At 68.5% G+C, this 115,343-nt stretch carries 99 protein-coding genes and 2 tRNA genes (1 of these 101 cut by a window edge); 45 read left to right on the forward strand and 56 right to left on the reverse strand.

Annotated elements, in window-relative coordinates:
• Positions 1-11: 11 nt before the first annotated feature.
• Positions 12-1,565: an IS1634 family transposase gene (locus W5W_RS0100615; RefSeq protein ID WP_017193922.1), complete on the reverse strand. Its 1,554-nt coding sequence runs from the start codon at positions 1,563-1,565 to the stop codon at positions 12-14.
• Between the two features lie 315 nt (positions 1,566-1,880).
• Between W5W_RS0100615 and W5W_RS0100620 the strand changes: the two genes are divergently transcribed.
• Positions 1,881-2,294: a DUF2218 domain-containing protein gene (locus W5W_RS0100620; RefSeq protein WP_017193923.1), complete on the forward strand. Its 414-nt coding sequence runs from the start codon at positions 1,881-1,883 to the stop codon at positions 2,292-2,294.
• Between the two features lie 211 nt (positions 2,295-2,505).
• On the opposite strand, the gene W5W_RS0100625 is transcribed toward W5W_RS0100620, so the two are convergent.
• The 5 genes from W5W_RS0100625 to W5W_RS0100645 form a co-directional block, all read right to left on the reverse strand.
• Positions 2,506-3,993, reverse strand: coding sequence for an MFS transporter (locus W5W_RS0100625; RefSeq protein WP_034498508.1), 1,488 nt, complete (start codon positions 3,991-3,993; stop codon positions 2,506-2,508).
• Between the two features lie 146 nt (positions 3,994-4,139).
• Positions 4,140-5,159 (reverse strand): IspD/TarI family cytidylyltransferase, encoded by a 1,020-nt coding sequence (locus W5W_RS0100630; RefSeq protein ID WP_017193925.1) that lies wholly within the window; start codon positions 5,157-5,159, stop codon positions 4,140-4,142.
• Positions 5,160-5,175: 16 nt separating this feature from the next.
• Positions 5,176-5,670: a CarD family transcriptional regulator gene (locus W5W_RS0100635; RefSeq protein ID WP_008731110.1), complete on the reverse strand. Its 495-nt coding sequence runs from the start codon at positions 5,668-5,670 to the stop codon at positions 5,176-5,178.
• Positions 5,671-5,856: 186 nt separating this feature from the next.
• Positions 5,857-6,570: a response regulator transcription factor gene (locus W5W_RS0100640; RefSeq protein ID WP_017193926.1), complete on the reverse strand. Its 714-nt coding sequence runs from the start codon at positions 6,568-6,570 to the stop codon at positions 5,857-5,859.
• Complete coding sequence (locus W5W_RS0100645) at positions 6,567-7,934, reverse strand: sensor histidine kinase (RefSeq protein WP_017193927.1); 1,368 nt, start codon at positions 7,932-7,934, stop codon at positions 6,567-6,569. Before W5W_RS0100645 ends, W5W_RS0100640 begins: the two co-directional genes overlap by 4 nt.
• Positions 7,935-8,143: 209 nt before the next feature.
• Here W5W_RS0100645 and phoU point away from each other — a divergent pair, with 209 nt between their 5' ends.
• Positions 8,144-8,788: a phosphate signaling complex protein PhoU gene (gene phoU / locus W5W_RS0100650; RefSeq protein WP_008731095.1), complete on the forward strand. Its 645-nt coding sequence runs from the start codon at positions 8,144-8,146 to the stop codon at positions 8,786-8,788.
• A gap of 226 nt (positions 8,789-9,014) precedes the next feature.
• Here phoU and W5W_RS0100655 read toward each other — a convergent pair whose 3' ends face one another.
• From W5W_RS0100655 to W5W_RS0100665, 3 genes are all read right to left on the reverse strand, one after another.
• Positions 9,015-9,752 carry a phosphoglyceromutase gene (locus W5W_RS0100655; protein WP_017193928.1) on the reverse strand — a complete coding sequence of 246 codons (738 nt, stop codon included), beginning with the start codon at positions 9,750-9,752 and terminating at the stop codon, positions 9,015-9,017.
• A gap of 149 nt (positions 9,753-9,901) precedes the next feature.
• Positions 9,902-10,225 (reverse strand): histone-like nucleoid-structuring protein Lsr2, encoded by a 324-nt coding sequence (locus W5W_RS0100660; RefSeq protein ID WP_008731090.1) that lies wholly within the window; start codon positions 10,223-10,225, stop codon positions 9,902-9,904.
• A 310-nt stretch (positions 10,226-10,535) separates the two neighbouring features.
• Positions 10,536-10,608: transfer RNA gene (locus W5W_RS0100665), tRNA-Thr, on the reverse strand.
• 762 nt (positions 10,609-11,370) lie between these two features.
• Here W5W_RS0100665 and W5W_RS0100670 point away from each other — a divergent pair.
• Entirely contained in the window at positions 11,371-12,492 is a 1,122-nt protein-coding gene (locus W5W_RS0100670) for an asparaginase (protein WP_017193929.1), read from the forward strand.
• A 108-nt stretch (positions 12,493-12,600) separates the two neighbouring features.
• On the opposite strand, the gene W5W_RS0100675 is transcribed toward W5W_RS0100670, so the two are convergent.
• From W5W_RS0100675 to W5W_RS0100690, 4 genes are all read right to left on the reverse strand, one after another.
• A complete protein-coding gene (locus W5W_RS0100675; protein WP_017193930.1) occupies positions 12,601-14,205 on the reverse strand; it encodes an alpha/beta hydrolase in 1,605 nt (534 codons plus the stop codon).
• A gap of 110 nt (positions 14,206-14,315) precedes the next feature.
• Complete coding sequence (locus W5W_RS0100680) at positions 14,316-15,599, reverse strand: DNA polymerase III subunit delta' (protein WP_017193931.1); 1,284 nt, start codon at positions 15,597-15,599, stop codon at positions 14,316-14,318.
• Entirely contained in the window at positions 15,599-16,456 is an 858-nt protein-coding gene (gene tmk, locus W5W_RS0100685; protein ID WP_017193932.1) for a dTMP kinase, read from the reverse strand. The genes W5W_RS0100680 and tmk overlap by 1 nt, the downstream gene beginning before the upstream one ends.
• Before the next feature lie 589 nt (positions 16,457-17,045).
• Positions 17,046-17,657: a TetR/AcrR family transcriptional regulator gene (locus W5W_RS0100690; RefSeq protein ID WP_017193933.1), complete on the reverse strand. Its 612-nt coding sequence runs from the start codon at positions 17,655-17,657 to the stop codon at positions 17,046-17,048.
• A 100-nt stretch (positions 17,658-17,757) separates the two neighbouring features.
• On the opposite strand from W5W_RS0100690, the gene W5W_RS0100695 reads away from it, so the two are divergent.
• Together W5W_RS0100695 and W5W_RS0100700 are read left to right on the forward strand one after the other, a co-directional pair.
• Positions 17,758-18,990 (forward strand): MFS transporter, encoded by a 1,233-nt coding sequence (locus W5W_RS0100695; protein WP_017193934.1) that lies wholly within the window; start codon positions 17,758-17,760, stop codon positions 18,988-18,990.
• On the forward strand, positions 18,983-19,657 hold the full coding sequence (locus W5W_RS0100700; RefSeq protein WP_008731106.1) for an NAD(P)-dependent oxidoreductase: 675 nt from the start codon (positions 18,983-18,985) through the stop codon (positions 19,655-19,657). Before W5W_RS0100695 ends, W5W_RS0100700 begins: the two co-directional genes overlap by 8 nt.
• Before the next feature lie 85 nt (positions 19,658-19,742).
• On the opposite strand, the gene W5W_RS0100705 is transcribed toward W5W_RS0100700, so the two are convergent.
• Complete coding sequence (locus W5W_RS0100705; protein WP_017193935.1) at positions 19,743-20,537, reverse strand: DUF3060 domain-containing protein; 795 nt, start codon at positions 20,535-20,537, stop codon at positions 19,743-19,745.
• Between the two features lie 27 nt (positions 20,538-20,564).
• Positions 20,565-21,914 carry an OmpA family protein gene (locus W5W_RS0100710; RefSeq protein ID WP_017193936.1) on the reverse strand — a complete coding sequence of 450 codons (1,350 nt, stop codon included), beginning with the start codon at positions 21,912-21,914 and terminating at the stop codon, positions 20,565-20,567.
• Positions 21,915-22,138: 224 nt separating this feature from the next.
• Here W5W_RS0100710 and W5W_RS0100715 point away from each other — a divergent pair, with 224 nt between their 5' ends.
• A complete protein-coding gene (locus W5W_RS0100715) occupies positions 22,139-24,031 on the forward strand; it encodes an alpha/beta hydrolase (protein WP_029573978.1) in 1,893 nt (630 codons plus the stop codon).
• 316 nt (positions 24,032-24,347) lie between these two features.
• Here the strand turns inward: W5W_RS0100715 and W5W_RS0100720 are convergent, their stop codons facing one another.
• The 8 genes from W5W_RS0100720 to W5W_RS0100765 all read right to left on the reverse strand — a co-directional run bounded on the left by W5W_RS0100720 (position 24,348) and on the right by W5W_RS0100765 (position 35,451).
• Positions 24,348-25,622 (reverse strand): OmpA family protein, encoded by a 1,275-nt coding sequence (locus W5W_RS0100720; protein ID WP_017193938.1) that lies wholly within the window; start codon positions 25,620-25,622, stop codon positions 24,348-24,350.
• A gap of 104 nt (positions 25,623-25,726) precedes the next feature.
• A complete protein-coding gene (locus W5W_RS0100725) occupies positions 25,727-26,644 on the reverse strand; it encodes a sensor histidine kinase (RefSeq protein ID WP_017193939.1) in 918 nt (305 codons plus the stop codon).
• A 217-nt stretch (positions 26,645-26,861) separates the two neighbouring features.
• Positions 26,862-27,593 (reverse strand): response regulator transcription factor, encoded by a 732-nt coding sequence (locus tag W5W_RS0100735; protein ID WP_008731080.1) that lies wholly within the window; start codon positions 27,591-27,593, stop codon positions 26,862-26,864.
• 7 nt (positions 27,594-27,600) lie between these two features.
• Positions 27,601-28,209 carry a DUF3060 domain-containing protein gene (locus tag W5W_RS0100740; RefSeq protein WP_008731098.1) on the reverse strand — a complete coding sequence of 203 codons (609 nt, stop codon included), beginning with the start codon at positions 28,207-28,209 and terminating at the stop codon, positions 27,601-27,603.
• Positions 28,210-28,922: 713 nt separating this feature from the next.
• Positions 28,923-29,111 (reverse strand): helix-turn-helix domain-containing protein, encoded by a 189-nt coding sequence (locus tag W5W_RS15410; RefSeq protein ID WP_238533206.1) that lies wholly within the window; start codon positions 29,109-29,111, stop codon positions 28,923-28,925.
• A gap of 337 nt (positions 29,112-29,448) precedes the next feature.
• On the reverse strand, positions 29,449-32,451 hold the full coding sequence (topA, locus tag W5W_RS0100755) for a type I DNA topoisomerase (protein WP_017193942.1): 3,003 nt from the start codon (positions 32,449-32,451) through the stop codon (positions 29,449-29,451).
• Positions 32,452-32,715: 264 nt separating this feature from the next.
• Positions 32,716-34,035, reverse strand: coding sequence for a diguanylate cyclase (locus tag W5W_RS0100760; protein WP_017193943.1), 1,320 nt, complete (start codon positions 34,033-34,035; stop codon positions 32,716-32,718).
• Positions 34,036-34,098: 63 nt separating this feature from the next.
• The gene (locus W5W_RS0100765; RefSeq protein ID WP_017193944.1) at positions 34,099-35,451 is read right to left on the reverse strand and encodes a PAS domain-containing protein; all 1,353 of its coding nucleotides are present in this window, start codon (positions 35,449-35,451) and stop codon (positions 34,099-34,101) included.
• 216 nt (positions 35,452-35,667) lie between these two features.
• On the opposite strand from W5W_RS0100765, the gene W5W_RS0100770 reads away from it, so the two are divergent.
• On the forward strand, positions 35,668-36,429 hold the full coding sequence (locus W5W_RS0100770; RefSeq protein ID WP_017193945.1) for a response regulator transcription factor: 762 nt from the start codon (positions 35,668-35,670) through the stop codon (positions 36,427-36,429).
• A gap of 19 nt (positions 36,430-36,448) precedes the next feature.
• Positions 36,449-38,362, forward strand: a complete 1,914-nt coding sequence (locus tag W5W_RS0100775) for a sensor histidine kinase (protein ID WP_017193946.1) — start codon at positions 36,449-36,451, stop codon at positions 38,360-38,362.
• Here the strand turns inward: W5W_RS0100775 and W5W_RS15170 are convergent.
• The 4 genes from W5W_RS15170 to W5W_RS0100795 all read right to left on the reverse strand — a co-directional run bounded on the left by W5W_RS15170 (position 38,325) and on the right by W5W_RS0100795 (position 43,248).
• Positions 38,325-38,720, reverse strand: a complete 396-nt coding sequence (locus W5W_RS15170; protein ID WP_017193947.1) for a YrdB family protein — start codon at positions 38,718-38,720, stop codon at positions 38,325-38,327. The genes W5W_RS0100775 and W5W_RS15170 overlap by 38 nt on opposite strands.
• Before the next feature lie 216 nt (positions 38,721-38,936).
• Positions 38,937-40,007 carry a phosphatase PAP2 family protein gene (locus W5W_RS0100785; protein WP_034498516.1) on the reverse strand — a complete coding sequence of 357 codons (1,071 nt, stop codon included), beginning with the start codon at positions 40,005-40,007 and terminating at the stop codon, positions 38,937-38,939.
• Positions 40,008-40,226: 219 nt separating this feature from the next.
• Complete coding sequence (locus tag W5W_RS0100790) at positions 40,227-42,107, reverse strand: DUF7059 domain-containing protein (RefSeq protein ID WP_050980315.1); 1,881 nt, start codon at positions 42,105-42,107, stop codon at positions 40,227-40,229.
• Between the two features lie 157 nt (positions 42,108-42,264).
• On the reverse strand, positions 42,265-43,248 hold the full coding sequence (locus W5W_RS0100795; protein ID WP_017193950.1) for an MsnO8 family LLM class oxidoreductase: 984 nt from the start codon (positions 43,246-43,248) through the stop codon (positions 42,265-42,267).
• A 517-nt stretch (positions 43,249-43,765) separates the two neighbouring features.
• Between W5W_RS0100795 and W5W_RS0100800 the strand changes: the two genes are divergently transcribed.
• Both W5W_RS0100800 and ahpD read left to right on the forward strand, forming a co-directional pair.
• Positions 43,766-44,347, forward strand: a complete 582-nt coding sequence (locus tag W5W_RS0100800; protein ID WP_008729512.1) for a peroxiredoxin — start codon at positions 43,766-43,768, stop codon at positions 44,345-44,347.
• Positions 44,348-44,472: 125 nt separating this feature from the next.
• On the forward strand, positions 44,473-45,003 hold the full coding sequence (ahpD, locus tag W5W_RS0100805; RefSeq protein ID WP_008729502.1) for an alkylhydroperoxidase, AhpD family: 531 nt from the start codon (positions 44,473-44,475) through the stop codon (positions 45,001-45,003).
• A gap of 195 nt (positions 45,004-45,198) precedes the next feature.
• On the opposite strand, the gene W5W_RS0100810 is transcribed toward ahpD, so the two are convergent.
• The 5 genes from W5W_RS0100810 to W5W_RS0100830 form a co-directional block, all read right to left on the reverse strand.
• Entirely contained in the window at positions 45,199-45,444 is a 246-nt protein-coding gene (locus W5W_RS0100810) for a hypothetical protein (RefSeq protein ID WP_017193951.1), read from the reverse strand.
• A 179-nt stretch (positions 45,445-45,623) separates the two neighbouring features.
• Positions 45,624-46,136 carry a PH domain-containing protein gene (locus W5W_RS0100815; RefSeq protein WP_029573981.1) on the reverse strand — a complete coding sequence of 171 codons (513 nt, stop codon included), beginning with the start codon at positions 46,134-46,136 and terminating at the stop codon, positions 45,624-45,626.
• Between the two features lie 772 nt (positions 46,137-46,908).
• Positions 46,909-48,138: a hypothetical protein gene (locus W5W_RS0100820; RefSeq protein ID WP_017193952.1), complete on the reverse strand. Its 1,230-nt coding sequence runs from the start codon at positions 48,136-48,138 to the stop codon at positions 46,909-46,911.
• On the reverse strand, positions 48,123-49,427 hold the full coding sequence (locus tag W5W_RS0100825) for a TadA family conjugal transfer-associated ATPase (protein ID WP_017193953.1): 1,305 nt from the start codon (positions 49,425-49,427) through the stop codon (positions 48,123-48,125). Before W5W_RS0100825 ends, W5W_RS0100820 begins: the two co-directional genes overlap by 16 nt.
• A 122-nt stretch (positions 49,428-49,549) precedes the next feature.
• Entirely contained in the window at positions 49,550-50,980 is a 1,431-nt protein-coding gene (locus W5W_RS0100830; protein ID WP_238533207.1) for a CpaE-like family protein, read from the reverse strand.
• Positions 50,981-51,296: 316 nt separating this feature from the next.
• On the opposite strand from W5W_RS0100830, the gene W5W_RS0100835 reads away from it, so the two are divergent.
• Positions 51,297-52,310, forward strand: coding sequence for an HAD family hydrolase (locus tag W5W_RS0100835; RefSeq protein WP_017193955.1), 1,014 nt, complete (start codon positions 51,297-51,299; stop codon positions 52,308-52,310).
• A gap of 42 nt (positions 52,311-52,352) precedes the next feature.
• Here the strand turns inward: W5W_RS0100835 and W5W_RS0100840 are convergent, their stop codons facing one another.
• Complete coding sequence (locus W5W_RS0100840) at positions 52,353-53,327, reverse strand: Fic family protein (protein WP_017193956.1); 975 nt, start codon at positions 53,325-53,327, stop codon at positions 52,353-52,355.
• A gap of 182 nt (positions 53,328-53,509) precedes the next feature.
• On the opposite strand from W5W_RS0100840, the gene W5W_RS0100845 reads away from it, so the two are divergent.
• From W5W_RS0100845 to W5W_RS0100865, 5 genes are all read left to right on the forward strand, one after another.
• Positions 53,510-54,487, forward strand: a complete 978-nt coding sequence (locus tag W5W_RS0100845) for a hypothetical protein (protein WP_238533209.1) — start codon at positions 53,510-53,512, stop codon at positions 54,485-54,487.
• A 101-nt stretch (positions 54,488-54,588) separates the two neighbouring features.
• Positions 54,589-56,160: a hypothetical protein gene (locus tag W5W_RS15175; protein ID WP_154650211.1), complete on the forward strand. Its 1,572-nt coding sequence runs from the start codon at positions 54,589-54,591 to the stop codon at positions 56,158-56,160.
• A gap of 278 nt (positions 56,161-56,438) precedes the next feature.
• Positions 56,439-57,236: an AzlC family ABC transporter permease gene (locus W5W_RS0100855; protein WP_238533210.1), complete on the forward strand. Its 798-nt coding sequence runs from the start codon at positions 56,439-56,441 to the stop codon at positions 57,234-57,236.
• Positions 57,230-57,559, forward strand: coding sequence for a branched-chain amino acid transporter permease (locus tag W5W_RS0100860; protein WP_017193960.1), 330 nt, complete (start codon positions 57,230-57,232; stop codon positions 57,557-57,559). Before W5W_RS0100855 ends, W5W_RS0100860 begins: the two co-directional genes overlap by 7 nt.
• Positions 57,560-57,753: 194 nt before the next feature.
• Complete coding sequence (locus W5W_RS0100865; RefSeq protein WP_017193961.1) at positions 57,754-58,689, forward strand: alpha/beta fold hydrolase; 936 nt, start codon at positions 57,754-57,756, stop codon at positions 58,687-58,689.
• A gap of 34 nt (positions 58,690-58,723) precedes the next feature.
• Here the strand turns inward: W5W_RS0100865 and nth are convergent, their stop codons facing one another.
• Positions 58,724-59,467: an endonuclease III gene (gene nth / locus W5W_RS0100870; protein WP_017193962.1), complete on the reverse strand. Its 744-nt coding sequence runs from the start codon at positions 59,465-59,467 to the stop codon at positions 58,724-58,726.
• A gap of 264 nt (positions 59,468-59,731) precedes the next feature.
• Here nth and W5W_RS0100875 point away from each other — a divergent pair, with 264 nt between their 5' ends.
• Entirely contained in the window at positions 59,732-60,409 is a 678-nt protein-coding gene (locus W5W_RS0100875; RefSeq protein ID WP_008729518.1) for a Crp/Fnr family transcriptional regulator, read from the forward strand.
• Between the two features lie 156 nt (positions 60,410-60,565).
• Here the strand turns inward: W5W_RS0100875 and W5W_RS15415 are convergent, their stop codons facing one another.
• Both W5W_RS15415 and W5W_RS0100885 read right to left on the reverse strand, forming a co-directional pair.
• On the reverse strand, positions 60,566-60,736 hold the full coding sequence (locus tag W5W_RS15415; protein WP_017193963.1) for a Sp36 family protein: 171 nt from the start codon (positions 60,734-60,736) through the stop codon (positions 60,566-60,568).
• 179 nt (positions 60,737-60,915) lie between these two features.
• A complete protein-coding gene (locus tag W5W_RS0100885; protein WP_008729498.1) occupies positions 60,916-61,242 on the reverse strand; it encodes a WhiB family transcriptional regulator in 327 nt (108 codons plus the stop codon).
• 343 nt (positions 61,243-61,585) lie between these two features.
• Here W5W_RS0100885 and W5W_RS0100890 point away from each other — a divergent pair, with 343 nt between their 5' ends.
• The 4 genes from W5W_RS0100890 (at position 61,586) to W5W_RS14375 (ending at position 66,773) form a co-directional block, all read left to right on the forward strand.
• On the forward strand, positions 61,586-64,039 hold the full coding sequence (locus W5W_RS0100890; RefSeq protein WP_017193964.1) for a transglycosylase domain-containing protein: 2,454 nt from the start codon (positions 61,586-61,588) through the stop codon (positions 64,037-64,039).
• 3 nt (positions 64,040-64,042) lie between these two features.
• Positions 64,043-65,035, forward strand: a complete 993-nt coding sequence (locus W5W_RS0100895; RefSeq protein ID WP_029573983.1) for a metallophosphoesterase — start codon at positions 64,043-64,045, stop codon at positions 65,033-65,035.
• 350 nt (positions 65,036-65,385) lie between these two features.
• Positions 65,386-65,459: transfer RNA gene (locus W5W_RS0100900), tRNA-Pro, on the forward strand.
• 453 nt (positions 65,460-65,912) lie between these two features.
• Positions 65,913-66,773, forward strand: a complete 861-nt coding sequence (locus tag W5W_RS14375) for an SDH family Clp fold serine proteinase (RefSeq protein ID WP_017193966.1) — start codon at positions 65,913-65,915, stop codon at positions 66,771-66,773.
• A 168-nt stretch (positions 66,774-66,941) separates the two neighbouring features.
• On the opposite strand, the gene W5W_RS0100910 is transcribed toward W5W_RS14375, so the two are convergent.
• Genes W5W_RS0100910 through W5W_RS0100920 form a run of 3 tightly spaced genes read right to left on the reverse strand, consistent with a single transcriptional unit; the run spans position 66,942 to position 68,859 of the window.
• Positions 66,942-67,673: a hypothetical protein gene (locus W5W_RS0100910; RefSeq protein WP_017193967.1), complete on the reverse strand. Its 732-nt coding sequence runs from the start codon at positions 67,671-67,673 to the stop codon at positions 66,942-66,944.
• Positions 67,670-68,476, reverse strand: coding sequence for an ATP-binding cassette domain-containing protein (locus tag W5W_RS0100915; protein WP_017193968.1), 807 nt, complete (start codon positions 68,474-68,476; stop codon positions 67,670-67,672). Before W5W_RS0100915 ends, W5W_RS0100910 begins: the two co-directional genes overlap by 4 nt.
• The gene (locus tag W5W_RS0100920) at positions 68,476-68,859 is read right to left on the reverse strand and encodes a GntR family transcriptional regulator (RefSeq protein ID WP_017193969.1); all 384 of its coding nucleotides are present in this window, start codon (positions 68,857-68,859) and stop codon (positions 68,476-68,478) included. Before W5W_RS0100920 ends, W5W_RS0100915 begins: the two co-directional genes overlap by 1 nt.
• A 491-nt stretch (positions 68,860-69,350) precedes the next feature.
• Here W5W_RS0100920 and rpsP point away from each other — a divergent pair, with 491 nt between their 5' ends.
• Positions 69,351-69,797, forward strand: a complete 447-nt coding sequence (gene rpsP, locus W5W_RS0100925) for a 30S ribosomal protein S16 (protein WP_017193970.1) — start codon at positions 69,351-69,353, stop codon at positions 69,795-69,797.
• 5 nt (positions 69,798-69,802) lie between these two features.
• The gene (locus tag W5W_RS0100930) at positions 69,803-70,039 is read left to right on the forward strand and encodes an RNA-binding protein (RefSeq protein ID WP_017193971.1); all 237 of its coding nucleotides are present in this window, start codon (positions 69,803-69,805) and stop codon (positions 70,037-70,039) included.
• A gap of 58 nt (positions 70,040-70,097) precedes the next feature.
• Here the strand turns inward: W5W_RS0100930 and W5W_RS0100935 are convergent, their stop codons facing one another.
• Positions 70,098-71,750, reverse strand: a complete 1,653-nt coding sequence (locus W5W_RS0100935; RefSeq protein ID WP_029573984.1) for an MFS transporter — start codon at positions 71,748-71,750, stop codon at positions 70,098-70,100.
• A 70-nt stretch (positions 71,751-71,820) separates the two neighbouring features.
• Here W5W_RS0100935 and W5W_RS0100940 point away from each other — a divergent pair, with 70 nt between their 5' ends.
• On the forward strand, positions 71,821-72,435 hold the full coding sequence (locus W5W_RS0100940; RefSeq protein WP_017193973.1) for a TetR/AcrR family transcriptional regulator: 615 nt from the start codon (positions 71,821-71,823) through the stop codon (positions 72,433-72,435).
• A gap of 64 nt (positions 72,436-72,499) precedes the next feature.
• Complete coding sequence (locus W5W_RS0100945) at positions 72,500-74,095, forward strand: bifunctional phosphatase PAP2/diacylglycerol kinase family protein (RefSeq protein WP_017193974.1); 1,596 nt, start codon at positions 72,500-72,502, stop codon at positions 74,093-74,095.
• An 85-nt stretch (positions 74,096-74,180) separates the two neighbouring features.
• Here W5W_RS0100945 and W5W_RS0100950 read toward each other — a convergent pair whose 3' ends face one another.
• The gene (locus tag W5W_RS0100950) at positions 74,181-74,690 is read right to left on the reverse strand and encodes a MarR family winged helix-turn-helix transcriptional regulator (protein WP_017193975.1); all 510 of its coding nucleotides are present in this window, start codon (positions 74,688-74,690) and stop codon (positions 74,181-74,183) included.
• A 59-nt stretch (positions 74,691-74,749) separates the two neighbouring features.
• Here W5W_RS0100950 and W5W_RS0100955 point away from each other — a divergent pair, with 59 nt between their 5' ends.
• The 4 genes from W5W_RS0100955 to W5W_RS0100970 all read left to right on the forward strand — a co-directional run bounded on the left by W5W_RS0100955 (position 74,750) and on the right by W5W_RS0100970 (position 78,859).
• Positions 74,750-75,097: a hypothetical protein gene (locus W5W_RS0100955; protein WP_017193976.1), complete on the forward strand. Its 348-nt coding sequence runs from the start codon at positions 74,750-74,752 to the stop codon at positions 75,095-75,097.
• Between the two features lie 86 nt (positions 75,098-75,183).
• A complete protein-coding gene (locus W5W_RS0100960) occupies positions 75,184-75,924 on the forward strand; it encodes a TetR/AcrR family transcriptional regulator (RefSeq protein ID WP_017193977.1) in 741 nt (246 codons plus the stop codon).
• Positions 75,925-76,299: 375 nt separating this feature from the next.
• Positions 76,300-77,565: an MFS transporter gene (locus W5W_RS0100965; RefSeq protein ID WP_017193978.1), complete on the forward strand. Its 1,266-nt coding sequence runs from the start codon at positions 76,300-76,302 to the stop codon at positions 77,563-77,565.
• A gap of 634 nt (positions 77,566-78,199) precedes the next feature.
• Positions 78,200-78,859 (forward strand): MBL fold metallo-hydrolase, encoded by a 660-nt coding sequence (locus tag W5W_RS0100970; RefSeq protein ID WP_008729545.1) that lies wholly within the window; start codon positions 78,200-78,202, stop codon positions 78,857-78,859.
• A 49-nt stretch (positions 78,860-78,908) separates the two neighbouring features.
• On the opposite strand, the gene W5W_RS0100975 is transcribed toward W5W_RS0100970, so the two are convergent.
• Complete coding sequence (locus W5W_RS0100975) at positions 78,909-79,718, reverse strand: TetR/AcrR family transcriptional regulator (RefSeq protein WP_017193979.1); 810 nt, start codon at positions 79,716-79,718, stop codon at positions 78,909-78,911.
• Between the two features lie 182 nt (positions 79,719-79,900).
• Here W5W_RS0100975 and W5W_RS0100980 point away from each other — a divergent pair, with 182 nt between their 5' ends.
• On the forward strand, positions 79,901-80,608 hold the full coding sequence (locus tag W5W_RS0100980) for a M23 family metallopeptidase (protein WP_017193980.1): 708 nt from the start codon (positions 79,901-79,903) through the stop codon (positions 80,606-80,608).
• 127 nt (positions 80,609-80,735) lie between these two features.
• Here the strand turns inward: W5W_RS0100980 and W5W_RS0100985 are convergent, their stop codons facing one another.
• From W5W_RS0100985 to W5W_RS0100995, 3 genes are read right to left on the reverse strand one after another with little or no spacing between them, the layout of a single operon-like run.
• On the reverse strand, positions 80,736-81,485 hold the full coding sequence (locus W5W_RS0100985; protein WP_029573985.1) for an ABC transporter permease: 750 nt from the start codon (positions 81,483-81,485) through the stop codon (positions 80,736-80,738).
• Between the two features lie 5 nt (positions 81,486-81,490).
• Positions 81,491-82,411, reverse strand: coding sequence for an ABC transporter ATP-binding protein (locus W5W_RS0100990; RefSeq protein ID WP_017193982.1), 921 nt, complete (start codon positions 82,409-82,411; stop codon positions 81,491-81,493).
• A gap of 2 nt (positions 82,412-82,413) precedes the next feature.
• A complete protein-coding gene (locus W5W_RS0100995) occupies positions 82,414-82,821 on the reverse strand; it encodes an AbrB/MazE/SpoVT family DNA-binding domain-containing protein (protein WP_017193983.1) in 408 nt (135 codons plus the stop codon).
• 588 nt (positions 82,822-83,409) lie between these two features.
• Here W5W_RS0100995 and W5W_RS0101000 point away from each other — a divergent pair.
• The 3 genes from W5W_RS0101000 to W5W_RS0101010 all read left to right on the forward strand — a co-directional run bounded on the left by W5W_RS0101000 (position 83,410) and on the right by W5W_RS0101010 (position 86,885).
• Positions 83,410-84,147, forward strand: a complete 738-nt coding sequence (locus tag W5W_RS0101000; RefSeq protein WP_238533211.1) for a MerR family transcriptional regulator — start codon at positions 83,410-83,412, stop codon at positions 84,145-84,147.
• A 555-nt stretch (positions 84,148-84,702) separates the two neighbouring features.
• Complete coding sequence (locus W5W_RS0101005; protein WP_008731193.1) at positions 84,703-86,121, forward strand: Mur ligase family protein; 1,419 nt, start codon at positions 84,703-84,705, stop codon at positions 86,119-86,121.
• A complete protein-coding gene (locus W5W_RS0101010) occupies positions 86,118-86,885 on the forward strand; it encodes a type 1 glutamine amidotransferase (protein WP_008731199.1) in 768 nt (255 codons plus the stop codon). Before W5W_RS0101005 ends, W5W_RS0101010 begins: the two co-directional genes overlap by 4 nt.
• Positions 86,886-87,056: 171 nt before the next feature.
• Here the strand turns inward: W5W_RS0101010 and W5W_RS0101015 are convergent, their stop codons facing one another.
• Positions 87,057-87,341 (reverse strand): putative quinol monooxygenase, encoded by a 285-nt coding sequence (locus W5W_RS0101015; protein ID WP_017193985.1) that lies wholly within the window; start codon positions 87,339-87,341, stop codon positions 87,057-87,059.
• A gap of 918 nt (positions 87,342-88,259) precedes the next feature.
• Here W5W_RS0101015 and W5W_RS0101020 point away from each other — a divergent pair.
• A complete protein-coding gene (locus W5W_RS0101020) occupies positions 88,260-88,754 on the forward strand; it encodes an NUDIX hydrolase (RefSeq protein ID WP_008731185.1) in 495 nt (164 codons plus the stop codon).
• A gap of 3 nt (positions 88,755-88,757) precedes the next feature.
• On the opposite strand, the gene W5W_RS0101025 is transcribed toward W5W_RS0101020, so the two are convergent.
• The gene (locus W5W_RS0101025) at positions 88,758-89,336 is read right to left on the reverse strand and encodes a glycosyl transferase (RefSeq protein WP_029573987.1); all 579 of its coding nucleotides are present in this window, start codon (positions 89,334-89,336) and stop codon (positions 88,758-88,760) included.
• 175 nt (positions 89,337-89,511) lie between these two features.
• On the opposite strand from W5W_RS0101025, the gene W5W_RS0101030 reads away from it, so the two are divergent.
• From W5W_RS0101030 to W5W_RS0101040, 3 genes are read left to right on the forward strand one after another with little or no spacing between them, the layout of a single operon-like run.
• Positions 89,512-89,841: a FeoA family protein gene (locus W5W_RS0101030; RefSeq protein ID WP_017193987.1), complete on the forward strand. Its 330-nt coding sequence runs from the start codon at positions 89,512-89,514 to the stop codon at positions 89,839-89,841.
• Positions 89,838-92,051 carry a ferrous iron transporter B gene (gene feoB, locus W5W_RS0101035; RefSeq protein ID WP_017193988.1) on the forward strand — a complete coding sequence of 738 codons (2,214 nt, stop codon included), beginning with the start codon at positions 89,838-89,840 and terminating at the stop codon, positions 92,049-92,051. Before W5W_RS0101030 ends, feoB begins: the two co-directional genes overlap by 4 nt.
• A 7-nt stretch (positions 92,052-92,058) precedes the next feature.
• Complete coding sequence (locus W5W_RS0101040; RefSeq protein WP_008731190.1) at positions 92,059-92,595, forward strand: NifU family protein; 537 nt, start codon at positions 92,059-92,061, stop codon at positions 92,593-92,595.
• Positions 92,596-92,734: 139 nt separating this feature from the next.
• Here the strand turns inward: W5W_RS0101040 and W5W_RS0101045 are convergent, their stop codons facing one another.
• The gene (locus tag W5W_RS0101045; protein ID WP_017193989.1) at positions 92,735-93,367 is read right to left on the reverse strand and encodes an isochorismatase family protein; all 633 of its coding nucleotides are present in this window, start codon (positions 93,365-93,367) and stop codon (positions 92,735-92,737) included.
• A gap of 97 nt (positions 93,368-93,464) precedes the next feature.
• Here W5W_RS0101045 and W5W_RS0101050 point away from each other — a divergent pair, with 97 nt between their 5' ends.
• Both W5W_RS0101050 and W5W_RS0101055 read left to right on the forward strand, forming a co-directional pair.
• Positions 93,465-94,550, forward strand: a complete 1,086-nt coding sequence (locus W5W_RS0101050) for a GlxA family transcriptional regulator (protein WP_017193990.1) — start codon at positions 93,465-93,467, stop codon at positions 94,548-94,550.
• A 133-nt stretch (positions 94,551-94,683) separates the two neighbouring features.
• Positions 94,684-94,923, forward strand: coding sequence for a hypothetical protein (locus W5W_RS0101055; RefSeq protein WP_017193991.1), 240 nt, complete (start codon positions 94,684-94,686; stop codon positions 94,921-94,923).
• A 523-nt stretch (positions 94,924-95,446) separates the two neighbouring features.
• Here the strand turns inward: W5W_RS0101055 and W5W_RS0101060 are convergent.
• From W5W_RS0101060 to W5W_RS0101070, 3 genes are read right to left on the reverse strand one after another with little or no spacing between them, the layout of a single operon-like run.
• Entirely contained in the window at positions 95,447-97,210 is a 1,764-nt protein-coding gene (locus tag W5W_RS0101060) for a hypothetical protein (RefSeq protein ID WP_238533212.1), read from the reverse strand.
• Complete coding sequence (locus tag W5W_RS0101065; protein ID WP_017193993.1) at positions 97,207-98,331, reverse strand: ABC transporter ATP-binding protein; 1,125 nt, start codon at positions 98,329-98,331, stop codon at positions 97,207-97,209. Before W5W_RS0101065 ends, W5W_RS0101060 begins: the two co-directional genes overlap by 4 nt.
• Positions 98,328-99,146, reverse strand: a complete 819-nt coding sequence (locus tag W5W_RS0101070) for a TetR/AcrR family transcriptional regulator (protein WP_238533213.1) — start codon at positions 99,144-99,146, stop codon at positions 98,328-98,330. Before W5W_RS0101070 ends, W5W_RS0101065 begins: the two co-directional genes overlap by 4 nt.
• A gap of 275 nt (positions 99,147-99,421) precedes the next feature.
• On the opposite strand from W5W_RS0101070, the gene W5W_RS0101075 reads away from it, so the two are divergent.
• Complete coding sequence (locus W5W_RS0101075; protein WP_029573989.1) at positions 99,422-102,262, forward strand: DUF7926 domain-containing protein; 2,841 nt, start codon at positions 99,422-99,424, stop codon at positions 102,260-102,262.
• A 196-nt stretch (positions 102,263-102,458) separates the two neighbouring features.
• On the opposite strand, the gene hemQ is transcribed toward W5W_RS0101075, so the two are convergent.
• From hemQ to W5W_RS0101090, 3 genes are read right to left on the reverse strand one after another with little or no spacing between them, the layout of a single operon-like run.
• Positions 102,459-103,259 (reverse strand): hydrogen peroxide-dependent heme synthase, encoded by an 801-nt coding sequence (gene hemQ / locus W5W_RS0101080; RefSeq protein WP_008731797.1) that lies wholly within the window; start codon positions 103,257-103,259, stop codon positions 102,459-102,461.
• Complete coding sequence (locus W5W_RS0101085) at positions 103,256-104,692, reverse strand: ferrochelatase (RefSeq protein WP_017193996.1); 1,437 nt, start codon at positions 104,690-104,692, stop codon at positions 103,256-103,258. Before W5W_RS0101085 ends, hemQ begins: the two co-directional genes overlap by 4 nt.
• On the reverse strand, positions 104,689-106,248 hold the full coding sequence (locus tag W5W_RS0101090) for a glutamyl-tRNA reductase (RefSeq protein WP_017193997.1): 1,560 nt from the start codon (positions 106,246-106,248) through the stop codon (positions 104,689-104,691). The genes W5W_RS0101085 and W5W_RS0101090 overlap by 4 nt, the downstream gene beginning before the upstream one ends.
• A gap of 241 nt (positions 106,249-106,489) precedes the next feature.
• Here W5W_RS0101090 and W5W_RS0101095 point away from each other — a divergent pair, with 241 nt between their 5' ends.
• Positions 106,490-107,803 carry a uroporphyrinogen decarboxylase gene (locus W5W_RS0101095; RefSeq protein WP_017193998.1) on the forward strand — a complete coding sequence of 438 codons (1,314 nt, stop codon included), beginning with the start codon at positions 106,490-106,492 and terminating at the stop codon, positions 107,801-107,803.
• A gap of 103 nt (positions 107,804-107,906) precedes the next feature.
• Here W5W_RS0101095 and W5W_RS0101100 read toward each other — a convergent pair whose 3' ends face one another.
• Together W5W_RS0101100 and W5W_RS0101105 are read right to left on the reverse strand one after the other, a co-directional pair.
• Positions 107,907-110,255, reverse strand: coding sequence for a GDSL-type esterase/lipase family protein (locus W5W_RS0101100; RefSeq protein WP_238533214.1), 2,349 nt, complete (start codon positions 110,253-110,255; stop codon positions 107,907-107,909).
• A gap of 255 nt (positions 110,256-110,510) precedes the next feature.
• Positions 110,511-110,969 carry a hypothetical protein gene (locus tag W5W_RS0101105; RefSeq protein WP_008730404.1) on the reverse strand — a complete coding sequence of 153 codons (459 nt, stop codon included), beginning with the start codon at positions 110,967-110,969 and terminating at the stop codon, positions 110,511-110,513.
• Positions 110,970-111,417: 448 nt separating this feature from the next.
• Between W5W_RS0101105 and W5W_RS15180 the strand changes: the two genes are divergently transcribed.
• The 4 genes from W5W_RS15180 to hemB all read left to right on the forward strand — a co-directional run.
• A complete protein-coding gene (locus tag W5W_RS15180; RefSeq protein ID WP_017194000.1) occupies positions 111,418-113,133 on the forward strand; it encodes a protoporphyrinogen/coproporphyrinogen oxidase in 1,716 nt (571 codons plus the stop codon).
• Positions 113,134-113,145: 12 nt separating this feature from the next.
• Positions 113,146-114,216, forward strand: a complete 1,071-nt coding sequence (gene hemC, locus W5W_RS0101115) for a hydroxymethylbilane synthase (RefSeq protein WP_017194001.1) — start codon at positions 113,146-113,148, stop codon at positions 114,214-114,216.
• Complete coding sequence (locus tag W5W_RS0101120) at positions 114,213-115,052, forward strand: uroporphyrinogen-III synthase (RefSeq protein ID WP_008731133.1); 840 nt, start codon at positions 114,213-114,215, stop codon at positions 115,050-115,052. The genes hemC and W5W_RS0101120 overlap by 4 nt, the downstream gene beginning before the upstream one ends.
• A 65-nt stretch (positions 115,053-115,117) precedes the next feature.
• Positions 115,118-115,343, forward strand: the beginning of a protein-coding gene (gene hemB, locus W5W_RS0101125) for a porphobilinogen synthase (protein ID WP_017194002.1). The gene runs 866 nt beyond the window's last position; the window shows 226 of its 1,092 coding nt (coding positions 1-226); it begins with the start codon at positions 115,118-115,120; its stop codon lies beyond the right edge, outside the window.

Here is a 115,343-nt window from a genome sequence, read left to right on the forward strand (position 1 = left end):
AATCATGACGGTTAGTGTGCTGGGGGTGGGGTGCTCAGGGCGGTGAGAATTTGCTCGGCCTTGGGGGTTAGTTGTGGGGTGGCGTTGATGTGGTGGCCGTTGAGGTTGATGGTGACCTCCTGGAGAGGCTTGAGGGCGCGGATGACGCGTTTGATGCTGATCCCGGTGGCCTCCTGGAGGTGGCGGGCTACGGCCAGGGAGGCCATGACCACGGTCAGGTGGGCCTCGATGGCGTCACGGGTGTGGTGGAAGACGGGGCGGGCCCTCAGGTCGTGCTTGCTCATCCGGAAAGACTGCTCGACGTGCCACAGCTCGTGGTAGGAGGAGACGACCTCACCAGCGTCCATCAGATGCGAGGGAATGTTGGTGACGTAGCCCTTGAGCCCCACCAGAGACCTGGCCCTGGCGATGGAGGCCTCATCAAGGACCTGATCGCCTTGACGGACGGTGACAAAACGCGTGGCCTTAGGGCGCTTCTCACCGGCGATGACGGCCCGGGCGCGATTCTCCTGAGCGGTGAGGGTCTGGTTGTCCCGGGCCACGCGTTTCTTGGAGTAGGCCCATACCGCTCTCCATGAGCCTGGATGGGTCTCCGGGGCCCATACCGGCTCGGCCTTGCGACTCTTGTCCCGCTCGGTGTTCGAGCCTCTTCTGGGGGTGATGGTGTCGATGACCTGGCCGTCGGCGGGGGCGTCACCGCTCCAGCGGAAGTGCGCCTCCAGGTCGCCCGGGGCGCGGGTGGTGCGGGCACCGACGATGAACCGCAGCCTCGCCTCATCCAACGCACTCAGGTTCGATGCTGACAGCATGCCTGCGTCAGCGACGATGACGAGGTCGGCGATGCCGTGGGCGGCCTGGAAGGCCTCCACGATGGGGATGATCGTGGCGGTCTCAGCCTTGTTCCCCTCCCAGCAGCCGACCTGGAGAGGGAAACCATGACGGTCGACCAGCAGCCCGACGATGATCTGGGGGTCGACCCTCCGCTCCTTGGAGTAGCCGACCTTGCGCAGCTCGTCCTCACGCTCGGCCTCGAAGTAGAGCGTGGTCACGTCATACAGGCACAGGGCCAGGCCCCCACTGGCGGTGACGTGATCGAACAGGGCCTGGGAGATCGCCTCGCGGTAGCCCCGCTCCTGGGCTCGGGCCAGGGAGCGGAACAAGGTCCGCACGCTGACCGACTCCAGTCCCAGATCACCCAGCACGCAGGGCACCTGGGCCTTGGAGGTCGGCTCGATCAAACGCGCCAGAACCATCTGCTCAAACGCCCGATCACCACCAGTAGCATCCCCCAGGCCCAGGCAGTTATACGCCCCGTGCAGAACGTCCCACAACAGGCCCGAGCGCTTGGACTCCACCACCGCGTCAGTGCCGACCGGGACTGAGACTCTTGGAAACCCCTGGACCGCTGGTGGTGTGGGGGTCAGCTCCAGGGCCAGCTGGTCCGGGGCAATGCGGTGCCGGCCGATCTCCATCAGAGCAGCCAGCTCTGCCTCAGTATGGGCCGATCCCAGGTGCTCGATGACCTTGTCCCGGCGCCCTTCCTTGACCGCGATCTGTACCGCCATCGCCCCTGAGACTGTCTTGACCTCACGCAGAAACGGGCTCACCACCACGACCCTACCGGCCCCTTAGTGTGCCAGCACACCCACAACCACCACGCAACATCAACGAAAAACCCACCTCAAAACCCAGACCCCACCAAAGTGTCACGAGTCAGGACCCTGGCTCAGACAGGGCCTGATTACTCAGGCAGAGCCCGAAAACCACCACAATCCGCCGCGCCCCCGTTCCCGGCGCACGGGTGGCTGACAGCGGATGGCAGCGACGCGGCAGCGCAGGTGTCTGCCCGATAGCCGATGGATAAGGGTAGCCTCAGAACCATGAGCTCACCCGAGACCCCAGCCTTCGAGCACCGCTCAGTCGCCCGCGTCGTCACGGACCGGCCGGCCCGCTACGGACGTCAGCTGACCTCGCACATGGGCCGCAAGATCACGACGACCTGGGACGAGGCGTCCTCGACCGGCTCGCTGTCCTTCAACCGCGAAGGCCCGGTCGTCGGAGTCGTCAGCCTGACCTGCGACGACGACGCACTCGTCCTCACGCTGCGCACCGCCGCTGAGCGCCTCGACCGCCTCGAACAGATCACTGGAATTCACCTGGCCCGTTTCGGCTACAAGGAGGGGCTCACCGTCGTCTGGACACGCGATGACGGCACTCCCAGCACCACTCAGGGCCCGCTGTCCGACGAGGATATGGCCCGCATGCGCGCCGAGCGCGAAGCCCGCCGAGCCTAAACGATTGACTCCAAGAGGGTCAGGCCCCGCCCGCTGGCATCCCTATTCTCTCCCCCACTCGACGAGAGTCGGCGCGGAGTACAACCGATCTCGACGCGGAACCGGACCGATCTCGGTGCGGAGTACGACCGATCTCGACGCGGAGTGCGACCGATCTCGACGCGGAGCCCATGCGGCTTGCGCAATAAATGCTCCGGTCAATGCGCCGTTCTCAATTCCCGAGGTCGGTGATATGCCCGGCGGGATCCTTGATCCGAGCCGTGAGCAGCAGGCCGATCACCAGAATCGTCACGATCCCGAGGATGCCCCAATGGGAGGCCTCCTTGCCGTCGATGAGAACACCGATCCAGATGAAGCCTCCGTACAGCGCCGGCGCCATGAAGGAGACGGCCCGGCCCGTCGTCGCATACAGGCCGAAGATCTCGCCTTCGCGCCCCTCGGGGATGACTCGTGCCAGGAAGGAGCGCGCTGCGGACTGGGTCGGGCCGACGCATCCGGCCAGGAGCAGGCCGAGTATCCAGAACACATTCGCCCCGCCGTTGTGCAGGAAGAACACGCCGACACCCGCGCATACGAGAATCGTGAGCGACCCGAGGATCACCTTGCGGGGACCGATGCGGTCATCGAGCCTCCCCGACACAATGGTCGCAACACCGGCGATCACATTGGCCGCAACCGCGAAGACCAGGACGTCGTCGCTGGAGAAGCCGAATGTGCTCTTGGCGATGATGCCGCCATAGGTGAAGACGCCCGCGAGCCCGTCGCGGAAAACGGCGGCGGCGAGCAGGAACCACAGCACTTCGGGGTGCGTGCGATGCAGCGCCACAAGCGTGCGCCACAGCCGCTTGTAGGAGGACCAGAGCGATTCCCGACGACGCACGCCCGTCGCCGAGCCCTGCGGCTCGGCGGGCTCGGACTCGAGTCCGGCCTTCTCCCTGTCGGCACCGCGCCGGGCATCGTCGACGATCGCCTGACGCCGCCGTCTTGCGCGGTTCCCGGACTGCGTCACCAGGACCGGAATCGCACTCAGTCCGAACCAGGCGGCGGCCATGAGCATGGAGATGCGAACACTCATGCCGTTGTCCTTGGTGACTCCGAACCAGCCGACATCGGGGTGGATGAAGCCCATGTACAGAATGAGCAGCAGGGCGATGCCCCCGACATAACCCATGCCCCAGCCGAGCCCCGAAACGGCGCCGATCCGATCCTTGGTGGCGATCTGCGGCAGGATGCCGTTGTAGTTGACGCTCGCCAGCTCGAAGAAGATATTGCCCAGCCCCAGCAGTGCAATGCCGAACCAGAGATAACCGGGCCTGGGCAGAACGAGGAACATCGCTGCGCTGATCGCCACGACAACGGCGGTGTGAACACCGAGCCAGAAGACGGTCCGCCCCGCCCGATCGGCCCGCTGACCGGTGACCGGCGCCAGCAGGGCGATGATGAATCCGGCGATCGACAGCCCGAAGGAGATCGAGGACTGGGTGGCGGCCTCCTCGCCGAAACCGGGATCGGTGAGGTAGACGGTGAAGACGAAGGTCGTGATGACCGCGTTGAAGGCGGCGCTCCCCCAGTCCCACAGCCCCCAGGCGAGGACGGGCCAGGACAGCAGGCGGGTCTGCCCGCCCGGGTGAATGCCGCTGTAGGGCTCGGGCTGGGGTCCGGTTCCCAGGTCGCCCTGGGGCTGGGGAGTCTGGGTCATGAAGGTGAGCCTACGGCCCATGAGGTGGTCGTGGGGCCGCTGGCGGTGGCCGATCGGTCACCGAGGATGGGGAGCACTGTCCCAGCTCGGCTGAGCGGCTATCTCAGAGTATTCGGAGTATCGGAGTATCGGAGTATCACTGACTATCACGAGGGCTGTCGCGCAGCGGCGAGCACTTCGGCGAGAGCGAGGTCAACCGGCGTGGTGACCTTCATGGCAAGAGGATCCCCCTCGACGACGACGACGCCACCACCGGCGGCCTCGATGAGCCCGGCGTCGTCGGAGGCGGATCGGGCCTCATCCGCGGCGCGGTCCGCACCCAGCCGATGGGCGGCGACGAGGGCGGCGGCGGCGAAGCCCTGCGGGGTCTGCACCGCCCGCAGCCGAGAACGATCGGGGGTGCCGACGACGGACTCGATCTGCACTCCTGCGCCCCGGCCCCTCTGCGCGCTGCTCCGGTCCGAGTTCGAGTGATACAGCCCAGTCTCATGATGCCCCGACTCGGAGCGGCGCGAGCGGGATCGATCCGGGCCGGCGACCTCCTTGACGGTGTCGGTCACGGGCAGGGCGGGAACGACGGCGTCGTGTCCCGCCCGGACCGCGGCCACGACGCGGCGCACGACCTCGGGCGGAGTGAGGGCGCGCGCGGCGTCGTGGACGAGGACAACGGCGGCGTCGGGATGGGCGGCCAACGCCGCAGCCAGGCCGAGGGCGACGCTGGCCTGCCGGGAGTCGGGCGACCCGGGGACGACCTCGATGGTGCCTGAGACACCGGGGCCATCGAGCCCGGCGACTTCAGCGATTCCAGCGACTTCAGTGATTCCAGCGACCTCAGCCTCGAAGCGATCGAGGTACTCCGCGGGAGCGGTGACAACAACATGACGGACGACGCCGGCGGACAGCAGACCGCGCGCCGCACGGCGGACAAGACTCTCCCCGGCGATCTCGACCAGTGCCTTGGGACCGGAGGCTCCCAGGCGCGTCCCGGAACCGGCGGCGGTCAGGACGGCGACGACGCCGCCGTCTTGGGAGCCTTGAGCATCTTTGCCGCCCGGACTTCCTGGACCGCCTTGGGCGACGTCATCGGCATCGCCGACATCACCAGTGCGCCCGCTGAACGCGCCGGCAGTCCCGCTGGCGCCATCGGCGCGACCCGGCTCGGGCACGAGCGGCCTGCGACCCTCAGGCGGCGGTGCCGGAGGCGAGGACCTCGTCGAGCTTGGACTCCGCCTGATCCTCGGCGGTCTTCTCAGCGAGGGCGAGCTCCGAGACGAGAATCTGACGAGCCTTGGACAGCATGCGCTTCTCCCCGGCCGACAGACCACGATCCGTATCCCGGCGGGACAGGTCCCGGACGACCTCGGCGACCTTAATGACATCGCCGGAGGCGATCTTCTCCTGATTAGCCTTGAATCGACGCGACCAGTTGGTGGGCTCCTCGGTCAGAGGGGCGCGCAGGACATCGAAAACCCTTTTCAGACCGGCCTCGTCCACAACATCCCGTACACCGATGAGCTCCACACTCTCCGCGGGAACGAGGATTGTCAGGTCCCCCTGCGCAACCTCGAGCTGTAGATAAGTCTTCTCCTCGCCGCGGACCTTGCGCTGGCGGATATCGATAATCCGAGCCGCACCGTGGTGGGGGTAGACGACGGTCTCGCCGACTTCAAAGGTCATGGGTGACGTCACTCCGTAACTAATGGCAGGAGCCTCAGTTTACCAGGGAATGCCGGGCTTATTCCGGGCGAGGTAGCTCACAGGCCGTCCGGAGCCGCCAGAGACCCGGAGCCGCCCGGAGGCCTCCGGGATCGTCCGGGGCCGCCCACCGTCCAGAGCCTTCGGGCCGTCTCGAGTCTTCTGAGATCACTCGGAGTCATCGGAGGCGAGCAGCATGTACCCCACTCCGCGCACAGTGGTCAGCAGTCGGGGCGCGCTCGGCTCAGCCTCGATCTTGGCTCGAATGCGCTTGACGTGGACATCAAGCGTCTTGGTATCCCCCACGTAGTTCGATCCCCAGATCGATTCAATGATCTGACTGCGAGTAAGCACGCGATCGGGATTGCGCAGGAACAGCTCGAGCAATTCGAATTCCCGTAGCGGCATGGTGACGATCTCGCCGTCGACCCGAACCTCGTGGCGTTCGACGTCCATCGCCACCCGCCCCGCGCTGAGCAGGGGCTCCTGCGGCTCGCCCTCATGGCTGCGCCGCAGGACGGCGTGCACACGGGCCAGCAGCTCCCGGTAGGAGTACGGCTTGGTGACGTAGTCGTCCGCACCGATCTCCAGACCCACGATCTTGTCGACCTCGGAATTCTTGGCGGTGAGCATGATGACGGGAACACTGGACGTGCGCCGAATACGACGGCACACCTCCGTGCCCGGCAGACGCGGGAGCATGAGATCGAGCAGCACCAGGTCGATCGTGCCGGGCCCGCCGGCCCTGCCGGCCGCCTCGAAGCGCTCCATGGCCGCGGCGCCGTCCTGGGCCTCCACAACCTCGTAGCCGTCGCGGCGCAGGCTGAGGGCGAGCGGGTCCCGATAGTTCTCCTCGTCCTCGACCAGCAGGATACGGGTCACGCCTGATCCTCGTCGGAGATCGCCGCAATGGCGGCGAAAGCCGCACCTGCAGCGCCGGAGGCGACGGCGGCGGCGGCCTCGGGCTCGGGACCGGCGCTCGCCTGGTCCGGCTGGTCCGGGATCAGCCGCGGCAGGACAAGGGTGAAGGTGGAGCCGCGCCCCGGGGTGGACCACAACTCCACCGTGCCGCCGTGGTCGGCGGCCACGTGCTTGACGATCGACAGCCCCAGGCCCGTGCCGCCGGTGGCCCGCGAACGCGCTTTGTCGACGCGGTAGAAGCGCTCGAAAACCCGCTCCTGCGCCTCCTTGGCGATTCCAATGCCCTGGTCGACGACGGCGATGCGCACCAGCTGATCGCCGGCTGACTCCGCCGCGGCCGCCTGTGAACCGCCCGAGTCGGCACTGTCAGCACCATCAGCCCTGTCAGCGCTGTCAGCACCATCCGTCGCGCCTGCGACGCCCGAGCCGCCCGCCTCGTCGACGCTGAGCCCCACGCTCACACGCGTGCGCGGACCGGAGTAGCGGATGGCGTTGTCCAGCAGATTGCGCACGGCCGTGGTGACGAGGGCGGCATCGCCGCGCACGTGCAGGCCGGGCGTGCCGCCCGCGACGAGAGTGACCTCCTTGCTCTCGGCCTCGGTGCGCACCCGGTCGATGGCCTCGGCCACCACGGCATCGAGATCGACGTCGTCGGGCTCGACCAGCGCGTCCCCCTCCTGGAGGCGGGAGAGCTCGATGATCTCCTCCACGAGCACGCCCAGGCGCGCGGACTCCTTGCGTATGCGGCCGATGTAGTTGCGGACGAGGCCGGGGTCGTCGACGGCGCCCTCGACGGTCTCCGCCAGGAGGGCGATGGCCCCGACCGGGGTCTTGAGCTCATGGGAGACGTTGGCGACGAAGTCGCGGCGCATGTCCTCCAGGCGCTTGGCGGCGGTGCGGTCGTCGATGAGGACGAGGATGCGACCGCGTCCGATGGCGGCCACGCGCACGTACAGGTAGAAGTGCCCGGCCCCGTCGACACGCCCTCGGGCGACGGTCAGCTCGGCGTCCTCGGGGTCTCCTCCCGCGCGCACTCGCGCCACCATCTCGGCCACGCGCGGCTCGCAGACCTCGTCGTCCCGCACGATGTTGAAGGTGTAGGCGGCGGAGGAGGCGCGCAGCACCTCATCGTCGTCGTCCAGCACGACGACGGTCGAGCGCAGCGCGGCCAGAACCGGCACGACCCCGCCGTCCTCGAGGGTGGAGCCCGCGGTGATGCCGTTCGAGCCCCGGTCGTAGGAGGGCGGCGCGAAGGCGAAGGCGCCGGCCGCGCCCAGACCAAGGCACACGACGGCAATGACGATCAGCAGCACAATGCTTCCCACACCCTCAAGGGTAATCGTCGAGATCGACTTTCTCGAACGAGATCGACGGTGCCGCCGTCGATCTCATCCCGAAAAGTCGACCTCGACAGGAAATCATTCAGGGACGACGGGGGATGACTGGGGATGACGGAGGATTATGGTGGCGGACAGGCGCCCGGCCTACGGGCTGCCCGCCCTCCGCGACCCGGCACAGAATCAGGAGCGACCTCGTGCGAGACATCTTCAACCAGGAGCTCAAGCAGCTCGGCTCGGATCTGGAGACCATGGCCAGGCAGGTGGCGACGGCGATCGAACGGGCCGCCGAGTCCCTGAGCAACGGGGACATCATCATCGCCGAGCAGGTCATCGACGCCGACGAGCGCATCAACGACCTGCAGCGGGACATCGACGACATGTGCATCATGCTGCTCGCCCGTCAACAGCCGGTGGCGGGCGACCTGCGCAATGTCATCTCCGCCCTGCGCATGGCCCAGACCCTCGAGCGGCAGGGGGACCTGGCTCGCCACATCGCCGCCATCGCGCGTGGACGCTACCCCGAGCCGCCGGTTCCCGAGCCGGTCATGGGCCTGATCCTGCAGATGGCCGATGCGGCCGTGCGCGCCGGCGCGGATGTCGCCCGCCTCATCGCGACCCATGACCTGGAGCTGGCGGCGCAGATCCAACGCGGCGACTCCGAGCTCGACTCCCTGCATCGCCAGTCCTTCCAGATGATCCTGGACCCCGCTCACGACTTGAGCCGCCAGCAGGTCGTCGACGCGGTCCTCATGGGGCGCTTCCTGGAGCGCTTCGGGGATCACTCGACGTCGGTGGCCCGCCGCATGGCCTACCTGGTCTCCGGCGGCGCTCCGGGCTGACCCCCTCACTCACTCTCACTCTCCCTCTCACCGAGATCGGTCGTACTCCGCACCGAGATCGGTCCGCTTCCGCGTCGAGATCGGTCGTACTCCGCGCCGAGATCGGTCACGCCCCACCCCAAAACCAGCAATAAGCGACGACGTCGGCCCGGCGCCCCATATGCAGAGGGGGTGCCGGGCCGACGTCGTGTGAATCTCTAACGGCTACACGCCGCCAGTCATTCGATCATTTGCCCTGATTGGCGACCGCGGCGATCTTCGCCTCGGCCTCGGGGTCGAGGTAGCGACCGCCCTTCTTGATCGGCTTGAGGGTCTCCTCATCCAGCTCGTACACCAGCGGGATGCCCGTGGGAATGTTGACGGCGGCAATGTCGTCGTCGGAAATACCATCAAGGTGCTTGACGATGGCGCGCAGCGAGTTGCCGTGCGCGGCGATGAGAACGACCTTCCCCGTCTTGATCTCGGGGACGATGGTGTCCTCCCAGTACGGGAGCATGCGCTCGAGAACATCCTTGAGGCACTCGGTGGCGGGGATGGGCTCGCCCGCGTAGCGGGGGTCGGCATCCTGCGAGAACTCGGTGCCGGGCTCAATGGCCGGCGGCGGAACATCGTAGGAACGGCGCCAGAGCATGAACTGATCCTCGCCGTATTCGTCACGGGTCTGCTTCTTGTTCTTGCCCTGAAGCGCTCCATAGTGGCGCTCATTGAGACGCCAGTTGCGCTCGACCGGAATCCAGTGGCGGTCGGCGGCGTCGAGAGCGAGGTTGGCTGTTGTGATCGCTCGACGCAGCATCGAGGTGAAGAGCTTCTCGGGCAGAACACCCGCCTCCTTGAGCAGTTCACCCCCGTGAGCGGCCTCGGCACGGCCCTTCTCGGACAGCGGCACATCGACCCAGCCGGTGAAGAGGTTCTTCGCATTCCATTCGCTCTCGCCGTGGCGGAGCAGCACCAGAGTGTAAGCCATGGTCCTATCTTGCCAGGCCGCAGCAGGCGCGACCAGGCCCCTGGGTCCCGAAGGACACAGGGGCCTGGTATGAGTCCGGCATGGATCTGGTACGAGTCTGGCGTGACGCATCAGCCGCGCCGAACTGTTTGGACGTTATGACTGCGCGCTCAGTTAGCGGCTTCGTAGGCCTCACGGACTGAAGCGGGGATACGGCCGCGGTCGGAGACCTCATAGCCATTAGCGCGGGCCCACTCGCGCACCTTCTGAGTGTTCGAGGAAGTCTTGGGGGCTCCGGCACGACGGCGAGTACGACGGCCGCTGACGCGCCGAGCCTTAACCGTCCACTCCTCAACGGTCTCACGCAGCGCCGCCGCGTGGTCATCATTAAGATCAATCTCGTAGGTCACGCCATCAAGAGCGAAGGTGACGGACTGGGTGGCCTCGGAGCCATCGATGTCGTCAACAAGAATGATCTGAGTCTTCTGCGCCATGGCACGCACCTTTCAGGTTGGCGGTCCTCGCTTTTGGCGAGTAAATCATCGGTGACAACGCTAAACGCAAATAGAATTGAATGCAAGCCCGAACAGGAGCCGAGTTATCCACGATCCTGGAGCCGTTTCCATCGATCTCGATGCGCCTATCGACCGATCTCAACGAACAGAAGCGGGAAGAGCCGGTAGAGCGGGTAGAGCCGTCCACAACCACCGCCCCATCGGGATGAGAAGAGCCGAGAACGGCCGCCAACAGCCGACAACAAAAAATCCCGGGACCGCACGGTCCCGGGATGACATACCTGCACAGAGCCACCTGTGGGAATCGAACCCACGACCTATTCATTACGAGTGAATCGCTCTGCCGACTGAGCTAAGGTGGCCTGCCGCAAGCGCAGCGGGTCGCACATTACCGGCCCGAACGTCGGTTGCGCAATCTGCGCGCCGAACACGCGAAAGTGGTGCTGGACACAAGGCCGCGTACGCTGCGCACACATCGTCGACGGCGGTTCATCATGCATCCCCATGCGCCCTCGCCTCGACTCGCACGTCCTCTAGTTCCCGCTAGTTACCGCTAGTTCTCACCGGCTCCCTCTAGCTCCCCCAGTTCACCGCAGTCCCGGACTCGACAATCAACGCAAGAACCGACCGCCTTCCGACACCAGAACCCAGATGATTGATTCTCAGAGTGAGGCACAAGGCGGGTTAAGGCGGACTGCCGCGTCCGGGGCCGAGAACATGCGGAGAACATGCCGAGAACATGAACGGCGCTTTGCCCCCTCAGCGGGCGTTCCTCCCACTCTTTCCGAGGGACATGCCCGAAGAATGCAAGAAACCTCCGTTCACGTGACCGGCCGCATTTGGCATCGGGACAAGAGTGGCCAGGACGGGCAAACTTCTCAACGTCCGCACCACCGCCATTGACGCCGCGCCGGGAGCGGGAGGCTCTCACATGACTCACTGCGCCCCTGCGCTCGCTTTACACCCACCGCATCTCACTATCCATTTGCCGCCGCCCACCCTCCCAGAACGCTCCCACAACTCCCCCTGAGCCCATATAACCCCCATATATCCCACGGCCCCGCACTGCGCCTATTCGAACGCATCACTGCCATGCCCGCACGGCGCGGCTGAAGCAACGCCCTATGATGCCGCTCATGCCCAGCACACTGATCGCGCCCGCCGCATCCGCACCCGAAGTCCACATCACCTACACCGGCGGCACCATCGGAATGGTCGAATCCCCACACGGGCTCATTCCCGGCGCCGATCTCGACAGCTGGCTCGCCGAACTCCTCGAAGGCACCGCCCTCGCCGGGCGGGTCTCGCTGACCGTCCTCGATCCGCTCATCGACTCCGCCAACGCCACCCCCGAGTCGTGGCAGGCGATCATCGACGACCTGCGCGCGCACCGCGCCGCAACTCCAGCAGACGGTGCCGACGGCATCAACGGCGCCGACGGCGTCAAGAGCTACGTCGTCCTCCACGGCACCGACACGATGGCCTACACCTCGGCAGCGCTGTCCTACGCGCTGACCGACTTCGACCGCCCGGTGGTCGTGACCGGCGCCCAGCTGCCCCTGAGCGCCATCGGCTCGGATGCGGCGTCCAACGTCACCGGGGCCCTCAACGCCGCCACAAGCGGGCGGGCGGACGGCGTCAGCCTCTTCTTCGGCCATCACCTGCTGGCCGGCAACCGCGCCACCAAGACCAGCTCATGGGCCTTCGAGGGCTTCGCCTCCCCCGGCGCAGCGCCATTGGCGACCGCCGGGGCCCCCTGGCGGTGGGCCCGGCATCCTGCACCCGGCGCGGAGCGTCCGGCCCTCCCCCACTGCGCAGATCGGGCGCGCCCCCTGCCGTACGAGCGCCACGACGTCGCCGTCGTCGATCTCGCCCCGGGGATCACCGCCGCCCGGTTGCGGGCCATGGTCACCCCCCGGCCGGAGGCGGTGATCCTGCGCGCCTTCGGGGTGGGCAACGTCCCGAGCGCAGAGCCCGGACTGACCGAGGTCATCGCAGACGCCATCGAGGCGGGCACGGCCGTGATCGTCGCCTCCCAGTGCCATGAGGCCGAGGTGCGGCTGGGCCACTACGAGGCGGGCGACGCGATCGCACGGGCCGGGGCGGTGGGCAGTTCCGACATGACGCTGGAGGCGGCCTACGCCAAGGCGCAGTTCCTCCTGGCGCAAGGCCTGCGGGGCGATGAGCTGGCCGCATGGATGAGCCGCTCGATCGCGGGCGAGCTCACCGAGTCGCGCAACCGCTGAGGATCACGGGCAGGCCGCCGCAGGAGGGCGCAGGAGGGGACGACGTCGCGCAGGACGGGCCAGTCCCGAGGCCCGCCCGGGCGGTCACCCGCCGGACGCCGGTGCGGCTCACTTGTCGGCGGCGCAGGTCAGCCCCTCCTCCGGCAGCTGACCGGCGAGCAGGTAGGAATCGACGGCGCGGGAGATGCAGTCGCCCGCACGGCCGTAGGCGGTGTGCCCCTGGCCCTCCCAGGTGAGCAGGTGACCGTCGTCGAGCTGGGAGGCCAGTGACTCGCTCCACGCGTAGGGCGTAGCCGGGTCATCCTTCGTGCCGATGACGAGGATCGGGGCGGCGCCGGAGGCGTGAATGGGGTCGCGCGTCCGGGTCGCCTCATGCCCCCATACCTGGCAGTACAGGTCCGAATAGGTCAGCACACTCCCGAAGGTCGGCGAGGCCTCTTCGATCTCCTCGGCCTCGGCATCCCACGATTCGGTATCGCCGACGACGGGGTAGTCCAGGCAGTTGATCGCGCTGATGACTTCTGCGCCGTTGTCCTTGTAGGTGCCGTCGGCATTGCGCGAGGACAGCTGATCGGAGATGGAGAGCAGGGTCGAGCCGTCGTCCTGGTCCATGGCCCGCGTCAATCCCTGGGTGAGCGCGGGCCAGGACTTGGTCTGGTACATGCCCTTGAGAATCGAGTCCAGAGCCAGCGAGTAGGTCAGCGGTCGATTCGGGTCCGAGGTCTTGAGGGGCAGAGTCCGAGTCTGGTCGAGGAAGTCCCGTACCTGCTTGACGCCGGAGTCGGCATCACCCGTCAGCGGGCAGTTCTTGGCGCTCTGACAGTCCTCAACATAGGCGCGCAGAAGGCTTTCGAAGCCCTGGGCCTGCCCCAGTGATATCTGCCCGGCGGTCAGGGTCGGATCGACTGCGCCGTCGAGCGCCATCCGTCCGACATTGCCGGGGAACAGCTCGGCATACGTGGCCCCGAGGTAGGTTCCGTAGGAGTAGCCGAGATAACTCAGGGCACTGTCGCCGACAGCCGCCCGCAGGATGTCGAGATCACGGGCCGCCGAGATGGTGTCGATGTGGTCGAGCAGACCCGGGATGCTCATCGCGGACTCGCATTTGGCCTTGAGTTCGGAGGCGTGCTCGGTGATATTGGCCCGTTCCTCCTCAGCCGAGTCCTTGCGGCTGACCGGATCGGAGCCGTCGTCCGAGCGCTTGGCGTCGAGCTCGGCGTCGGTCAGGCAGTCCACGGCGGCGGAGCCGCCCACGCCGCGGGGGTCGAAGCCCACGATGTCGTAGGACTCGAGCAGATCGTCGGTGAAGTAGCCCTTGGCGCTCTCCACCAGGTTGATGCCCGAGCCCCCCGGCCCGCCGGGGTTGATGAACAAGGATCCGATGCTGGTGCCGCTCGCCGAGCGGCGCTTGAGAGCGAGCTCGATAGTGGCGCCGCCGGGTTCGTCGTAATTCAGCGGCACGGTCACGCGTGCGCAGGAGAAGGTCCCGGGACCGGTGTCGGCATCGGCCTCCTGCATGCCGCCCTTCTCGCCACAGGGATACCAGTGGATGTCCTGGTAGTAGAACGTCTCGAGCTCTGTCGGTGCGGGAACCGGATCATTGGCGACTGCGGGTGTGGGCGTCACCGCGGGGCCACCGCCGCAGGACGCCATCGTCACGGCCGCCACGAGGGCGGTGGCCGCCGCAAGAGCGCGACGGGCACGGGAACGCATACGCAAAGTGCTCACACCAGCAGCCTAACCGTGCTGATTCGCGCGTGACTCCCCTTTCCGAAGCCGCTCACCGACGGCGTGTCGTCTGCGCACGACCAGCGACGCCCCCTTCACGCCTGGGGGCGCAGCTGGACCATGAGGGATTCGATGGCCAGAAGCGGGGCCGCGTTGGAGCGCAGCCGCGTCCGGCACTCCTCGATCGCGGCGATGCGCGCCAGGGACTGCTCGGGACCGGTGGCGGCGGCGACCTGGTCGAGGGCCTCGGACAGATCGATGTTGACCCGTTCGACGTCGCTGCCCATCTGGGCGGCGAGCACGTCGCGGTAGAAGGAGAGCAGGTCGATCATGGCCCGATCCAGGACGTCGGTGCGGGCGCGCCGGGCACGGCGCTTCTGGTCCTCCTCCAGCTGGCGGACCTGGGCGCGCAGCGCCGGCGGCACCTTGGACTCCCCCTCCAGGCCCAGAGCCCGAAGCAGAGCCGCCTTCTCCCGCGCGTCGCGCTCGGTGGTGGCGTCCTTGGCCTCCGACTCGGCCGCCTCGACGAGGTCTGCGGCCGCCAGGACCGCATCCCCGACGCTGCGCAGGGAGACTGGCGCCAGCAGGAGCCGACGCCGGCGCTCCCAGGCATCCGGGTCGGTGGCCAGGTGCCGGGCAAGCCCAATGTGGGACTGACTGGCCCTGGCGGCTCGCGCGGCAAGGTCGGGATCAGCGCCGTCGCGGCGCACGAGCAGTTCGGCGACGGCGTCGGCCGGCGGGATGCGCAGGGTCACCAGGCGGCACCGGGAGCGGATCGTGGGCAGGACGTCGTCGGCGCTCGGGGTGCACAGGAGCCACACCGTCTGCGGCGGGGGCTCCTCGATGGACTTCAGCAGCACGTTGGTGGTGCGCTCGGCCATGCGGTCGGCGTCCTCGACGAGGATGACGCGCCAGCGGCCCGTCCAGGGGCGGCGCTGCGCCTCCCCGATGAGCCCCTTGACCTCCTCCATGGTGATGAGGAGCTTCTCGGTGGCCAGGCGCACGACATCGGGGTGGACGCCGCTCATGACGTCCCGGCAGGGCTTGCACTGCCCGCAGCCGGGAGTAGGGCCGGTGCACTGCAGGGCGGCCGCGAAGGCGCGGGCGGCGTTCGAGCGCCCCGAACCGGGCGGGCCCGTGACCAGCCAGGCGTGGGTCATGGCCGAGCCGTCGGTCGTATCCGCAGCACCGGCGGCTCCGGCATCACCGGGGACCTCGGGGGCGGTCCCGCTCCCAGTCCCGCGCCCGGTCCGACTCGAAGTCCGCGGCGCCTCCGCAGCGCTCTCGCGCGTCTCGGCGACGGTCCGGGCCGAGCGGGCGGCCGCCTCGAAGACGCCGACGACGGCCTCCTGCCCGACGACGTCATCCCATACGCCCATCAGCGCTCACCTGCCCGCCGAGCCGCGGAATTCTCGGACCCGCTGGAATCACTGGAATCGTCGCCGAGAGCGCTCCCGGGCAGGCGCGCGAGGAGGGGCCGGACGGCGGCGGCGACGGCGTCGGCCACCGCCTCGACGGGCCGGTCGGCGTCGATGACGACGAACCTGTCGGGCTCGGCATCGGCAAGAGCGAGGAACTGAGCGCGCAGGGCGGCGTGGAAGGCGTCGGGCTCGCGCTCGAGCCGGTCCGTCGCGCCGCGCGCCATGGTGCGGCGCGAGGCGATGTCCGGCTCGGCATCGAGCAGGATGGTGAGGTCCGGGAGCAGGGCGTCGGTGGCCCACAGGGACAGCTCGCGGACCTCCTGGGTGCCCAGCGCCCGGGCGGCGCCCTGGTAGGCAACCGAGGAGTCGAGGTAGCGGTCGGTCAGGACCACGTCACCGCGCTCGAGGGCGGGGCGGATCCTGGTGGCGACGTGGTGGGCGCGGTCGGCGGCGTACAGGAGGGCCTCGGCGCGGGGGGAGATGTCGTCGCCGTGCAGGAGGAGGCGCCGGATCTCGATCCCCAGGTCCGTGCCCCCGGGCTCGCGGGTCGCCTCGCATTCAACGCCCGCCTCCTTAAGCAGCTCGGCGAGGATGCGGATCTGGGTGGTCTTACCGACGCCGTCGCCGCCTTCGAAGGAGATGAACAGGCCCGGATGCGCGGCACCCGGTGCGTCGGGCGCGTTGAGGACGGCCCGCGGTTGGGAGGCGTTGTCGGTCACGGCGTCAGCGTAGCTTGGCTGAGCACGGGGCAGCCCGGGGTGCGCGACGCGCGAGGGCAGGTGATGCGGGAACTCGGCTCCGCCTGCCGCCCCCATCGCCGAGATCGGTCGTACTCCGCATCGAAATCGGTCCGGTTCCGCATCGAAATCGGTCGTACTCCGGCTCGAGATCGGTCGTACTCCGCCGCGAAATCGGTCCACTTCCGCACCGAGATCGGTCGCATTCCGCCGCGAGATCGGTCCACTTCCGCACCGACATCGGCCGTGTTCCGGTTTGGGGTTGTGGGTGTGGTTGTCTGCGGTGTTGCACATGGGAGGGTGGGGGTTTTGTGGGGGTGGGGGGTTGGTTTTTGTTGCGATAGTGGGCTTTTCTGGTGATCATGGTGTGTGGTGGTCGGGTTCCCATGTGCGTTGAGGGGGTCCGTGCACATGGGAGCGGGATCATGGTCGTTGCTGATGTTGCTGTTCCGCATGATTTCGCGATTTCTGCTGACACGGAGCACGCGCAAATGTGCAACATCCACCACCCCAGCACACGCAGCACCCGCAGAGCCACCCCGAAGCAGTGAAACCCGACTCGTACGATCACCAGCTCCAAGACATCACACCCCACACCGGACTTCGACCGATCTCGATGCGGAAGTGGACCGATCTCGACGCAGACTTCAACCGATCTCGATGCGGATTACGACCGATCTCGACGCGGAGCAGCGCCCGTTGCGGCCAGGCTGCGGGCAGCCGCGACCACAGCGGCGCGACGCCTGCGATGCTCGTCCTCAGTGGGCGGCCCGCACAGCATCCGGGTCACCTGAGGCACCGTCGACCACCATCCGGCAATCGACAGCACGAGCAGAATCAGGTGCGCGGCATCAATATCGTCCGTGATGGTGCCGGCCTCCTGCCCCTTGACGACGGCAGCGGACTTGTAGCCGTAGTACTCGCGGCGCTGGTCCTCATCGGGCACCTCGCCATCGAATACCAGCGCCTCCCACCGCAACAGGCGGATCAGCTCGGGCCGCTCGCGGTGGTAGTCGTAGATCCGTCCGGCGTAGTCCCCGATGTCCTCGGTGGCGAACGAGGTCACCGGCACCGACTGGGCGACCTGCGCCAGCTCGTCGCGCAGCACTGCCGCGAAGAGCTTCTGCTTGCCGCCGAAGTAGTTGTACACCCGCTCCTTGTTGACTCCGGCCTTCTTCGCGATCCGCTCGATCGTCGTGCCATCGGGACCGCACTCGGCGAACTCCGCCGTCGCGGCCTCCTTGATCCTGCGCCTGGTCCCCTCCGTGTCCCACGCCATGACCTGAGCCGCACCTCCTCCATCTCCAACGTTGAGGTTGCCCCTCGAGGCAGAACAGTACTACGGTAATTTCCAACGTAAGCGTTGGAAGGAAGAGCGCATGGGCCAGAACCTCCCCCAACCAGAGACACCCACCTCTGAGGTGCACCCCTCACGCCCCTCAACCGAACCGAACTTCCCCGCCGGCAGGAGCGTCATCGTCATCCTGGTGGTGACGGCCCTGTTCGTTCTCACGCAGCTCTACGCCGCGATCCCGCTATCGACTCCGGTGTCCTCCGCCCTGGGAGGCGATGCGACGTTCGCCCTCTCGACGAGTTTCAGCCTCACCTATGCCGCAGGCTTTCTCATCTGGGGCCCGGTCTCAGACCGATACGGCCGAAAGCGGGTCATGGCGATCGCCGTCGGCGTGCTCGCCGTCACCACCCTCCTGTGCGCGCTGGCATCCTCCCCGTCCGCCATGACACTGCTGCGCGCCCTGCAAGGCCTGTCCGCCTCCGGATTCGCCCCCGTGGCACTGGCCTATCTCGCAGAAGCGGTCGCACCCGCCAGACGAGCCGGGGCGATCGGAGCGATGTCGACCTCGTTCCTGGTCGCCGGCATCTTCGGCCAGGTGCTCGCCTCCGCGATCGCGCTGCGCGCCGGCTGGCCGTGGTTCTTCGTACTCTGCGGCATTGTCCTCGCGATCGCATTCGCATTGATCCTCGCGGCGGCGACCGAGGCGCCCCGGCATGCACCATCACCCTCGCTCCTCGCGCAGTTCGCCAACCTCGCCCGCCTGCTGACCATGCCGGTGATCGTGCTGCTCAGCATCGCCCACATCTCGCTCCTACTGTCCTTCGTCGCCCTCTACACCGGCATCGGACAGCACCTGCAGAGCCTCGACATGCCCGCCTCCGCCACCGTCCTGATCCGACTGGCGGCATTGCCCGCGATGTTCATCAGTCTGAGCGTCGGCGCTCTGGCCCAGCGACTGGCCATGGCCCGGGTGGCCCAGCTCGGCTTCACCCTGGCCGCCGTCGGGATGCTCGGGGAGGTCGCACTGTCCGGAACCATCCCCGGTCTCATCGCCGCGAGCATCGTCTACGTCGCCGGGGTGGCGCTGGCCGTGCCGTCCATGATCAACCTCTACGGCGAGGCGGCCGCGCCGAACCGGGGAAGCGGAATGGCGATCAACGGCTTCGTCCTGTTCATCGGGGCCGGCATCGGTTCCGTCGTCGGCACGACGTTCGCGAGCCTGAGCACCCTCGCCATCGTCCTGGTCGCGCTTCTCGCCGTCGCCGCCGCATCCGTGGGAGCCGTCTCGGCGCTCACCCGGAGGGCCGCCCATGATTGACGTCCTGCTTCTGGGCGCGACCGGACGAACCGGCACCGCCCTGCTGCGCCATCGCCCTCGGAACGCGCGCCTGCACCTGGGAGTGCGAATCCGCGGCGGCACACGGCCGTCGTCAGTACCCGACGGCGACGACGTGCGCGCCATCGACCTGACCGATCCCGTTCTTATGCGAGCGGCGCTCTCGGGCATCGACGTCGTCGTCAACGCGATCCGTCTGCCCGGCGAGATCCCGGCGACGGCGCTGATCGACCTCCACGAGCGGATCGCCACCGCGCGCGATGAGCGGCGCGAGGAGCGCGAAGGCCCCCTGATCATCCACGTCGGCGGGGCCGGGTCGCTCCACCTGGGCGACGGCCGGCGCTTCTGGCAGGACCCGGCCTTCCCCGCCGTGACACTGCCGCGCGGCGTGGCCCACGCCGCGCTTCGCGACCACCTGGAGTCCGGAACGACTTCGAGCAACTGGGCGTACCTCATTCCACCGCCCGGCTACGTCCCCGAGGGCCGATTCACAGGCGCCTACCGCAGGCTTGCACCGTCCGACGACGAACGAGCACTCCTGCGATCCACGATCAGCTACGAGGACTTCTCCCTCGCCCTTGCCGACGCGATCCACGAGCACTGGAGCGGAACTCATCTGATCTCAGCCGGCTGCACGTCCATGCCCTGACGATGCGTCGCAGTTGGACCGATCTCGACGCGGAGTGCGACCGATCTCGGGGCGGAAGTGGACCGATCTCGACGATGGCTCGCCCCTACCTCTTGTCCTCAGTCTGGTTCTTGATCGTGTTGCCGTTGCCGAGGTCCTGGATCTGCGGAGTGTTCCCGGCCCACAGCACGGTGTTGTAGCTACTGGTGACGGTGACATTCTTGGTATCGCGCACGTAGACGTGGTTGCTGCTACCGTCATTGATGACGACGTTCTCGGCATAATCGACAAGAACGGTGACGCCACTGCCGTTGATCGTCAGGTTCGTGACGTCGCCCTCGATGTGAATGGTGTCGTACGAGCGGTCGACGACGACCTGCCCGTTGACAGGCGTCATCGTCTTCCTGGTGGAGCGCTGGTCCGCACTGAACCAGTCGTCACTGGTGATGGTGGCTCCCGCGCCCGGGCGCTCGGGGTCGGGGGACGCGGTCCCCGTGGCGCCATCGCCCACCAGTGGGGGAAGCACAGTGGGACTGCTGCTCGGCGACGGCACGGACGGAGCCGGCGCGGGCGAGAACGTGGCCGGATCCTGCGACGCACTGCCATTGGTGGGAGTGGCGGAGGAGGAGCTGCCGGCCGACTCGGAGGATGCGCTCGGGGAGTCGGTGGAGTCCGTCGAGCCGCCGCCCGCACGGTCCAGGGTGATCGAGCAGGCCCCCAGTCCGGTGCTCAGGGCCAGCGCGCACGCCAGGGCGGCCACCAGACGACGGGAGGAGCGAGTCCGCACGGCGCCGTCTGCGGAGGTCGATGACGCAGATGACGCACCGGCGGCGGAATCTGTCGGGAATGCAGTCGGAAACTCAATCGGGAACTCAGATGGGATCTCGGAGGCGGGTGTCATGGGACTCTCCTTGAAGGTGAGGGCGGGTCAGAAGACGGGGATCATGATCTCGACGCGGCGGTTGAGCTGGCGCCCGCCGGGATTATCGGACCCATCGGGGTTGGTGTTGGGGGCAGCCGGCTGGGTCTCCCCGTAGCCGACGGGGGTGAGCTGGGTCGTGGCGCCGGCCGTGTGCAGGGCATCGACGACGGCCTGGGCCCGCTGCTCGGAGAGGGTCTGGTTGTAGGCGTCGTCCGCCACGGAGTCGGTATGGCCGGCGACAGTCGCCTTCGGGGCTCCGGCCTGGGTGAGCACCTGGGCCAGGGAGTTGAGCACCTCGCTCGACTCGGGGCGGATCGCATAGGAGTCGACGTCGAACAGGATTCCGGAGTCCAGGGAGATGGCGGTGCCGCAGGACTGCACCGGCTGGACGGCGTCGATCGAGGGGAAGGCCCCGACCTTGCCGACCGGGGGCAGGGGGTCGGCGGCGGTGCTCTGGCCGTTGACCAGCGCCGTGCCGTCGCCGTGATTGATGATGGACAGCGACCCGTCGGTGTAACTGCCCGTGCCGTCGCCGTTGTTGATAATGCTCACGGAGTCGTGCTTATAGGAACCCGCCCCGTTGCCGTTGACCACGATGTTCTCCCCCGTGGCGGAGTTCGTGGATGTGCCCGAGCCGTCCTTCTGGACGCTGACGGACAGGGTCGAATCCACATAGGTGCCCGTGCCGTCGCCATTGGCCACGATCTTCGTGGTCCCGTCCGTGTACGAGCCGGAGCCGTTGCCGTTGTTGACGACGGTGGCCTTGCCGTTCGAGGAGGAGCCGGAGCCATCGCCGTTGTTGACGACGGAGCTGTCGCCATCGGAGGAGGCGACGCCGCCGTCGCCGGTCAGAACGGTGCTGGTGGACCCCAGGTAGATGCTCCCGCTCTGATCGCAGCGGGCCGGGGAGACGGTGACGCCGGGAACGGAATCGACGTGGGCGGTCTGGTCGGGGGTCAAGGCGTTGTGATCGGCGGTGAGCAGGCCCAGGTCGGGCAGGGTGAACAGGGGGACGGGCGGCGCCTGCCCCATGGCGTATCCGGGCGCCGTCGGCCCCGCCGAGGCGGAGGCGCTCGGATTCGTCGAAGCCGTTGACGTCGGCGAACTCGCTGAACTCGCAGGAGCGGTGCTCGCCGTCTGGGAGGGCCGGGCGTCGGCGGCGGGAGCGGTGTCGGTCGAGGAGGGCGCCGCATCCGGAGTCGAGGGGTTGCAGGCGCTCAAGGCGAGGCAGGCGGCACTGATAGCGCTGACAGCACTGACGGCACTGACGGTTCTGAGCATGGCTGCGCAAACCACGGGGCCGCGTGGGCGACGCGCGCCGGAGACGGTGACGAGTGAGCGGGTGAAGTGGTTCATGCATATGACCTTACGAACAGGATGTCGCAGTGGGGTCATTGCGCTGTCGCGGTCCTGCGACAGGCGGCGGGCCGTGCGCAGGCCGTGCGCGAGGCATGCGTGGGTCGCACGGAGACCGTCCGGGCCGTCCGCGACCGGGCAGATGGCCGGCCGTACGCAGACCGTGCGCAGACAGTCCGCGGACCGTCCACGGACAGAGCATTCGCCCGTGATATTTTCTCCGCATGACGTTATTCTTGAGAGTTCGTCTCGGGCGTTTCATCGCCGTTCTGACGGTTCTCAGCCTGCCCGTGGCTCTGGCGGCCTGCCAGAGCCCCGTGAGCGCAACGGGCACGACGAACGCGAGGAACGCAGAGAATTCTGAGAACGCAGCGAACTCTGGGAACGCGTCGGGTGCGGCCGGCGCGGATACGCAGACGTCGGCCGACGGATCTTCCGGAACGGCCCAGGGCGCGGCCTCGTCGGACGGCGTCCCCGAGGGGCTGACCTCCTTCTACGACCAGGACCTCACCTGGAGCGACTGCGCGGACGGCGGGGCTGGCTACCAGTGCGCCAGCGCGACCGTCCCGCTCAACTACGACGACCCCTCGGGCGACACCCTCTCCATCGCTCTCAAGCGTCTGCCGGCCTCCGACGGCACGGCCGAGCTCGGCTCCCTGTTCCTCAACCCCGGCGGCCCGGGCGCCAGCGGCACCAGCATGATCACGACCGCCGCCCCCCTGTACACCCCCGAGATGCTCGCCTCCTATGATCTCATCGGCTTCGATCCGCGCGGCGTCGGCGGCTCGACTCATCTGACCTGCTGGTCCCCCGACGACCTCGAGCAGATGATCGACGCGAATAATGCGACGACCCCTGGTGAGAAGACCGGCGAGGAGGACGATCAGGAGCAGGGGGCCGACGGCGCGGCCTCGGATGACCCCGAGGAGACTGAGGAGCCTGAAGAGGCGGCCTCGCCCTCCCCGACGGGCGAGGCCGCCGCGCCCCCGAAGATCGACGACATCTTCTGGACGTCGACGGTCTCCAGGGGCTCCGCCGATGCCACCGCGTGCCGGACGCACTCCGAGGTCCCCGGTCTCATCGATCACATGGGCAAGTCCGATACGGCGCGCGACCTCGATGTCCTGCGCTCCGCGGTCGGCGACAAGCAGCTCAACTACCTCGGCTACTCCTACGGCACCGCGATCGGCGCCGCCTATGCCGAGCTCTTCCCGAGCAGCGTCGGGCGCGTGGCCCTGGACAGCGCGCAGGACCCGACGCTGACCCGCTCGGAGACCGCCGACGCCCAGTTCGCCTACCGGGAGAGCCGGTTGCGCGCGTATCTCGGCAGCTGCCTGGATCAGGGCGACTGCCCGGTCACCGGCACTGTGGATGAGGCCGTCTCCCAACTCACCGCCTTCTTCAAGAGCCTGGACGGCAAACCGCTCACCGTCACCCAGGACGGCCGGACCAGTCAGATGGACTCCTCGACCGCCTTCACCCATGCGCAGAACCTGTGGTTGACCCGGCCGGAGTACTGGCCCGCGCTGACCAGGGCGCTGTCCGCGGCGATGACCCGGCACGACGGCACCGAACTCGCGCGCGTGGGCGCCCTCGTCCCAGGAACGGGCCAGATCACGAAGCCGACGACGCAGGAGCAGGCGCTGTTCACCATGGTCTACACCGCGGCGATCTGCGCGGACTCGCCCGATGTCGACAACCAGGACGCCTGGAACGCGGAGGCGTCGAAGGCGTACACGGACTACCCGCTCATGAGCGCCATGGGCTCCCTGCCCGCCGGGACCGATGCCTACTGCCACGGCTGGGGCGTCACCTCGAGCTCCGCGCCGGCCGAGGTCCACGCCTCCGGCTCGGCGCCCATCCTCGTCGTCGGCGTCACCGAGGACTCCCAGACGCCCTACGCATGGTCCCAGTCATTGGCCACACAGCTCGACGCCGGGCACCTGCTCACGGTCGAGGGCTACCGGCACGGAGCCTCCATGTCCAACACGTGCGCCATTTCGCGCGTCAGCGACTACCTGGTCAACGGCGCCCTGCCCGACGAGGGCGATGCGGGGAACGTCACGTGCCCCATCGATCCGCTGCCCGCCGACGCCGCCGAGGCGCTCTCGCAGTAGCACCCCTCACCCGCCGGGGTCCGCCGGCCACGTCCGCCTTCTCGAAGCCGACGCCGGCTAGCGCCCTCTCACCCGCCGGGGTCCGCCGGCACCAGCGGGCCCCGGGGCCCGGGCCGGCCGCTCGGACATGCGGCACCCGGGCGAAGCGGGACGTGAACGCACCTTTCCACCATGAACGTACTTTTCTCCCGCCTTTCTGAGCTCTACCCCCAGAAAGGCGGGAGAAAAGTACGTTCACGCGACGAAGGTCCGTTACAGCGCAGGATGCATCAGGGCGGATGCCGGCGGGCCGGAGGGCACAGACCGCACGGACTCATCAGGAGGCGGGGATGAAGACCTCCACGCGCCGGTTGAGCTGACGCCCCGCCGGGTTGTCCGAGCCGTCCGAGTTCTCGTTGGGGGCGACCGGCTGCGACTCCCCGTATCCGGTGGCGTCGAGGGAGGCCGTCGCACCATCGGCCACCAGGGCGTCCACCACCGCCTGGGCCCGCTGCTCGGACAGCGTCTGGTTGAAGGAGTCATCCGAGACCGAATCGGTGTGCCCGTACACGTGCCCACTCGAGGCGCCCGCCCGGTTCATCACGTCCGCCAGATTCTTCAGCGTCTGGGCGGCGTCGGAGCGCACCTGCGAGGACCCGAAGTCGAACAGCACCCCGTCCTGAAGAGTCATAACCGTCCCGCAGGACTCCACGGGCTTGGCGGCATCGATCGGTGGGAAGGAGCCGACATTCTCGACCGCGGGCAGCTTCTCGGCATTGACGGTCCTGCTCCCGCTCGCCGAGGTGATCAGGGCCGATCCGGTGCCGTCGTTGATGATGTTCAGTCCGGTGGCGGTGTCGGTGTAGGTGCCCGCACCATTGCCGTCATTAACGATGGAGACAGTGCCCGCGGTGTAGGTGCCCGAGCCGTCCCCGGTGATGGTGATCGACTCACCGGTCTGGGAATTGGTGTAGGAGCCACCGCCGGTGCCGTCGACCGTGACGCTCAGGTGCGCATCGGTATAGCTGCCCGCACCGTTGCCGCTATTGATAATGCTCACTCCGGTGGCGGTGTCGGTGTAGGTGCCCGCACCATTGCCATCATTAACGATGGACACACTGCCCTGGGTGACCATCCCAGCCCCGTTGCCGTCATTGACCACCGAGGAGTCCCCGTCGCTCGTCACGACTCCACCATCGCCGGTGACGACCGTGGACGTGGACCCGGAAGCGAGTACACCCGGCTCATCACAGCGGGCGGGAGAGACGGTGATACCGGGGACCGAGGTGAGCGAGCTCGTCACATCCGGGGTGAAGGCACCGGTCGAGGCACTCAGCAGCGACAGGTTCGGCAGGGCGAACAGCGGTACGGGCGGGATCTCGCCCACTGCATAGCCGGGGACGGCGAACGTGCTGTCGGCGGTGGCGGAGGCGCTCGCCGAAGGAGTGGAGCCCGACGACGGCGCGGCCGCGGCGGGAGTAGGCGCAGCGCCATCCTGGGAGGCGCCGCTGGAGCCACCGGAGTTGATCGCGCACCCGCTCGTCGCCAGGGGCAGAGCGACCGCGGTTGCCAGAAGAAGGGATGAGGTTCGGGGGAATCGGGTTCGTTGCATACTCGTAACCTACTAAACATCCGCTTTTTAACATGACTCTAGAATTGCCCTAGCCTGTCGCAATCATGCGACACGACGATGAAGCGCGGAGCGCGGTCGTCAGCTCAGGGCGTTCTTGCCGGGCCCGCCACCGGCAGCACGACCCACACGCGCGTGCCCACGCCCTCGCGCGAGGTCATGCCCACGCTCCCGCCGTGACGCTCAGCGATCGTGCGCACCAGGGGAAGCCCCAGCCCTGAGCCGGGCAGAGCGCGGGCGTTGCCCGCACGCCCCAGTTCACGGAAGACGAGTCCCATCTCCTGACCGGGCACCCCTATGCCCGTATCGGCGACCTCGATCGTCACGGTGCCGCCCTCTTCCCGGCCGCGCACTTCGACCGCCCCGCCGGCCGGGGTGTACTTGGCGGCGTTGGACACGACGTTGTAGACGGCCGAGTAGAGGAGGTCGCCGTCGCCGCGCACATGGGGCAGGGGCCAGGGGACCGACGGCAGATCGAGGCGGATGCGCACCGCGGTCCCGCGCCCGGCGGCCTCCTCGACGACGGCGTTGACGGCGTCCTGCACCGTCTCCGCCAGATCGACGTCCTCCAGAGCCAGAGGCGCCGCCTCGAGCTCCGCGAGCTTGCGCAAGTCGGTCAGCAAACGGCCCATCCGCCGGGACTGCGCATCGACGACCTCGAGGTTGACCGCAATGGCGGGGGACGCACCCTGGGAGGCATCGGCGACTGCAGCGCGCACAGCCGTCAAGGGATTCTTGAGCTCATGGTCGAGGCGCCGCAGGAATTGGCGGTGCTGCATGCGCGCCTCCTCCTGAACCTGAAGGCGCAGCTGCCGGAGCGCGGCATCCTGACGGCGTCGACTGATGCTGACCACCAGGCCCATCAGGAGTACGGCGGCCAAGGTCTCGCCGATGAGCAGGGCGGGCGAGACCATGATGTTCAGACGCAACTCGCCCATCAGCAGGTAGGCCGCAACGGTGAGCACCGCCGCGATGACGACAGCGACGCCCCATCCCGCGACCATGCCGGCCAGTCCGGACGAGCCAGACGGGCCGGACGAGCCAGACGAGCCAGACGGGCCGGACGAGCCGCGACGGTCCGGCCGGGGCCCGTCCGGCGTCGGCCATCGTCCGTAGGACCGGGTCACGTGCGGGCCCCGATCGATGCCGATACAAACCTCGTCATCCTCGTCATCCTCGCCACGGTGGCCATGGCGGCCACGGCCACATCGTAAGACCGGATCACGTATGGACCTCGGCGCGGAAACGGTAGCCCACCGAGGGGACGGTTTCGATGTAGAAGGGGGCGGAGGCGTCGTCGCCCAGGACCTGACGGATCTCCCGCACGCGGTGATCGACGGCTCGCGTCGAGGAGGCGAAGTCGATGCCCCACAAGGCCGAGAGGAGGGCATCCCGGGTGTGGAGTTCACCCGGATGGCTCATGAGGTAGTCCAGGAGTGTGACCGCCTTCGGAGTCAGGGAGAGCTCGCGGCCGCGGAGCTCGACACGGCGCGCGGGTCGATACAGGACGAGGTCGCCGGACACGAGGCGGGTCGCGGCGGTCAGCGGCTGCCTGGTTCCCCGACTGCGACGCAGGACCGCGCGGATGCGGGAGGCGAGCTCGGCGGGGTCAAAGGGCTTGGACAGATAGTCGTCGGCGCCGTCATCGAGAGCGGAGACCCGCTCGTAGGAGGCATCGACCTGAGTGAGCAGAATGATGGGCGTCCAAGCCCCGCCCGCTCGCACCCGCCGCACTAGCTCCCGCCCGTCCATACGCGGCATGAGGACATCGGATACCACGATATCGACCTCGTAGGCGGCCAGAAGATCCAGTGCCTCCACACCGTCCGAGGCCAGCATGACCTGGTACCCGCCGCGCTCAAGGTAGGGACCGAGAGAGCGGCGGATCGGAGCCTCGTCGTCGACGAGCAGGACCGTGGCGGGCGGGGGAGCCGATGCGGCGGACTGAGTCACGAACGCCTCACTGAGAGATCTTTCCGGTCGTGCTGCCGGCGCCCTGGTCCTGGATGTCGGGGTCGTCCCCGAGCCAGTGGACGGTAACGCCGGCGCCCTGGATCTGGAGGTGGTTGATGTCTCGAGCGTAAACGGTGACATTGGCGCCCTGAACGATGAGGGTGTCGACGTCATCGGCGGCAACGATGGCGTTGGCTCCCTGGACCGTCAGGGTGTCGAGGTCGCCCACCAGGTTGAGAGTCGCACCCTCATCCTGGACCGCGTAGCTGCCGGCGACCTCCCTGCGCTCGCCCTTGTCGAGGATGTTCTTCCACGCCGAATCGGTGATCGCGGCGTCCTCCGCATCGTCGCCCGCATCGGTGCTGTCATCCTTGTCGTCACCCTTGTCGGTCTTGTCAGTGCCGTCGCCATCGTGGCCGGCGGAGCTGTCGGGAGACGCGGCGCCGCCGGCACTGGCCGAGGCGGTGGAGCCCGCGTCCGCCTTCTCGGTCTGGGAGGCCGAGGATGAGGCGGAATCGCCGGAGCCGGAGCCGTTGACGGACATCGAGCAGGCGCCCAGCGACAGAGCCAGGGCCAGAGCAGCGGTACCGGCGAGAGCGGTCTTGGGGAGGTGCATGGCGGTTCCTCTCGGGAATCGGTTGGGGAGTTTGTACGGAGATCACACTACCCGCCCGCTGTCTTGGGGTTGTCGCCGGGCTGTCGCAGGACTGCGACCCCGGACGCGATTAATCTCACGGAATCACTAATCCGCCACCCCTCCGCCGAGATCGGTCGTACTCCGCGCCGAGATCGGTCGTACTCCGCATCGAAATCGGTCGCAACCCGTGCCGAGATCGGTCCACTTCCGCATCGAGATCGGTCCACTTCCGCATCGAGTTCGGTCACTAACACCAGCTGCAAAAACTTTGAACGGTACCCAAGCAATAGAGACGCACATCGGAAATAGCAGCCCTAACAACAGCTCAACTATTCCGCTCAGTCATGGCGGCGGCCCGCCCGAAGCCGTTCAGACCCGGTTCCGACGACGACTCACCTCCCCGCCGAGGATCGGCCCCGTCGAGCCCAGCACCCTCATCATCGACGCCGCGATTCGCATGGATGCCTTCCTCCAAAACCGAAGCCGGTCGTCCCCTCATTGATGAGATGCTTGATGTCGAGGCCGTGGATGAACTAGCAGGCCCAGTAGATCTCGGCGTCAACGATAATTCCTTGCACGCACGTACATTTCTGCCATTCTTCTGGCAGCAATCCCAGAAGGATGGCAGAAAGAAGCACCCGATTCAATCAGCCTCACAAGGCGAGAGATAGAGCGCTGCGGATTTCAGCGATTCATTCTTCGTTGCGTTTATCATGCACCCGTTTACCGACACGCGTGGAAATCACCAGATGCTCACGCTCGAGGGAACGCACGAAGGAAGAGATCGTCGATTGCGCAAGCTGCGCCTTTTCAGTGATCTGACTGACCCATATTCCAACCTCATCCGAAAAAGCACGTCGACTGATCGATATATCCGACATGTAGCCAAGGCTGACGATGCTGATCCGCCCCTGACTCAACAACCAGTACGAGTCCTGCTACCCGCGAGCGTCCTCACTCGTAGCCCGGGCAGACGCAGGCGGCAGAATGCGCAGCCTCGCCATCTCCGCCATCTCATCAACCGCCCTCATCAAGGCGAGCACCCGAGTACTCCAAGCAATTGCGGCAATGTGAATGAGCGCGCAAGGGCCGAACCGATCTCGACGCGGAACTGAACCGATCTCGACGCGGGTTGCGACCGATCTCGACGCGGGTTGCGACCGATCTCGGCGAGGGAGGGAGGGGAAAGCACCTCGGGTCAGGTGGGCACGTGCCCGTTCAGGACTCCTCGGCCGGGGGCGTCGTCTTCTTGCGAGTGGCCGTCTTCTGGGCGGTCTTGGTCGACGTCTTCCGGGCGGTCGTTGTCTTCTTGGCCGCCTTCTTGGTCGTCGTCTTCTTCGCCGCGGTCTTGCGGGTGGTGCGCTTCTTGGCGGGCCCCTTGGCGCGCTTCTCGGCGAGCAGCTCATAAGCGCGCTCGGGGGTGACGGTGGCCGGGTCGTCCCCGCGCCGCAGGGTCACGTTGGTCTGGCCGTCGGTGAAGTACGGCCCGAAGCGGCCGTCCTTGATGACGACGGGCCGCCCGGACTCCGGATCCTCCCCGAGCTCGCGCAGCGGACCGCGCGCGGCCGCCTGACCGCGACGCCGCTTGGGCTGCGCGAAGAGCTCCAGGGCCTGCTCGAGGGTCACCGTGAAGATCTGCTCCTCGGTCTCCAGAGACCGCGAATCCGTCCCCTTCTTCAGATACGGGCCATAACGGCCGTTCTGAGCGGTGATGTCGACGCCCTCGGCGTCCTGGCCGACGATGCGCGGCAGACTCAGCAGATCGAGGGCCTGCTCAAGGGTGACCGTGGCCAGAGTCATCGTCTTCAGCAGGCTTGCCGTACGGGGTTTGGGCTTGGCGGCCTTCTTGGCCCGGGTCGTCCTCGTGGTCTTGCCGGTCTTCCCGGCCTTCTCCCCCGACGCGGCACTCTCCGTGGAGGCGGCCTCCTCGGACGGCTCGGGAAGCACTTCGGTGACGTAGGGCCCATAGCGGCCGTCCTTGGCGATGATCGTGTGCCCGGTGGCCGGATCGACGCCGAGCTCGCGGCCGTCGTCGGCGGCGCGCTCGAACAGCTCACGGGCCTTGGCCACGGTGAGCTCATCGGGGGCGACGTCGGCGGGCACGTTGGCCCGCTTGCCCTCGTCATCCTCCAGGTAGGGCCCGTAACGCCCCACCCTCAGAGTGATGCCCTCGCCGATCTCGATGGAGTTGACGGCCCGGGCGTCGATCTCGCCCAGGTTCTCCACCAGGGCCTTGAGACCCTGCTCGACGTCCGCCTGTACGGCATCGGCGGGCCCGACGTCGGCGCCCCCGACCGCGAGCGCCTGCGAGCCCTGCCCGAAGTAGAAGCGGGTGAGCCAGTCGATCCGATCCTCCTGTCCGGCGGCGATGCGGTCGAGGTCGGCCTCCATGGAAGCGGTGAAGTCGTAGTCGACCAGCTCGGTGAAGTTCTCCTCCAGCAGGCGGGTGACCGCGAAGGCGAGCCAGGTGGGCACGAGGGCCTGGCCGCGGTGCTCCACATATCCGCGGTCCGAGATCGTGGACATGGTGGCCGCATAGGTCGAGGGACGGCCGATCTCGCGCTCCTCCAGGGCCTTGACCAGGGAGGCCTCGGTGTAGCGCGGCGGCGGGGTGGTCTCGTGGCCGGAGGCCTCGGCGGACAGGGCGGAAAGATCATCGCCGGCGCTCATCGCCGGCAGGCGCACGTCCTTGTCGCTCTTGGCGCCGGCCTTGCCGCCGGCCCCGGTAGACCCGGTGGACCCAGTGGACCCGGCGGACTCGGACTCGTAGCGCTCGGCGTCGCGCCCCTCCTCGTAGGCGGCGAGGAATCCGCGGAACGTGATGACGGTGCCGGAGGCGGTGAAGCCGGCCGTCGAGAAGGTCAGGCCCGCATCCCGCGAGACCCCGCCGGCGGGCTTCAGGGGGACCTCGACTCTCACGGTGGCGGTCGAGCCGACGGCGTCGGCCATCTGCGAGGCGACGGTGCGCTTCCAGATGAGCTCATAGAGGCGGAACTGAGCGCCGGCGAGCTGATCCGAGACCTGAGCCGGAGTGCGGAAGTGGTCCCCGGCGGGGCGAATGGCCTCGTGGGCCTCCTGCGCGCCCTTGGACTTCGCGGCGTAGATGCGCGGCTTGGCGGGCACGTACTCGGCCCCGTACAGCTCGGCGACCTGCGCGCGCGCCGCTGCCACCGCCTGGCCGGACAGCACGGTGGAGTCGGTTCGCATATAGGTGATGAAACCGTTCTCGTACAGCCCCTGCGCCACCCGCATGGTTTCGCGCGGATTCATGCGCAGCTTGCGCGACGCCTCCTGCTGGAGGGTGGAGGTGGTGAAGGGGGCGGCCGGACGGCGCTTGTAGGGCTTCTCCTCGACCTCCGCCACGCGCGGACGGCCACGGCCGACGGCGTCGGCCACCGCCTTGGCCCCGCCCTCGTGCAGATGAACGGTGCCGGCCTTGACCGCGGCCGGGCGGAGCCCGCCGGCATCGGTGAAGTCGCGCCCCGTGGCCACGCGGCGCCCGTCCAGGGTCGCCAGGCGGGCGGTGAAGGCGTTCGCGCGGCGGGCATCCGCATCCTCGGAGATCGACGACGCACCTGCCCCCGGCAAGGCGGCGAACTCAGCCTCGACGCCCCAGTATCCTGCCGAGACGAAGGCCATGCGCTCGCGCTCGCGCTCGACGACCAGCCGCGTGGCCACCGACTGCACCCGGCCGGCGGACAGACCCGCGCGGACCTTGCGCCACAGCACGGGGCTGACCTCATAGCCGACCAGGCGGTCCAGGATGCGGCGGGTCTCCTGAGCGTCCACCAGATGAATGTCCAGATCCCGGGTGCTGGCCAGCGCCCGGGTGACGGCCTCCTTCGTGATCTCCGTGAACGTCATCCGCCGCACGGGCACTTTGGGCTTGAGAACCTGGAGGAGGTGCCAGGCGATGGCCTCGCCCTCGCGGTCGTCATCTGTTGCCAGGTAGAGCTCTTCAGCGCCCTTGAGGGCCTTGCGGAGTTGGGTGACCGTCTTCTTCTTATCGGGATTGACGACGTAATAGGGCTTGAAGCCGTCTTCGACGTCGACCGCGAACTTCCCGTAGGGGCCCTTCTTCTCCGCGGGCGGCAGCTCGGAGGGCTGAGCCAGATCACGGATATGGCCGACGGAGGCCTCGACGTCGAACTCCGCGCCAAGGTACGCGGCAATAGAGCGGACCTTGTTGGGGGACTCGACGATGACAAGCTTGGTGGACACGGCTGCCTTCCTCGCGTTTCTTCCGACGACACCGCACCACACGGGGGCCGCTCGGAGATGCCGGAGGCCGCCGGGAGGCCTCCTGCGGGCGACTGTAACGCATCGTCGGGGACATCACCCGGGTTCGTCTTCTGACGGCTGAGCCGCCGTCGCGGGTGGGCTCGAGCCCACCCGCGACGGCGTTCGACGAGTCCGCCGACCGGGCCCGGCGGCTCATCGGTCAGGCGCTCGTCATTCGCTCCTCAGCTGCTCGTCAACCGCTCGTCAGCCGATTTCAGCCAGAGCCGAGCGGAGCACCTGGATGCGCTGATGGATGACGTTCTCGTCGAAGGGCAGGTGCAGGCCGCGACACTCGGCGGCGAGCGCCGCCAAGCCGCGCACCTCGGGCGTCCCGCGCTCGGCGAGGGCCGCCGCCTGAGCGACATTGACAGAGGCTCCCATGCCGCCATGACGGTCCACCCAGCGGCTCAGACGGCGCACCATGCGGTCCAGACTCGGGGTGATCGCGCCCAACTCGGCGTCGAGGGCGGTCACACCCTCCTCCACCTCGACGCACAACGGTCCGAGACGGGAGAAACCATCCTCAAGAGCCTCGCACAGATCGCGGATCGACCCCGCCGGGTCCTCCTCGCTGCCGTCCAGGACGGAGCGGGCGAAGCGCCCGACCATGAGCGTGAGCAGACGCATGAGCGCCACCGAGAAGCGCAGCTCGAGCACCGATTGGCGCAGGGCATCCATACGATCGGGCAGAGCGCGCAGCGCGGGCGTGGCGGTTGCGGACAGCTCGATGATCTGCGAGGCCAGCGCATCCGTCCTGTCCATGACATTGAGGGTGCGCCCGCCCACGACCCGGCCGAAGGACTCGGCACGATCGGCCACGTCGAGAAGCGTGCCCTTGGTGTCCGCCAGAGAGGTCAGCAGCCTCAGGTACTCCTCGAGCTCGAAGACGAGCAGGTTGGTGTCCTTCTCGATATGGCCGACGACCGTCAGGATCTGGGTCACGGGACCGGAGACCGGCGGTGGGGGCGGTACGCGCACGCCCGTGGAGACCAGGGTGGAGACCTCGCGGGGCAGCTGCGCCAGCGTCATCGCATGGAGGGAGGTGATGCCGATGGCGCCGAGCTCGCGCGTCAGGTCGTCCGCACCGTAGTCGCCGATCTGGCGCCGCGAGGCGCCGCGCGCGGCCACCTCGCGCTCCTTGGCGCGCACGGAGCGGTAGACCTGCTCCGTGGCCTGCTGAGTAGCGGCGTCGAGCGGCTTGGTGCGCACCGAGAGATATCCGCCGCTGATCGGCACGATCGTGGCGAAAACACGATAGTCGAGGCCGTCCGCCGCGCGATTGACCACGTAGGCGCACACCGGCAGACCGGCCTGAAGATCGTTCCACATGAGCCTGAAGACGCCCGCGGGCATATCCAGGTGCCTGATGATGTTGTGGGGCGATTTGATGAGCCGATCGCGGCTGTAGCGCGACAGGCTGTCGAAAGTGCGGTTGGTCCGCAGAATGACGCCCTTGTCATCGGTTGTCGAGAAGAAGATGTCGTCCGGTTCGAAGAACCGCTCATACCCGACCTGAGACTCCACGTCTGTCCTCTCTTGAATACTCGTTGCTCGTCATCGCACGCGCCGGCGTACGAAGGCGGCCTCTCATACCAACCCAGCAATCGCGCTAGAAATCGACTTGCTAGCATCAGCCATAGCAGCAGCATTATATGAGAGGTCCAGGCCTCGGCAACGAGCGGCGAGCACCGCCAGCGAGGACATCTCCGGGAAACCCTTATTCGACAGTCCTTCCGCCTCACCCAGGAGCGCCAGAACATCGCCCTCAACACCCTCGCGCAGAGAGGCGTGCTCACTCTGGAGCGCTCGCAACCAGCGATCGAAAGGACGCCTCGTGCGGTCGAGGTCGGATACGACGAGGCGCATGGAGCTGTCGAGCGCATCGCGCCGGGAGCCGACCTCTTCGCAGGCGGCGCCGACGGCTTCCAGATCGGCATCGAGGGCGCGATGCAGATCGGCCATCGCAGCCGGAACGTCCTCCTCCGTGCCATCGACAACCGCGGCGGCGTACGAGCCGAGCACCAGCGTGTGCAACCGCATGAGAGAGGCGCGGAAGCTCAGTGCCTGCACGGCCCGGTACAGCTCGACGACCGTCACGGTCAGCCCCGTGAGCTGCTCGACGGCGTGACTGGTGCGCTCCGCCACGCGCTGAGCGACGCCGGGCACCGAGGATTCCGGGTCCTGGCTGTCGAACATGGCGACGAGCTCGCCGATGCGGCGCGCCTGGTCGATGATCGCGGGAGCCTCCTGCATCCAGGCGCCCAAGCCGTCGAGAAGCGAGCGGTAGCCGCTCATCTGCCCCACAAGCGTGTCGCTGTCGCGCTCGATGCTCTTAGCGCAGTCGAGGATCGTGGCGGCGGCCCCATCCATCTCCTCTCGACGCGGAACACGCACGCGCTTCTTGATCAGCAGCACGGCCTCGGTGGGCAGAGACGCCGTGCTGAAGGCCGACAGGGAGGAGAATCCCAGAGAGTCGAGCTCGGCCAGCAGGGCCTCAGCCCCCTTCTCGGCCACCTCGCGGCGCGAAGCGCCCTGCTCGGCCGCCTCGCGCTCAAGGGCGCGCACGCGTCCGTAGACCTCGCGAACCGCGGCGAACGTGCTCTCATCGAAGGGCTTGGTGCGCACCGAGACGTAGCCCTCCTCGATGGCGGTCACCGTCGCGAAGACCCAGTAGTCGCGGCCGTCCCCGGCACGATTGAGCACATAGGTGCACACGGGCTTCCCGGCCTCGAGGTCATCCCACATGAGCTTGAAGACGCCGGCCGGCATGTCATCATGACGAATGATGTTGTGCGGAGCGCCGACCATCTCTTCGCGCGGGTGGCGCGCGAGAGTCATAAAGGTCTGGTTTGCATTGCGGATGACGCCTTTGAGATCAGTGGTCGAGAAGAAGACGTCCTCGGCGTCGAAGAGGCGCTCATTGCCCTGGATGGTTTCCACGCAGTGTCCCGGTACGGTAGAAGTGAAATCTATGCATCTGTAAGCCTGCCTCAGGCACAGCTCCGGCGCACACTCTTCAATGGTTACAAAGATGTAACGCGGCCTCTAAATGCCCCATAAGCGGTTAATATCACACCGCACACACAACCCTTCTTCGCCATTAAAGGGACGCCCGTCACACAGTTCTGGCACAGGAAACTCTTGTTGGATAGCCGTATGACCAGCGCGACCGGCATGACCTCCTCCTCTGAGACCCTCACCCGCCCCGACGGCTCGCCCGTGCGAGTCCTCGTCGTCGACGACGAGCAGATGCTGGCGGACCTGCTGGCCTCGGCGCTGCGCTACGAGGGCTGGGAGGTGACCACCGCGGGAACCGGCGTCGCCGCCGTGCGCGCCGCCCAGGAGATCGAGCCCGACGTCATCGTCCTGGACATCATGCTGCCCGATTTCGACGGCCTGGAGGTCATGCGCCGCATTCACGGCCGCCAGTCGAACGTGCCCATCCTGTTCCTGACCGCCAAGGACGCGGTGGAGGACCGCGTCGCCGGACTGACCGCGGGCGGCGACGACTATGTCACCAAGCCCTTCTCCCTGGAGGAGGTCGTCGCCCGGCTGCGCGCCCTGCTGCGCCGCTCCGGTGCGAGCGCCGAGCAGCAGGACGAGCTGCTCGAGGTCGGGGATCTGCGCATGAACGAGGACTCTCACGAGGTCTGGCGCGGCGAGGAGGAGATCAATCTGACGGCCACCGAATTCGAGCTGCTGCGCTTCCTCATGCGCAACCCTCGACGGGTCCTGTCCAAGCCGCAGATCCTGGACCGGGTGTGGAACTACGACTTCGGCGGGCAGGCGAATATCGTCGAGCTCTACATCTCCTATCTGCGCCGCAAGATCGACAGGGGCCGCGAGCCGATGATTCACACCATGCGCGGCGTCGGTTACGTGCTCAAGCCGGCCGATTCAGGCAAGTCGCAGAGCTGAGCGCACCCGGGACCGGATCGTGAAAGCCCGACCGCCGCTGCCGCCCCTCCGTCCGCGCAGCCTGCGCACCCGGCTCGTCGTCGGCGTTCTCGGCCTGATGCTCGTCATGGCCGCCGCGACAGGGGCCTTCTCCACACTCACGCTGCGACACACGCTCATGAACCGGCTCGACGAGCAGCTCACCGCGGCCTCCCACCGCGCCGAGATGCGCCGCCACGAGGCGGAGCACGACGAACCCGAGCTCGAGGATAAGAAGGACGAAAAGGACGCGGAAGGCGCAAAAGCCGAGAAGGACGAGGATCCGGACTCACCAGAGGCGGATTCCACCTCGTCCGCTTCTTCCACTTCTTCAACCTCTTCAGCCTCGGATTCGACTCAACCCCCTCACGCATGCGAGACCCCAGGCCCCGATAAGGCGCATGACAAGCCCATCCCCGCGGGCCTGGATGCGGCCGGACAGTCCGCCGGCACCCTGACGCTCATAGCCTCCGGCGCGCACGACGATGATCAGGACCCGGCCTCCCCAGCATCCGCATCCTCGACCGTGACGGCCGGCTATATCGACGAAGACGGCCATTACCAGGGCCTGAGCCAGGCCGAACGGCAGGCGTTGCTGTCCCTGGAGACTACCGGGAGGCCGGTTACCGCCAACATCGACTCCCTGGGCAACTACCGGGTTCTCGTGACCAAAGACGCCGACACCGGTGACACCGTCGTCACGGGCCTGTCGCTGAAACTCGACAACGCACTCGTGCGCACCCAGCTCCTCTTCGAGGGAGCCATAGGAGCCACCGGCATTCTCATCGTGGCGATAGCGGGGAGCGTTCTGGTGCGCTCCTCCCTGGCACCGCTGGAGCGAGTGGCCTGCACCGCCGAGCGAGTCGCCTCCCAGCCCCTGGCGCAAGGAGAGGTCAGCATCGACGAGCGCGTGCCCGATCAGGATCTGAGCTCCTCCCTGGAAGTGGGACAGGTCGGCTCGGCGCTCAATACGCTGCTCGGGCACGTCGATGAGGCTCTGGCGGCGCGCCAGCGCAGCGAGACCCAGGTGCGCCAGTTCGTGGCCGACGCCTCCCACGAGCTGCGCACCCCGCTGGCCTCGATCCGCGGTTACACCGAGCTCATCGCCCGCGAAGGCGGTGACGCCGCCCTGCCGGAGGAGGCCGTGCACGCCCTGGACCGGGTGCACTCCGAGTCTGTGCGGATGACCCAGCTCGTCGAGGACCTGCTGCTCCTGGCGCGCCTCGACGCCGGGCGCGAGCTCCAGCACGACGAGGTCGACCTGGTCGGCATCCTGCTGGACACCGTCTCCGACGCCCGCGCCGCGGGGCCCGACCACGTATGGGACCTCAATCTCACCGCCCTCGACGCCCCCGCGGACCTCAGCCAGGATGAACTCGAGGACTTCGAGCCCGAGCCGCCGCTGGTCCTGGGAGACGAGGCGCGCCTGCGCCAGGTGCTGGTCAACCTTCTGGCCAATGCCCGCGTCCACACGCCCGCCGGATCGCATGTGTCCGTGACCCTGACGCGCTCCCCGGCCGCGAGCATCGAAGGCACCGATACGCCCCGGCGGCTGCCGGACGGCTCCGGCGCCGTCGAGTCGCACGAAGCCCGCTCATCCGCCCAACCCGGTGGCGCCGACTCCCAGCCCGCACGGGGGGCCGAGGAGCTCGTCATCACGATCGCGGACGACGGCCCGGGCATCGCACCGGAGATGCGAGACAGGATGTTCGAGCGCTTCGCGCGCGGAGACGCCTCCCGAGAGCGGCGCACCGGATCCACGGGCCTGGGCATGAGCATCGCGCTGGCGATCGTCCAGTCCCACGGCGGCACGCTCACCGTGGACTCCCGTCAGGCGCCTGAGGGCTCCCCCGAGGACACGCCGCACGGCACGACCTTCACGGTGAGACTGCCCGCCGCCGTGGGAGTGGAATGAGGCTCACCCGGCGGTTTCCCCGATCTGAGCGACGGCGCAGTTGACTGCAGCCAGGATGGCGAAGGCCCACCCCCCACTTCGCCGACCACTGACGACCCACGAGAACGGCCACGGTCCCGAACAGAACGAACTCGACCACGATCCTCGCCATCGCTGGAAGACGATGGGCCGACATCGGCGCGACGAAGTAGGCCCACACGCCCATCACGACCAGTGGGAGGGCAATGCCGATGAGCAGATTCAGCGGGGGCCTGTACCCCTTGAAACCAATGACGACCAGCAGGGCGCAGCTGCCCATCTCCAGCAGAAATCTGATGGCGGCGTTGGCGGTGAACACAATGGTGAACGAACCTGTCACACTCCGCCTCTATACATTCTTCCCCGCCGTATCCGCAATTCAGTGACATCAGTGGCTCGACGGCTCAGCGACGGGGGGCCTCGCCGAGCCGGACACCGGCGGGACCGCACCCGCAGCCGGAGCGGACCGATCTCGAGGCGGAGTACGACCGATCTCGAGCCGGATGTGGACCGATCTCGAGGCGGAGTGCGACCGATTTCGATGAGGGGCGGGGCGTCAGGGCAGGCGCTCGTGCCGCTCCGCTCCCCAGTCGGTCAGGCTCACGAGAGCCGCCATGGCCAGGCAGCCGACCCCCACAACGGCGGCGGCCCCGGTGGCGTAGGAGGCGAAGAGCACGCGGCGGGCGACGAGCTCATCGGCCCTCGTCCACACCCAGATGCCCAGGACCGTCGCCACCAGCATGCTGCCCGCACCGAGCAGCGCGAGCAGGGCGTTCCCGATCCTCTGGGTCCGCAGGCTCAGAATCGCCGGGCCCGTCGTCGGTGCTCGACGCAGGGCACGATCCGCCTCCTCAGCCGAGGCGGTCGACTCCCCGCCTGCGCCGTCAGGGCTTTCGGGGTCCTCGGAGTCCTCAACCTCATCGGCGTCCGAATGGTCCTCATCGCGCTCGGATCCGTCTTCCTCCGCGATCGGCGGAGCGACGCCGTAGGAGGCGGAGTCCCAGGCGCCTCCGGCCACGGCCAGAGCGCCCCAGGCCACCGGCACGAGAAGGGCGGCGATCACGTCGGAGGGCCGGTGCCATTGGCACGCGAGCGTGGAGTACCCCATCGCAATGGCGAACAGCGCCCCCGCCCAGGCGGACAGCGCCCGCCACCTCCTGCCGGAGAGCAGGATGAGGGCCACGGCGGCCGAGGTCGCCATGGTCGTATGGCCCGAGGGAAAAGTATTGGCGTTGTCCATGCGCGCGGTGATGTCGTAGTCCGGCCTCCACAGGATCCAGTACTTCAGGGCCTGGGTGGACAGATTCGCCCCCACCACCGCCACGACCGCCCAGACCGCCCGGCGGTGACTTCTCCGCAGCAGGCCGATCAGCAGGATGATGGCCACCAGCGCCCCCGCAGCCGGCATGGAGACCACCGAGAGCAGGGTGCGGGCGTGACCGGCGACGTAGTGGGCGCCGATCTTCGACCCCTCCAGCGCGGCCGCCTCCACCACCTGGCCCCTGCGGGAGAGCACGAACACGAACCACAGGCAGAAGATCACCCCCAGGCAGACCACTGCGAGCACTGCCCCGCGCAGACGCATGCGTGTGGCGGAGCCATGAGCGCGGGAGCCGAAAGAAGTCACCGGCAGATCGTAGAAGCCGATCCTGAATGTGTCGGCGCAGCACCTCACTCATGGGGTACGACGTGTACCACACCGGTTTCCCAATCGAGCCGCCGGTCAGATCCTCGCCGCCCGCGGTCACTGGCGTTGGCGGGCTCGGTCCATGGGGCGAGCACCGGGCGGAATACTGTAAGAACACTGAGAAATGTCGGATAGAAACCGGGGAGACGGCGGAAACTGTTAGGAAAATGTTAGGAAGCCATCGCCCGCGAGCGAGCGCGTGGCCGCCACGAGCTCGGCCTCGGCGTGCAGCGCTTCGGCATCCGCTCCCGCCTCTCCTGTCAGCCCTGTCAGTCCTGTCAGTCCTGTTAGTGCAGCCACCGCGGCCGCGATCTGAGCCACGCTCAGCTCGCCGTCGGCGACGTCCACCAGCGCCGCGAGCGCGGTGTCGGCCCGCACCACCCGCCCCAGACCCCCGCCCTGGCGGATGAGGATGACGGTCGGATCGCTCGCCCCGGGGCGCAGATGGCGCTCCTGGGTGACGTCGGGGGCGACGACGGGGTGAAGCGCGGCCACATCGTCGTCGCTCATCCCCGCCAGGCGACTGCGCACCGCGAGAACCTGCGCCACATGCCCTCCGAGCGGTCCGGGCGGGACGGTGCTCACCTCCTCCAGGACCCGCCAGGGACGGCGCCGGCGATCATCGAGAGCGGGGCAGTGCAGAACCAGATAGCCCATGCCGACCGCCTCGACGCCGCGGGCGGCGAAATCGTCGATCCAGGCGCCGAGTCGGGCGTTGAAGGCGATCTCATCGCGCTCGGGGGCGGCGCCGCCGTCGCGCAGCCACATGGCGGCGTACTCCACAGGGTCCTGCCGTTCACGCTGGATCACCCAGGCGTCGAGGTCGTCTGGCAGCCAGGCCCGCACGTGCTCGCGCCAGTCCTGGCCGCGGTGGTGCTCCCAGTTGCCGAGCATGACGGCGATGCCGCCGGGACTCAGGTGCTCGCCGACGGCGGGCACGAGGGCGGGGAGCACCGGGGCGCCGGCGTCGCGGTACTCCATGAGGGGCAGGCCGGCCTCGCGCACGGCGGGCGGAGTGAGGACGAAAGGCGGGTTGGTGGCGATCAGGTCGAAGGCGCGGCCGCTCAGCGGTTCGAGGAGGGAGCCGCGGATCAACTCGAGGCGGTCGGGCTCGGTACCCGCCAGAGCGGCGTTGAAGGCGGTGAAGGCCAGGGCACGCGCGGAGATGTCGGTGGCGGTGACGCGCTCGGCATGGCGCAGGAGGTAGAGGGTCTGGATGCCGCAGCCGCAGCCCAGATCCACGGCGGTGGCCACGGGCGCGCGCGGAGTGAGGGAGGCCAGGGTCAGGCCCGCCCCACCGATGCCCAGGACGTGGTCGGGGGCGAGTTCGCGTCCGGTGGTGAGCTCGCCGAGGTCGGAGGCGACCCACCAGCGCGCCTCGCCGGCGTCGTCGGTCGTCTCGTGGGGGCGCAGGTCCACTGCCGCACGGACGACGCGCACGGCGGCCGGGGGCTCGGAGTCGAAGGCCAAGGCGGCTGGCGAGGCGGCTGGCGCTGCCGGTACGCCGACACCAGCACCTGCGGGCTCGCTTCCAGCGGACGGGGCGGCCGACGCACCGGCCGCCGGCCCTGGCACGGGGCCCGACCGCGGGAGCCTGCTCTCGGTGTTGCCGGGCTCATCGCACCCATCATGCCCGACGGGGAGGACGAGGCCCATCGCAAGCGCGCCTGCTGTGCGGGTGCTGGGAAGAGCCGCATCGAGCTCACTGGCCGCAACGGGCTCACCGAGCATGAACAGGGCGGTGAGCACGGCGACCGGCGACGGGGCGGTGCCGGCGTCCCGACTCTCGGCCAGGGCCGCACGAACGGCCCGCAGAGCAGGCAGGCGGATCTCGCGATGCAGGGCGGCCGCAGCCGCATCGCCCAGAAGGTCGGCCACGGTCTCGACGCCCCAACCACTGGAGACAAGATCCTCGCGCAGAGCACGCACCTGCTCAGCAGTGGCGGTGGGCGGCGGAGGCGAGGACGAGGAACGCGACGCGGAAGGTGCAGAGGGCGCAGGCGACGCGGAAGGTGCAGAGGGCGCAGAGGGCGGGCTCATGAGACGACCGTAGCGGTGCGGCGCGCCTCCCCGGCGCACCCCCGCACGCCTCCCCGCACGAGATCGACTTTTTCGAACGAGATCGACGGTGTCACCGTCTGTTTCGTTCGAGAATGTCTATCTCGACGAATGCGAATGAATACGAATGCCACCGACGTCAGCCCGCCAAGCGAGCAGCGAGTTCGCCGTACTGAGCGAGCTTGACCTCGACGTCGTCGATGTAGCTGATGAGCATGAGCTCGTCCGTGCCGTGATTCTCCGCGAAGGCGCGCAGGGTCTCGGCGACCTCGTCGTAGGTGCCGATGACGATCGCGGTGTCACGCTCGAGGTGGGCCTCGACCTCCGCCCGACGCCCGGGGCTGAGCGCATCAGGCGCGCGGAAGCCCACTGCACGCCCCTGGCGCAGCGCCAGCCGGAAGTCGGCGGCCGCCAGCGCCTGCTCGCGGGCCTCATCGCGAGTGGGCGCCGCCGAGATACACATGGCCGACAGCGTCCGGTCGCTCGACGCTCCCTGCGGGAGATGGGCGCGATAGTGGTTCATGACGTCGATCTGCTGGCGCCCGGTGAAGAACTGGGCGTAGGCGTAGCCCAGGTCGTGGGCACCGGCCCAGGCGGCGGACTGCCCCGAGGAGCCCAGCAGCCAGAGCTCGGGCAGGACCTCCGGGGCGGGGTGGACGCCGAGGGCCGCGTAACGATGACCGGCCGGAAGCTCATCGCGCAGCAAAGCGACGGTCTCGTCGATGAGCGCGTCGATCGCCTCGGGGGCGATGAAGCGCCCCTGGTTCAGGGCGCGTGCGGCGAGCATGTCGCCGCCGGGCGCACGGCCCAGCCCCAGATCCACGCGCCCGGGGAAAAGGGTCGCCAGGGTGGCGAAGCGCTCGGCGATCTGCAGCGACCCGTAGTGCATAGCCATGATGCCGCCGGAGCCCACGCGGATGCGGTCGGTCGCGTCCAGCATGTGCATCATGAGCAGGTCGGGCGCGCTGGAGACGAAGGCGCTGGTGTTGTGGTGCTCGGCGATCCAGAAGCGGTGGTAGCCGCTGTCCTCCAGGCCGCGGGCCAGGCGGACCGTGTCCTCAATGACCCGGCGGGGTGTGCGCCCCGCGAAGAGAGGGATCTGCTCGAGGGCGCTCAGTCGCATGCGGGTCTCCTTCAGAGTGGTCAGTTGTCAGAGTTCGTGCTCGTCGGCCGGCCAGGACTTGTCTGCAAGGTCATTGAGACGCGGGGACGCTCCGGTCCAGCGCCCCGGGTCGGATCGCTCGGGCGGAGCCCGCCGAGCGGCATTCGGGGCAACACGCGGACGACGACGCTCATTCCGGATCCATTCCCCGCTCATTCCGAGTCTCCGCCCGCCCTCCGCGTCTGCGTGTGCCCATCCCGCCTCTCCATGCACCCTCCATGCGCCCTCCGCCCGGCAGGTGCACCAGAACAACAGCACCATAAGTTGTTCTTTATTTCTCACTACGAACAAGTTGTTTGAACTTATCGAATCTTGGCCCTACCTTGGTGCCCATAGCGCAGACCGCCAGTCAGCCCCGCGCCGCAAGGCGTCGCGCAACAGATATCGACCGTTTCATCAACCGCTTACCGGCCGCTCCGCACGGGCCCGATCCGATCGGGTCCCAGCAGGCCCGGCCAACCGCTCTCAGGAGGCACCCATGCCCGTTCTCACCATCGGCGATCAGTTCCCCGACTACGAGCTCACCGCCGTCGTCCCCGGCAACCTCAAGGACGTCGCCGCGGACAAGCCCGAGGACTACTTCACCGCCGTCTCCTCCTCCGTCCCCGAGGGCACCTGGCGCGTCGTGTTCTTCTGGCCCAAGGACTTCACCTTCGTGTGCCCCACCGAGATCGCCTCCTTCGGCGACCTGTACGACGAGTTCAAGGACCGCGACTGCGAGGTCATCGGCGTCTCGGTGGACAACGAGTACACGCACTACGCCTGGCGCCGCAGCCACGACAAGCTCCAGGACCTCCCCTTCCCCATGGCCAGCGACCTCAAGCGCGAGCTGGTGGGCGCCCTGGGCGTCCTGAACGCCGACGGGGTGGCCGACCGCGCCACCTTCATCGTCGACCCCCACAACGTCATCCAGTCGGTGTCCATCACCTCCGGCTCCGTGGGTCGCAACACCGAAGAGGTCCTGCGCCAGCTCGACGCCCTCCAGTCCGACGAGCTGTGCGCCTGCAACTGGAAGGCCGGCGCCGCCACCATCGACGCCCTGTCCGAGATGAAGGGCTGAGTCAGCCATCGAAATCAGCCGCCGAATCAGCCACCCGGGCGGGTACCGAGCCAGGCACTGACCGCGCAGCTCGGGAACCGCCTCAGCACAGCGTCAACCATCTGCTACCTCACGAAGGACCACCCATGACCATCGCCACCCTGCGCTCAGCCCTGCCGGACTGGGCCAAGGACCTGTCCCTCAACCTGTCCACCCTGACCCGCGCCACGACGCTGACCGAGCAGCAGCAGTGGGGCACCTTCCTGGCCGCAGCAGCCGCCACCCGCAACGAGTCCGTGCTCGTGCAGGTCGCCGAGGAGGCCCGCGAGCACCTGAGCGAGGAGGCCCGTTCCGCCGCGCTCGGCGCCGCATCCATCATGGCGATGAACAACGTCGCCTACCGCACTCGCCATTTCCTCGGCGGCGACTACGACAACGAGCGCATGGGCCTGCGCATGAACATCATCGGCTCGGCCGGCGGAGTCGAGAAGGTCGACTTCGAGCTGTGGAGTCTGGCGGTGTCCACCATCAACGGCTGCGAGAAGTGCATCAACGCCCACGAGGCCACGGTGCGCGGTGAGGGCCTGAGCACCGAGCAGATCTGGGAGGCTGTGCGCATCGCCTCGACGTTGGTCGGAGTGGCCCAGGCGATCGGCGTCGTCGAGGCTCTCGACTGATCTCGACTGAAGCCGACCGGCGCCGGTAGAGGCAGAGGCGCGGGCTCTCACACAGGACGGCGGCCGACCGGCTGTTGCAAGACGGCTGGGCGGCCGCCGTCGTGCCCCGCCGTCATGGGACCCACGCCCGGGCGAAATCGGAAGGAGTGGCGCCGCAGCGTTGCCGACAGGTTCTCAGGCCCTCAGTCCGGTTCGTCAGGCGGCCTCATCTGAGGCCTCGGGTTCTGGTCGCCTGGAATCTCGCAGGATCTTGGCGCCGGCGAGCACGATCCAGATGGTCAGCGTGTCATACACGAGTCCTTCGGAATCCCAGAGGCCGAACAGCGACTGCTCATCGAGCGTGATGTTCAACGGGGCGAATCCGATGACGGAGACGGCGGTCAGCGCAATGCTCAGGCGCCGGAAGCACCCCGGGCCGGCAGCGGCCGCGAGCAGCCCCATTGCGGGCCATTGCGGCAGTAACTGGAGATAGACTGGGATCTCTTCAGGCAGTTCCCGGCAGGACAACGCCGCTGAGCAGCCAGGCCGCGGCCCCCGCGCGTCGCCGGAAAAGCCCGATCCGCGTCTCCATGCCGATCACATGCCGGTCGCGCGCCGGTCACGTGGCAGTCGCGCGCCAGTCAGCTGCGGGGATCGACGTCGATGGCGCCCTGGACGTCGTTGAACAGCAGGTTGGAGATCTCGACCTGAACCATCTCCACCTGGGGCACGTCGTGCAGGAGGAGGGGGTCGTCCGCGGAGGTCTGCAGCGCCAGCGTGCCGCAGCCGAAGAAGCGGTCGGTGAAGTCCTTGTCCAGCTGGATGTCGGAGATCCGGGTCAGGGGCAGGTCATGGCCCGCCCGGCTGAAGACGCCGGAGCGGGTGATGATGCGCTTGGTGGTGACCGTGTAGGTGTGCGCGTACCACTGCAGCCACGGCACCACGAGCAGCGGCACGCTCGCGACCAGCACCACGACCCAGATGCCGACCAGGCCCCAGGGACTCCACGAAGCCGGGGCCAGCACCGAGCCGACGATGCCGATCACGACCAGCACCACTTCGAGGATGATTCTCCACAGCAGAGCCTTGATGTGGGTGTGCATGTGCCGCACCACGACCTCGTCGCGGCTGAGCAGCTTCTTCGACAGAGCCATGAGCATATGGTGCCATGATGTGAGGGCTCTTCGCGGCCCCTACCACTCCCGCACCCCTCTGCCCCCCTCCGTCGAGATCGGTCGAGTTCCGCGTCGAAATCGGTCGCTCCCCACCGCGAGATCGGTCATAACCCGTGCCGAGATCGGTCGTACTCCGCGTCGAAATCGGTCCGCTTCCAGCTCGAGATCGGTCACAACCCGGTGCGTGGTGCGATGTCTCGGGGTTGGGGGACGGATAAGTCGAGCCGTACCGCCGTGAGCCGACTCTACTGATGCTCGCATGGGCCGGGGGCGATCATCACCGCAATTACTCAGCATGAAAACCCTTGTCCTGATGCCCGCGTGTACGGGGGGGGTGGCCGTTGCACACTCACGCGCGCCCCGTATCGGTAGAAACCGCGGAATCATGAGGAAAATTAATTCTGGCAGTGGCCACGGTTCCGCTCCCATGTGCACAGACCCCCTCACCGCACATGGGAACCCGACCGCCACACACGACGATCACCAGAAAGCCCGTCATTTCAACAAAAACAGCGCACACTACACAAAGGCCCGAGGCTCCCATGTGCAACACCGAAGACAACCACACCCATCAGGCACTCCCCACCTCACACAACCAAACCACCATAAACTCGAGGCGGAAGTGAACCGATTTCGGTACGGAGTACGACCGATCTCGACGCGGACTATGACCGATCTCGAGGCGGAACCGGACCGATCTCGACGCAGCCTGCTCGATACAGCGCAGCGGTGCCCGATCGGGTTCAGCGGATCACCCTCCCAAGAGGTCCAGACCGACGCTCATCACCACGGGCGCGATCCCGAGTACGATGAAGGCCGGCAGGTGGCATAGGCCCAGCGGGAGCACGAGCCGCACCGCCAACCGCTCGGCCGCCTCCTCGTCGGCGGCCCGTCTACCGGCGCGCAATGAGGCCGCTGTGCCCGTCAGAAGCGGCGCCGGTGAGGCCCCGTCCTCCCAGCCGGGCCGCAGGCAGCCCTCAAGACGCCTCCGCCGCTGCCGCCACTCCTCGTTGTCGGGAGCTTTCCAGGCCTCGTCCCAATCCGCGCCCAGCAGCAGCGCCCGGCCTGCGACCACCAGTTCTTCCTCTTCCAGCGCTTCCCCGAGGGCCTGCAGTGCTCCGGGCAGGGATGCTCCGCAGGCCAGTGCGGCAGCGGCCAGGTCCAGCACGAGCGCCTCGTCGACTCGGCTCGTCGGCACCGTCGCGGACGCGACCATCCGCGCCGTCACCTGGCGCCCCACAATCATGAGCCCGACGCCGAGGACTCCCAGTGCGCTTCCCATCCCGCCGTCAAGCAGCACCTCCTCGGGGCGGGCGCCCACGGCCGCGCCCAGCAGCAGGCCGACCAGCGGCAGCATGGCCAGCAGCCTGGCGGTGGACTGCGGCCCCGACAGCGCGGTGCGGCGCGAAGCCTCGGCATGACCGGACTCGGCGACCCCGCCGGCGACCGCCTCCAGGATCTCGGCCAGGGGGGCGCCGAGCGCAGCGGTGAGCCTGCACGCCGCCACTGCCCCGGGCACCGCCGCCGCGGCCGCCCGACGCCGCTCCCGGGCGGCGCGAAGACCCGGTCCGGGAAACGGCGGTCTCCACACCCAGCGGCCGCGGACTCGCACCGGCCACCACCGTTCAGGGGCGGCCTCGCCCAAGTCGAGCAGGGCGGGCGGAACGCCGTCGTCGCCAGGCTCGACGCCCTCAGACACGCCCGTGCGCGCCAGAGAGCGGGACCAGGCGCGCCGCGGGGTCGCCCCGGCGCGCAGCAGCGTGGCGACCTCGGTCAGCATCAGGCCAACATCAGTGCCACCGACGCTGCCGACGCCGCCAACATCGCACTGAGACCTCACCGAGCCGCCGTCGGCACCCTTTCCGGTCGCAGCATCCAGGCGGACATCCAGACCGGCCGGGCGTTCGCGTCTGGCTGGGAGCGTGACAACGGCGGCCGCCAGCGCCACCAGTATCCCGACAACGATCACAGTGGAGTCCATGACGTGCCACCCTTCATCGCCGCCGCGACCGGCGCGGCTCCAATGCGCTCGGCCAGCCGATCAACCGCAGGCCCGGCACTGACCGCACAGACCGTGCCGGCCGCACCATCCAGAGCGACGACGAGCGCGTCCTCGCACACGAGGCTCCCCTGAGCGCCTCGACGCAGCATGCCGATACCCGACACGTAGCGCCGAGTCCGGGATGACCGGGATGACATGGCGTCCTGCTCCGGGCTCGCGCAGCTATCCGGGCCGTCGCTCCCCCGCGTCGAGCTCCGCTCCGCCGTCCCATTCCGAGGGGACCGCCTCCCCGCAATCCCGCCGCCAGTCGCGCCGCTGCGCCGCAGATGGATGACGGCATCCAGCGCACTGACGGCCTGGGCGGCCACCGCGGTCTCATCGAGCCCGGCGAGGGCTCCGAGCGCCGTCAGGCGAGCGGGGACATCCGCCGGGGAGTTGGCGTGCAATGTCGCCCAACCGCCCTCATGCCCGGTATTGAGCGCGGTGAGCACATCACGCACCTCGGGTCCGCGGCACTCCCCCAGGACGATGCGATCGGGCCGCATGCGCAGCGCCGTGCGCACAAGCGCACTCATGGGCACGGCCCCGACCCCCTGGACATTGTCGCCGCGCTCCTGAAGATGGAGGACATGCGGGTGGTCCGGACGCAGCTCGGCGGCCTCCTCAATGCACACAATGCGCTCGGTGGCGCTCACTAGGCCGAGGAGAGCGGCCAGGAGGGTCGTCTTTCCGGTACCGGTGGCCCCGGTGATGAGGCAGGAGGCCCGCGTCTCAATAAGCGCCGCCAGCACCGAATCCAGGCCGGGCGCGACCGTGCCCGCTTCGACGAGCTGGCCCAGGGTGAAGGCGCTGCGCCGTTTGGTACGCAGGCAGATAAGCGTGCCGTCGGCCGACAGGGGCGGCAGAACGGCGTTGAGGCGGGTGCCGTCGGGCAGGGTGGCATCGACCACGGGACAGGCGTCGTCCAGCCGGCGCCCGCAGGAGGCGGCCATGCGCACCGCGAGCGCGCGCGTCTGTGCCTCCGGCAGGGCGGCCTCGGCGATGTTCTCCAGGCCGCGGCCGCGATCGATCCAGGTACGGCCTGCACCGACGAGAACGTCGGTGACGCCCTCGGTCTCAAGAAGCGGCTGGAGCATCGGGCCGGCGCCCTCGACGTCGGCGCGCACATGACGATTCAGGCGGGCCAGGCCACCGGCGCCGGTCGTGGGGGCTGCCCCCTCCCCCAGAGCGCGCTCCAGGCCGGCCCCGCGAGCCAGCGCACCGCGCACGGCGGCGAGCTCCCCACCGGAGCGCCCGTCCGCACTCGTCTCATGCGCGTCGGAACCTCCCGAAAACTCGTGAGATCCTCGAGAGCTCAGGGGGCGCGATGACGGCAACGACCGCCATGGGCTCACCATGGCGACCCCTCCCCGGCAAGCCCGACGAGCTCTCCCGCTACGGCGCGAGCGGCACGGCGAGTACCGCCCCGGCCCCTGGTCGGATCATCACCACGCGCCACCCGTTGGGCGACAGCGCGATCGTGGGGAATCCTGGCCATCACCCGCGCTCCGGTCATGGCCTCGAGATCGTCGGGGCTGACGTCCTCCCCGACTGGACGCACCGCCAGCGCCACCGACACGTTTTCAGCTCTGGTCGAGCGGGCGCGGGCCACCAGGGCCTCGGTCGCCACCGCCGAGCGCAGGTCCAGACCGGTTACGAGCAGACACAGACAGCCCGGTGGGAGCTCAGCACCCCGTGGCAGGTCGACGAGAACGAGATCATGGTGCGCGCTCAGCGCCTCCAGGGCGGGGCCGACGGACGCCGGGAAGCGCACCCCGCCGCGCCCGTCCCCGGTCAGGACGGGCATGCCGAGCCAGGTGGGCAGAACAGGAACGAGGCGATCGGGGCGGAAAGCCGCCTCACCGACTGGAAGGTCGCCCCAATGCAGGCCGGGAACGACACCGTCGCCGATGAGCAGGCCGAGACCGCCCGCCGGGTCGGCATCCAGGATTGCGACTCGGGCGCCCGCAGCGGCGCAGGCGCGTGCGAGGTGGAGCAGGAATGTGCTCGCGCCCAGGCCGCCACGAGCTCCGATGAGCGCAACGACTCGGGCGCGCGGCGGATGCTGCGCACTCAGCAGAGCGGCGACGAGTCGATCGGCGCCATCCGGAGCGGCCAACGCATCCAGAGCGAGAGCACTCAGATGCTCCCCGCCCGGGCACGCGCTGACGGGGGCGTCGGCCAGCACGTCCGCACGGCCCAGAAGAAGGACGGCGCCGGTGTTCTCCAGAAGCTCGACGACGGCGGAGCTCAGGTCGCCGGCAGAGCACAGAGACGGACCGTGTCCGGTACAGGCGCGGACAAGAGCGAGGACATCGTCGATCTGGGACGCGGACAGGTCGCCGGACAGCGCCCCCGACAAGTCCTCCGGCACGGCCTCGGACCGGAGCGCATGCGGAGCGAGCGGGGCGGCCCGGGAGGCCCGGGCCGCAGCATCGGCAGAGCCGGCAAGCGAAGCGGGGCCGATCGGCGCAGCAGGGGCCGCCCGACCTGTGGCAACTGTGACAACGAGGACACGGACGTCGGGCGTCAGTGGGGCGCCATCGACGGTCCGCACGAGCTGCCCGGCAGGCCCGGACGTTCTGCCGGCCCCAGTAGATCCGGTAGCCCTGGCATCTCCGGCTGCCCCAGCAGGCCCAACGGGTCCAGCAGGCTCAACGGGCTCACCAGGGGCACGAGCGGCACGCCGGAATCCGGGAGACTCCGACGATGGCGGCGCGCCCACGGCGAGCCGTGAGCCCGGCGCATCGAGAACAGCTGACGAGGCGGTCAGATCTGGCACGGCGACTCCTTCGGTGGTGAGGGCGGGAGGAGAACGGGGTCCCCCTCTGGGGCTCCTCTGCGTTCCCCGCGCTTCCAGAGTGAGACAGGCGCCATGGAGCCGCACCCCGCCGCTTCGATCCCTGTGGACGACGAGTGCGCCGCGCTCCCTGTGGAGCCCGGAGCCCATAGTCAGGAGCCCGTATAGCGATCGGGCCTGCGCCGCTGTCCACGTGTGTCCATGTGTGTCCATGCGTCCACTGCACCGACCGGACGATCCCGCACGCCCCGCACAGTCGGGTACCCTTGTGGTTGCTATCACACAACGAGCGGGGGAGGTGAGCACTGTGACGACTCCGAGGAACCGCGACGCCCTCGAGCTCCAGGCCGGGAGACCCGCTGAAGGCCCCGAAGGCCCCGAAACTCCTGACACCCCTGACGACATCGCCTCACCCGAGGGCTCCTCCTGGCGAACCTGCGCCTACTTCGATCTCGACAAGACCATCCTGGCGACATCGACCACGTTCGCCCTGGGCTCCCCCATGCGGCGCAGCGGCCTGATCTCAACCACCTCGTTGGCGCGCGGCATCATCGCCCAACTGCCCTACCTCCTGATGGGCGCCGATGAGAGTCAGACCAGCCGTCTCATGGAGCGCCTGGCACTCATGTCCGCGGGCATCGAGCGCGCGCATCTTCAAGCCGTCGTGTGCGATGCCCTGGCCACCGTGATCGAGCCCGCCGTCTACGCCGAGGCCCTGGACCTCATCGAGGCCCACCACCGGGCCGGTCACGACGTCGTCGTGGTCTCGGCCTCCTCAGCCGAGATGGTCGAGCCAATCGCCGCGCTCGTCGGAGCCGACCGCGCCATCGCCACCCGCATGGAGGTCGATGCCGAGGGCCGCTTCACCGGTCGGATCGAGCACAGTCTTCTCCACGGGGCGAAGGTCGATGCCCTGGTGGCCGACGCGAGCGCGCATCGCATCAGCCTCTCCCGTTCATGGGCGTACTCCGACTCCATCTCCGATCGCCCCATGCTCGAGGCCGTCGGCCACCCGGTGGCCGTCAACCCCGACCGGGACCTGCGACGCCTGGCGGACGCGCAGGGCTGGCCGGTACGGGACTTCGAACAACCGGTACCGGTACGCGCGCGCCCGCGAACTCGTAAGGAAACCGCAGCGCACGGGCCCAGAGGCTCAGGGCTCGCCCGGAATGCGACGGGACTCATCGCGATCATCACCGTCATCGCAGCCATCGTCGGAATCTCCGTCATCGCCGGTGCCGCCGGCCTCGCGGTCACCAGGCGACGCGATGGCCGCGACGACACGGCATTCCCGACGGCCCGGAACCACTGAGGCCCGGGACCACGCCGGCACCACTGACCCGAGGCCCGGGATTCACTCAACGGCGGTCGTGCCGGCCTGGACACTCCGGCAGATCGCCTGCGCCTCCTGAATCCCCACGAGGATCGCCTCGGCCTGCCACACGACCCACGCCACCACCCCGTCATGGGTGCCGCCGGCATAGGCTGCGACCGCATCGGCATACACGGACGGCGCACGGGCCGCGTACTGGTCGGTGACGGCGACCCCGGTCGGCTCGAGCCCGTCGCGGGTGATGAGGTGACGCACCAGCAGCCTGCCGACGGCGGCGTTGCCCATGAGGAAGGGCCGCGCCGCCACCATTTCCCCATGCACCACGGCGGCGCGCACGAGCGCGGACACCCCGTCCAGGTCCACGAGGCGGATCATCCCCTCCAGACGCGCCGTCAGCGCCTCGCCGTCGGGGGCGGAACCCGGCCCGCCCTCGATCGGCGCGGTCCCGGCGGGGCGGGGAACGGCGACGGCGTTCAGGGGGATGCGTCCGGCCATGGCGATGGGCCCGGCCACATCCCGATGCAGAGTCGCCAGAAGCGTCCGGGGACTCGGCTGCGCGGGTCGCGTCTCACCGCGCAGGTCGGGCATCCAGGCCGCCAGGCGAGTCCCGGCCCGCCACAGTCCTGCGACGGCGTCCAGCGAAGGCTCGCCCGTGGACGCCTCCGTGAGACCGCCGGCGGCGACGGCGTCGCGCAGAACGGAGGAAGGCAGGACCACGCCCTCCACACCGCCAGAGGCGATCGCGCCCCGCACCGCCGACTCGGCGCGCGCCTCGCGCCATCGACGTCGCAGGGCCTCGTGGAAGCGCAGCTCGGCCGAGGCCTGACGCAGGACCTGCTCGGCGCTCACGATCCGGGCGTCGGAGGCGATCGCGCGCAGCGCCTCGGCAGCCGGATCGAGGTCACCACGGGGGTCCCGAGCAGCTCTGCGCGACGCCGGGCCCGCACCTCGCCCGGGGCCCGGTCCCAGCCCGATACTCACCGTCGTGCTGATCACGGCACACACTGTAGTCACCGTCGTCGAGTCACAGTCGCCACCATTGCCGCCATCGCCGCCATCGAAACGCAGAAAGAAAACGCGGGAAGAATCCGACCAATGCCGGTCAGCGACGGCGCGTGGCCTCGCATGGCGCCCGGCCGACCCCGCACCACCGGCACTGATCATCTAGGCTTCGAGCCGTGACCCCCGCACAGTCCCTCGACGCACGAGCCGCGGCCCCGACGCCGTCCGGAGGAGTGCAGATCGCCCCGCGCCCTCGGCGCGCCGACTACTTACTGACCGCTGCGGTCGGGCTCGTCCTACCGCCCCTGATCATGGCCCCGCTCGGTATCGCGTCGTACTTCGTCGCGCACCACCGACTGCCCTGGGCCTTGCTCCTCATCGTCCTGGCGCTGGCGGTGTGCTCCATGGCGCAGGGGTTCTTCGCCGTGCGCTCCTCGCTGGGCGGGCTTGTGGCCGGCCTGGTTGCACTGGCCGTGCACGCGGTCGTGCTCTGCGCCCCGCAGGGCGCCCAGTCCTCCCCCATGCCGTGGGCGCGCGCCTTCATCCCCACTGGTGCACTGCTGATTGCGGCGGGCGTGCTGCTGGGAGGCTCGTGGGGGATGCGTCGGGCCCGCCGCGCCGGACGCGCCGACGCGCGCCTGGCGATGCGCCTGGCCGCAGCCGACCGCGCCATGGGGGTGACACCGCCGGCCCCGCCGTCGAGGCGCCGCGACCACGTGATGTCCTTCGTGGTGACCGCCACGGCGTTCCTCGTCGCCCTGGGGCTCCTCCAGCACGGCTACGCCGAGTTGGTCGGACCGGGCAAGAAGCTCACGGGAGCACTGGGAGCACTCGCCGCTCTCGGCCTGCTCGCCCTGGGGACCTTCTTCGCGGGCCGCTCAACCCTCGGAGCCCGGGCAACCGGGCCGCTGCTCATGCTCGCCGGCCTGCCCGCACTGCTTCGCGGTGCGTGGCCGGCCACGCCCGGAGCCGCGCAACTCATGCAGTGGCTGCCCAACGACCCCACCGGCATGGGGCTCATCACGACCGGCCTGCTGCTCACCACAACAGGATGGGGAGTCCACTTGGCGAGACGTCGGGGCCGGGCAGGCGAGCTGGCCGGTCTCAAGAGCGCGGAGTCGGCGACGCCGGCCAGTGGAATCGCCCGCGTATGACAGGCGCACGACGAGCGGCACCCCACAGCGGCCGCCTCGGCACGCCTCTGCCGGACCGACCCGGCTCACGGTTACGGTGATAGATAGAGAAGGAGGTCCCAGTGAGCACTGACAACCCCAGTCGTCCCGAAGACGAAACGCCCGACCGCACTGCTCGGGACAAGTCCGTCGACACCGGAGGCACCCCCGCTACCGGAGAGCCCTCGCTGGAGGTACCGGCCCTTGCGCCGGTGCTCGATGCCGATGGGGAGATCCTGGACATGCAGGAGGCTCCCCCCACGCAGGCCGCGCAAACAACGCCGGCAGCACAAGCAGCACAGACAGCACAGAGCGACTCCGACGCGACTCCGGTCACTCCCACGGCCAACGGCCCCGGCTCAGGAACCGCGACTCCGCACACTCCGCACACTCCTCAGCACGGCGCGCCCAGAACCGCCACCCCGCCACCGGGCACACCTAGAACCGCCACCCCGCATACCCCGCAGCACGGCGCGCCCAGAACCGCCACCCCGCACACACCTCAGCACGGAACATACGCATCCGGCGCCGTCGCCGCCGAGAACACGGGAACGCCCCCTCAGGAGCCGCCCGCCTCCGCAGGACCCGCGAATCCCGTTCAGGGCATGCCCGACAGCCTGCCGGGGCAGGCAGAACCGGCGGGCTCCGCCGAACCGTCAGAATCTGCAGAACCTGCAGCGCCCACAGCACCTGCCGCGGGCGGGCTCCCCGCCGGAGGAGCCGCCGCCGACCCCCTCAATCTGGAGAAGCCCGAGCCGATCGTGCTCACGCCCGACACCGGGCAGCACGACGAGGCCGCCGAGGAGCCTGTCGAGGACACCGCGGTGCGCCGTCGCTCCCTGTTCACCCCGGCCCAGCCGGCCCCGCTCACTGCGGCCCAGGCCCCCCTGGAGGCGGCGGACAAGCCGAGCACCGCCGACCCGGCACTCAACGCCGCAGCAGCATCGCCCGCGGCCACGGCGCGTGGTACGGGCGAGTCCACGGGGCGCAGCGCGTCATCTGGGGCGGGCGACGGCGAGAGCCCCGACGCCGTGCCCGCGCAGTCGACGGCTCATGCGGACAGGACCAGGCGGAGATCCCGTCGTACCGCCGCAGTCGGCGACGACGATGTCCCGCTGGACGGCTCCATCGTTGTCGGCCAACCGAAATCTCGAACCGCTACGCACTGGGCCGGAGCTCTCGTATCGATCATCGCACTGCCGGTGACCTGGTTCTTCCTCCACGACGGCGCCGCCATGGCGACCGTCCGCGCCTCGGGCTCCTACGCCTTCGATCTGTCCGCGCGTGGCCTGACCGAGCTGGCGATCGGGGCGCTCGCCCTCATCATCGCCATGTGGGTGGCGCGCCGCACCTCCGTGGGCAGCATCATCGTCGGCGTCATCTCGATCCTGCTGGGACTCCCCTTCCTCATCGCCCCGGGCGTGATGACGGATACGTTCACGCCCTTCCTCAACAATCTGAGCACCCAGTCCGCCCTCGGCCAGAGCCTGAGCACCTACCTGTGGACCGACGCGGTCACGGGCAAGTTCCTGGCCCTGGGCCTGTTCATGGTGATGGTCGGAGTCGTCTCGCACTCGGCGCGACGCGCCGGACGGCACGAGCAGGAGATCTTGAGCCGCGCAGACGGTCCGTGCCGGGCGGACGGCGAGGATTGAGCCGAGGTCGAGCGGGGGTTGAGCGGGGGTTGAGCGGGGGTTGAGCGGGGGTTTGGCGGAGCGCAACAGTGGGAGAGGCTGACGAGCGTGCGCTTCGCACGACCCGCCCAGGCGCACGCATCCTGAGTGCATAGGGAAGCGCACATGGGGAAGCACGGGGAAGCAATAGGAACGGCCGCTAACCTGGGGATGTGCCCGACCCCGCCACTGCGCCGTCCCCAGAAAGCCCAAAAGGCATAACAAGCCCGGCAGACCCGACAAGCCCGTCAAGCCCGGCCATGAGTTCCGTGGGTGATGCCCTGCGCGACGTCGTGCCCATCATCATCGGTTACGTCACGCTGGGGCTGGCCGCCGGCATGCTGCTGGTCGCCGAGGGACTGTCCTGGTGGTGGGCGCCGGTGTGGAGCATCGTCATCTACTCCGGAACCATGCAGATGCTGCTCGCGCCCCTGGCCGGGGTGGGCGAGCCATTGGCGGCGATCGCGGCCTCCGCCGTCTTCATCTCGGGACGGCACGTCTTCTACGGACTCGGATTCCCACTCGATCGCGTACGCGGGAGCCTGCCCACCCGCCTCTACGCCGTCCACGCGATCACCGACGAGGTCTACGCACTGCTCGCCTCTAAGGACCGGGGAGCGATGAGTGGACGCTACATCATCACAGTCGAGGCGGTCAGCCAGGCCTCGTGGACCCTGGGCACGACGGTGGGGGCGCTGGCGGGCACCGGGCTGACCGCACTGGTCGGCGATGACATCAAGCTGCTGGGCTTCGTGCTGACCTCGCTGTTCGTCGTCCTGACGATCGAGAGCTGGAAGAGCCACCCGGATCTGGCGGTCCTGATCGTGGGCGTCCTCGCCGGTGTCGTGGGCATGACGATCGGCGGATCGGCGGCGCTGCTCAGCGCCCTTGGCTTACTGGCGGTGGGGCTCATCGCGCTCTACGGCTGGCGCTCGCGCCGCGCTGCACGCGCTGCACAGGCGCGGGGACCGCGCTCCGATGCCGGCGCCGTCACCAGCTCAGAAGCCTCTGGATCAACCTCTGGATCGCGCGCATCCGGGAAGGATGAGTCATGCTGACGCTGACCAACCCTCAGATAGCCGTCGCGGTCGTTGTCGTCGCACTCATCACCTTCGCCTGCCGCATCGCTCCCTTCGCCCTCCTGCGGGGCCGCAGCACCAGTCCACTGCTGGGCTTCCTGTCCTCGGCCATGCCGCTGGGCGTCATGGTCGTGCTCGTGGCCTATACGCTCGGCGACGTCGGCACCGCCCCGGCCGCATGGCTGCCGGCGGTGGCCGGAATCGCGGCGACGGCGGGCCTGCACCTGTGGCGCCGCGCGATCGGCCTGTCGTTGATCGGCGGGACCGGGACCTATGTCGTCATCAGTCTCCTGCTGACCTGACGGGAAGCATGACGCCGCCCGGACGCCTGGAACGTGAATGCGCCTCCGCAACGTCAACGGAGATTCCTCGCATCTTTCTGAGCATAGAGGTCAGAAAGATGCGAGAAACCGCCGTCCGTGCAACGAAACGCCGTTGACGTTGGAGCCCGCCGGGCCGGCCCGCATCCGTCCAGCCGATCATTTAGGCTGCCCTGGTGCCCGTCATCGTCAATCGCCCCGGCCCCTGGGCCCATCGCGACCTCACCGCGGGCGGAACCCAGTTCCACGCCGCCCTCGCCGGACATGAGGAGCTCCCCTCTGCCGCGAACACGGACGCTCAGGACGCCGGCCCAGCGAAGCCCCTGATTCTGCTTGTTCACGGCTTCCCCGAATGCTGGTGGGCGTGGCGGCACGTCATCGGCCCCCTGGCTGAGGCCGGCCACCGCGTCGCCGCCGCGGATCTGCGGGGCTTCGGCGGTTCGGACCGGCCGCCATCGGGCTACGACCTGGTGACCCTGGCCTCCGACATGGCCGCCGTCGTGCGAGCCCTGGGGCACGAGCGGGCCATTGTCATCGGAGCGGGCCTGGGCGGGCAGGTCGCGTGGGCGCTGGCGAACCAGGAGCCGACGATGACCGTGGCGATCGTGCCCGTCGGCGCGCCGCATCCGCTGGCGCTGAGGTCCTTGCGCGGACGAGTCGTCTCCGGAGCGGTCGTTCAGTACCTGTGGCTGAAGACCCCGATGCTGCCGGAACGGTCGCTGCGCACGACGTCGGGCATCGATCGCCTGCTGCGCTCCTGGGCGGGTCCTCGCACCAAGCAGACCGTGACCGAGTCGGCCGGGTACTACGCGGCCCTCCTGGCGCGACCCGGCGCGGCGCACTCGGCACTGGAGACAGTGCGTCGCGCAGCGCTCAGTCGTGAGGAGATCGCCTGCCTCAACACTCCTGCGGAGGTCCCGGTCATGAGCGTGCAGGGCGAGCTGGATCCGGTTCAGCCGGCACAGGCCTATGCGCGTGACGTTCACCACGTTGCGGGCCATCTGCGGCAGGTGACCGTGCGCGACGCCGGGCACTTCCCCCACGAGGAGGCTCCCGAGCAATTCATCGACGCGCTCCTGCCGTTCCTGACCGAAGTCGAGAAAAGGCGGTAGCGAGCCCCGAGGCGACCTCAGCCCCGGATGAGCCTCAGACGCCCACCTGAGGGCACAACTCGGCATTGAGGAGCACGCACTCGCCGCACCGCGGTGCGCGCGCGCCGCACACCGCCCTCCCGTGCTCGATGAGGCGATGACAGCCGTCGGTCCAGCGCTCCGGCTCCCACAGGGCGCTCAGATCGCGCTCCACCCGCACCGGATCCTTCGCGGTCGTCCAGCCCAGGCGCCGCGACAGACGGCCCACATGGGTGTCCACGGTGATGGCCGGCCGCCCGAAAGCGTTGCCCAGCACAACATTGGCGGTTTTGCGCCCGACGCCGGGCAGAGTCATGAGCGCCTCCCGCCCCTGGGGCACGACGCCGTCGAAGCGCTCGACCAGACCGCTCGCCAAGCCGATGAGCCGCTCGGCGCGGGTGCGCTGCATGCCCAGCGGTCGCAGCAGCGCCTCGAGATCGTCGGGGTCGGCGGCCGCCAGCGCACCGGCGTCGGGGCAGAGCGCGAAGAGCTCGGGGGTGACGGTGTTGACTCGAGCATCGGTGGTCTGAGCGGACAGAACCGTGGCCACCAGGAGCTGGAAGGGGCCGTCGTGGTCCAAGGTGCAGTGCGCCCCGGGATAGACGGCGGTGAGCTCATCATCGACGGCGCGGGCGCGCAGAGCGGTGGAGGCGCATGAGCCGGCACCATGCGCGCCAGGGACATCGAGCAGGTCCGTCGAGACCTCAGAAGCCGCGGGAAGCGCGAACCCCGGACCGCCGATCGGCACTGACGCACCCATGGCTCCTCCCATTCCTCTCGCTCCCTTGACTCCCCTGACTCCGTTCACCCGCGTTCAGCCCCGCTTCAGTCCCCACGATCTTCAGCCCCGCTCGCCTATTCCGCCGACTCGCCGCGCGTCCCGTCCCCGGGAGACTTGCTCGGGTCACAATCAAGACTACAATGCTCGTCCGCGTGCCACAGATCACAAGCCATGGCAGGATATGACACAGGGCTGCCCGCCGAAGGCCGGGACCCAGCCGATCGACCCCACAGGAGGACCTTCGTGGAAGACAGCATCATCGCCAGAATCCCGCTGTTCGAGGGCATGAGTCCCGAGGAGCAGGACGAGCTGCGCGCCATGATGACGCAGACGACTCTGCGTCGCGGCGAGACCCTCTTCAACGAGGGGGACGCCGGCGATCGCCTTTACATCCTGCTCGCCGGCAAGGTGAAGCTCGGCCACGCCTCTGCGGACGGTCGGGAGAACCTGCTGGCCGTGCTCGGTCCCGGCGAAGTGGTCGGCGAGCTGACCCTGTTCGATCCGGGCCCGCGCTCGACGACGGCAACCGCCGTGGCCCCCACCGAGCTGCTCACGCTCGAGCACAGCCAGCTCATGGGCTTCATTGAGTCGCATCCGACCCTGGCCAAGGACATGCTGCGCGCCCTGGCCCAGCGACTGCGCCGCACCAACACCGCGTTGGCCGACCTGGTCTTCTCCGACGTTCCCGGCCGCGTTGCCAAGGCCCTGCTGGACCTGGCCGACCGCTTCGGCTCGACGACGGAGGACGGCGTGCACGTCCCGCACGACCTGACCCAGGAGGAGCTCGCCCAGCTCGTCGGCGCCTCGCGCGAGACCGTCAACAAGTCACTGGCCGAATTCGTCTCCCGCGGTTGGATCCGCCTGGAGGGGCGCGCCGTCACGCTGCTCGACGTCGATCGCCTCCGGCGTCGCGCGCGCTGACACTCGCTGAACCGCACCGAGCCGACCTGAGCTGCACTGAGTCGCGCTGAGTCGCACTGAGGCGATCGGAGCATCGGGTATCGCCCTCGGCTGAACTCGACCGAGGGCGATGCCCGGTTCAGCTCAGGTCAACTCAAATCACCTCGGGTCAGACGCTCAGTCGCGCGGACGCTTGAGGTAGGCGACGAGGTTGTCCGAGCCGGCCGGGCCGGGAATGACCTGAACGAGCTCCCACCCGTCAGCACCCCACTGATCGAGGATCTGCTTGGTGGCATGGGTGAGCAGGGGCACGGTGGCGTATTCCCACCTGGTCGGCTGAGTAGTCATGACGCGAGCCTACGGGCATCCCGGCAGGACGGGAAAGCCTAGAGAGCCGAGATCGGTCCGTCTCCGCATCGAGATCGGTCCGACGGACCGATCTCACTCAGCGGTGCTCAGCGGCACCCGACAGATCTCGACGCCGGAGCCGGACCTCGACGCCGGAACGCGCCAGGTGCCCGATCGCCTCACCTCACGCGTGCCAGAATCCGAGGGGCGCGTCGAGCGTGGATTTCGGCGACGAGATCGTCGTCCTCCCGGCGCAGCCATTCACTCCAATCGGTCACCTCGGGGAATCGGCGCAGCAGCGCTCGGCGCTCGCGCTCGGTCAGTCCGCCCCACACCCCGAAGGAGGAGTCGGAGTCGAGAGCCTCAGCAAGACACTCCATGCGAACCGGGCACGCGAAACACAGCGATCGTATGTCGCGCTGCTCAGCGCCCTTGCCGAAAAGCTGGTCTGGATCAACATTGGCGCACGCCGCTCGGACTGCCCAGGTCTGGTCGGTCGTCGTCATCTTTCTTTCTCCCTAGCTGAGTCGGCCAACAGCACTGTCAGCCGCATCACACCGACGACCGTATGTCAAACGTCAACGTCAAGCCAAATCCGCTCCCGGACCGTACATGGATCGACGCGCCCAACCCGCGCTCGAAGGCCGCTTGTGAACCCCCGCGGGCGAGCGTCGAACGGATGTCGAACGCAGCGGCCGCACGCCGGAATTCGACCCCGAGCCGGTCTCCAACCGGCTTCCCACCACTCCCGGCCAACCGCCTTCCTGCCGCAGGATTCTTAGATTCTTCTCAGATCATTCGCGTCGTAGCCCACTGCGCAGGCGGACGATTGCCCGTAGGCTGTGCCCCATGTCGAAGTCTTCCTCCCGCAGCAGGTCGCTCTCGCCCGCTCAGGTGGTCTCCATGCTCCTGGTCTTCGTGCTCCTGTCGAGCGCAGGGGGCATTCTCACCGCCGGGTTCGCGATGCCCGCCGTCGGCGCCGCGGCGGCTTTCACGAACGCGTCGGCCAACTTCTTCGACGAGCTCCCCGATGACTTCGAAGTTCTCGAGCCGAGCCAGATCTCAAACATCAAGGCCTCTGACGGCACCCAGATCGCTCAGTTCTACGCCGAGAACCGCATCGTCGTACCTCTGTCAGAGATCGCGCCCACCGTGCAGAACGCGATCGTCGCCGTCGAGGACCAGCGCTTCTACCAGCACAAGGGCGTGGACCCGACCGGCATCGTCCGCGCCGTGGCGTCCAATGCCAACGGAGGCTCCCAGGGCGCCTCGACCCTGACCCAGCAGTACGTCCGCAACGTCCTGGTGGAGGCGGCCGTCCAGAATGACGACCCGTCGGCGCAGTCGGCCGCGACCGCGCGCTCGGCCGGCCGCAAGATCCGCGAGATGAAGTATGCGCTGACTCTGGAGCAGAAGTACCCCGACGCCAAGGAGCGAATCCTCGAGGGCTATCTCAATATCGCCGCCTTCGGCCCATCCACCTACGGTGTCGAGGCCTCATCGCGTCACTACTTCTCCCATTCCGCCAAGGAGCTCACCATCCCGGAGGCGGCTCTTCTGGCGGGCCTGACCAACGCGCCCGGCGCCTACGACCCGATCGCCTTCCCGGACAAGGCCAAGGACCGTATGAACTGGGTTCTGGACAAGATGCTCGAGGAGGAGTTCATCAACCAGGATGAATGGCAGGCGGGCCATGACACCCAGATCGAGGACATCCTCAATGTGACCGAGACGGTGGGCGGCTGCGGTACCGCCGGGTCGGCGGCCTACTTCTGCGAGTACGTGAAGGCCGAGATCGAGAACTCGGAGCTGTTCGGCGCCACGCGCGAGGAGCGCAACAAGCGGCTGCTGCGAGGCGGCCTGACCATCACCACGACGCTGGACATGAGCAAGCAGGCGGCCGCGGACGCCGCCGTCCAGCAGTACGTGCCCACGGCCGATCCGTCCAACGTCAAGGCCGCCCTGTCCTCGGTCGAGCCCGGCACCGGTCGGATCGTGGCCATGAGTCAGAACACGAATTACGGCGTGGAGGTCGAGGGCGACAGCTCAACCACGCAGATATCCCTCAACGCCGACGCCGCCCATGGCGGATTGGAGAATTACGAGGGCACCTCCGGCTTCCAGCCGGGCTCGACGTTCAAGGCCTTCGTCCTGGCGGAGTGGTATCAGGAGGGCCACTCGGGATACGAGTCCTTCAACACCTCCCCGACCACCATCGGCGCCTCCCAATGGACGATCTCCTGCGATCCCTCCAAGGCCGATACATGGCAGGTCGGCAATGCCAATGCAAGTGAGGGTGGCAACCACAACGTCATCCAGAGCACCGCCATGTCCATTAACGTGGGCTTCGCCAAGATGACGCAGCAGATGGACATCTGCAACATCACCGATCTGGCCGCCAAGCTCGGGGTCACCACCAGCTCCGGGGATCCCCTGACCCCCACGCCGTCGATCGCCCTGGGCTCTCAGGAGTCCACCCCCATGCAGATGGCCGCCGCCTACGCGGCCTTCGCCGCCCACGGCGTCTACTGCCGCCCTATCGCCATCGACTCGATCGATGACGCCGAGGGCAACCCGGTGGACGTGCCCTCCGCCAATTGCACCCAGGCGATGACATCCGACGCCGCGGACAAGACCGCGATGACCCTCACCCATGTCCTGAGCAAGGACAGTAAGGGCACCGGTAAAGACGTGGCTCTCAACGGGCGCCCGGCCGCCGGGAAGACCGGAACTACCGAATCCATGGACAACGCCTGGTTCACGGGCTTCACCCCGCAGCTGTCGACCGCCGTATGGCTGGGGCACTCGGAGGGCTACTACCCGATGGACCACCAGTACGTCGGAGGCCGCTACTACCAGACCATGTACGGCTCGGACGCGCCCGCCCCGCTGTGGAAGATGTACATGGACGCGGCGCTGGCCGGCCAGCCCGCCCAGAACTTCAACCCGATCGGCCTGAGCGCCATGCCGTCGGGAGCACCGTCCGCAGGCGGTGGGGATCAGGCCCCGGGGGCGGTCGACAACTCCTCGGACTCAGCAACCCCGGCTGCGGAGCAGAGTTCCGCCGGTGCCCCAGTCCCCCAGACCCAGCCGAGTCAGGAGCCTCAGGGCCAGGTCTCACAGGGGCAGCCCTCCCAGGATCAGGCCCAGGCGCAGCAGCCCCGGGCTCAGGCCTCACAGGGGGCGCCGATCGGCACGGAGCCCTCCCGCAGTGGCATCGCTCCCGAGCAGGGCAACCAGAACACCCCGGCGACTCCGCCGAACGACTGGGCACCGCCTCAGAACAACAAGGACGGGAACTGACGGGTGCCCGCCACCCGTAGCGCGGCGCGCTCGTTCGCCCGCGTCGCTGCAGGTGTGACTGCCACAGGATTGGGGCTGCTCGGCTACACGCTCCTTGAGGCGCGGATGCCCGTGCTCCGGCGCGTGGAGGTCCCCCTCCTCGCCGCCGACGAGCATCCGCTCACGATTCTGCACCTGTCGGATCTGCATCTGACCAACCGCACCGAGGCCCGGGTGGCCTGGGTGCGCGGCCTGGCCGCTTTGCGTCCTGACGTCGTCGTCGACACCGGGGACAACCTGTCCTTCGCCAATGGCCTGGAGCCGCTGGAGCGCGCGCTCGAGCCCTTCCTGGACCTTCCCGGCGCCTTCGTCCTGGGCGATCACGACTACCGCACGACGATCTTCAAGCTGCCCACGCGCTACCTGCGCTCGACCCCGGGGTCGGTCTACGCGAATCTCGATGAGGAGCATGTGGCGCTGCCCTGGGGCGAGGTGCGCGACCTGCAGGCTTCGGGAGGCTGGGCGGACCTGACTAACACCCGGAGCGCGCTCACCGTTCACGGGCGGAGGATCGAACTGGTCGGCGTGGACGACCCGCACGCCGAGCGCGACGCCTTCCCAATGCCCGAACTACCGGAGGACGGCGGTGCCGTCGGGGCCGTCGAGCCGGCCGTCCGGGGCCGCGACGGGCAGCCGCTGCGGATCGGCCTGCTCCATGCGCCCTACCAGCGCGTGCTGGACGCGATGGTCGCCGACGGCGTCGACCTGGCACTGGCCGGGCACACGCATGGGGGCCAGCTCTGCCTTCCCGGCGTCGGCGCCCTGGTGACCAACTGCGATCTCGACCGCGGGAGGGCCTCGGGCCTGTCGCAGTGGCCGGGACGCATCGGCTCGCCCGAGGCCGCGGCCGACATGTACCTGCATGTCTCGGCGGGCCTGGGCACGAGCCCCTACACGCCGGTGCGCCTGGCCTGCCGCCCGGAGGCCACGCTGCTCACGCTGCTGCCCGCCACCTGACTCCCGCCCTCTCCCCCCCCCGCCCCCGCCCCCGCCGCGAGATCGGTCCACTTCCGCATCGAAATCGGTCGAGTTCCGCGTCGAGATCGGTCCGCTTCCGCATCGAAATCGGTCGTAATCCGCGCCGAAATCGGTCCTGCACACACGCGAGCGCCCGGTCGGGTCTTCTCGACGACGCAGCCGACGTCCGGCATCAACCGACCGCCCGATCAGCCGGCGGGAATCACTGCCACTGCGCTCTCGGACTCCCGACGACGGCGGATGGGAACCCCTTCATCACGTGACCGATGCCTCTTCGGCGAGATTTCCGTCCACCCCGAAGACGCGACTATGCTGTCACCTGCTGCACACGGGGTGTGGCGCAGTTTGGTAGCGCGCTTCGTTCGGGACGAAGAGGTCGTGGGTTCAAATCCCGCCACCCCGACTCACATCGGTCAAGATCCGTGACCGCCAGCTTCCTGACACGGGCACGCGAGTCTTTGCTTGAACTATCCTCGCGCCGACTACTGAAGGTCCAGCCTCGATCTGAGCCGGCGAGCGCTAAAACGAGGCATCAATACGTGTCGCAGGAGCGTGTGACACTGATGTCATGCCTGGTGCTCCTGTCTCCTCACCGTACAGCCACGCCCAAGGCCCAATCTGTTGCTGCTATGCTTGTCAGAGAAAGGAGAGCTGAGATGTCTACCACAGTAGGATCCTTCACTCCCCCAGCCCGCTCAGTTCCGCCGATCCGCGACCCCCGCCCCATCGATCAGCGCACTGAGGGCTCGCGCACATGGCGAGACGATGTGGAAGAAGCCTTGAAGGCTCGTCACGTCGGCGCCCAGCTACGCGAAGGGAAGCCGAAGAGTTTCCGGCCCGTGGTCGGAAAAATCTGATGACTTCCCGAACTCCGCTGTTCGCTGCTGAGCATTCGGAACGTTACGAGCGCCAGAAAATCATCCGAGAATATCAGGAACTAACCGGCGCCAAGTTGATCGTCATCATTGATAGTATTTCACCAACTAACATGACGATCATGGAGGAGCTTCTTGTCGATCTGACAAAGGAACAGGATTTACACCTTATTCTGTGCTCCCCGGGCGGGGACGGCGAAACCGCTATTCGCATGGTTCGCTCCATGCAACAGCGCTGTCGCGAGTTGACCGTCATAGTCCCTGATATGGCTAAAAGTGCAGCCACAATCATCTGCTTGGGCGCCCACCACATCCTTATGGGACCTGGCGGCGATCTTGGCCCGATTGACCCGCAGATGATATTGAGAGATGATGATGGCCTGCGGACGGTAGCCAGCGCGAAAGAAATCGTAGCCGCCGTAGCGGAAGCTGAGGAAAGGACTACCACCAACCCTGCTTCCTTCCCCCTATTCGCCTCCATGCTTGCCGACGTCAACATGCTGATGGTCGAGCAGGCCAAGGCTGCACTCGCGCGCTCAGAGGCCTTGATGACAGAGGCACTGACTGTGCAAGGAGGTCGCTTTTCCGACGATGACGATAAGAAGGTTGAAGACCTCGTCAGTCGCCTTAAAGAACCTCTGATCGACGCACCGGCCAGCCACTCCGCAGTCATCTCAATAGACCATGCGCGTCGATTCGGACTTCCCGCAGAATCTCCGGAACTCGATAGCAAGGAGTGGCAACTGCTCTGGAATCTCTGGACTCGCTACTTCAGCATGGGGTGCTGGCCTCGCGGTAACAGAGCCATTTACGAAGGCGAGCTCGCCTCGCATGTAGGGTGAGGCAGAAAACGACCCAGTCAGTCGTCAGGACCTCATTCATTCTTTGCTTCTGCGCGAACCAGAACCAGGAGACCTCTCCATAATCACTTCTCGTCCACATGAGATTGTGGTGTCTCAGATGTACCGAGACACCACAATCCTCACCGAGATCGGTCCGCCTCCACCCCGTCAGGGCTCATAGCGGCGCAGGAGGAGCCAGGTGCCGAGTGGGCCTGCGACCACCACCAGAGCGGTGGCCAGGATGATCCACACGACGGCCCAGGGCGTGCCCCACTGGGTGACGATGCACCCCACGCAGGCGGCCATGATATTGAGACTCACCAGGATTGCGATCACACCCACCCACCAGGGCCGACGCTGGAAGAGCAGAGCGATGCAGGCGCCCACGAGGTAGGACAGCGCGACCACCGGCGCGGCCAGCACGGCGAGTTGCGGGACGACAACGAAGTTGATCCCCTCGATCCACCTGTCGAGCACGACGTCGGGAATCGTCAGCAGCCCGCAGAGAGCCGTGGATACCGCACCGAGAAGCATCCCGGTGCAGGTCAGCCACGTCATGACCGCGCCGCGCGTCAGACCGGCGCGCAGCAGCATCGGCGTGCGGGCGCCCATGACGATCCCGTGCGTGAAGCACGCATAGACCGCCACGTTCAAGGCGCACTGGGTGTAGAGGCCGAGGTTGACGTTCTCTATCGTCCTGCCGAAGAACGTGAGCGCGAGAAGGGACGCGGTGACGACCATGATCCCTACGGCTTGAATCACGCTCTGGACGGGCACGAGTTCGCGGAAGGCCATGAGAGTGAGTCTCCAGGTGCGCGAACCTGCGCTCCGCCCCTCACTGGAGTCGGGATACGACGGGCGAGGCCGCTCAGGCGGAGAGGCGACGGTGGCAGCGATCACGAGAGTTCTCCTTCGGTGAGGTTGATCAGAGCATCGGTCAGGGAGGCGAGCCCCTGGCCGGGGCTGGAGTGCGCGGCGCGCAGCTCATCGGCCCCGCCCGCCGCGACCAGGCGCCCCCGGTGCAGGACGACGACATCCTCGAGCAGGTCCTCGATCTCATCGACCTGGTGGGAGGAGACGACGACGGTGGGCCGCTCGCGCAGATACAGCGCCAGCAGCTCGTCCCAGAAGCGGCGCCGCACCACGACATCCATGCCCAGGTGGATCTCATCCAGCAGCAGGACGGGGCAGTGGCAGGCCAGGGCGAAGACGGCATCCAACGCGCTGCGCTGCCCCAGGGACAGGCGCGAGGGCCGGGTCTTCAGGGGGAGCTCGAAGACCTCCATGAGCCGAGCGGCCTCCTGAGCGTCCCAGCCGGGCCGGGTCGCGGCCCACAGTTCCAGGGAGCGGCGAGTGGGGGCGTTCTCGAGGAGGGAGCGGGGCCCGCCCAGGAAGGCGGTGGCAGTCATGGTGACGGCGTCGTCGAAGGCGGGACGCCCCGCAATCGTGAGGCTCCCGGAGGTGGGGCGGCGCAGCCCGGCGATGAGGGACAGCACAGTCGTCTTGCCCGAGCCGTTGCGGCCCAGCAGACCGGTGATGGTGCCGGGTCGCAGCGTGAGTCCGAGTCCATTCACAGCGGGCTCGCCGGCCTTCGCATACCGATAGGTGAGGCCGGTCAGTTCGACAGCCGGCCCGCCGGAGGCGGACTCGGCGTTGTTGAGGACGGCGCCGGAGGCATCGGGGGCGCCGGAGGATGCAGTCATTAGGACTCCTTGCGGGCGTGAGACTCGAGGTATTGGACGACGGCGTCGCGCAGCTCGGCATCGTCCAGGCCGAGCGCGAGGCCGGTATCGAGGGCGGGGTGGAGAACGTCGTCGGTATAGGCGGCACGGCGGCTGCGGCGCAGATCGGTTAGGGCGCCGTCGACGACGAACATGCCGATACCCCGCCGCTTGACCACCAGCCCCTCGTCGACCAGGAGCGCAACGGCCTTGTTCGCGGTGGCCGGGTTGATGCGGTAGCGAGTGGCGTATTCGGTGGTGGAGATCAGGCGCGCGCCCTCGGCCAGTTCCCCGCTGAGGATCTGAGCGCGGATCTCCTCAGCGATCTGAAGGTAGATGGGCGTCGCATCGTCGAAGTGGCGCATGGATCACCTCCTGAACTTCTTACTTAGTTAGTTACATGAGTAGTTAACCACCTAACTGATGATGGGACAAGCGGACCGCCTCCCGACGAGCCGGAGCGATGAACCGGACGCCGCTCAGCCATCCGCCATCGACACCACCATCGACACCAGTCGGCAGCAGAGCAAAGGTTCCCTCTCCAGTAGCAACCCGCCCTCATGGGTTGTGTGGACTCGAGGGCGATGTCGACGGTGAGCAGGGTGGCGGTTCCCAGCAGCGACCCGCTCTCGTGGGTTGTGTGGGTGGGTGTTGTGGGGGATCTCGCAGGGGGTGTGGGGGTGGGGGTGTGTGGTTGTGGGTGGGGGTGTTCTGGCATGATGGGTGGGTTGTTTGCGGCTGTGTGCGGTCCCTCTCCTGTGCGTGGTCGTGGTTGGTAGGTTGTGCGTCGCGGGCTGTTGCTTGATCCTCACCGGTGGGTGGCGTGCGCCGTCCTGGTTTGAGGAGTTTGTCTACTGTGGCAGTCAAGATTCGCCTGAAGCGCATCGGTAAGAAGTTCTCGCCGGTGTATCGGGTGGTGGTGCTCGATGCGCGTAAGAAGCGTGATGGGCGTGTGATTGAGGAGATCGGGTTGTATGACCCGATGCAGGAGCCGTCGTTGATTCGTGTTGATTCCGAGCGGGTGCGGTATTGGTTGGGTGTGGGTGCTCAGCCTTCGGATACGGTGCATCGTTTGTTGAAGATCACGGGTGATTATCAGGCGTTCAAGGGGTTGCCTGTGCCTGAGGGCAAGTTGCGTCTCAAGGATGAGGGTGCGGCTGCGCGGGCGCGGTTGGATGCGATTCGGTTGGCTGATGATGATGCGCAGAAGCGTAAGGCTGCGGCCTCCGCCCAGGCCCAGGCTGAGCAGGCCCAGGCTGGGCAGGCTCAGGAGGCTGGGTCTGAGGTGGTTGAGGGGGTCTGAGGCTGGTGTTGGCCGAGGCGTTGGAGCATTTGGTGCGCGGGATTGTGGATCGTCCGGACGATGTCTCGGTGGTCTCGCGGTCGTTGCGTCGTGGCCAGGTGTTGGAGGTGCGAGTCAATCCCTCTGATCTGGGGCGAGTGATCGGTCGTTCAGGGCGCACGGCCCGAGCCCTGCGCACAGTGATCGGAGCCGTAGCCCAAGCCCCGGTCCGCGTCGACGTCATCGACACCGACCGCCACTAACCCCACCCCCAAACACCAACCAACCCGGCCCACACCAACCCCAAACCCACCGGCACTTTCAGCCGTGCCGCGGCTCCGCCACCTTCCAAGCGGTCCAGATGACGTCGATGACGTAAACCACGAACCAGACGCGCAGCGCCCCCAGCACGACAGTGGAGAAGTCGGACGCGCCATCGAAGAGTCCGCGAACAGCGGCAATGATGTTCGGAGTCTCGCCACCGACACCAAGGATCGCCGAGAGAACGAAGCCGGGCACGGCCGCCCAAGCGATCAGGAGCGCCACTGCGAGTAGCCCGCTGTGCGCCGCAAGATCAGTGAGAAGCTCTCGGCGCGACTTCTGCGGCTTGGGCGCATTCGCCTCGGAGTTTGAATTCGCAGGGTCTGAGTTCTCTGAGCTCTCTGAGTTCGCATTCTCGCCCTGTACGTCGCGGAGGTTCTCATTCATAGAGGTCTCGACTTTCGATGATTCAGATAGTTCAGATGAGTCAGCGGAGGCCGATTCCAGTGCTGACTCCGGTGCGGGTTCCGGGTAGTTGGCCACGCCCAGCCGGTTCACCGCGGCAGGGATGAGGGCCGCCCCGGACAAGATCACGATCGCGCAGACGATGCAGACGAGGAACAAGCCCCCCGACTCGTAGAGGAGCCCCGCAGCCAGCGAGCCGAGGAATGCTCCGGCCAGGCACGCCGCCTCGTACAGACTGAGGCCCCGACCGAGGTGAGCCCGGCCTGCAGCTTCCGCGACGACTGCCTGCTGCACGGGAATCACCACAGACCATGCGACCGCGGAGAGCACCCAGAGCGCCGCGATCCAGGGCGGACTGGGCGCGAAGGCGAGACCGAGCGCGAACAGGGCGCTGGCCACCGAACCGAGCATGAGCATCGCGCGACGCCCCAGCCGCACAACCACGCGATGCAGAAAGGTGGGCAGGGCACTCATCGCGATCGCGCCGGGAAGGAAGACGTAGGCCACCTCCACCGCGCCGAGCCCGAATCCGCGTTGCAGATGCAGGATCAGCAGCAGGCTGACAGCCGCTTCTGCAGTCATGGTCACCACGATGACCAGCAGCATCGGTCGCAGCGATCTGCCGAGGCCCCGCAGGGATACGCTCGACAGATCGGCGCCCGCGAGAGCCGCGTCGTCCGCCGAGAGATCCTGACGACGGCTGCGGGACAACTCCCCCGCCGCAACGAGGCAGCACAGGGCGATGCCGACGAACACCCACCGATACCCGGCGACGGAGAGCAGGACGACGGCCGGGACAAGAATCAGCCAGCCGCCGGTCTCCTCCGCCTCGACGAGCTTGGCGAACACACTCGAGTCGGCACGAAGACGCTCCCCGATGATGGCCCGGATGGCGACCCACAGGAACGCGCCCGCCCCGCCGGTCACGACCGCCGCGATCAGCGCCAGCGGGAGTCCCGTTGCGAGGGCATAGAGCCCGCATCCGACCGCCAGGACGCCCGCCCCCAGCGCAGCAACCATTGCGCGGTCCGCGCGGTCGACCACCACGCCGGCCATGGGGCGGACCAGGAACGCCACCAGATCGCTCGCCGCGACCAACAGGCCCGTCTCCCATGCCGAGAGTCCGAGCACCGCGCCCGCGAAGAGCGGCAGGACGAAATCGACGACCTGTTCGGTGCCGCTGGTGAGTGTTGCGCTGTCCAATGTCCGCCGCTCACGCCGTAACGCAGGGCTCACGGTAGCCGTCATCGGAACTCCATTTTGGAAGCACAGGTGAACTAACAAAATGATGCTAACACGGACGTGTTACCATCAGAAAGTGCCGAAGCTCATCGACCATGACCGGCGACGCGAGGAGATCGCGACGGCGACCTGGCGCGTCATCCTCGCCAATGGCGTCAGCAGCGTGTCCATCCGCACGGTCGCGGCAGAAGCGGGCATCTCCACCGGCTCGCTGCGCCACGTCTTCCCGAGGAAGACCGATCTGCTCGTCCACGCCATGCAACTGGTGGACCAGCACGCATGGGAGCGTATCCAGCGCCACCTCGACGAGCCGGACGCTCGCACGCGCGCGCTCGCCATCATCAAGGAACTGCTCCCACTCGACGCCGAGCGCCGCGCGGAGATGGAGGTCAACATCGCACTCATCGCCGAGGCCCCCAGCAATGAGGAGCTCAGGAACGCTCGGGACGAAGCCTATGAAGTACTCCGAGACGCGTGCAGGCGCATGATCACCAGCCTTCACCACGCCGGACTGACCGAGCCGGGGCTCGACATTGAGGCAGCCACCACCACCCTGCACGGCCTCATCGACGGGCTGGCCATGCACATGCTCATCAACCCCGATCCCGCCTTCGAACAGCAGGCCCTCCAGAGGATAGAGGCCGACCTCGACCATCTGCGATATTCGACATGCCGTCGCGCCGATCGATAACCAGTCTCTGTAGCATGGGCGGCAGGGAATGCGTTCTCGTGCTGCCGGTGAGGAGGTTGCGGCGATGTCCCGTGTCTCTGCGGCACTGCACGCGCTCCCCCGCCACCTTCCCGAGGCCACACTGGCCGCGATATTCGCCCTGCTGTTCCTGCTCTGGAGCGGATTGACCCTGACCGGGTACACCGCTGTCCTCGACACCCACATACACCCTCCCATCCTTCGACCGCGCTCCTACCTCGGCCAGGTTGCCGAGGCCTTCTCGCTGATCACGCACCCCTTCTTCATCGTCGTCGCCATCGCAGGGGTAGCCGTCTTCTCCTTCAGGCGTCGCATGCGGCGCCTCTCCCTGGCACTGACGGTCGCCGCCATGGGCATCCCCCTGCAGACCGTCCTCGCCTTCACCACGCACCGCCCCCGACCACACACCGCCTTCGCCGACTCGATCTCCCACATCGGAGGCGCCTACCCGGCCAGCCATGTCACGGCCATGACCCTGGGCGCCTGGGTACTGGTCACCCTGACCCGCGCGCACCGGCGCGGCACCTCCTCAGTGGCGCAGTGGACCACCATCGGCTTCGGCGCCGTCCTGCTGACCACCGTGTGCCAATGGGTCATGGGCCTGGCGCACCTGTCCGACATCGTGGGCGGGCTGCTGCTCGGCATCGCCGTGGCGAATCTAGCTCTCAGCATCGGCGGAGTCGATTCGATCCTGTCCGCCTGGGCGCGGATGCGCCTGCTGCGCAGCAGCGGTGGCAAACGTGCGGCCATCATCCTCAACCCGGTCAAATTCGACGATCTGTCCCTTCTGCGACGCCGAGTCGAGGCCGAGGTGCGCGCCGCGCGATGGAATCCGACGCTCTGGCTGGAGACCACGGTTGACGACCCCGGCCACGAGCCGGCCCGACGCGCGCTGCAGGCCGGCGTCGACCTCGTCCTGGTCGCCGGCGGCGACGGGACGGTTCGGGCCGTTTCATCGGAGTTGGCGGGCACCGGCACGCCCATGGCGCTGCTGCCCGCGGGCACCGGCAACCTGCTCGCCCGCAACCTCGGCGTGCCCCTGGACACCGACGCCGCCCTGCGCCTGGCACTGCACGGACACGCCCGGGCGATCGACGTCGTGCGCTGCGAGACCGACAGCCCGGACGACGACGGCATCCTCACCCAGCGCTTCGTCGTCATGGCCGGGATCGGCCTGGATGCGCAGATCATGGAGAACACGAGCGACGACCTCAAGAAGGTCATCCGCTCGGGCGCCTACGCCCTGGCCGCGGTGCAGAATGCCGCACCGGACCCGTTCACGGCCACCGTCACCCTCGACGACGGCGAGACCATCGAGCAGCAGGTGGTGATGGCGCTCCTGGGCAACGTCGGCACCATTACCGCCGGAGTGCCGCTCTTCCCCCAGGCCTCGCCGTCAGACGGGAAGGTGGACCTCATGCTCGCCAGTCCCGACCGGGTCGTGGACTGGGCGCGCTTGGGTGCGCAGATACTCACCGGCCGGGACCAGGAGGGCTTCACCACGATGAGGGCCTCCCGCCTGCGGATCACGACGGACAGGCCGGTCCCCTTCGAGATCGACGGCGACATCGCCGGCACTACTCGCTCGCTGGCCGTCGAGATCGAGCCGGGAGCGCTGTTCGTCATCGCCCCGGGGCGCTGATCACCCCAGGCAGCCCCGCGCCGAGATCGGTCGCACTCCGCGCCGAGATCGGTCGGACAGACGCAGGTGACGGACTACGCCCCACTCAGCCGCCGCCGGCATCGGCAGAAGGGAGACTCCGCTCAACCGACTCGTCCAGCCCAGCCGGCCCAAGCAGCCCAGCCGGCCCAGCCGACTCAGCCAGAAACTCGTCCAGAGCCGCACGCCCGGCCGGAGACAGGCTTGCGCGAAGCTCGGCGTCGAGACGCCGGGCGGCATCCGCGCCCAACGCGAGCAGGCGCCGCCCCTCGGCGGTGATCTCGATGATGTGCGCTCTGCGGTCAGTCCTGCTCCGTGTTCTGCGGACGGCCCCGAGCCGGACGAGCTGATCCACTAGTGAGACGACCAGACTCGGCGCCACGCGCATCGCGGAGGCGATCTCCCGCTGGGACGATGCCACCCCGGCGTCGACGACGGCGAGCAGGCCCACCTGCTTGTGGGTAAGCCCGGTCCCCTCGATCCGCGCGGAGAAGGCCCTGGTGATCTGCGCGCCGAGAACCCCTAGCCGAAAACCTGCTGACGACAGAATCGCCGCACCGCCCTCTTTCTCTTCCATGGACGCAATGATACGGTATCGAATCATTCACAACTGAACGATATAAGGAAGTGATTGCGATGCCCTGGTGGCTGGCGCTCATCAACACGATCATGGGAGCGGGCGCCGCTGGTTTTGCGGTGGCAGCCGTGATACGACCACGACTGCTCGCCCCATCCGACAGCGCCAATCGCGACGACCGCTTCTACCCGGCGATGTATGCGGCACGGAGCGCGCCTCTCGGCGCGCTGGTCGTCGTCGCCGTCTGGCTCGCCCCGACCCCACTGACACCGCTCATCCTGGGCGCGGCCGCGCTGGCTCAAGTCGGAGATGCCGCCATCGGCTTGTCATACCGGATTCCGGGCATGGTGGTCGGACCCGCCATCGCCACCGCATGTCACATCGCCGGAATCATCGCCCTGCCCTGATCGAGCCGAGCGCCACCGCCCCCTGTAGCCTGGCCATCACTCGGAAAGCAGCCGCACGGCGACAAGGGACGCGACGAGGAACAGGGATGGCGGGAACCAGGAAAGGCGCAGCCGAGAAGCGCGGTTTTTACCACGTCGGACTCGACGCCGACAAGGTGATCGATGCCGCCGTCGCCCTCTCCCAGGGCGACGGCTTGGCGACGTGGACGCTGCGCGATCTCGGCGAACGACTCGGCGTCGCCCCCTCGGTCATTTACCACCATGTGGGCGGACGCGAGGCTCTGAGCCGGCACGTCGTCGAACGGATACTCACGCTCGTGGGCCAGCCGACCACCGCGATGCCGTGGCGGCAGTGGTTCCGCGAAGCGCTCTACCCGTTGCGCCCGGTGCTGACCGACTACCCGGGCACAGCCAGATGGCTGCTGCTGCACGGGCCCGTCTTCCCGGGCGCCGCACCGGTCGTGGACTCCGGGATCGCCTCGCTGCAGCAGGCGGGCTTCGGCCGCCACGCAGCCCTGGCGTACTCCTCCCTGGTCAACACCGCGATGATGACGATCACCACCATGGACGATCGACGCCTGCACAAGGACGACGGCCCGCACGACCACGCCACCCTCATGCGCTCCCTCAGCGGGATCGCCACCGACAGCACGGGCATCTCCCTGCTGATGAGCGACCTCATCGCCCAATTCACAGGCTCGGCCGAGGAGATAGCGGCAGCGCAGGACCGCTACTACCGCTTCGTCCTCGAACGCCTCATGGACGGCCTGGAGGTAGGACTCGACGCCGGTTTCGACGCCGACCTCGAAGCCAACCCATTCGCCTGAACGGCCGCTCATCGCGCGCCGCAGGCGCCGCGAAGACGACGGCGCGGCACCCGCCGGAGACCGCTAGAGAACCCGCCACAAGCGCAGCACTGTCCCGCTACAGCCTCCCGCACTGCCGCCAGAGGACAACCTCAGTAGAAGCGGGCATCGTATCTTGTTATTAGAACATTGTTCACATAGGGTTGCCTGCATTCCACCGGGAACGGATGCACGGATGCCCGAATGCGCAGATGCACAGGTATCACTGCCCGAATCACCAGGTGGAGATCACCACCCACCCAGAGCCCGAAGGTCCGGCGGTCCGGGGATCCGACCGGAGTCGAACCTCCGGACCGCGACTCCGAGCGGGAACGATTCGAGAGGAGACAACAGAATATGAACGCTTCGCAGAGGACGGGCGACACCCGAGCCTCCTCACAGGTCGGGATCGTTCTCGCGACGGTCTTCCTGGCCTACCTGGGGCAGACGACCCTCAACCCCGTCATCGCACCGCTGTCGCGGGAAGTCGGACTGGACGAATGGCAGATCGGCGTGACGATCAGCGTCGCGGCGGTCATGGTCGTCCTCACCAGCCAGATCTGGGGGCGGCGATCCCAATCATGGGGGCGCAAACCGGTTCTCATCGCCTCCCTGGCGACCTGCACGGCGGCCATGACGCTCTTCGCCATCATCGCCGCAATGGGCATCGGCGGGAGCCTGAGCAAGACGCCGTTGTTCATTATGTTCGTCCTTGTCCGCGGCATGCTCTTCGGCACGGCGCTGGCGGCGATCCTCCCGACCGCTCAGGCCTACGTCGCCGATATCACCTCCAGCGAGGAGGAGCGGGTGCGCGGCATGGCGGGAGTGGGGGCCACCCAGGGCATCGCCTCGATCGCCGGGGCCCTCGTCGGCGGGCTGCTGTCGGGGATCTCGCTCATGGTGTCGGTCGACATGGTCCCGGTATTCTTGTTCGCGGGGCTACTGGTGGTGATATTCGTTCTGCGCCGGGAGTCCCGAACCGAACTGGTTGATGAGCCCGCGCATGTCAGCCCTTTCGACCCGCGGGTCTGGCCCTTCCTCATGGCCGGATTCGGCATGTTCACCGCACTGGGCCTCATCCAGATCGTCACCGGTTTCCTCGTCCAGGACCGCCTCGGCCTGGATGCGGACACGACCGGCCTCTACACCGGCGGTGCACTGCTCGCCGCCGGCATTGGAATGGTGATCGCTCAGACCGTCATCGTGCCGCGCTCGAAGTGGGCACCTTCGACCCTGCTGCGCGTCGGCACGCTTCTGGGAGCCGGCGGATTCGCCCTGCTCGCGCTCAACAGCGGGTTCGTGCTCATCGTCATCTCGGTGACGGCGATCGGCATGGGCGTCGGCATCGCCATGCCCGGCTACACGGCGGGCCCCACACTGCTCATGAGCCGAGAGGAGCAAGGCGGCCTCGCCGGCCTGATCGGCGCGACTAACGGACTGACCTACGCCGTTTCACCCGCGGCAGGCACGGCCATGTACGGCCTCTCGCCTATTCTGCCCATCGCTGTCGGGGGTGCGATCCTCGTCGCCGTGTTCGTCTTCGTCCTCATCCACCCCGGATTCCGCCGCGCCCCGGAGAGCGCCCCGGAGGCCGCTGCGACCGGCGCGCCCCGGGCCGACTGAGCCCGGACGCGCAGAGGGCCCAGATCTGACGGACAGTGCTGGGAGACGCTTCCGCAGTCTCCAGGGCCTTGCGCTCCGATCAGAGTCCTGCTGGGACTCTGAGTCAATATCCCAGTTTCCCGGGGAGCCACCCGGCAGCAGCCGAGTGGCTCCCCACAGCTATGCCCGATCGGGGGAACGCGGAGCCCAGTAGACACTGCGCCCGATCAGCCCGATCGTGCCTCACCGGCCCCTCGAATCCCGCCGGGTGGCCACTCCGCCACCGCCCAGACCGACTCCTCGGACCCTTCAGAGGCGAGTGTGAAGCCGGTTCGCACATGGGAGAGAGGCGATCCGATGGAGCGAACGCCAATTTTCGTTGGAATTCCAGGGATCCACCCATGTCGTCAAGGCGACTTGTCGCGCTCCCATGTGCGCGCAGGGGGGTCTGCGCACATGGGAGCACGACAACTCGCCTTGACGTAAATTAGAAAACCGCAGAATCGTAAGGAAAAACGGCACTCGACCCGGTAGGGCCCTCCTCTCCCATGTGCAGTCCCCGTCTCAGAGCCCGCCAGAGCAACCGCATCCCGGCCCCGCTGCGCCGAGGAGCACACGCCACTTCTCACACATGCCACCGGGATAGCCTGCCCCCATGCCAATCTCGATCCGAGTGACGAAGATCCACCACGCCTGTCTAACGATCGACGACGGCCGCACACGGCTTCTGCTCGACCCGGGGCAACTCGGGCGCCATCCCGGCCTGGATGGTATCGACGCCGTGCTCATCACCCACCGTCACTCCGACCACCTCGACACCGGCCTCGTCGAGGAGGCGCTGCGTCGCGGCATTCCCGTCTGGGCGCCGGGGGACGCGCTCGATGAGCTCGGCGGACTCGGCGCCCGAGGCGAGGACGGCCTGCGCGAGGCGGTCACGGGCACGACCCTGCGCATTGGCACCCTGCCCGTCCAGGTGGCCGGCAACCGCCACGCCGAGGTGCACCCGACACTCCCGGGCCCGGCGAACCGCGCCTACCTGGTCGATGGGCGGGTGCTCGTCACCGGGGACGAGCACCCGGTCCCGCCGGACCGCCTCACCGCCCTAGTCACCCCGGTCGACGCCCCGTGGCTGCGCGTCGCCGACCTGATCCGCTACGTGCGCGCCCTGCGGCCGGAGCTCGTCGTCGGCGTCCACGACGGCCTGCTCAATACGGACGGCCTCGCCGTCGCCCGCCATGTGATCGAGTCGCTGCGGCGCGAGGGCGCGGCCCGGGCCACCATGCTCGCCGACGGTGAGGCGATCATCGTCCCTTGACAGCCGGCCCCGGCGGCGGCACAGGCCTCGGGCCGGACCCACGCCTTTTTCACCTCCGCGCCTCAAGCGTCTGGGCAGCGCGTTCCCGGACGACCCGATGGAGGGGCATCTCCCCCTCTCCGTCCCGAGAGCCGGAAACCGGCTCCGCCGTCCACCCCGGTTCCAGCAGCCTCAGCATCCCGGCGCGCAGGAGGGACTGGTCGATGGCGGTGCTGCCGGCCAGGGACAGGACCGCCGCCCCCTGGTCGAGGGCGGCCAGGAGCGCTCCGAGCCGCTCGTCGGTGAGAGAGTCCCCCGCCTCTCCGACCCCCGCGTCGCGGCTCTCCACGCCTTCGATCTCCGCGTCGCCGCACCTCGTACCGCCGTCCCCGGCCTCTCCGGCCCCGACGCCGAAGGCGCCGCCCCTCCCCGCCCGATCGGCCGGATCTCGGCGCGAGGACTCGACAACGGCGGCATAGGCGCCGACCACCTGGTTGACCCGTTGTACGACCTGTCCGCTCAGGCGCTCGTTGCGGGCGGCCACCGCGATGAACTCCAGGGTGGCCAGGGCGAGGCCCCTGACGGCCTCCGCGGCCTCGCCGTCGGCGGCCAGACCCCCCGGCTGCGGCCCGAAGGCGTTCCAGCCTCGGCCCGTGGAGCCCTCGATGTCCTTGTCCAGGACCGCCAGAAACAACTCGGCCTTGCCCGCGAAGTTGGAGTAGACGGCCCCCTTGGAGAAGCCCGCGGCCCGGGCGATCCGGTCGAGCCGGGCGCCGTGGTAGCCGGCCTCGGCGAAGGCCGCGCGTGCAGCGAAGACGATGGCCTCGCGAGTCTGTCTCTGGCGGTCGCGCCTGCTGATCGGATCGGGAAGGTCTATCACTCGACCGATCGTAAAGGCGCTCCCACCCGTTGCACGCCCTCTCGCACTCAGATACTCTTAGTATCCAAATACTGATAGTATCTGAAAGGTATCCCGTGTCCCGCCCCGCTATCACTCGACGCCGCGCGGTCCTTGCGGGCCTGGTCGCGGCGATCACCGCCGCGACCGTTGAAAGGAGATCGATGACAGGCACGACGGCCTCCCGCCCCCTTCCCGAAGACGGGGTGGTCGGACGGCTCCCGTTCGATGGGTCGTGGCTCACCGAGATCAGTCCCACGCGGCAAGTCCCCAGCCACGGAACCGACCTGTTCGGCACCACGTACGCGATCGACTTCATCGCGGTCGACGAGGCCGGTCGGACGGCGCCCGGCTACAGCCTGCGGACGATCCTCGCGACCGAGCCCCCGGAGCTATTCCACGCCTTCGGCCGGCCCCTGTACTCGCCCGTGGCGGGGACGGTGGCAGCCGTCCACGACGGCGAGCCCGATCACGAGGCCCGTCGGTCCCCGCTGACGCTGATCCCGTACGGGCTGAGCCAGTCGAAGCGGATCCGCCGGGGAGCGGCCGGAGTCGCAGGCAACTACGCGGTCATTCGGACCGCGGGCAGCAGCCTCTATGTCGCGCTCGCGCACCTGAGACGGGGCTCCCTGCTCGTCTCGCCCGGTGACCGGGTTGGCCCCGGGGACAGGATCGGCAGCTGCGGCAACTCCGGCAACTCGACGCAGCCCCATCTCCATATCCAGGCCATGGACGGACTCGACCTCGACGTCGCCCGGGGAGTCCCGCTCCGTTTCGAGCAGTTCCGGCAGCACGCCCCCGGCCGGCGCGCCGCGCCGGCGCACCGCCGACTGGCGTGCCCCGACCAGGGCTCGGTCATCAGCGCGGCGTGACCGGCTGAGGGAGAAGCAGGACTGGACCGATCTTGATGCGGAAGTGAACCGATCTCGTGGAGGGCGACGGCGCGGGCGGAGCGGCGGGGCCCGCCGGCACCGCGGGGCCCCGTCGCCGGCGCCCCGCTCACTCCCAGCGGAAGAGCCGGGCCGCGAGCGCGCCGCAGACGATTCCGAAGCCGAGGAGGACGACGGCCGATCCCCAGTGCGCACCCCAGCCGTCACCGGCCCACAGGCCCCGAGTGAGGTAGGTGAGCTGAGTCAGGGGCGAGAAGCGAGCCACCGAGAGCACCCCCGACGGGAGCACGGACAGAGGGACGGCGGCACCCGAGGTGAAGATCAGCGGGTACAGCAGGATGTTGCCGAGTCCCTGAGCCGCGCCCGGGGTGCGCAATCGGTACGCCACCAGGTAGCCGAGCGCGAGGAAGGCGGCCAGTCCAAGCAGCGTGGCGAGGAGCGTTGACAGCAGGGCCACCGCCGATGCGGGCCGGACTCCGAATGCCACGATCGCAATGCCGTACATGGTCGCGATGGACAGGAAGGTGAGAACCGCGCGGGACAGTACGTCGGCCGCCAGGTAGAGGCCCGGTTTCAGCGGGGTGACTTGGAAGCGCCGCAGTACCCCCGCACTGCGCTGAGTCGCCATATCGATGGGCACCATGACGACAGCGGAAATGGCGATGACGATGCCGGGAAAGGCCGTGAAGTTCGTCTCCAAGAACCCCTTTCCTCCGAATTCAGGGGTCGGATCGTTGCCGAAGATGAGGCCCATGACGAGGACGAACACCGGGGCGAAGGCGATCGAGAAGATGACCGCTGCGGGCTCACGCAGGGTGCGCATTGCAGTGACCCTGCACAGTTGACGGAAGGTTTTCATTGGGGTCAGTCCTCCTCGCGCATCGAACGGCCGGTCAGGGAGAGGAACACGTCCTCGAGCGAGGGCGCCGAGACGCGCACGTCACTGACGGTGGGGCCGGTCTGCTCTATCGTGTCGATCATCTGTTGTGGGAAACGTGTGCTCGTCGAGTGCACCTGCACCTGGCAGTCGCGCACTCTGACGTTGGAGATCCCATCCAGCCCCTCCAGGAGTGCAGCGGGCACAGGGCTGGAAGTGCGCAGCCGGATCTCCGCACCGCCGCCCAGGGAGGCGACCAGGTCGGGAACGGTGTCGAGGGCGATGAGGCGTCCGTGATCGACGACGCCGACCCGGTCGCACAGCGCCTCCGCCTCCTCCATGTAGTGCGTTGTCATCAGCACGGTGGCGCCCCGTTCCCGAATGGAGCGCACCACGTCCCACATGGCCAGGCGCGCCTGCGGATCGAGGGCGGTGGTGAGCTCGTCGAGGAAGACGATCTCGGGCCGGTTGATCAGGGCCAGGGCGATGAACACCCGCTGGCGCTGGCCGCCCGAGAGCTTCTCGACGTAGGCATCGCGCTTGCCGGCGATCCCCAGCTCTTCCAGGAGCTCGTCGGTGTCGGCGGGGTCGCTGTACATGGAGGCGAAGAGGTCCATCGCCTCGCGCACCTTGATCTTGGGCGGCAGCGCCGCCGTCTGCAGCTGGACCCCGATACGGCTCCGCCAGGCCGGGGTGGGGCTGGCCGGATCGGCGTCGAGGACGCGCACGCTTCCGCCACTGGGAGTGCGCAGGCCCTCCAGGCACTCCAGGAGCGTGGTCTTTCCCGCCCCATTCGGCCCGATCAGGCCGAAGATCTCTCCCGCTTTCACCTCGAAGGAGACCCCATCGACGGCGGCGAGTTCGCCATATGTCTTGGTCAGATTCTCAACGACGATTGCAGTACTCATTGTCACTCCTCCTCGGACGACTTCTCGGCGGCAGGTGATGGGGCACCCGGATTCGAAGGGGGGCCCGCCTGGGAGGCAGAGCCCTTTTCTGGAGCGACACTCGGGTCCGCGGCCGGATCCGGATCGTCCGCACCCGCCTCCGGGGCGCTCGGACCCTGACCGCCGAAGGCCGAGCGGACGAGCATGGCGAGCGGATCGTCCTTCGGAGCACGCTCCAGCAAGCTGGCGAGCGGGATGAGCGCCAGCCCCTGGGCCGGATCTGTCAGGACGATGAGCTGGTCCCCGGGTTCGAGACCGACATGCTTGCGGGCCTGCGTCGGAAGGGCGACTTGCCCCCTCTGCCCGACGGTGACCGTTCCGAAGAAGCCTCTGCCGTCCGGCCCGATGTGGGACGGGTTGCGCGGTACCACGATTCCTCCTATCACTCTGCCACACAAAACATGCATGACATGCAAAACATGTATGACGTCTATGTTGCACCCATCACAACAGATGCGCAAGAGGGTGACGGCGGTCTCTTTCGAAAGAGGCGCCCCCGCGGGCGCGCCCAGGGACCCAGCTACGCACCACCCTCGAGATCGGTCGCATTCCGCCTCGAGATCGGTCCGCTTCCGCGCCGAGATCGGTCCAGTTCCGGCTCGAAATCGGTCCGCTTCCGCCCCGAGATCGGTCCAGTTCCGGCTCGAAATCGGTCCGCTCCCGCCCCGAGCCCGACGACGATGACGGGCTTGCGCGGAGCACTCGCCCGACAGAAGCCTCATTGGGCGAGGCAGCTCCCACTCGGGCCACGGATGTCGCGACTGTCTCGGCTGTCTCGGCCATCGTGACTGTCTCGACGCCGCCCCGGTGCCCTTGCCACACGCTCGGACACCCTTGTGTCTGCCACGATGTGAGGGTGTGTGCTCACTCCATGGATCACGGCGAACGCATGCTGCGCATCGGCACTTTCTCAACGCTGTCGAGGATCAGTGTGCGCATGCTGCGCTACTACCAGGAGCATGATGTGCTCGTTCACCGACCCCTTCAGCGGCTATCGCTACTACAGAGCCGAGCAGCTGGTCGATGCGCATCTGGTCGTACAACTGCGTGACGCGGGCTTCCCCGTCGCGTCAATCGCGCAGCTCGTGGTCTGCGCAGATCCAGCCAGGGTCGAGGCGGCGATCGCCGCACAACGCACCGAACTCCTACGTCAGCAGGACGCCCTGCGAGGACAGCTTCTCGCCCTGGATCGCATCGGCACCACACTGAGAGGACACGTCACTATGACTACCATGACCGATGTCACCGTCACAACGCTGCCCCGGATGGAGGTGGCCGGCCTGCGCCGCACCATCGCCGACTACCACGCGGAAGGCCTCCTGTGGCAGGAGATCATGCCCCTGCTGGAGAAGTCCGGCGCTCGTCTTCCCGACGGCGCCATCGGCGGGGCCACCTACTACGACGCCGACTACCGGGAGGCCGACGTCGACGTCGAGGTCTGGCTCCAGGTCTCCGAGCCGTTCGATGCGACCCCGCCCCTGGAACGCCGCACCCTGCCCGCGCAGCGGATCGTGACCGCCACCGTGCGGGGCGACTACTCCCAGATGCCCACGGCGACCACGGCGATCGGCGCCTACATCGCCGAGCACGGCCTGCGCACCGGCCCGATGTTCAACATCTACCGGGTCAGCCCGGCGCAGAGCGACGACCCCAACAGCTGGGTCACCGACGTCTGCTTCCCGATCCTTGATGAGTAGGCGATCGGCAGAGGTGTAGCCGCTGCACCGACCGGCCCGCCGAGCACGGGCTTCCTCCCGGCACTCTGCAGCATGAAGCTCCAGCAGATCCTGAGCGCGCAGATTGTCAGAAGACTCGTGTCACCGACTTCGCGATGCCCCTGCATGACAGCGTCCAACGCCGTTGGCAACTCGTTCGTGAAAGCATCTGTGTCGTCGAGACGGGCGCGAGCGCGCGTGAACCGATCTCGACGCGGAACCCGACCGATCTCGGCACGGAGTACGACCGATCTCGAGCCGGAACCGGACCGATCTCGGCGAGCACCGAGTCGGGAGTCTGCTCCCAGTCGAAGCCCTCGCTGTGCCCCGGCTCGGGCCCGACGGTCCATGTGACGCATTTCCCGGCCATAACCTCTCGAACCTCTCGAACCTCTAGGTTCCCATCCGGAGGCTGCTCGGGCGGCATGGTGGCGCGACCGCACCGGGTCCCGGTCGCAGGCCGCACGGACGACGCGCCCGCTCGCAGGTGGCCCTAGACTAGCGCCGCCCCGTCATCGACCTGCAGGAGCCGCACCCATGGACCTCTCCCCCGCCGCGTCCCTGCGCTCCCGCATCACCGTGGCCCTGGGCCGCACCGCCCGCCTCGTATCCCGACTGCGCGGGGGCGGCTCGGGCGGGACCGCACTGCCCGGCCTCGTCGTCGAGAAGCTCGACCCCGGTTTCCTGGCCCGTACGCTGGGTCAGCTGCCCATGGGCGTGGTCGTCGTGTCGGGCACCAACGGCAAGACGACCACGACGAAGATGGTCGTTCAGCTCCTGCGCGAACAGGGCCTCAAGGTCCTGACCAACCGGTCGGGCTCGAACTTCGTGCGCGGAGTACTCGCCTCGCTGCTCACCGAGGTCGATGCGGGCGGTCGCCTGAGCCACGACGTCGCCGTCCTGGAGCTCGACGAGGCGCATGCGGTGCGCTTCGTACGACTCATCAAGCCCCGCCACGCCCTGCTGCTCAACGTCATGCGCGACCAGCTCGACCGCTTCGGCGAGATCGACTACACCGCCTCGCTCCTGCACAAGGTCGCCCTGGCGACCACGGGCTCCGTCGTCGTCAACGCCGACGACCCGCGCCTGGGGGCCGACGCCTTCACCGGGGACCTGACTGCCCGCGTCGCCTCCTTCGGCGCCGGGCCGGCCCTGCGCTCCCTGTTCCTGTCCGACGACGATCTGCGCACCGGCGCGGCCTCTCCGCAGGACGATGCCGACACGGCGAGCTCAGCTGATTCAGCGACCGCAGAGGCCCCGGCGAACCCGACGACCTCAACCTCAGCCACCCCGACGCCGCGCGTGAGCCTGCAGTCCCTGAGCGGCCAGGATGCCGTCGTGCGCGTGGACGGGGCCGATCACGACGTCGCCTTCACCATCCCCGGCATCCACAACCAGCTCAACGCCTGCGCCGCCCTCGCCGTCGCCCTGGAGACGCTGGGGGACGAGGCCGACCTGGCGGGCCTGCTGACCACGCTCGCCAGCGTCCAGGCGGCCTTCGGGCGCGGCGAGGTGCTGACCCTGGACGGCCGTGACGTGCAGCTCTCACTGGTGAAGAATCCCGCAGGATTCCGCATGGGACTGCTCACGGCCGCCGAGGCCGTGCGCTCCGGCGGCCCGGAGTCGGTCATGATCGCCATCAACGACGAGTACGCGGACGGCCGCGACATGTCCTGGCTGTGGGACGTCGAGTTCGCGGGCCTGCGCACCGAGGGTGTTGCCGTGGTCACCGGAGTGCGCGCCTGGGACATGGCGCTGCGGCTGCGCTACGACGAGGTGCCGATCGGCACGGTCGAGCCCGATCTGACCCGGGCCGTGGCCCTCCTGCGCCGGGCCGCCTCCGCCGCCGACGACGGGGCGGGCCGCCCCATGCGCATCTTCACCACCTATACGGCCATGCTCGCCCTGCGCGCCCATCTGGCCGAGCTCACCGACGTCGAGGAGGCCCTGACATGAGCGAGCCGACCTACCTGCACGCGACCGATGGCGCCGCTCGCGGGCGCCTGCGGCTGCTTCAGCTCTACCCGCGGGACATGAACATCTACGGCGATTGGGGCAACGCCCTGGTGCTGGCCCGCCGCGCGCAGTGGGCGGGCTACGACGTCGACCTGCTCTCCTACGACCCGGGTGACGAGTTCCCGGACGACGTCGATCTGCTCGTGGGCGGTGGCGGGCAGGACTCGGGGCAGGAGCGCATCAAGGAGGACCTGGTGGAGCGGGGTCCGCAGCTGCGCGCCTGGGCCTCCGACGGCATGCCCATGCTCGTCATCTGCGGGCTCTACCAGCTCTTCGGACACCGCTTCATCACGGGCACGGGCGCCGAGATCCCCGGCATTTCCATTCTCGACGCCGAAACCGTGGCCGGGTCGGGCCGGCTGATCGGGAACATCACCCTGGAGTCGAAGGACTTCGGGAGGGTGGTCGGTTATGAGAATCACTCCGGCCTGACGACGCTGGCCGCCGGAGTCGCGCCCTTCGGGCGGGTGCGCTCCGGTGACGGCAATAACGGCAAGGACGGCACCGAGGGCGGCCGCGCCGATCATGTGATCGGCACCTATCTGCACGGCTCCCTGCTGCCCAAGAACCCGGCCGTGGCCGACTGGCTGCTGGCCCGCGCCGTCGAGCGCGCCGGCGGGACATGGGAGGGCGGCAGCCTGGACGAGCGGGCCGATGCCTGGGCCGAGAAGGCCCGCAAAGTGGCGGCGAGCCGGCCCCGATGAAGCTCCGCCGCAGCGCCCGCCCATAACTTCCCATCACGGGCCATGGAGATGAGGGGCAGGGGCCGATCTTTCTTCAACGAAGGAAGTCATGGTGCGGGTCTCCGCCCTGGCGCCAATACCGCTGGAGGCCTCGAACCGCCGACATGAACAGCCCGAGGTTCAAGCGCCCAGTCAGACCTCCTCGTACTGGGCAATAACAGGGGCGTTATCGGAGAGTTCGACCATCCGCGGAACGAGGTCGGTGAAATGCTCGGAGGCGTTGTGGCTGTCGACGGCGGCGGTGTCGGCCCACTCCTCAATGAAGGCGAAGACACCGGCATCCTCGCGGGAGATGACGAATCGGTAGGAGGCATTTCCGGCCTCCGCGCGGCTGCCGGCAGCAAGGCGATGAGCGAGTTCGATGAAGCGCTCACGATTGTCCTCGGGAATGGAGAACGTAGCGACGATGGTGATCATGGAACTCCTTGATTCAATCAGTGCGCCGGCGGCTCACCGGCCATCAGGACGCGTCCGATGCTACGACCCCGGAACGCACGGGCGTGAGTCACTTTAGCGTCGCCTCTCCCCTGCCCGACGCGCCGGATCGGTCTTATGGCGGGTGTCGCGTGTCAGGGCATCTGGGACAGGGGTGGGTGTTTGGGGTGTGGTGGTTTTCGGTGGGGTGGTTTTCGGGTTGGGGGGTCGTGTGAAGTGGGCTGGACGGCCGCGGGGTGGCTCTGCCGGTGTTCTCGTGGCCCTCGTGTGCAGGGGGGGTGGTGGGTGTTGCACACTCGCGTGCATCCGGCGTCGGTGGGAACCGCGGAATCACGCGGAACAGCAATGTCGGTAGCGGTAGTGGTCATGCTCCCATGTGCGTAGACCCCCTCATTGCACATGGGAGCCCGACCACCACACACAATGATCGCCCTAAAATCTCGTCATTCCAACAAAAACCAGCTCTTGCCCCGCAGAAGCCCCGCCCTCCCATGTGCAACATCGAAGACAACCAACACCCGCCAGGCACACCCACCGCGCCCCGCACTGAGATCGGTCCACTTCCGGCTCGAGATCGGTCCGATTCAGCCCGGCCAACCCGACGTCGAGACGCGCACGACGAGCTCGAGGGCCAAAGCCGCATGCCGCACCTCAGAACCTCCGGCGAACAGCAGCCCCGCGGCAGCACGACCGATCTCGACACGGAGAGCGACCGATCTCGAGCCGGAGTACGACCGATCTCGAGCCGGAGTACGACCGATCTCGACGCGAGTTTCGACCGATCTCGGCGCGGAAGCGGACCGATCTCGACGCGGAACTCGACCGATCTCGACGCGGAAGCGGACCGATCTCGGCGCGGAACTCGACCGATCTCGGCGTTTGTTGCTCTAGGCTCGATCTATGGCGACTCCCGAGTTCATCGTGGCCCTGCGCAAGAAGATCGGCCACGACCTCCTCTGGCTGCCGGGCGTGAGCCTCGTGGTCGTCGATGACGATGGGCGGCTCCTGCTGGGGCGGCGCTCCGACAACGGGCAGTGGGCCGTGATCTCCGGCATTCCCGAGCCCGGAGAGCAGCCCGCGGCCGCGGCCGTGCGCGAGTGCGCCGAGGAGACCGGCGTGGACGCCGAGGTTCTGGCCGTCGCCGGCGTGGGGGCAGATAAGCCCTTCGCCTTCCCCAACGGGGACAACTGCGCCTTCATGGACATCACCTTCGTGGGGCGGCCACGACCCGGCGCCGCGGCCCATGCCCACGCGGCCGACGAGGAGTCCACGCAGGTGGGCTGGTTCCACCCTGATTCCCTGCCCGAGCCCCTGGCGGCCTCCTCCCCCGCTCGCATCCAGGCGGCTCTGGCGTGGCTGGCCGATCCGACCTCGGGAGCCCGGTTCCAGCTCTGATTCCTATTCCTGAGACGTTCGCGGAACTCGAATCCCGACACGCTCCATATTGTCAGCCTGCTCGCCATTCGGATCGAGAGGCTTGGCGGCGGTGAAGATCACTCGCACGTTCTCCGGAGTGGTGACCTCGACCTCGAGGGAGTTCCAAAGAGTGCTGCGGGGCCCGCGCACGCACCCCGGAATCAGACGGTCACAGGTCTCCGCGATCGTCTCGATCTGACTGAGCACACAGGAGAAACTGACTGCAACCCTAGGAATCCCTGCAATTTCAGGAGTCGAACTCGCGGCGGAAGCCGCAGGAGCAGCATTCCCGTCAGCCGGAACCGACTCGTCGCCCGCCGGAACCAGCAACACGTCCTGAAACGCCCAGCGACGCAGATGCACGAGCTTCCCCGGAATATCGAACAGCGTGAAGAATCCGAAGCCCTCGGCCCAGAATTCCGCCGACCCCTCCAAATCCCGCGTCGGAACAGTGACGAACATCGGCATGCCGTAAATACCGCGGAAAGGCTCGGGAGGTCGAGCATCCTCGGCGGGCGCGGGGACCGGACTCATCTCAAAGGCATTGAATAAATCGCTCATGGGAGCACCCTCGGACCTGACGCAGCGTGAGGGTCAAGGCACCCCCAAGGCGATCCCATAAGGTAAGGCGTTCCTAATGTCTACGTTTCGACATTGTCAAGTAGGAGCGTCTAACCTAAAACACCGATAGGCGGGGCTTCCCGCGCGACGTCACCCGAGGAAACCGAGGAACACAGTGACTGCTCCAGCGACCGCCACGACCTCACCCCAGACCGAGCGGGTCTCCACCGACGCACCGCCCCATAAAGCCTCTTCGCCGTCAGACCCACCGACGCTGGCATCGCTGCGCCCGGGCCAGAAGGCGCGCATTGTCGCCGTCGACGCCGAGCGGGGGACGCAACTGGCGCAGCGCCTGACGGATCTGGGCTTCATCCCGGGCCGCACCGTCGAGGTCCTGCGCCGCGCACCCCTGGGCGACCCGCTCCTCTTCAAGGTGGCCGACTACGAGATCAGCATGCGCAAGGCGGATGTGCGCATCGTCACGATCGAGGAGATCGAACGGTGAGCGACCACGAATCCCTGCCCTTGACGGACGTCACTTCGAAGGCCGGCATCGCGACCTCGGTCCGCGAGCGCACGGCCGACCACGGCTCCGAGCACTCGCCGGGATGCCCCTGCGCCTCCCACTCCTCAAGCGACTCCGGCCCCTCGTGCCACTGCGGCTCCGCCTCCGGCGAGGTCGACGCCTCCGCACCCCGGGCCGCCCTTGCCGGCGCCCCCAACGCCGGCAAGACCTCCATCTACAACGCCCTGACCGGCCTGCGCGCCAAGACCGGCAACTACCCCGGGGTCACGGTCTCGCGCTCCATCGGCACCTGCAGGCTTCCCGAGGGCAGCGCCACGGCGAGCGTGACCATCGAGGACCTGCCCGGCGCCTACTCCCTGGACCCGATCAGCCCCGACGAGCAGATCGTGCGCGAGGTCCTGGACGGCCACCACGCCTCCGTCAAGGCGCCGGACGCCCTCATCGTCGTCCTGGACTCCACGACACTGCGCCGGGGCATGGCCTTCCTGGCCAAGGCGCTCCAGCTGGGCCTGCCCACCTGCCTGGTCATCACCATGACCGACGAGCTCACCAAGCGCGCAGGCCATCTCGACGTCGAGGCCCTGGGACGCGCCCTGGGCGTCCCGGCGATACGCGTCCTGGGCCACCGCGGCATCGGCATCCCCGAACTGCGCGAGCGCCTGGCCGATACCAGCGCCTGGCCGACCTCCCCCATCGCCCCGCCCACCGATCCGGCCGAGTTCGCCTCCTGGGCGGACTCGATCCTGGAGGCGGCGGATTTCCAGCCGCCCCACGAGGACCGCACCACGGCCGCCATCGACCGGGTGCTGCTGCACCCGGTGGCGGGGACCATCATCTTCTTCGCCATCATGTACTTCTTCTTCCAGGCGATCTTCTCCTGGGCGGAGCCCCTGAAGGACGGCATCGAGAGCGGTTTCACCGCGCTGGGGGAGATCGTCCATCATCTGCTGGACGACTCCCATCCGCTCCTGGCGGGCCTGCTGGGGGACGGCCTCATCGGCGGTGTGGGCTCCGTGCTCACCTTCATCCCCCAGATCATCATCATGTTCCTCGTCATCGCCTTCCTGGAGGGCGTGGGGTACATGTCGCGCGCGGCCTTCCTCATGGACCGGATCATGAGCCGGGCAGGCCTGGAGGGCCGCGCCTTCGTGGCCCTCCTATCCTCCTTCGCCTGCGCCATCCCGGGCATCATGGCCACCCGCACCCTGCCCAGCGCCAAGGACCGCGTCGCCACGATGCTCGCCGCACCGCTGATGACCTGCTCGGCCCGCCTGCCCGTCTACGTCATCATGATCTCCCTGCTCGTGGACGAAGACGCCAGGATCGGCCCCTTCGGCGCCCGGGGCACCATCATGTTCGCCCTCTACTTCCTGGGCGCGGTCTCGGCGATGGTCGCGGCCTGGGTGGTCAAGCGCCTGACCGACCGCGGCGGCGTCCTCCTGCCCTTCTACATGGAGATGCCGCCCTATCGCCTGCCCCGGCCCAAGACCGTGGGCGTCATGGTGTGGGACGCCTGCAAGGGCTTCGCCAAGAAGGCGGGCACGATCATCACGGCCACCACCATCATCCTGTGGGCCCTGCTGAACGTGCCCATGCGCTCCGACGCCCAGTTCGACGCCTACTGCACCGCGAGCACCGAGTGCGCCGCCATCTCCGCGGCCGCGGACGACCCGTCGTCGTCGACCGTGAAGAACGACGACGGCGAGACGGTCACGGACAGCGAGGAGATCGACAAGCTCCTGGAGGCCCAGAAGACCTCCTACACCATGGACAACTCGTGGGCGGCCTCCATCGGCAAGGCGGTGGAGCCGGTCTTCGAGCCGCTGGGCTACGACTGGCGCATCAATGTGGCGATCCTGTCCTCCCTGGCGGCGCGGGAGACCTTCGTGGCGACCCTCGGGCAGATCGCCGCGGCCGAGGACCCCGAGGAGCCGACCTCCCACCTGCAGACCATGACCTTCCGGGAGGACACGGTGACGAACCAGGCCGGGGATCTGCTGTTCAACCCGGCGACGGTCGCCTCCATCCTCGTGTTCTTCGTCTACGCCCTGCAGTGCATGGCGACGGCCGGGGCCATGCGGCGGGAGACCGGCACCTGGAAGTGGCCGGCGATCGCCTACGGCTACATGCTCGCGACCGCCTGGGTGATGGCGGCGCTCACGCGCGTCGTCATCTCCATGCTCGTGTGAGGCCGCCGTGCCCGTCGTCCCCACGCACCCGCTGACCACGCCGGATCCCGATGTGCTGCGGTGGGTGGTTCCCGATGGCCTGCTGCCCTTCACCGGCGGAGTGGCCCATGCTCCGTCACTGCTCCAGGCGCTGCTCGATGACGGCACCCTGAGCGCCGTCCAGGTGGAGGACGGGGCGGTGCTGACGCTGCTGGGCGAGGGGCGCACCTGGGGCCGGGAGGGCTCCCGGGTGCGCACCGCCCTCGTGGACGCGCTGGGGGCGCCCTCCTCCTGGCGAGGCGCAGCCGGTGCGCATGACATCGGCCCCGATGAGGTCCTGGAGGCCGCGGCCAGGCAGATCGCCGAGGGGCCGGTGGGCGAGTTCGCGCGCCGCCACGGGGGCGCGCTGGTGGTGCGCAAGGTGCACGACGGCGTCGTCGAGGTGGGCCTGGAGGGGGCCTGCGACGACTGCCCGGCCGCCGTCATCACCATGCACGCGCGCTTCGAGCACCTCCTGCGCCGCCGCTGCCCCTGGCTGGCGGAGGTCCGCCGCGCCGAGGAGTGACGCGACGCAACGAGGGGATTTCCCGCGCCCCCTGCGCCGCCGCCCCGCGCCGGCGTCGAGGTCGACTTTTTCGAATGAGATCGACGGTGGCACCGTCGATCTCATTCGAAAAAGTCGACCTCGACGGGGGTAGGAGGGCCTAGAGCCTGCCGGCCATGGCCGAGGACACGAGGTTGCCGCCCGGCAGCGGCCCGCCCCGCGCAAGCGCCCGGCACCACTGATCAGTCGTGGCCACCGACGCCCAGTTAGAGTGCAGAAGAGTCATGAGCATCGCATGGATCGCCTCGGCGTCCGCCGCGCCGGCCTGGTTCCGCAGATCAATGGCCCCGGTGGCGTCGGAGAGGACCTCGGTGGCCAGGCCGAGCGTCTCGGCCTGCGCGGCGGAAGCCAGGATGCAGTTATTCGCCATGAACCCCACAAGGGTCACGGTGGTGATGCGCTGCTCCTGCAGCCATGGGCCGAGGCCAGTTCCGGCGTAGATGGAGCCGTAGTGCTTGATGACACTCTTCCAATCAGGAGAGTGACGCCGCTCGATGCGCGGGTCGAGCCGGAAGCCGCTGCGGTCCGGATCGAAGACGGTCCCGCCGGGCTTTCCGGAGTGCTGCACGCAGACGACAGGAACTCCCGACTCCTCCGCCGCATCGAGAGCCCGCTCGATGCTGTCAAGACAGGCATCGGGATGCGGATGACGAATACGAAGCGGGCCGCGAGCATACTCGCGTTGGACGTCGACGAGCACGAGTGCTCGGCGCGGAGCGGCAGGACAGTTCATAGGGGCCTCCTGACGGGGAAGATCCTTCGGTATACGAGCCAAGAAACGTCGCGATGCCAGGATGCTCGACGCTCGCCGGCCGCCACCAGTGGCACAAATGCTGTTCTACGATGGTTTCATGCCAGCATCGGATCCGAGACGGAACATGCGTCTGCACATCGCCGTCTACGCCTTCGACGGCGTCACCATGTTCCACCTGTCGATCCCCCAGGCGGTCTTCGGCTCCGTCGCACGCCTGGGTCTGGCCGACTGGGAGGTCGGCCTGTTCACGACACGCCCCGCACCCGGGCGGGAGTCGCCGGAGTCCGGGATCGACTCGCCCGCCTCGATCCGGACGGCCGAGGGCTATCTCCTCGACGGCCTGAGCGGCCCGGGCCTGGCGGAGACGGCCGACGTCGTCGTCGTGCCCGCCTGGTTCGCCGACGGACGGCAGGCCGGTGCTGAGCTGTGCTCGCTCCTGGAATCGGCTCATCGGCGCGGCACCGCCGTCGTCGGCCTGTGCCTAGGGGCGATTCCGCTGGCCGAGGCCGGGCTGCTCGAAGGGCGCCGGGCCACGACCCACTGGCGGGCCTTCGAGCCCTTGGCGCACGAGCACCCGGAGATCGACCTGGACGACTCAGTGCTGTACGTCGACCACGGCGACGTCCTGACCTCCGCCGGAGCGGCCTCCGGGCTCGACGCGTGCCTCCACCTGGTGCGCTCTCGCCTGGGAGCCGATGCCGCCAACACGGTGGCGCGCCATCTCGTCGTCGCACCGCACCGGGAGGGCGGACAGGCGCAGTACATCGAACGACCGGTGCCGCAGCACCCCCGGGCAGACCCCGTGGGCCAGGCCATGGCCTGGGCGCTTGAGCATCTGGCCGAGCCCCTGCCGGTGGACAGGCTGGCAGGAGCCGCGCAGATGAGCGTCCGCTCCTTCATCCGCGCCTTTCGGAGCGCAACCGGCGACACGCCCGCCGCCTGGGTGAGGTCCCAGCGCGTGGGGCAGGCGCAGCGCCTCCTGGAGAGCACCGACCTGACGGTCGAGCAGGTGGCCTCGGCGTGCGGCTTCGGCAGCGCCGTCACGATGCGTCAGGTCTTCTCCACAACCGTGCGAGCCGCCCCATCCGCCTATCGACGCCGGTTCCGCACCCGGGACGGCACAGCACCCCGCCTCGAGAACCGGCCAACAGCCCCTCGATAGCTCCTCGACAGCCTAGGCCCTGAATGATCGGCTCCGAGGCGGCGGGTGGACCCAGCAGGCCCGGCATACCCCAGCGTCAACGGCGGTTGGCGATGACGCCGTACAGGAGATGTCCCGTCAGTAGTCGCGACGCATGAGCGACGACATCCTGATCTTCGATCCTGCGGCCGTCAGCGACGCCGACTTCCCGGCCTGGTGGGAGGAGCAGTCAGAATGGTCGGAGGACCACTCCTACTCCGACCCGGCCGTGACCACCTCCGAGCTCCGGGCCTTCTACGCAGATATGTGCCGCCAGTTCCCGGACATGGATGCACTGACCGCCGAGGAACTCGATGCCGGCCCCGGCCTGGATGTGGTGTGTCAGGACATCTGAGACAGTGCTTGGTGGGTGGTGAGTTGGTTGTGTGGGGTGTGGTGTGCCTAGTGGACGTGGTTGTCGTCGGTGTTGCACATGGGAGATTGGGCCCTCTGCGGGGCGAGGATTAGTTTTTGTTGGAATGACAGTCTTTTCCGGCGAGGGTCGTGTGTGGTGATTGGGCTCCCATGTGCGGTCAGGGGGGTCCACGCACATGGGAGCAGGATCGTGGTTATTGCTGGCGTTGCTGTTCCGCATGATTCCGCGGTTCCCACCGACGCCGAGTGCACGCGAGTGTGCAACACCCAGCCCCCCCCGGCACACGCAGGCACTGACAAAGCCGCCCCGCAGCGGTGAGGGCCGACCCGTGCGATCTTCAGCCCCGAGACATCGCACCCCGCACCGGAGTGACGGAGTGCGACCGATCTCGACGCGGGGTACGACCGATCTCGGCACGGAGTGCGACCGATCTCGACGCGGAGTACGACCGATCTCGGCGAAAGGGGCGCAGGGTCAGGCGGGCGGGCAGGCAGGCAGGCGGTCAGGCGGTCAGGTCCCTGCGGTTACCGGCCGCGCCGGCGACGAGAAGCAGCACCACCGCGAGCACCAGGCAGACACCGGGGCCGACCCACGGCCCGCCCGGTCCCAGCAGGAGCCGTGCTCCCCCACTGGCCCCCGCTGTCCCCGCCTCGAGCACAGGCAGATGAGGCACATGCGTGAAGGGCGACAGATCAAGCACCCACTGCGGGACGCGAGCCACCGGCCCCAGCACCGAGATGCCCAGCGCCAGCAGATAGGCGCCCCAGCCCAGGGGCCGGGCCAGCCGTGGAGCCAGCGCATGAAGGGCCAGCAGCCAGGCGCCCGCCAGCAGCCCCGCGGGAAGCTGAGCCGCCAGTCCGGCCGCGATACCGCCGACCAGGACCCACGGCTCCGCGGTTGCCGACGAATCCTGGGCGCAAAGAGACGGCACCGCACCGACCGCCAGCCCCAGAGCTATGGCCGCCAGCACACCCGCGCTCCCGCAGGCCAGCACCAGGACCCGGGCGGCGAGCCACTGCCGCCTGGACACCGGTGCGGACAGGACGGCGGCCGTCAGCCCGCGCCCCTCCTCGCCCACGACCGCCCCGGCCAAGGCCACGGAGCAGGCGGCGGCCAGAATCCCGCCGTAGCCGATGATCATGGACAGGTAGCTCTGAACACTCAACTGGTCGCCGAAGAAAGCCTGCATGGCCGGGTTGTCCGCAACCATCTGCTGAAAGGAGTCCTCAACAGTGGGGGCGAAGATTCCGTAGGTCAAACCGAAGACCAGACCTCCCATCGCCCACCAGCCCCGCAGCGAGGCACTGGTGCGCAAGGCCAGCCCCAAAGCGCCTGCGGGTCCGCGGCGACGGGAGCGCCAGGCGCCCGCGCTCGCCACCAGCCCCTCGCCCAACTCGCGCCGTGCGTGCAGGACGAGCCCCGCCCAGACGAGGACGACGGCGACACCCGCCAACAGCCCCAGGGGAGCCCAACGCAGGTCCACATACACGCGGCTCTGCTGAATGAGACCGATCGGGGTCAGCCAGGACAGGAGGGAGACGGCACTGTCGGTGCTGTCGGTGCTGTCTCCACCACCGCTGGAACCGGCGTCGCCCAGGCCGCGCAGGAGGAACCAGACCAGAACCAGCATGAGGCCGCACCCGCGAGCCGAGCGGGCCGATGGCGCCAACGCCGCCAGGACCAGTCCGCTTCCGGCCGCGGCAAGGGTCACGAGAAGCAGCCCGAGTCCCACCACCAGGCAGCCGCCCGGATCAAGACCTCCGGCCAGGGCGGCCAGGGAGCACATTCCCGACATCACCACCCCGGCCAGGACCGTGGAGCTCAGAGCCGCCCGGGCACTCGCGCCGCGTCCCACAGGAGCGGAGCGCAGCAGCTCGCTCGGACCGCCCTCCTCGTCGCCGCGAGTGCGTGAGACCACCATGAGCACCCCCATGAGGGCGGCCACGAGGGCCAGCCAGCCCAGGGCCTGGGCGGCGAAGAGAGCCCCCATGGTGGGAGCGGTGAGAGCGGCCGCGTCCATGCCGAAACCGGGACCGGTGAAGACGGCGGCCGCCGGAGTGGAGTAGGTCAGGGCGGCCGCCTGCCGTTCCTCGGCGGTGGCATACATGGTGTTGAACATGAGGATGCAGTAGAGGGTCAGGCATCCTCCGCCCAAAGACCATGCCAGGATGCTGCGCCGCTCACGGCGCAGAGTCAGACGGGTCAGCGCAGACGGCACCGCACCTCCGAGCCTCCCACCAGTGACGGGCGAAACGGTGCTGCTCACGACTCCGCCCCCTCGCCCTGTGGTCCGGCCGGAGCCCCGGAATCGGCGATGACCCCAGCCGCTGCGGCGTCCTTCATGCTCTCGGCGTCCTCCGCACTCCCGGCGTCCCCGTAGTGGCGCAGGAAGAGCTCCTCAAGGCTGGGCGGGGAAGCGGTGAGCGAGCGCAGCCCGAGGGCCGCGAGGCGCTCCATCACCTCGGCGTTGCGGTCCGGCTCAATACTGAGCGCCACCTCCCAGCCCCCGTCGTCAGCCTGCGGGCGGGCCGTGGAGCGCAGCTCGCGGACGCCGTCCAGGCGCTCCAGGCCCTCCGGGTCGCGCTCGACGACGGCCTGGACGCGTGTGCGCAGCAGTCCCCGGATCCGCTCCAGGGGGCCGCTTTCGACGGTGCGCCCGGCGCGCACGATGGTGACGGTGTCGCAGAGCCGGTCGACCTCGGACAGGATGTGGCTGGAGAGCAGGACCGCGGTGCCGCGCCCGGCGGCCTCGGCGACGCACTGGCTGAAGACCTCCTCCATGAGCGGGTCCAGACCGGAGGTGGGCTCGTCCAGGATCAGCAGTTCCACGGGCTCACTCAGGGCGGCGATGAGGGCGACCTTCTGCCGGTTGCCCTTGGAGTAGGCGCGAACCTTCTTGGAGGGGTCGAGCTCGAAGCGCTCGATGAGCTCGGCGCGCCGCGCAGCCTGCGCGGCATCATCAGATCCGCCTGAGCCGCCCGCCCCTCCGCCACGACGACGGCGCAGGGAGGCGAAGGCATCCAGGGTCTGACCCCCGGTGAGTCCGGGCCACAGGGCCACGTCTCCGGGAACATAGGCCAGGCGCTCATGGAGGGTGACGGCGTCATTCCAGGGATCGGCGCCGAAGAGCCGGGCGCGCCCGTCGTCGGCGCGGATCATGCCCAGCAGGATGCGCAGGGTGGTGGACTTGCCCGCGCCGTTGGGGCCGAGGAAGCCCGCCACCTCACCGGGGGCGACACTCAGGTCCAGGCCGTCCAGGGCGCGGGTGGCGCTGCGGCCCCGGCCGAAGGTCTTGGTCAGGCCCACGATGTCGACGGCGGGCGCGGAGCTGTTGGGATGAGCCGCGCCGGGTCGGCGGGCATCGATCGATGTGGCGGCGGGTTTCATGAGTCCTCCTGAGACGAGTGGGGTGGGGAGGAGTTGGGGTCACGGGACGGGCCGTGAGATGAGTTGTGGGCGGCGTTGTCGGGGGCGGGGTCAGGTGCGGGAGCGGTCTCGGCATCGTCGGCGGAGGCGGCAGGAGCGGCAGAGGCGGCGCCGTCGGCGGAAGCACCGGCGGGATCCGCCGATGTAGCCCGGACGTAGTCGGCGTAGAGCCCGGGATCGGTGAACAGGGGCCGGGAGTAGAGCTCGGCGGTGACGGGACCGTAGCGGTCGATGAACTCCCGGACGGCCGCCTCGATATCGCCGGGCTCGGATGCCTCGTAGCGCAGGAAGAGCAGAAGCGCACCGAATCCGGCGTAAAGCAGGTAGCGGGCGCGGGCCTCTTCGTTGTGCGAGGGCGTCACGGTGCCCGCCTTCACGGCGTCGGACATGTAGGAGACGGTGTCCCCCACGAAGAGGTCCATCAGCGTGGTGGCGAGCTCTCCGCCCTCCATGAGGGAGCGCATGGCGTAGGCCGTGGCCGGGATGTACTCCTCCACCTGCGACATCTGGGTCATCAGGTCCGTGGGGCCGCCGAAGTACATCGAGGAGCGCTTGACCTCCTGGGTCAGACGCAGCACCTCGGTGTCGCAGGCGCGGCGCAGGCCGTCCTTGGAGCCGAAGTGGTGGGCGATGAGGCCGGCCGTCACTCCCGCGTCGGCCGCGATGGTGCGCAGGCCCACCCCGAATCCGTCGCGCGCGAAGCGGAGCAGGGCGGCATTGCGGATGCGGGCGACAGCGGTGAGGTCCGACTCGGGCGTCGACGATTTTGAACGCACGGCCAATATACTATACAGACGTTCAACGCGGCGCAAGAGGCGCTCGCGAACACCCTCTCCAGCCGCACCCCCGGACACCTCATCCCGAATCAGAAGACCCGACATACCACCCCGTGACCATATTGAGCCGTTACGATCCGATCTCCCTCCTTGAGACGTCCGACAAGTCGCTGTTAATCTCCCGAAGCAAATGTGGAATGGAGTAAAGCACCCATAAGCATGAATTTCTCCACCATTTCCGCATTGCCCCTTATCCCCTTTTTGAGAGGACATCCATGTCTTTCTTATCGCGCGTGCGCGCTCCTGGGAGATCGGCCATCGCCAGCGCCATTGTGGCAATGCTGGTTCTGGCGGCCTCCTGGGTCGGACTGACCTACTCAACCGCTCAAGCGGCGATCAATGAGAACATTAAGGTCAGCGACCTCTCACTGATTCCCTCCAACGGAAATGGAGTGGAGGACCCCACCTACAACAAGACCAAGGTCAATGACATCCTCAAGCTGAAATTCACCTGGGATGCCACCACCGCCGACCCCAAGAGCGGCCAATCCTTCCAGATCGGGCTACCGAGCCAGTTCCGCAACCGCGAGAGCCTGACCGAGCCGATGACCGTGACCCACAACGGCGCCGATCACAAGATCGGCGAGTGCGTCATGGACGCCCAGAACATCACCTGCACCTTCAACGACACCCTCGACACCCTCAGAGGGCAGGGCTTCAACGGCCTGAACGGCAAGGGCTCCGCACTGGTCGTGGCCTCCGAGGCCACTGAGGACAGCACTGCGACGATCGACGCCAATGGGCAGAAGACCGCCGTGCCGATCCCCGGCGGGCGCATCACCGAGAACCGGGGCCTCAACTACACGCCCGAGACCCTGCGCAAGTGGGCCTTCGACGTCACCGCCGCCTCGAAGCAGATGGACTGGGAGATCACCCTCGGCCCCTCGCAGCTCAAGGACGCCCTGGCGGGGGCGGGCACTCCCATCGCATTGGATGGACAGACCCGCTCCACCATCACCATCACCGACGAGCTCAGCCCCGGTCAGGCCTACTCCCAGGACCTCTCGCAGTGGCGGTTCAACATCGGCACCAGTTCGACCCGCGATGACGTCTACGGGCAGGTCACCGACGCCGCCGGAAACGACCAGGACACCTCCCAGGGAGACTTCGATCTCGCGGTCGCCATTGATGGCAACCGGGCCACGATCACCATCACCGGCCCCTTCGCCGCGGACACGAACTACAACGTCTACTACTCCTCGGTGCCCACCTCCGACAGCGGGACCGTCCAGCCCGGACTGGAGTACAAGAACCACGCCCAGCTGAAGGGCACCGATCAGGACTCGTCCTGGTCCGTCTACTACACGAGGTCCTTCACCATTGACGTGGAGCTCGCCCCGGGCTTCGGTGGCTTCAACATCGCCAAGCTGCTCACCGGCTCGGGCGCCCCGAAGGTGCCCGCCGGCACGACCTTCGACGTCGGCATCGATTACACCCTGCCGGGCGGCGCCACCGTGGACACCTACCCGGGCTGGAGTGCGCCCGGCACTGTCAACGCCGATCGCACCGGAGGCCACACGACCCTGAAGGTCACCAGCGGAGACACCACGACATACCCGGCGACCTTCCCGACCGGCACCGTGCTCACGCTCAGCGAGGACACCTCCACGGCCTCCGCGACCCCGGAGCGAACCACCTGGGGCGCCCCCGAGTTCACGGTCGGCGACCAGGCCGGCCCCACCTTCACCATCGCCGACCAGAAGTCGACGGCGGTGACGCTGAAGAACACGTCCGAGGAGACGGTCGTCCCCACCGGCAAGTTCTCGGTCGCCAAGACGGTGAGCGGTGATGGCGACTTCGCCAACTCCAACTTCGCCTTCACCTACACCTGCAACGACCCCGCGGCCACCACGGGCACGCTGAACGTCCCCGGAGACGGCACGGCGGTCACGAGCCCCGAGCTGCCCGAGGGAACGAGCTGCACGATCAGCGAGGACACCGCTTCGGCGGCGCAGGCCGGATACTCGCTGACGCCCACGCTCTCGGCGAGCTCGGTGACCATCCCCGCAGGCGACGTGGTGGCCGTGACGGCCACTAACACCTACTCGCGCGACACCGGCACCTTCTCCGTGGTCAAGAAGGCCGTGGAGTCCGAGGGCGCCCAGCCCGAGCCGGCCGATCTGCTGACGCAGAAGGAGTTCACCTTCACCTACACCTGTGATGACGCCAGCGCCACCACGGGCACGGTGAAGGCCAAGGGCGACGGCACCACCGTTCTGTCCAACGTGCAGCTGCCTGTGGGCACCTCGTGCACGATCACCGAGGACGAGGCCGGCGCGCAGGTGCCCGGATACACGCTGACGGCCCCCGAGGCGCAGACGGTGAAGATCGAGGCCAAGGACCAGGTGGTGGAGGCGTCCTTCACCAACACCTACACCGCGCCGAAGCCGACGCCCGAGCCCACACCGGAGCCCAGCTCCACGCCGACTCCGGAACCCACGCCCGAGCCCAGCACCACGCCGACGCCCGAGCCCACGCCGGAACCGAGCACCACGCCGACGCCGGAACCCACGCCCGAGCCCAGCACCGAGCCAACGCCGGAACCCACGCCGGAACCCAGCACCGAGCCAACGCCCGAGCCAACGCCGGAACCGAGCACCGAGCCGACGCCCGAGCCAACGCCGGAACCGAGCACCACGCCGGACGTGTGCGTCACCCCGGCACCCACGGCCTCGACACCGGGACAGCCCTCCACGGACTCGACAACCCCCGAGCCGAGCTCCTCGGAGACGCCGAACCCCTGCACCACGCCCACGGCGGAGCCGACGCCGGAGCCCAGCTCCACGCCGGACGTGTGCGTCACCCCGGCACCCACGGCCTCGACACCGGGACAGCCCTCCACGGACTCGACAACCCCCGACTCGAGCTCCTCGGAGACGCCGAACCCCTGCACCACGCCGGATGGACCGGATGGATCGGATGACTCTCCGAGCTCGCCGGCTCCGGAAGGCGGGTCGTCGCTGGCACACACCGGTGCCAACGTGGCCATCGCGCTCGTGGGCGTGGCGGCCATCGCAGGCGGCATCGCCCTGCTGATCCAGCGCCGTCGGGCCTGATTCCGCTCAGTCCGCATCACTAGGAGTGCCGGTGGGCGCCCTCTCCGGGGGCGTTCACCGGCACTCGTATGTCTCGTGTCTCGGAGGCGGACAGACGAGACCGACATTGTGGGACGAGGTAGACGGTGTCACCGTCGATCTCGTCCCACAATGTCGGTCTCGACGCCGGAGCGAACCACACGGGCCGCTGCGGCGGTCAGGCGCGCGGCTGGCGCTCCGCCCACTCGCGGGGGCTCACCCGGGATCCGGTGTAGAAGGGGGTGTCCTGGCGCACGTGGAGACGGGCCTCGGTGTAGCGCTGGTGGTGGATGACGCCCTCCAGGCGGTCCAGGCTGTCGGCCTCGAAGGCGAGAACCCACTCGTAGTCGCTCATGCCGAACGTCGCGAGCGTGGAGCCCTTGACATCCGGGTACTTCGAGAAGCCATTGCGGCCGTGCTCGGCCATGATGCGGGAGCGCTCCTCATCGGGCAGCAGGTACCAGTCGTAGCTGCGCACGAATGGGTAGACCATGCACCAGTCGCGCGGGGCGACACCGCCCAGGCAGGCCGGAATGTGCCTGCTGTTGAACTCGGCGGGCGTGTGCAGACCCATGCAGGACCACACGGGTTCCAGGTAGCGGCCCAGCGCGCTGGCGCGCAGCCGGTGACTGGCGTCCTGAAGCTTCTCGGGATCGTCGTCGAGCCACCAGATCATGAGGTCGGCGTCCGAGCGGAAGCCGGCGACGTCGTACCAGCCGCGGGTGGTGACCTCGGACTGATCGACGAAGAAGTTCGACTCGCCGACCAGCCGGCGCCGGGTGTCCTCCAGGGCGGGCAGTGGCGCCACCAGGCAGTAGACGGCGTAGAGGGCGTAGTGGAGCCGATTGTTGACGGCATCGAGATCGACGTCGGTGGCGTCGCGCGGATCGCGGTAGGGGCGGCGCTCCTCGTCCTCGAAGCGGTGCAGGCGAGGGCCGCCCTGGCCGGTATCGGCGGGCTGGCTGTCGTGGTTCGTCATCGCGGGATTCCTTCGTCGACGAGAGCAGTATCGGAAGCAGTATGCTGCCTTGCGGACACTGAGGGGAGCGATTTCGCGGTCGGACGCATTGCCCGGTCGTCAGCGGAGCCGGCGGGGCCGGCGGGGCGGACTGCCGGTCGGCAGCACTGGGGCGGACAGACGGTGTGGAAGGGGCCGACGCCGGTCGTCGACGCCGGGCGAACCTCTTGACCGCGCGCTGCGGCGGCGCGCTCGGCGAGGACGTCGACCAGGGAGGACACCAGGGCCGGATGCGTTCCGGCGGTCGCCGATCGCGCGTAGGGCAGGCCCAGGCCGGCGGCGGTCTGGGCGGCCTCGGTGTCGAGATCGAAGACGACCTCCATGTGGTCGGCCACGAAGCCGATGGGCGCGACGACGACGCCCTCGGGCGCGCTCACGCGCGCGCCGTCGGTCAGGCGGCCGGCGACGAGGGCCTCCAGATGGTCGTTGATGTCCGGTTCCAGCCAGCGGGCCTGCGGCGGTCCGGAGCGCGAGCAGTACACGAGGTCATGGTCCAGTGCGCCGCTCAAACCGAGGCGCTCGGCCACGACCGGCAGGAGAACGGCGATGAGGCGACGATGCTGCTCGACGTAGGAGATCTCCGTGGACAGGTCCGCGGCCATCCCCGGTTCGAGATGCGCCTGCCCGGGAGCCGCCGTGCGGAGACCCGCCGGCTGGACCGGCTCCGGAAGCCGCCCGGCGTCGTCGCCCGCGCTCCCCCGCTCCGCTTCCCCGGGGCCGGGCGCGGACAGGCGCTCCATGGAGGCGGGGATGGAGTGGGTGACCAGGACCAGCCTGATGCCCTCTGGAGGGATGCCCCACTCAGCGAGGCGCCCATAAGCCTCGACGATGGCGTCCGCGTTGGACTCAAGCATGCCGTCGGTGTTGTAGAAGGGGCGGGTCTTGTCCACCACGAGCTCTACCGGCTCTCCCCCGAGGCCGCCGACCCGTGCAGCGGCGTCGGCCTCGGCGCCGCGTCCGGTGGCGCCATCGGCGCCCGCGGCGAGAAGGGCCAGCGCACCGGCCACATCCTCGCGGTACTGGCGGCAGCCCGAGTAGGAGCCGTATGCGGAGGTCGTCATCGCCAGAACGCGGCGGGCCCCGCCGTCGGCCAGGGCGCGCAGGGCCTCGGAGACGAAGGGATGCCAATTGCGATTGCCGATCACCACGGGCAGGTGCGAACCGCGGGCGGCGAGCTCGGTGCGCAGGGCGGCCAAGAGCTCGTCATTGCGGGCGTTGATCGGCGAGACACCGCCGAAGCGGCCGTAATGGCCGGACACCTCCAGAAGGCGGGAGTCGGGGACGCCGCGCCCTGCGGTGGCGTTGCGCATGAAGGGCAGGACGTCGTCGGGACCTTGGGGGCCGCCGTAGGAGAGCAGCAGGACGGCGTCGTAGGGGGCCAATGGATCACTCATGCGCGCCCTCCTGACAACCCTGACAACCCTGAGAGCCCTGACAGCCCTGAAAGCACAGCCAGGTCCTCGGCCTCGAGGCCGTCCGGCGCTGCGCCAGGACCACCTGGGCAACCCGAGCCGCCTGGGCCAACCGGGTCATATGGCTCATCCTCCCGCTCGGCGGCAGTCGCGGGGACCTGCCGGATCGGGATCGTCGGAAGATCAGCGGGACCTGAGGCGAGGTCAGCGCTCCGCGCCTCCCAGGACCCGCCGTGGGCGGGACAGGAGGCGGGCGGCCCGCCGCCGCGCAGTCCCGCGGCGACCTCCGAGCCGAGTACGAGGCCGAGAGCCTGAAGATACTCCTGCTCGTGTCCGGTCTCCCCGGCGGTGCGCGCGGCGACGGTGGGGTGGTGCAGGAGGCGGGCGGCCAGATGATGCAGTGCGCGCGCGGCCTCCTCGACGTCGACGCGTCCGTCCTTGGCGCGCAGGCGGGCGATCTCCTCCTCGACCACGGCCTCGACCCCGCTGCGCAGTCGCCGCACAACCGGGTCCATGCGGCGGCCGGCCCGCATCCTCCTGAAGCGCGCGACCTCCTGGTCGACCAGCTGTCGGGCGGCATCGATCTGGGAGGCCTCGACATCGGGTACCGCGCGCTGCACGGCGGGCAGGTCGATGAGCGCAACACCGGGCAGGGAGCCGACGGACAGTTCGACATCGCGACTCAGAGCGAGATCGAGCACGACCAGGGGGCGCCCGACGTGGGCGGCCCTGGCGCCCCGATGCCGGCGCATGGCCGTTGACACCAGCTGCCGAGTCAGAACGGGAGCGCCCAGTCCCCGACAGGTGATGACGAGATCCGCGAGCGCGAGTGAGCGCGGCAGCTCGTCCTCATCGACGGCGCGCACGCAGTGCCCGGCGGCGAACTCCCGGGCGCGCTCGGAGCGGGAGTAGACGCCGATCTCGCAGATCCCGCGGTTGCGCAGAGCGGTGACGGTCGCGCCGGCGTAGGCGCCCGTGCCGACGATGAGGGCGCGCACGCCCTCGGGCGGCGGCAGGCGGCGCGCAGCGAGGTCCAGGCCGACGGCCACGACGCTGCGTCCGGCGCCCGCCAGCGCAGTTGTGGCGGCGACGCGCCTCGAGACGGTCGAGGCGTGCTCGACGGCGCGAGTGATGTCGCCGGTGACGGTGCCCTCTGCGGTCGCCAGGATCAGGGCGCGGCGGAGCTGCCCGGCGATCTCGCGCTCGCCGACGACCATCGACTCCAGTCCGGCAGCGATTGCGAAGAGCTCGCGGTAGGCGGCCCGCCCCGACCAGAGGCTCAGATCGATCGGAGCGCCGGTTCCCGAGCGCTCAGCGAAGAAGGAGCTCACGGCGTCGCGCAGGCTCTCGGCCGACCGGCCCTCGGGGGCGTCCAGGAGGATCGCCAGCCGATTGCAGGTGCCCAGGACGAGGACGCCGTCGAGTCCCCGGACGGTGCGGAGCAGGTCGGGGCCCAGATGCGCGGAGACGCCGCCCAGGCGGGAGACTGCCTCCAGGCCCTGGACGCGATGGTCTGCAGAAAGAAGATGAACGGTCACAGTGGGCGCTAGTCAAGCATCCCTCGGCGACAGGATTCCAATGACGCTCGCGGCACGCGGAACCACATATCAAGACGATGCGTCAGAACTATTTTCGACATCCCGTCCAAGCGCCGTTCTCGTTGCAAATCCGGGTTCTACTGCCCCTCGCTCGAGTGTCGCGGAGGCCTCGAGGAAAAGACGTCGATTAACATCCGCGAACAATACAAGGTGTCACCTCGGATGCATTCAGGATGATTTCATGATCGGTTCCTCACCAAATTCGGGCGAGAGCGGTTCCGCGGCGGATGCGGCGCCGCCCCTGCTCAAGGCACTCACGGGCGCGCGGCCCGCGCGCACCCCCGTGTGGTTCATGCGCCAGGCGGGCCGGAGCCTGCCGGAGTACCGGGCTGCCCGGACGCACGCCGGCACGAGCATGCTCGACGCCTGCCTCGATCCCGACCTCGCCGCCGAGTTCACGCTTCAACCCGTGCGCCGGCACGGAGTGGACGCCGCCGTCTTCTTCTCCGACATCATGGTGCCGCTGCGGCTGGCCGGACTGAGCGTGCGAATCGAGCCGGGCGTGGGCCCCGTCTTCGACGAGCCGGTGCGCACGCCCGACGACGTCGCCCGCTTGATCGCGCACCGCTACGCGGAGGACGCCATCGGGCAGGCGGGCGCAGGCGCCATCGAGACCGGAGTGCGCCTCGCCGTCGGCGAGCTCGGGACCCCCGGCGCCCCAGGCGGGCGCCCAGGGGTGGGCGAGCGCGCCCGAGCCGGACTGGCCGAGTCCCGCGGTCCGGCCTCGTGGACTCCCCTCATCGGCTTCGGCGGGGCGCCCTTCACCCTGGCGGCATACCTCGTGGAGGGACGTCCGAGCCGGGATCACCTGGCGGCGCGCACCCTCATGCACGCCGACCCTGCGGCCTGGGACGCCCTCATGACCTGGTGCGCCCGGGTGACCGGGGCCTTCATCGCCACGCAGGTGCGCGCCGGGGCCAGCGCCGTCCAGCTCTTCGACTCCTGGGCCGGTTCGCTCTCGCCGGCGGACTACCGCGCCCGCGTCGCGCCCTACTCATCGCTGGCGCTGGACATCGCCGGCCAGGCGGTCTCGCCCACTGTCGGCGGGCGCGTCCCGCTGCTGCACTTCGGCACGGGCACGGCCCGGATCCTGAGGGACATGCGGTCCGCGGGAGACGACGGCGGCTGCGCCGTCGGGATCGATGACCGCACGGATCTGGCGTGGGCCATCGACGAGCTGCGCGCCGACGACGGGCGGCGGCGCGATGCTCAGCAGCACCAGCATCCGCACCGGCACCGGCACCGGTCGCCCGTCGTCGTCCAGGGCAATCTCGACCCGGCCCTCCTGGCCGCCCCCTGGGAGGTCCTGGCGCCGGCCGTGGATGCCTGCCTGGAGGCGGGAACCGCCGCGGACGGACATATCGTCAACCTCGGTCATGGCGTGCCGCCGGGCACGGACCCGGATGTGCTCACCCGCATCGTGGCCCGCGTGCACGGCTCGGAGGAGTGGGAGCGCACCGCACTCGCCGGCTGGGACGGCGCGGCGCACTCCTGAACCGGCGATGGCCGGCCGGGATTTCCGGGACCTCCGGGATTTCCGGGACTCTCGCGACTCCCGCAGCCATCGCCAGAGCGTCGGCGGGATCGGGACGAAGCCATCATCTCCTGCTGCGACGATGGATGCACATGGCCATGCTGATGCCGCCGACGACGATCAGGGCTGCGGCCAGGGCCGCGTCAGGGGCGCTGATGCCCGTGCGCGCAAGCATGGCGGACCCGCCGGCAGCACTGCTCGAGGAGGGCACCGACACGACCACCGGAGAGACGACGGCGATCCCGGGGTCTGCGGAATCGCCCAGCGCGCCGGAGGCATCATCGGGCGCAGCAACAACCGGGGCGGAGGAGGCGTCCGGAACAGTGCGATCGGCGGCGGGCACGGCACTGGGCGAACCGGCGGCGGGATCAGAAGGATCGGCGGGATCGGCGGAATCATCCGTGGGCGCGGAGGCGCCGTCGGCGACCTCGCTGACCCCGGCCTCATCCTCGTCCGGGAAGCCCGGGGAGGAGTCGCACTCGTCCCCGACGCCGTCGGCGTCCTCATCCGTCTGCCCCCAGTTGTTGATGTCGGGGCAATTGTCCGATTCCCTCGGGGTCTGATCGCCGTCATCGGTGACCATGATCGGGGAGGTCGCCATCGCGCTGAGCCCGTCGGACTGAGTCGCGCGCACCCCGACAACGCCCTCGAACTCGTCGGGGAAGGCATGCTCGACCGTGGGCGCGGTGGTGGTCTGGTCGTAGGCGCCGTCGCCGTCGAAGTCCCACTCGTAGGAGACGATCTGGCCGCTCGCGGCGTATGAGGCCGAAGCGTCGATGGTCAGCGAATCGCCGGCCTGGATGACGTAGTCCCCCTGGATCCAGGCGAAGGGCTTGGAGGTCTCCGCCGCCATGGCGCCGTCGATCAGCCCGGCCAGATCATCAGGGGAGCTCGAGTCCTCCACGCTCCCGCCGCTGGCGGAGGCCAGCGGTTCGAGGGCACTGGACGCGCCGGAGGCGTCGGGCGAGCCGGACGGGCCCGCAGTGCCGCCAGTGCCGCCGGCTCCTTCGGTGCCGGCGCCGATGGCGTAGATGCTGACCGAGTCCGCCTCGTAGGCGGCCCGGGCCACCGAGGCGGTGGTGTAACCGGTGACGGGCTCGGGGTCATCGGCCGGGGCGTCCCCGACGACGATCACCTCCTTCCTGGCCTCGGACCTCCAGTTCAGGCCCACCGCCTGCATGACGCCGGAGTAGGCCGGGGCACTCGAATCGCCGACGGCACCGGCATGACCGGCGTCGCCGCCCTCGAGGGCCATGGACTCCAAGGAGTCCAGCCCGCTCTCGATGGCGGCCGGATCGGCGGTGAAGTCCACATCAGTGCGCGCCGATCGACCACCGGCATCATCGGGGGAACGCCCCCCGTACGAGACCAGCGCGAAGCGGTAGGAGGATGAGGACGCCGCGGCCTTATCCGCGATCGAGCGCATACTCGCGCGCACGGCGGCCACGTCGTCGGCCATGGAGTCCGCGGCATTCACCGCGAAGACCAGGTCGAGACCCGCATTCGCGGGTGCGACCGGCTCGGCATTACCGGGCACGCCGACCTTCTCCTCGATCAGCTCGGCGATCTGCTCGTGACCGATCTTGTTGGGATGGTAGAACATATTGGGATCGAGGCTGAAACGCGATGTCGTTCTGCCGTCATTCCCCCGGACGCCCTCGGTCTCCATGAATTCGTTGATCCATCGGTAATCGTTCCTTCTAGCGGCCGAGGGATCGGGCTCGTGACCGGAGAAAGCGGTCGGCGTGGAATCGATGTAGGTGACCTTCAGGGTGCTGGAATGCACCGTATTCCACTCATCGACCAGTGCCGACTGAGTCTCCTTCGCCTTATCGCTCAGGCTCCGCACTCCAGTGCCGGCATCATATGAGCCGCTCGCATCGGCGAGAGAATACTCCTTGTCCATCGACAGATACGGGTAGCCCACCAGCACCACCTGCGCACCGTCGGGCAGCTTCGCGTCCAGTTTCTCCAGAATTGTCCTGGTCTGCGTTCTCACGCTCGGCACGGCCGTACCGCCCTCGACGGCCTCGCTCTCCATACGACTATCCGCATTCTCGACGACCTCCCGGCAACCCGAGGCGCTTCGGAATCCGAGCGAGAAGCAGCGTTTGACGATATCCCCGAAGCGCACGTCATTGCCGCCGATCGTCAGCATCACCAGATCGGTGTCAACGGACATCTTGCCGATCTGCCCGTTCATGACGTCACTCGTCGTACTGCCACTGTGGGCAAGATTCGTCAGGGTCGTGTGCGCACCGCGCGCATTGAGCCAGTCCACGTAGTGGTGCGCCCAATTATTGCGGCTGCGGTACGCCTTTCCCCCCGAATCGCCCGGATCCTCCCGCTCATAGTCACCGGCACCATTGCCCGCCGAATAGGAATCACCGAGCAGAGTGATGTTCAGCGTCACGTTCTGCTCATCCTCCACGCCATTGTTCACGCCATTCTGCGCGGTATCCTGTACAGCCGCCTCGACCGGCGCCGCGATTGATAGCGGCCCCAGGAGCGCGAGAAGCAATAGGACTGGGGTCAGCGCAGGAATCCGTGCAGAAATCCGTGCAGGTACAAGAGCACGAGATCGTTCTATCAGGTTCATCAGGGATCTTTCGTAGGGAAGGTCGGAGGAGAAGAGCGATGAGTTACCAGCGCGGCTTTCGTGGCGGCCCTAATAGAAGAGCTCCACCTGGACAATGGTGGAGAGCGGATCCGTCGGAGGGGCCTGCGGGTACCGGGTAATCGACAGTCCCATCGCCGCCCCTTTCAGGGGGCCGGGGCGGCCGCCGATCCACATCGAGGGGAACGAAGGATCGGGATCGGCGGCCCATCCCTGCTCCTGCGCATAGGCGACCAGTCGGCCCATGAGATCCTCCGAGGTGGAGCCGTCCTCCTGGAAGCGGCGGGTCAGACGCATCCGTGACAAGGGCTCGATCGAGAACCAGCTGCTCGGCTCGGTCTCCTCGACCCCGAATGCCCGCAGCCCCAGCAGCGTGGTCGAGGACATCGGATCGGCCCTGAGTGCCCGCAGCTTGACCCTGTCCCTGGTGAAGTACCCCGCGGGTCCGTAGGCCCAGCAGTACAGGCCCCCGCCGGCGACAACCACGCCTCCGGCCAGCCATCCCAGCATGCACCGGCGCGACAGTCGCCCTCGCGCCGATGACGCCAAAGGCGTCGATAGCACTGGCGGTGTCGACGAGGCCGACGATCTTGCCGGCCCTGACGTGCCCGCTGGCTCCAACACCTCTGCTGACGCTGCGTCTCCTGCGTCGGCTGAGTCCGCCGAGTCAGCTGTGTCTGCCGATGCGGCGGGTAGGGCCTCAGGCGCGCCGTCGGACAACGACACGGGGCCACGGGACGCAGCATTATCAGGAGCCAGGGAACTCACAACTGAAAGCTAACGAATCAGCCGCATGACGTCAACGCTCGCGCCAGCGCCATTCGCAAGATCACCTGTACAGTTTTTCTACGACCTCCGGCTAAGGCGCACAGCACCTTCTGGTCTCCTACAATTGTTTCCCGCAATCGTCCCTGGCCTCATTCTCCGGCCTGTTCCATCGACAGGACTGCACAGAACAATGACGACTCCCCCCGACGGCGCCGCGGAGCGCCCCGGCAATTCGTCGAGATCGGTCCGCTTCCGCACCGAGATCGGTCTGACGCGTCCTGAGCCATCCGACCGCTCGGACGCCGGAGAACCCGTCGAGCACTGGGACGCCCTCGTCGTCGGCGGTGGTATCGCCGGACTGACGGCCGCCTGGGAACTGGCCCGCGCAGGACTGCGACCCCTGCTCGTCGAGGCCCGCGGGTACACCGGGGGGCTCGTCGCGGCGGGCATGATCGCCGGAGTGCGGATGGACCTGGGGGCAGAGGGCTTCGCCATGCGGGGCGACGCGGTCATCTCGATGGCAGAAGCACTGGGCCTGGAGGTCATCGGCCCCCAGGGCGGCGGGGCGCATCTCTTCCTGCCTCCGCGCCCCGACGAGCCGGAGCCGCCCCCATCAGCCGACGACCCGGCCCACGGGTGGCGACTGCACCGATTCGTCCGCAACGCCGTCCTCGGAATCCCCGCCCACCCCCTGGCCGACGACGTCGTCGCCCTCATCGGCCCGGCCGCCGCCGAGCGGGCGGCTCGGGACGCCCACCTGGGCGACATCGGGACGCGCCCCGGCGATCCGGCGGACCTGGCGTCCTTCGTACGGGCGCGGATGGGCGACGCCGTGCTCGACCGCCTCGTGGGTCCGATCGTCGCGGGCATCCATTCCAGCGACCCGGCCGCACTCGCCGCGGACACGGTCATCCCGGGGCTGCGGGCGGCCACCGCCCGTCTGGGATCGCTGCAGGCGGCCGTCGCCGAGGCTCTGGAGCGACGGCGGGCCCGCGGGCGGAAGGCGGACGCGACGATCGCCGGCGGGCTCTCGCGCCTGACCGACGCCCTGCGCTCCGCCGTCGAGGACGCGGGAGGCCGCGTGCTCACGCGCACCGGTGCGCAATGGCTGCGGCCGGCCGCCGCCGGAACGGGCGGCGAATCCGCTGACGCGCCGGGCACCCGGCCCCTCTGGGATACGGCCATCGCCCCCACGCGCCGCGGCGCGACCCCCTCCGACGAACCGGTTCCCGCCGGTCCCGTCCGCATCGTGCGCACGCCCCGCGTGGTGCTGGCCTGCTCGGCGCCGGCCGCCCGACGACTGCTCGACGGCGCGGGATGCACCGGCGCCGGCCTGTTAATCCCGTCGATCCCATCAATCCCGGTCGGCGCCCCGATCGCCCGCTTCATGCTCGTGGCGCGGGTCCCGGACCTGGAGGGCGCACCGGTGGGCTCGGGCCTGCTGGTGGCCGAGGCGGAGTCCTGCCCGGTGCGGGCCAAGGCCCTGTCGCACCTGAGCGTGAAATGGCCGTGGATCGGAACGGAGCTGGCCGCCCGGCACGGCCCGGACGTCCACGCACTGCGCCTGTCCTACGGGCGCCCCGGCGAATCGCGGCCCGATGTGGACCTGGATCGCGCATTGGCGGATATCCGGGTCCTCACCGGCAGGCGGATCGCCCCGGACGACGTCATCGACTCCGCCCTGGTGCGCTGGGACGGCACGCTCCCGCCCGCCGCCCCCGACCACCGCGAGCGCGTGCAGCGCCTGCGCGCCCGACTCGAGGGGATCCCCGGCCTCGTGCTCACCGGAGCGTGGGTCGCCGGCACGGGGATCGCCGCCGTCGTCGAGGACGCCCGCCGACAGACCATTGCCATGACAGGTGCCGACGCAGGTAGCCTGCCGGTAGCCTCAGCGTCGATTCATTAAGAGGAGTGACTTGTGACAAAGCCCGCGACCAGGACCGCGACCCGGACCGTCAGACTCGGTACACGCGGCTCGGCGCTCGCCATCACCCAGTCAGGGCTCGTCGCCCACATGATCGCGCAGCGAGCGGCCGAACTCGGCCTCGACCTCGCCGTCAAGATCGTTGAGATCCGCACCCTGGGCGACGCGGACCCGACCTCCTTGACGGAGCTCGGCGGCATTGGGGCATTCGCGGCGGCGCTGCGCGAGGCGCTGCTCGACGGCGACTGCGACCTGGCGGTTCATTCCCTGAAAGACCTGCCCACGACTCCGGTGCCCGGGCTGCGCATCGCCGCGGTGCCGCCGCGGGAGGACCCTCGCGACGCCCTGTGCACCGTGGGCGGCGCCGACGGCCGCCGTCTGGCGCAGCTGGCACCCGGAGCACGCATCGGAACGGGTTCTCCGCGGCGCGCCGCACAACTGCTGGCCGCGCGCCCCGACCTGCAGATCGTGCCCATGCGGGGCAATGTGCCCACCCGCCTGTCGCGGGTCCTCGGCAAGGGCGTGCGGGAGGACGGTCCCATGGGCGCGGCGCGCGAACCGGATCTCGACGGCGTCGTCCTGGCCCTGGCCGGCCTGCAGCGCCTCGAACTGGGCGGTCACGTCAGCGAGATCCTGCCCGCCGGCACCGATGGAGAGGACCCGGTCATGGTGCCGGCCGCGGGACAAGGGGCGCTCGCCGTGGAAACACGCGAGGGACTGGAGCGGGAGGACCCCGAACTGGCACAGGTTCTGACCCACCTCGACAGCCCTGACACCCGGGCGGCCGTGACCGCTGAGCGCGCCGTGCTGGCCGAACTCGATGCGGGCTGCGCCGCCCCGGTGGGGGCCATGGCGATGCCGGCCGTGGCGGGCGGCGACACCCTGCGCCTGCAGGCGGTCGTGGCCTCGCTCGACGGCCGCACCGTGCTGCGCGAGTCGGCGACGGCGCACCTGGATGAGGCCGACGTGCTGGGAGCGCACGTCGCGCAGGCCCTGCTCGCTGCGGGCGCGGACACGATCACCGACCTGCACGCCGGCCTTCCGACGAGAAGAGGTCGGCCGTGAGCGAGGCGGGAGCGCCCCAGGGCGTCCCCGGACTCGTCACGAGCTCCGCCGGATCCGCACGGCGCGGCCCGCTGGCCGGCCGCCGCATCCTGCTGCCGCGGGTCAAGAGGAAGGACGCGCTGGCCGCCGGACTGCGGTCGGCGGGCGCCGAGGTCGAGGCCGTCGAGGTGACCCGCACGATCGCCGGCCCTCCCGAGCCGCGGGACCGCGCCGGAGCCGCACTGGCCTCCGGAGCGTACTCCTGGCTCATCGTGTCCTCACCTCGCACACTGGCCCACATCGACCTGACCGGCCTGCCCGCCGCCACCGGCCTGGCCATCGTCGGGGCCGCCACCGCCCGCTTCGTCGAACGGGCGCTGGGGCGCCGCGCCGACCTCGTGGCAACCGGCTCATCGGCAGCACTTCTGGAGCTCGAGCCCCTATCGACCGGCCCGGAGCCGGGCGCCACCGGTGCGGCGAGGCGCATCCTGCTCCCGGGCTCCGCGCTGCGCGGCACCGCCCTGATCGACGGACTGTCCGCGACCGGTTGGGAGGTGGACCAGGTGTCGGTCTACACCATGGAACCGCTGGACCCGGCCGAGCTGCCCGACGGCTTCGCCCAGCGCTGGGCGGAGGGGGCCTTCGACGCCGTCGTGCTCACGGCGGGCTCCTCCAGCCGGGCGCTGGCCGGACTCGTCGGGCTGCCGCCGGCCTCCACGCGAGTGGTGGCCCTCGGGCATCCGACGGCGGCCTCGGCCGGGGAGGCCGGTTACGTCGTCGACGTCGTCGCCGACTCGCCCACCCCACCCGGCATTCGGGCCGCCGCCATCGCCGCTATTGCTGCACCGTCCGCTTGATTCAGGCTCATCACCCAGGTCCCCCAGGCATCCGACCCCGTACAAGCCCGTACAAGAAGGCACTCATGACCAATCCTCCGACCGACCGCACAGGCCCCCTGCCCGATCCGCGCGATCCGGCCGCCTCACCGGCCGCCGGCGTACTCACGAGCCGGGGCGTTCCGGCACCGGCGGCGCCCATCGTGCGGCCCCGGCGTCTGCGGCGCACACCCGCCCTGCGGGGACTGATCGCCCAGACGCGCCTCAGCCCCGCCCAGCTGATCCTGCCCGTCTTCGTGCGCGAGGGCATTG

It is taken from the genome of Actinomyces massiliensis 4401292 (assembly GCF_000269805.1).
In the GTDB taxonomy this organism is placed as follows: Bacteria; Actinomycetota; Actinomycetes; order Actinomycetales; family Actinomycetaceae; genus Actinomyces; species Actinomyces massiliensis.

Bases quoted from the DNA above. Each gene is read 5' to 3' on its own strand.
- W5W_RS0100615 (WP_017193922.1), bottom strand. From the start codon at position 1,565: ATGGCGGTACAGATCGCGGTCAAGGAAGGGCGCCGGGACAAGGTCATC.
- W5W_RS0100620 (WP_017193923.1), top strand. From the start codon at position 1,881: ATGAGCTCACCCGAGACCCCAGCCTTCGAGCACCGCTCAGTCGCCCGC.
- W5W_RS0100625 (WP_034498508.1), bottom strand. From the start codon at position 3,993: ATGACCCAGACTCCCCAGCCCCAGGGCGACCTGGGAACCGGACCCCAG.
- W5W_RS0100635 (WP_008731110.1), bottom strand. From the start codon at position 5,670: ATGACCTTTGAAGTCGGCGAGACCGTCGTCTACCCCCACCACGGTGCG.
- W5W_RS0100655 (WP_017193928.1), bottom strand. From the start codon at position 9,752: ATGGCTTACACTCTGGTGCTGCTCCGCCACGGCGAGAGCGAATGGAAT.
- W5W_RS0100660 (WP_008731090.1), bottom strand. From the start codon at position 10,225: ATGGCGCAGAAGACTCAGATCATTCTTGTTGACGACATCGATGGCTCC.
- W5W_RS0100670 (WP_017193929.1), top strand. From the start codon at position 11,371: ATGATGCCGCTCATGCCCAGCACACTGATCGCGCCCGCCGCATCCGCA.
- W5W_RS0100675 (WP_017193930.1), bottom strand. From the start codon at position 14,205: ATGCGTTCCCGTGCCCGTCGCGCTCTTGCGGCGGCCACCGCCCTCGTG.
- W5W_RS0100680 (WP_017193931.1), bottom strand. From the start codon at position 15,599: ATGGGCGTATGGGATGACGTCGTCGGGCAGGAGGCCGTCGTCGGCGTC.
- tmk (WP_017193932.1), bottom strand. From the start codon at position 16,456: ATGGGGGCGGCAGGCGGAGCCGAGTTCCCGCATCACCTGCCCTCGCGC.
- W5W_RS0100690 (WP_017193933.1), bottom strand. From the start codon at position 17,657: ATGGCGTGGGACACGGAGGGGACCAGGCGCAGGATCAAGGAGGCCGCG.
- W5W_RS0100695 (WP_017193934.1), top strand. From the start codon at position 17,758: ATGGGCCAGAACCTCCCCCAACCAGAGACACCCACCTCTGAGGTGCAC.
- W5W_RS0100700 (WP_008731106.1), top strand. From the start codon at position 18,983: ATGATTGACGTCCTGCTTCTGGGCGCGACCGGACGAACCGGCACCGCC.
- W5W_RS0100705 (WP_017193935.1), bottom strand. From the start codon at position 20,537: ATGACACCCGCCTCCGAGATCCCATCTGAGTTCCCGATTGAGTTTCCG.
- W5W_RS0100710 (WP_017193936.1), bottom strand. From the start codon at position 21,914: ATGAACCACTTCACCCGCTCACTCGTCACCGTCTCCGGCGCGCGTCGC.
- W5W_RS0100715 (WP_029573978.1), top strand. From the start codon at position 22,139: ATGACGTTATTCTTGAGAGTTCGTCTCGGGCGTTTCATCGCCGTTCTG.
- W5W_RS0100720 (WP_017193938.1), bottom strand. From the start codon at position 25,622: ATGCAACGAACCCGATTCCCCCGAACCTCATCCCTTCTTCTGGCAACC.
- W5W_RS0100725 (WP_017193939.1), bottom strand. From the start codon at position 26,644: ATGGTCGCGGGATGGGGCGTCGCTGTCGTCATCGCGGCGGTGCTCACC.
- W5W_RS0100740 (WP_008731098.1), bottom strand. From the start codon at position 28,209: ATGCACCTCCCCAAGACCGCTCTCGCCGGTACCGCTGCTCTGGCCCTG.
- W5W_RS15410 (WP_238533206.1), bottom strand. From the start codon at position 29,111: ATGTCGGATATATCGATCAGTCGACGTGCTTTTTCGGATGAGGTTGGA.
- W5W_RS0100770 (WP_017193945.1), top strand. From the start codon at position 35,668: ATGACCAGCGCGACCGGCATGACCTCCTCCTCTGAGACCCTCACCCGC.
- W5W_RS0100790 (WP_050980315.1), bottom strand. From the start codon at position 42,107: ATGAGCCCGCCCTCTGCGCCCTCTGCACCTTCCGCGTCGCCTGCGCCC.
- W5W_RS0100795 (WP_017193950.1), bottom strand. From the start codon at position 43,248: ATGCGACTGAGCGCCCTCGAGCAGATCCCTCTCTTCGCGGGGCGCACA.
- W5W_RS0100800 (WP_008729512.1), top strand. From the start codon at position 43,766: ATGCCCGTTCTCACCATCGGCGATCAGTTCCCCGACTACGAGCTCACC.
- ahpD (WP_008729502.1), top strand. From the start codon at position 44,473: ATGACCATCGCCACCCTGCGCTCAGCCCTGCCGGACTGGGCCAAGGAC.
- W5W_RS0100810 (WP_017193951.1), bottom strand. From the start codon at position 45,444: ATGGGGCTGCTCGCGGCCGCTGCCGGCCCGGGGTGCTTCCGGCGCCTG.
- W5W_RS0100815 (WP_029573981.1), bottom strand. From the start codon at position 46,136: ATGGCTCTGTCGAAGAAGCTGCTCAGCCGCGACGAGGTCGTGGTGCGG.
- W5W_RS0100820 (WP_017193952.1), bottom strand. From the start codon at position 48,138: ATGGACTCCACTGTGATCGTTGTCGGGATACTGGTGGCGCTGGCGGCC.
- W5W_RS0100855 (WP_238533210.1), top strand. From the start codon at position 56,439: ATGAGTTCCGTGGGTGATGCCCTGCGCGACGTCGTGCCCATCATCATC.
- W5W_RS0100860 (WP_017193960.1), top strand. From the start codon at position 57,230: ATGCTGACGCTGACCAACCCTCAGATAGCCGTCGCGGTCGTTGTCGTC.
- nth (WP_017193962.1), bottom strand. From the start codon at position 59,467: ATGGGTGCGTCAGTGCCGATCGGCGGTCCGGGGTTCGCGCTTCCCGCG.
- W5W_RS15415 (WP_017193963.1), bottom strand. From the start codon at position 60,736: ATGACTACTCAGCCGACCAGGTGGGAATACGCCACCGTGCCCCTGCTC.
- W5W_RS0100885 (WP_008729498.1), bottom strand. From the start codon at position 61,242: ATGACGACGACCGACCAGACCTGGGCAGTCCGAGCGGCGTGCGCCAAT.
- W5W_RS0100890 (WP_017193964.1), top strand. From the start codon at position 61,586: ATGTCGAAGTCTTCCTCCCGCAGCAGGTCGCTCTCGCCCGCTCAGGTG.
- W5W_RS14375 (WP_017193966.1), top strand. From the start codon at position 65,913: ATGACTTCCCGAACTCCGCTGTTCGCTGCTGAGCATTCGGAACGTTAC.
- W5W_RS0100915 (WP_017193968.1), bottom strand. From the start codon at position 68,476: ATGACTGCATCCTCCGGCGCCCCCGATGCCTCCGGCGCCGTCCTCAAC.
- W5W_RS0100920 (WP_017193969.1), bottom strand. From the start codon at position 68,859: ATGCGCCACTTCGACGATGCGACGCCCATCTACCTTCAGATCGCTGAG.
- W5W_RS0100935 (WP_029573984.1), bottom strand. From the start codon at position 71,750: ATGACGGCTACCGTGAGCCCTGCGTTACGGCGTGAGCGGCGGACATTG.
- W5W_RS0100945 (WP_017193974.1), top strand. From the start codon at position 72,500: ATGTCCCGTGTCTCTGCGGCACTGCACGCGCTCCCCCGCCACCTTCCC.
- W5W_RS0100950 (WP_017193975.1), bottom strand. From the start codon at position 74,690: ATGGAAGAGAAAGAGGGCGGTGCGGCGATTCTGTCGTCAGCAGGTTTT.
- W5W_RS0100955 (WP_017193976.1), top strand. From the start codon at position 74,750: ATGCCCTGGTGGCTGGCGCTCATCAACACGATCATGGGAGCGGGCGCC.
- W5W_RS0100960 (WP_017193977.1), top strand. From the start codon at position 75,184: ATGGCGGGAACCAGGAAAGGCGCAGCCGAGAAGCGCGGTTTTTACCAC.
- W5W_RS0100965 (WP_017193978.1), top strand. From the start codon at position 76,300: ATGAACGCTTCGCAGAGGACGGGCGACACCCGAGCCTCCTCACAGGTC.
- W5W_RS0100970 (WP_008729545.1), top strand. From the start codon at position 78,200: ATGCCAATCTCGATCCGAGTGACGAAGATCCACCACGCCTGTCTAACG.
- W5W_RS0100980 (WP_017193980.1), top strand. From the start codon at position 79,901: ATGACAGGCACGACGGCCTCCCGCCCCCTTCCCGAAGACGGGGTGGTC.
- W5W_RS0100985 (WP_029573985.1), bottom strand. From the start codon at position 81,485: ATGAAAACCTTCCGTCAACTGTGCAGGGTCACTGCAATGCGCACCCTG.
- W5W_RS0100990 (WP_017193982.1), bottom strand. From the start codon at position 82,411: ATGAGTACTGCAATCGTCGTTGAGAATCTGACCAAGACATATGGCGAA.
- W5W_RS0101000 (WP_238533211.1), top strand. From the start codon at position 83,410: ATGATGTGCTCGTTCACCGACCCCTTCAGCGGCTATCGCTACTACAGA.
- W5W_RS0101005 (WP_008731193.1), top strand. From the start codon at position 84,703: ATGGACCTCTCCCCCGCCGCGTCCCTGCGCTCCCGCATCACCGTGGCC.
- W5W_RS0101010 (WP_008731199.1), top strand. From the start codon at position 86,118: ATGAGCGAGCCGACCTACCTGCACGCGACCGATGGCGCCGCTCGCGGG.
- W5W_RS0101015 (WP_017193985.1), bottom strand. From the start codon at position 87,341: ATGATCACCATCGTCGCTACGTTCTCCATTCCCGAGGACAATCGTGAG.
- W5W_RS0101020 (WP_008731185.1), top strand. From the start codon at position 88,260: ATGGCGACTCCCGAGTTCATCGTGGCCCTGCGCAAGAAGATCGGCCAC.
- W5W_RS0101025 (WP_029573987.1), bottom strand. From the start codon at position 89,336: ATGAGCGATTTATTCAATGCCTTTGAGATGAGTCCGGTCCCCGCGCCC.
- W5W_RS0101045 (WP_017193989.1), bottom strand. From the start codon at position 93,367: ATGAACTGTCCTGCCGCTCCGCGCCGAGCACTCGTGCTCGTCGACGTC.
- W5W_RS0101050 (WP_017193990.1), top strand. From the start codon at position 93,465: ATGCTGTTCTACGATGGTTTCATGCCAGCATCGGATCCGAGACGGAAC.
- W5W_RS0101055 (WP_017193991.1), top strand. From the start codon at position 94,684: ATGAGCGACGACATCCTGATCTTCGATCCTGCGGCCGTCAGCGACGCC.
- W5W_RS0101065 (WP_017193993.1), bottom strand. From the start codon at position 98,331: ATGAAACCCGCCGCCACATCGATCGATGCCCGCCGACCCGGCGCGGCT.
- W5W_RS0101075 (WP_029573989.1), top strand. From the start codon at position 99,422: ATGTCTTTCTTATCGCGCGTGCGCGCTCCTGGGAGATCGGCCATCGCC.
- hemQ (WP_008731797.1), bottom strand. From the start codon at position 103,259: ATGACGAACCACGACAGCCAGCCCGCCGATACCGGCCAGGGCGGCCCT.
- W5W_RS0101085 (WP_017193996.1), bottom strand. From the start codon at position 104,692: ATGAGTGATCCATTGGCCCCCTACGACGCCGTCCTGCTGCTCTCCTAC.
- W5W_RS0101095 (WP_017193998.1), top strand. From the start codon at position 106,490: ATGATCGGTTCCTCACCAAATTCGGGCGAGAGCGGTTCCGCGGCGGAT.
- W5W_RS0101105 (WP_008730404.1), bottom strand. From the start codon at position 110,969: ATGCTGGGATGGCTGGCCGGAGGCGTGGTTGTCGCCGGCGGGGGCCTG.
- W5W_RS15180 (WP_017194000.1), top strand. From the start codon at position 111,418: ATGACGACTCCCCCCGACGGCGCCGCGGAGCGCCCCGGCAATTCGTCG.